Raw genomic sequence first — 115,343 nt, 5'->3', positions numbered from 1 at the left:
GGTAACCCGGTAAGCCGAAAGGACGAAATACTGAATTTAAAACCTAGAATATTATGATTAGTTTGAACATTGAAAAGACTTTAGGATTTATTTCCAAAGAGAATGTTTTCGCTTATGAGACACAGGTTAAGGCTGCTCAGGAAGCATTAGAGAATGGTACAGGTAAAGGTAATGACTTCTTAGGCTGGTTGCATCTTCCTTCTTCCATCACCAAGGAGCATCTGGACGACCTGAAAACTACCGCACAAGTTCTGCGTGACAATTGCGAAGTGATAGTCGTTGCCGGTATCGGCGGAAGTTATCTCGGTGCACGCGCCGTTATCGAGGCTTTATCAAACAGTTTCACTTGGTTGCAGGAGAAGAAAACAGCTCCTGTTATCCTATATGCAGGACACAATATAGGTGAAGATTATCTGTACGAACTCACAGAATTCCTGAAAGACAAGAAATTCGGTGTTATCAATATCTCCAAATCAGGAACTACTACTGAAACCGCTTTGGCTTTCCGCTTGCTAAAGAAGCAATGTGAGGATCAACGCGGCAAGGATATGGCAAAGAAAGTAATCGTTGCCATCACAGACGCCCAAAAGGGCGCTGCCCGCGTAACGGCTGACAATGAAGGTTATAAATCATTCATCATCCCCGACAATGTAGGCGGCCGTTTCTCTGTATTGACTCCGGTAGGTTTGTTGCCGATCGCAGTGGCAGGTTTCGACATCGAAAAACTGGTGGCCGGTGCAGTGACTATGGAAAAAGCTTGCGGCGCTGATGTTCCGTTTGCAGAAAATCCGGCTGCGATCTATGCTGCTACCCGTAACGAACTTTACAAGAGTGGTAAGAAGATTGAAATTCTTGTAAACTTCAATCCTAAATTGCACTATGTAAGTGAATGGTGGAAACAGCTTTATGGAGAATCGGAAGGTAAAGAAAACAAGGGTATCTTCCCTGCTGCCGTAGATTTCTCTACTGACTTGCACTCTATGGGACAATGGATTCAGGAAGGTGAACGTACTATCTATGAAACCGTTATCTCAGTAGAAAGCACCCGGCATAAATTGCAAGTGCCCAGTGATGAAGCCAACCTGGATGGTCTGAACTTCCTTGCCGGCAAGCGTGTGGATGAAGTAAACAAAATGGCCGAATTGGGAACACAGTTGGCTCATGTGGACGGTGGTGTACCCAACATGCGTATCGTTATCCCTGCACTAAACGAAGAAAGTATCGGCGGTTTGCTATATTTCTTTGAAAAAGCTTGCGGTATCAGCGGTTACATCCTGGGTGTCAACCCGTTCAACCAACCGGGTGTAGAGGCTTACAAGAAGAATATGTTTGCATTGCTGAACAAACCGGGATACGAAGAAGAATCCAAGGCTATTCAAGCAAGACTATAATACGTCCTTTCAAGGCGCGGATTACGCGAATTACATGGAAACCAGTGAAGTAATCACTTCTCTAAATCTGTGAAATCCGTGTTATCCGCGCTTTTTCTGTATTTTTGTAAGGTATAAAATAACAGGTATTTATGTTCGAGAAATCTATCGCCCGTTATCTGGAAAAGTACGGGTATTCCAATATCCAGTTAAAAGCAGTTCTTTTTGACATGGACGGCGTACTGTTCAACTCTATGCCTTATCATGCTGACGCATGGCACAAAGTGATGGAGCGCCATGGCCTGCACTTGAGCCGTGAAGAAGCTTATATGCACGAAGGACGAACCGGAGCCGCTACCATCAATATTGTCTATCAACGTCAGTATGGCAAAGACGCTACTCCCGAAATGATAGAAAGCATTTATGCTGAGAAAAGTGCCGAGTTCAACAAAAATCCCGATCCGGAACGTATGCCGGGTGCTTGGGAGGTATTACAAAAGGTAAAGGAGGCAGGTATCATTCCCGTTTTGGTAACCGGGTCGGGACAACATTCCTTGCTCGACCGCTTAGCCCATAATTTTCCCGGTATATTTGTACGTGAACGCATGGTGACCGCTTTCGACGTGAAATATGGCAAACCTCATCCGGAACCCTACCTGATGGGACTGGAGAAAGCCGGAGTAAAAGCCAATGAAGCCATCGTTGTAGAAAACGCTCCCATTGGGGTACAAGCCGGAACGGCAGCGGGTATATTTACTGTTGCAGTCAATACAGGACCAATGAACGGACAAGTGTTACTGGATGCCGGAGCCGACCTGCTTTTCCCATCTATGCAGGCATTTTGCGATAACTGGGAGGAACTGATAAAAGAAAAGAATGGTTTCAAGCTATGAAACGGATATCATCGTATTACCGGCATTGATTATATCTAAATCTTAATTAAACATAGGCATATTACTATGATTATACAAAGAAAGGGGAAAAGGGTATTTATGGCAGAAAACAAAAAGTCCTTATAAGATAACACTCATAAGGACTTCTTATTCGATTGTGACCCGGGTGGGACTCAAACCCACGACCTTCAGAACCGGAATCTGACGCTCTATTCACTAAGCTACCAGGCCTAAATGCGGGGACAAAAGTATAAAAAATCTCTGCATATTCCTAACGTTCTTTCGTTTTTTCTATTTACTTCCCGTTCCTATCCTCATTATTATTTTGCAAATACCCAGAGAGAATATTGATACATTTTGCTCTTTTTTTGATTAAAACCAAAGCAAGTATTAATATTATTCCTATCTTTGCCGAACAATTTAATAGAAGATATATATAATAAACCTATGAGCTATCTGATAAAACCCGAAGGATATAAACCTTTATTAGACTTAAAACAAACAGAATTAGGTATTAAACAGATAAAAGAGTTCTTCCAGTTGAACCTTTCTTCCGAACTTCGCCTGCGTCGTGTCACCGCACCCCTCTTTGTATTGAAGGGCATGGGTATCAACGACGATCTCAATGGAGTGGAACGTGCCGTTTCTTTTCCTATTAAAGATCTGGGCGACGCGCAGGCGGAAGTAGTACACTCTCTTGCCAAATGGAAACGTTTAACGCTTGCTGAATATCACATCGAACCGGGTTATGGAATTTATACGGATATGAATGCTATCCGTGCAGATGAAGAGCTGGGAAATCTACATTCTCTCTATGTAGATCAATGGGACTGGGAACGTGTTATCACTGTCGAAGACCGTAATGTGGAGTTCCTTAAAGAAATCGTTACGCGCATTTATGCCGCTATGGTACGTACAGAATATATGGTATATGAAATGTACCCACAAATCAAACCTTGCCTGCCTCCAAAGCTACACTTTATCCATGCAGAAGAGTTACGCCAACTCTATCCCGAATTAGAACCGAAATGTCGTGAGCATGCCATTTGCAAAAAATATGGCGCTGTTTTCATTATTGGTATCGGTTGTAAACTAAGTGACGGCAAGAAACATGATGGACGTGCTCCGGACTATGATGACTACACTACCCCCGGACTGAATGATTTGCCCGGACTGAACGGCGACTTATTATTATGGGATCATGTGTTACAACGTAGTATAGAGCTTTCTTCGATGGGTATCCGCGTAGACAAGGAAGCCTTGCAACGTCAGCTCAAACAGGAAGGAGAAGAGAAACGGCTGGAACTCTATTTCCACAGACGCCTGATGAGTGATACACTCCCACTCTCTATCGGTGGCGGTATCGGACAGTCTCGTCTCTGTATGTTCTATCTGCGCAAGGCGCACATCGGAGAAATACAGGCAAGCATATGGCCAGAAGATATGCGTAAAGAATGTAAGATGCATGATATACACTTGATTTAATCATTTCACCATAGAGTATACAGAGTTCCACAGAGTTTAAAAGAAAATAAGCAAAACTCTGTGGGACTCTTGTGTTCTATAGTAAGAAATTTGTATCTTAGCATCCGAAACTACTAACAACTACGATTATGAATGTTCAGATAGAAGAAAGCTGGAAAGTGCGTTTACAACCCGAGTTCGATAAAGATTATTTTCGTATGCTAACAGAGTTTGTACGTACCGAATATCAACATGGTCCTATATATCCTCCGGGAAAATTAATATTCAACGCTTTCAACTTATGTCCCTTCGATAAAGTAAAAGTTGTGATTATCGGTCAAGATCCTTATCATGGTCCCGGACAAGCGCATGGACTTTGTTTTTCAGTAAACGACGGTGTTCCTTTCCCTCCTTCTTTAGTCAACATCTTCAAAGAAATTAAAGAGGATATAGGTACAGATGCACCGGTTACCGGCAATCTGACTCGTTGGGCAGAACAAGGTGTATTACTACTTAATGCTACACTTACCGTACGTGCCCATCAGGCCGGTTCACATCAAAACCGTGGTTGGGAAACATTCACAGATGCCGCTATCCGCATACTGGCAGAACAAAAAGAGCATCTCGTCTTTATTCTTTGGGGGGCTTATGCACAACGCAAGGGAGCGTTTATCGACCGTAATAAGCATTTAGTGCTGACTTCTGCACATCCTTCTCCCCTTTCGGCCTATAATGGGTTCTTTGGGAACAAGCATTTCAGCAAAACAAATGAATACTTAAAGTCACACGGAGAAACGGAAATTATTTGGTAAGAACATCTCTCAGCATAAACCTCAACTTCCATCACCTAATACCACTGAATATTACTTTGTGTCTGACTTCTCTGCTCCCACTTCAAGTCTTGCAGAATGCTGGCATTAGCACGAATAGTAAAGTTGTAGTATTTCCACTGTCCGAAAGGAGAAAGACTGGCAGACATACTGAAACAATGTAAGTCACGAGTAATATTAAAAGAGGTTTGTACAATCTTCTTGGCCTCAAAATCATAACCGGAATTGAAACTGATGGCCCATTTATTGGAAATCTTAATATTACCGGAAGCACTCAGATTATGAGTATAACGATAAGGATAACGCATCGTTTTCCGATTGATAGGTTTTGAGGTATCTTCAGAAATATTGAAGTTATAATTCAAGTTCAAAGACCAAGGCATTTTGAATACTTGATATCCATCGGCATCCACAGCAGCTTTTTCCACCTTCTTCTTAGGTATGCCACTCTCAGTACTTTCTTCATCACCTTCTTCGGGATCCGAATTTTCATCACCTTTTTTGCCTGCGTCATCCTCTTTTACTCCATGTAACTTATCCATCCATTTTTTCCAGGTATCGTTGTTAAACGTATAACTGAAAGAAGAACCATATCCTTGGAAAATACCGAAACGCCCGTAAGACCACTCTGTACGATTGTTAGGTACTACATTACCATTCTTATCGAAAGCATAACCATACGTTTTAAATGAAGAACTCATACTGAAAGTATAACTTTTGGAAAGTTTCAAACGCAAATTCAGATTAAGGTCACTCCACGGACGCGTTGCTGCAGCCATGTTATAACTTATGCTTGCACCCAATTCATCAATCAAGCTGACTTTCTTGATAGAGTCATTCTTATCCTTATACTTCATTTCCAAGTTATTGGAAATACTGAAACTGATATTTCCCTGCTTTCCACGCCCCGGTACACCAAACATCTGCCCGGCATACGGTGAATAAGTCACAGTATCACGCCTCCCGTCGGCATACGTCTTGATATAAGAATCGTAGTAACCATAACGGGATGAACCAAAGTCCGGCGCTGCACTGATACTTATCGAGGGAGTAATGACATGGCGAATTTGTATTTCTTTCTTAGGAAGAAACAATGGTTTATACATACCATATATCTTGGTATTAATGCCCAAACTGGCATTATAATTATATACACGATGGAAACCGTAAATCGTATCAGTATTCACCTCTTGTCCACCGGTACCAGCTTCATTCGGTTCCCAGTCTTTCATAACTTTACGCGTATACCAACGTTCTGTATAGCTGACCGAGGGTGTGACATTGAAGTATTTGAACAAAGTAAAAGTAGCGCTAATAGGAATTTCATGCTTCATCCCATTTTCCCAGTCTTTTATCAAATTAGATTTGAACAACAGGTTATCTTTGGTTTTGATACTGTTTGAAAGACGCCCGCTGTATCGAACAGATATCTTCTCATACCATTTTTCATCTCCCACAGCCCGTTTCCTCTTAAACGGGAAAATAGTGCTCAATGTGATATTCAAGTCAGGCAATGTCATGTTTACAGAAGAATCTTTCATAGTCTGAGCTATATTGGTTGTTGCAGCAATAGTCAAATGCTGGTCAGGGAAAGTGCGAGAATAACTGATACTTGACGTCTTCGTATTCTGGGACATAGCATTCGAATTGTACATATTACCGATATTGGTACGCTCATAACTACTCGTCGCAAAGTTCACACTGGCAGAAAAAGTTGAGTTAGGACTTGCCTTAGGATCTTGACGATGAGACCATACAATTTTAAAATCCTTGGCAACCGAATAATCCGGCAAACCTTTATCTCCCGTCTTCGTCACCTGGTAGCTTGCCTGCAATAAACCAGAGTACTTATATCTTTTCACGTAGTTGGACTCCATATTCAATGCCCAAGAACCTTTGGTAAAAATATCCGCACGCAACTTCAAGTCCATCTTATCACTGATGGCAAAGTAATATCCACCATCTGTCAAACCAAAACCACGGCTGGAGTCATCCATATAAGTAGGCATCAGAAAGCCGGAGGAATAGCTACTTGAAAACGGGAAAAAGAAAAATGGTACCGCAAGTGGCAAAGGAACATCTTCCACCACCAGATAGGCAGGTCCCGTCACCACATTCTTTTTCGGACGTACTTTGGCATATGTCATCTGCATATAAAAATGAGGATGTTCGTGGTGATCACAGGTGGTATATCGGCCACTCTTCATGTAAAGCTCATCATTAGTACCTTTTTTGGCATTATTACCGGTAACATATCCTTCGCCTTGCTGGCTGACAACATTACTGATAATGCCTTTCTTACTCTTGAAATTATACCGGATAGTATTCGTTTCATAAGGAGTCTCTCCATCTTTAAAAACCGGAGTACCTTGGGCTACACCCAAAGAATCTTCTACACCATGAGCATACACCGTACTACTATCCATATTCATGGTAATGACATCAGCAGCCAATTCTATCTGCTGATAATTAACCTTACCCTGCCCGTATAAATGTGCATATCCACCTTGAGCAAAGACGATAGAATCATTGGCTTCGTATGTAACAGGAGCATCCAGTGGTTGTTTCTTCTTCTCGGGAACCGCTACAGAATCTACTTCCAAAGAATCTGTTTGTGAAATCCCATTTACCCTCGAACGAGCACGCATAGACTTCTTCCCCACTAAATCACTTCGTAAGGTATCAGCCTGCAGATTCTCCGGAGGTACAATTCCACCCCGGCGACGCTGGGAAACTGCCTCACCGGAAAGAAAGAGTAAGACGAATAGTAGTATGAATGATATGAATGTATTTGCTTTCAATGGCGTCATTAACTAATAGTTTACGCTTGAAGGGGCAAAAGTACGTATTTTATACGGTATAATCTCCCTTTTTAAAGAAATTTAGATTGCTACAAGAACTGTTCGCACCAATGGTCGAAACGTTGCAATCCTGCTTCACCATACCGTTCGAGACTCCTACGTGCCTTTTCTACACTCTTTTCATACTCCAGACGCGTTTTAGAATAGAATTTATCTGCAAAACAAATAACTTGTTCCTCCAAGCTTACCGGAAGCATATCACGGTGTGGCACAGGAAGTTCTTGTGCAAGGATTTCATCTAATGAAAGTCCAGCTCCTGTATGTCTTTCACAAACCAAAGCATGGCGAGGATAACCTTCAGAACGCACTAAATCGGCTCCCAAATAGCCATGACAGATATAAGGTTTATCACCGAAACAATAAATACCATCGGCATCCGTCAGGAAAATCCCTACGTCATGCAATATGGCCGCTTCGTACAGGAAATCCTTGTCTAACAACAATTCCGGATGCTGATCGGCAATCCACAGAGCTTTGTCTGCCACCGAACGGCTATGAGTCAGCAATATATGTTTCAGTTCATTCGCCTCCGGATAATATTTATCAATCAATTCTAGCGGGTTCATTTTATTTCTCACTGAATTTATAAATCAATATTTTATCACGTAAATCACAACTGCGATAAGGAGTAGTGTAAACCTCCTCCAGTCGATACTCATCTGAATATTTCTTCAAAAATTCCTCCTTAGTCCACTTAGAAAGCATTACATATCCTGTACCGGAAAGACCAGGAACGAAATCCCTCATCCGGTCGTTCAAATAGTAATTAGTACAATAAAAACGGATGAGTGGGGGAGTATACGAATACATAAATCCATCCTGTACATATGTATTTACTTGTTCGGCCAGACGTTTGTCCGACTTCGTAGCCAGCACCGTAGGCTGATAAACGCCATCTAAAGAAACAAACAGACACAAAATGCACCCGGCTATACTGTACAGTAAAGAACGTGTATCCGCCCGCTTTACCAACGCTATCAATGTGCAGATGCCCGCTATTGCCGGTAATGCCACAATCAACCATTTAGAAAAGGGTAAATCCACATTTTCCAATGCATGCATAAATCCAATGTTCTCGGCAGCATGTTTACCCGTACCCCAAACACTATCAGGAATTAGCCCGAAACGCACTATAATAAATGTTACCGTAAGTAACAAAGCCAATGAAGCAAAAATATAGGCAGAAATCTTAAAAACTTTTGCTTTGCGCTGTACCAATGCCAAAAAATATTCAGCAATCAGCATTGCCATAAACGGATAGATAGGCAACAGATATACGCTACGCTTACTCTTCGGAATACAATAAAAGATAAAAATGAACAAGATAACCACCCATGTAAACAAATGAAGAGGAGACTGGGAGCGAAATTTAGTCCAAGCTTTATTAAAACGTTCACTCCACGAAGAACCTTCCGGTAAAAAACGCATTTCTTTCCATTTCAAACCAAAAAGAGAAATCAACAAGACTAAAGTCCACGGTATCCACCCCCAAATGATAGTCACAAAATTATACCACAACGGATTTTCATGGGAAGCGTATGACATCTTACGGAAGAAGCGTCCAGTATTCTCTTCCATCATCAGATTTATGAATGACTCTCCACCCTGCTGATAGGCAGCCCAGAACCATATTCCCAACGGAACGAGTGAAAGTAATCCGATGCCCAACAAAGAGAAAAAGGTCTTACCGAACGAACGCCCACGCAACAATTGATAGATGCCGATACCCACACATGGAAAAATAGAACCGACCGGACCTTTTGTCAAAGTGGCACATGCCATTAGCAACACTGCCAACCAAGGTATCTCCTTAGAGCCTTTTTCATCCCAACGGAAAAGTAGACACAAAGCAATCACAATAAAGGAGACTTGTACCATATCAAGTCGACAAGCTACTGCAGCCCGATGCACTTCAAAGGAAGACAAAAGAAGAATAGAAGTCAAGAATGCCGTTTTTATATTCTTTCGCTTAGCTACAAAAGAAAAAAATACCAACTGCATAGCCAGAAAAGCCAGCGCCGACGGCATACGGGATGAGAATTCTGTCACTCCTCCCATGATGGAAGATACAACTGCAATCGCCCAGTAAAGAAAAGGAGGTTTATAAGCTATTTCGACCCCATAATTTACCGGAAGTATCCAGTTACCACTCTTCAACATCGTATAAGCTACTATCGCTTCACGCGGCTCTCCTTTAGAATAAAAAATGGTTTCTCCCAGAAAGGGAACTATTACAAGCACACTGAGCAGTGCTATGAACCAGAACGCCTTCTTTTTGTCTGACATACTTTTCTTTTTTTACGTTTTCAAGGAACAAAAGTACTAATTATTCTGCAACAATACCTAACTTTGTTGCCGTAATCATATTACAAAACTATTACAACTATAAATCAGAAGATGAAGCAACTGAAACAATTACCGGAGTTTATACGTTTCGCCTTAGTAGGGATTCTGGCAACAGCTTTGCATTACGGACTTTATTTCCTATTACAACGGATCATCAATGTCAACATTGCTTATACGCTCGGTTATGCATTCAGTTTCACCGTTAATTTCTATTTGACCGCCTACTTCACATTCTATAAAAAGCCTTCCTGGGGAAAATTACTCGGATTCGGTGGAGCACATCTGATAAATTACCTCCTACATATGGGATTATTGAACTTCTTTTTATGGATGGGGCTTTCCAAGCCATTCGCCCCTATCCCGGTATTCGCCATCGCCATTCCCGTCAACTTTTTACTGGTACGCTTTGTCTTCAAACAAAAGGCGTTATAATAACCCACTGCGTATACCGCTCCATCATCGTATCCTTACCTTCTTTATCTTTCATCGGTAATTCATGTTTTTCAAATAATAATGCCATATACTTCCGTAAAAGTAATATATTTGCGAAGTATTTAATCATACTCTTGTGTGAAATGAAGAAAGTAACCCTATTAATTCCGGTATACAATGAAGAAGCAATGCTACCTGCTCTCTACAAACGTTTGATAGAACTTATCAATCGGAACAATACGTACGAGTGGGAGATTTTATTCATTAATGACGGTAGCAGTGACGGAACTCTTGAAAGTATCCGCCAACTTCGACAGACTGATAAAAGGGTGAATTACGTAAACCTCTCACGTAACTTTGGTAAAGAAATTGCCATGTTGGCTGGTTTTGACTATACCACGGGAGATTGTTGTGTAGTGATGGACGCCGACTTGCAAGATCCTCCCGAACTCGTAGACCAAATGTTGACATATTGGGAAGAAGGATACGACGATATTTATGCCAAACGTCGTAATCGCGGAGAAGAAAGTTGGTTACGCCGGCGATTATCTTTAGCATTCTATAAAATATTGCAGAAGATGAGCCGTATAGATATACTACCCAATGTAGGAGATTTCCGCTTACTTGACCGTCGATGCGTATTGACACTTCGCCGTTTACGTGAACAAGAACGCTATACCAAAGGGTTGTTCTGTTGGATTGGTTACAAGAAGAAAAGTATAGAATTCGATCGTGGAGATCGCCTTGCCGGACATTCTTCGTGGAGCTTTTTTAAACTGCTGAACTTGGCAATTGAAGGTATCACTTCCTCCTCTACCGCTCCACTGCGTATCGCCACCATTTGTGGAGTATTATTCTCCATCTCCAGTTTTATCTATGCTATCTACTTTCTGATAAAAACGATTGTTTATGGTGACCAGGCAGCTGGTTTCCCTACTCTGATTGTAGTAATTCTCTTCTTAGGTGGCATTCAATTATTCTCCCTTGGAGTGATAGGCGAATACATCGGACGTATCTTTAAAGAAACGAAAAGAAGACCTACTTATATTGCCTCCGATTATAACGAAAAAAAATTGGGATATGATGAATAAAATACGTATACAACGTTATCACTCTCCCTGCGGAGATTTAATGCTTGGTTCTTTTGAAGATAAACTTTGTTTATGCGACTGGGCGACAGAAAAGCACAGAGATATAGTAGATATAAGATTGAGGAAAATGCTACAAACTGGTTATGAAGAAAGTTCATCGTCTGTCATTGAAGAAACCCGTAGACAATTGGACGAATATTTCGAAGGAAAACGAACCACGTTTAATCTCCCATTGCTTTTTGCTGGTACGGAATTTCAAAAAAATGTCTGGTATGAGTTGTTGAAAATACCATACGCCACCACCATATCATATAGCGAATTAGCAAAGCGTTTGAATATTCCTCGCGCTGTTCGTGCCGTTGCTAACGCCAATGGAGCAAATGGAATTTCTATTATTGTACCTTGCCACCGTGTCATTGGCAGCAATCATTCACTTACAGGTTATGCCGGTGGGCTCGACGCAAAAAAGAAGCTGTTAGAGTTGGAGTCTCCCATAAAGACGTTATTTTAATTTTATCATAGTTTATCTCCTTACATCACTATACATTTCACTTTTTCTCCTTTTCTTCCACAACTGATAACTATTGATGATGTTTTGCCACAATACATACGACCCAGGCCCTACGGAAGAAAGCGGATTGAGATAGGTATAGGCCATCCAGATGGCAAGTACCGTATTTTTCTGCCCCAACGCCTGCCCACCACTGATGCGTTCTTTGTAATGTCCGCCTATTTTTTTCCCTAAATAAAACTGAATACAACAAGCGACCAAGCCTGCCAAAGCAATCAGTACTTCTACAAAAACCGGAGCTTCGCTATTCATCAATGAACGTACCGTTTGCCCTGAAACAATGGCAAGTGCCACTCCCCACAAATAAAAAGCAGCATCATGAAAACCCAATAAGAAATGATGCACTTTAGGTAAAAACACACGTAAAAACCAGGCCAAGAAAAAAGGAAACAGTAAAAGTGGAAACACTTTGCTCAAAATTTTCAGAAATGCCACCCAAAAAGTGATTTCCGCATGCGGTTCTACCAAAGGAAACACTAATGGAACTGATATAGCCGCCAATAGATTGGATAACAATGTATATGTAGTGAGACTTGCTGCACTGCCACCTAACTTACCAGTGATAACGGCCGCCGCTGTAGCTGTTGGACAGATAAGACAAACCATCGCTCCCTCAAACACCTCCCGGTAGACTTCTTCCATCGGACAAAGTATCAATATACTTGCTACCACAAGACACGAAACAGATTGAAACAACAATAACCAACCATGCCACGACTTTGGCTTCAACTCATGCACTTCCACCTTGCAGAACGTAAGTAAGAGTTGGGCAAAAATCAAAGCCGGAGTCAAGATGGCAACCAAAACATTTACATAAGGCTTAACCGGTGCCAAAAAAGAAATTCTTGCAAAAAAGAAATATACCAAAGTGCCGGCCATCATTGCCAACGGCAATGTCCAGTTCTTCAAAAAACGAAGAATCATATTTATCTATTTTTAAATTAGCCGCAGCAAAGTTACTGATATTCTCAATAAATCAGATAAAGCCAAGACTAAATCTACCGAAAAGAACACAATGAGAACAAAACTTAAAGGCAAAGTATGAGTTTTCTATAAATTTCTACTACATTTGCAGCAATATTATTTATGAAACTATACAGACGATACATATTATATACAAGTATTTGCTTGGGGCTGCTCACTTCTTTTTTCTGTGCCGGCAGTGCCGAAGCAAAAAATTTTGTTGTCGTCATTGATGCGGGGCATGGGGGGCATGACCCTGGAGCCATTGGTAAAATCTCCAAAGAAAAAAATATCAATTTGAATGTTGCCTTGAAATTCGGTAAACTAATTCAGAAGAATTGCGGGGATGTGAAAGTAATCTATACCCGCACACGAGATGTATTCATCCCTTTGGATCGCCGCGCCGAAATAGCCAACAACGCAAAAGCAGATTTATTCATCTCTATTCACACAAATGCTTTGGCAAACAACCGAACTGCCAAAGGGGCATCTACCTGGACATTAGGTCTTGCCAAGTCTGACGCTAACCTTGAAGTGGCAAAACGTGAGAATTCCGTAATCCTTTACGAAAGTGACTACAAGATAAGATATGCAGGTTTCAATCCAAACTCTGCCGAGTCCTACATCATTTTCGAATTCATGCAGGATAAATATATGTCACAAAGTGTACATTTGGCATCACTCGTACAAAAGCAATTCCGACATAGTTGTAACCGCATAGACCGAGGTGTACATCAAGCAGGATTTTTGGTGTTAAAGGCCAGTGCCATGCCCAGTATATTGGTAGAATTGGGATTTATCTCAACCCCTGAAGAGGAACGCTATCTAAACAGTGAAACCGGTACGACAACTCTTGCCAACGGAATTTTTCGTGCTTTCCTCACCTACAAGCGAGAACAAGAAATACGGCTAAATGGAAGCAGTAAGACCATTCTACCGGAAGATATACCGGAAGCAATAGAGGAAACAGTAGCTTCCGCCGATACAAAAGTAAAAAATAAGGTTCCCCAATCAAAGGTAAACCCTGTATCGCCATCTCCTCAACAAGTAGAAAAAGCCGTTGTCAATCAAACAGAACGTACAGGTATCGTGTTTAAGATACAAATACTCACTTCCTCACGCCCTATAGCAAAAAACGATAAAAGACTGAAAGGACTGAAGAATGTGGATTATTATAAAGAAGGAGGACTATATAAATACACTTATGGTACATCGCCCGATTATAATAAAGTAGTGCGTACTAAACGTACCATTGCAGCTCAATTTAAGGATGCATTCATCATAGCCTTTAAAGATGGTCAGAAAACAAACGTCAATGCTGCCATCAACGAATTCAAAAAGAAAAAAAATAAATAATAAAGATACATCATGAAGTATATCACAAAAGAGGTCAGAATAGGAATTGCGGGTATAGCCGCCCTATGCATATTGGTATATGGTATCAATTACCTGAAAGGTATCAATATGTTCAAACCGTCCAGCTATTTCTACGTAAAGTTCCATAATGTCAATGGACTTACCAAATCTAGTCCGGTATTTGCAGATGGTTTTCGTGTAGGTATCGTACGCGATTTATATTATGACTATACCCAACCTGGTAAAGTAGTTGCCGAGATAGATGTTGATCCGGATTTACGTATTCCTAAAGGAAGTACGGCAGAGCTCATGGCTGAAATGCTCGGCGGTGTCAAGATGAATTTGCTCCTCGCCAACAATCCACGCGAGAAATATCAGATAGGAGATACCATTCCCGGAGTACTTAATAATGGAATGATGGAAAAAGTAGCTACTATGATGCCACAAATAGAAAAGATGCTACCCAAATTGGATTCTATATTAGGATCACTGAATGCAGTATTGTCCGATCCTGCTATCCCTGCAACACTTCACAATGTGCAAGATTTGACAGCAAGTATGACCGCTACCAGCCGTCAACTACAAACATTGATGGGCAAAGATATTCCGCAACTCACGGGAAAGCTCAATACTATCGGGGACAACTTTATACTCATTTCCAATAACTTAAAAGAGATTGATTATGCAGCCGCCATGCAGAAAGTAGACTCTACATTGGCTAATGTAAAAATGATTACAGATAAGTTAAACCAGAAGAATAATACAATTGGATTATTATTCAATGACCCCTCACTTTACAATAACCTAAATGCCACAACTGCAAATGCAGCAAGTCTATTGGAAGATTTGAAATCACATCCGAAACGATATGTCCATTTCTCTTTGTTTGGTAAAAAAGATAAGTAGTCAAATCCGATTATATAGATTTTGTCTAAATAACAAAGGAAATTTAAGTTTGGAAAGAAAAGTCCCTAACAAGTCTATATAGAGAATAAAAACAAGGCTTTCAGGGATGGCTGTTTATAAGAGAGGCACGAACTAATTTACCACCTACGTAGCTGATTTAAAAGGCATTACACAAATGCAATAGCCCCCTGTGAGGGGCTATTTTTATATCTACTTATAAGTCATTGAAAGTAAAGTAATTATTGCTTTTACTAATTACGCAAGAAAAAAGTAATTTGTTTTTTTCAAATAAGATTGCCAATTTTGCATGCGTAGAAGTTTTGCTTAATTAATAAATGTATTTATAGCCGTTATGAGTGAACAGGATCATGTCGGGTTGTGGAATCGGTGTCTCGAAATTATTAGAGACAATGTTCCAGAGCAGACATATAAAACTTGGTTTCTCCCCATTATTCCATTAAAATATGAGGACAAAACATTGGTTGTACAAGTGCCCAGCCAGTTTTTTTATGAATTTCTAGAGGACAAATTTGTCGACTTGTTGCGTAAGACACTTTACAAGGTAATCGGTGAGGGAACAAAGTTGATGTATAATGTAATGGTAGATAAAAGTTCGCGGAAAACCGTTGATCTGGAATCTACCCAGCGGACTATTATTCCACAAAAACAAGTATTGGATAAACAAATCCCTCAAATTCCTGTTCCGGATTTGGATCCACACTTGAACCCTGAATACAATTTTGAAACATTTATTGAAGGCTATAGCAATAAGTTATCTCGTAGTGTTGCAGAAGCAGTTGCACTCAATCCGGCAAAAACGATTTTTAATCCGCTATTCCTGTATGGCGCATCCGGTGTAGGTAAAACTCACCTTGCCAATGCTATTGGTACTAAAATCAAGGAATTATATCCCGATAAGCGGGTTTTATATGTATCTGCCCACCTGTTTCAGGTACAATATACAGATTCTGTACGTAACAACACGACTAATGACTTCATTAACTTCTACCAAACAATTGATGTTTTAATTATTGATGATATTCAAGAATTTGCAGGGGTCACCAAGACACAAAATACATTCTTCCATATCTTCAATCATTTACACCAGAACGGGAAACAACTCATCCTGACTTCTGACCGTGCTCCTGTTTTGTTGCAAGGTATGGAAGAACGACTGATTACCCGCTTTAAATGGGGAATGGTGGCAGAACTGGAAAAACCGACCGTAGAATTGCGTAAAAATATCCTCCGCAACAAGATACATCGTGATGGTTTACAGTTCCCTCCTGAAGTTATCGATTATATCGCAGAGAACGTGGGTAATAGTGTACGCGATCTGGAAGGTATCGTAATTTCCATTATGGCACACTCTACCATTTATAATAAAGAAATTGATCTGGAACTAGCACAACGTATCGTTCGTAAGGTAGTGAACTGTGAAAGTAAATCCGTGACAATTGACGATATCATCAATACGGTATGTAAGCATTTCGGGCTGGAAACGGCAGCCATACATACCAAATCCAGAAAGCGCGAGGTAGTACAAGCCCGGCAAATCGCCATGTTCCTCGCTAAAAATCATACGGATTTCTCCACAGCAAAAATCGGAACATTAATTGGAAATAAAGACCATGCCACCGTATTGCATGCCTGCAAAACAATAAAGGAACTGAAAGAAGTCGATAAATCTTTCCGTGCGGAGATTGACGAAATTCAGGCAACGCTGAAAAAACAGGGTTAAAACCCCTGCTTTTTCATCACCTGCCAAAGGTTTTCAGACATCGCCTCACTATCTTTCTTTGTATAGCGTACATCTGTAAACACTTGAGCTAAAGTCTCCTTATTATTTTCCGCTACAAACTGTTTATTCTCCGGCAATGATTCTTTGTATGCATAAAGACGATCAATATCCGCTGAAGTATAGTCATGATAAGTTTCTTCGTGTACAATAGCCTCCAATGGCAGACGATCTACTTGTGCGGGAATTTCCTCAGGCCAACCCACAGTCACCGTAGTAATCGGGAAAACCAACTCTGGTAGTTCCAAAGCTTCAATAATCATCTGAGGATTATAAGTGGTAGTACCTAAATAACAAATCCCCAGTCCCTTCTCTTCCGCTGCCACACAAAATGTCTGAGCTACCAGCAACGCATCCACCGAACCGGTTACAAACCACTCAAAATTATTATACCCCGGTTCTGCTTTTCTCTGCTCACACCATTTACTGAAACGGCGCAAATCAATACAAAAAGTTAAAACAACCGGAGCGGCCTGTACCATAGGCTGGTTAAAATGAGCCGGTGCCAACTTCGCCTTACGTTCTGAGTCACGAGTTACAATTACACTATAAACCTGCATGTTTCCGACCGTAGAAGCACGGAAAGAGGTTTCAAGCAAATCATTTAACAAATCAGCAGAAATATCTTTCTGTTGATATTTACGTATTGTCCTTCTTTGTTTTAAGCTTTCCATTCTTTCTTTTTTCTGCAAATATATAAAAAGAATCACAATATGCTATTTCGTATACCTATTTATATTCAGTGCGATTTCCTAAAAAGTTCAAGAAGTTACTGTTACAAATAAACCATTCATTTTCTTTTTGGAAAACTTTTCATCTATTCAAATATAATAAAATCCTATAAATCAAAAGAATAACAAACCAAAACAGAAAACTTTCATTCTATCAACAAAAAAATCTATTTTTATTTTGCTATAACAAAAAACATTCATAGATTTGCAAATACATCTGTTAACAATAAGTATGACTTCTACACTTTTACTTATTTTCAATTAAATCTAAGATTTACAGCATCGTGGAAAAGAAAAATTATTCTTATGACGAAGCCTACGAAGAATCTTTACGATACTTCCAAGGCGACGAGTTGGCTGCAAGGGTTTGGGTAAACAAATATGCAGTCAAAGATTCTTTCGGAAATATTTACGAAAAGTCTCCGGAAGATATGCATTGGAGAATAGCCAATGAAGTAGCCCGTATCGAGGCCAAATATCCTAACGCATTAAGTCCTGAAGAACTTTTCGGATTGTTCGACCACTTCAAATACATCGTCCCGCAAGGAAGCCCGATGACAGGAATTGGTAACAACTATCAAGTAGCTTCTCTTTCCAATTGCTTCGTGATTGGTGTAGACGGTGAAGCAGATTCCTACGGTGCAATCTTTAAAGTTGATGAAGAACAGGTTCAACTTATGAAACGTCGTGGAGGCGTCGGTCATGATTTATCACATATCCGCCCGAAAGGTTCTCCGGTAAAGAACTCCGCATTAACTTCAACCGGTCTGGTTCCATTTATGGAGCGTTATTCCAACTCAACACGTGAAGTAGCTCAAGACGGACGTCGTGGTGCACTAATGTTGAGCGTATCCATCAAGCATCCGGATTCGGAAGCATTCATCGATGCCAAGATGACAGAAGGAAAGGTTACCGGAGCTAATGTTTCAGTGAAATTGGACGATGCTTTTATGCAGGCAGCCATTGACGGCAAACCTTATACTCAGCAATATCCTATCGAATCAAGCAATCCTTCTTTCCAAAAAGAAATCAACGCCACCGATTTATGGAAGAAGATCGTACACAATGCGTGGAAATCCGCCGAACCGGGTGTACTTTTCTGGGATACTATCCTGAAAGAATCCGTGCCCGATTGCTATGCCGATTTGGGATACCGTACCGTATCTACCAACCCCTGTGGTGAAATCCCGTTGTGTCCCTACGACTCCTGCCGTCTGTTGGCTATCAATCTTTATTCGTATGTAGTCAATCCATTCAAACCGGACGCATATTTCGATTTTGAACTGTTCCAGAAGCATGTGACGTTAGCTCAACGTATCATGGATGATATCATTGATCTGGAACTGGAAAAGATCGAGCGTATTATGGCCAAGATCAATGCAGACCCGGAAAACGAAGACGTGAAACATACAGAAAGCGTTTTGTGGCAAAAGATATACAAGAAGAGCGGTCAAGGCCGTCGTACCGGTGTAGGTATCACTGCCGAAGGAGATATGCTTGCCGCATTAGGTTTACGTTATGGTACTGAAGAAGCAACCGAATTCTCAGAGAAAGTACACAAGACAGTAGCCCTGAATGCTTACCGTTCCTCCGTAGAAATGGCAAAAGAACGTGGAGCATTCGAAATATACGATTCCGAACGTGAAAAGAACAATCCCTTCATTAACCGCCTGCGTGAAGCCGATCCTCAACTGTACGAAGACATGAAGAAATACGGACGCCGTAATATTGCTTGTCTCACCATTGCACCCACAGGTACAACCAGCTTGATGACACAAACTACTTCCGGTATCGAACCTGTATTCCTGCCTGTGTACAAACGTCGCCGTAAAGTAAATCCGAATGATTCCAACGTACACATCGACTTTGTAGATGAAACAGGAGATGCGTTCGAAGAATACATCGTTTTCCATCCCAAGTTTGTTACCTGGATGGAAGCTCAAGGATACAACCCCGCCAAACGCTATACCCAAGAGGAAATAGACGAGTTGGTAGCAAAATCACCATATTATAAGGCAACCTCCAACGACGTGGACTGGCTGATGAAAGTAAAGATGCAAGGACGTATCCAGAAATGGGTAGACCACTCCATCAGTGTAACCATCAACCTGCCGAACGACGTGGACGAGGATTTAGTGAACCGTTTATATGTTGAAGCATGGAAGTCCGGTTGTAAAGGTTGTACGGTATACCGTGACGGTTCCCGTTCGGGTGTGCTCATCTCTACCAAGAGCGACAAGAAAGAAGGACTTCCTCCCTGCAAACCACCTACGGTTGTGGAAACCCGCCCGGCAGTGCTCGACGCAGATGTAGTCCGCTTCCAGAACAACAAAGAGAAATGGGTCGCATTCGTCGGTTTGTTGGATGGACATCCATACGAAATCTTCACCGGTCTTCAGGACGACGACGAAGGTATCATCCTGCCGAAGAACGTTTCATCAGGACATATCATCAAAAAAGTCGATGAAAGCGGCAATAAACGCTATGACTTCCAATTCGAGAACAAACGAGGATACAAGGTTACCATCGAAGGTCTTTCCGAGAAGTTCAACAAAGAATATTGGAACTATGCCAAACTAATTTCCGGTGTATTGCGTTACCGCATGCCTATTGAGCAGGTTATCAAGTTGGTAGGTTCTTTGCAGTTAGACAGTGAGAACATCAATACCTGGAAAAACGGTGTGGAACGCGCACTGAAAAAATATGTTCAGGACGGAACGGAAGCCAAAGGAAAGAAATGTCCGAATTGCGGCAACGAAACATTAGTTTATCAAGAAGGATGCCTCATCTGCAAAACGTGTGGAGCATCACGTTGCGGATAGGCTCAGGCCAAACACAAACGTTTGCATAGGAATTTAAATGACTTAGATAACGATAGCTGTATGATTATGAGGATAATTTTCTATACTTGCATAATCATTACAGCTATTGTCATTTCTAAATCTAATATATATGATACTATTATTTAATATCGAGTACCGAACCAATTGGGGAGAAGAAGTAAGAGTGTTAGGCTCAATCCCCGAACTTGGTAACGAGCAGCCCGAACAAGCCCTACCCTTACAAACGGTAGACGGCATCCATTGGACTGCAGAAGTGGACATCAAGATACCAGAAAACGGTATTGTCCAGTACAGTTATCACATTTATCGCGACGGCAAAACTTTAAGAACCGAATGGAACAGCCTTCCACGTACCCTCTATGTATCTGGGACATCAAAGAAACTCTATAAAATAGAAGATTGCTGGAAAAATCTACCGGAACAGCAATATTTCTATTCTTCTGCTTTCACAGAATCCCTATTGGCCCATCGAGAACGCAGCACTGCCCCCAAAGGTCATAAAAAGGGTTTACTGATAAAAGCATATGCGCCTTGCATCGACAGCGATCATTGCCTGGGCATTTGTGGTAATCAGCCTATTTTCGGGAACTGGGATGCAAATAAAGCCGTACTGATGAGCGATATCAACTTCCCCGAATGGCAGGTAGAAGTCGATGCCGGTAAAATCAATTTCCCGTTGGAATACAAATTTATCCTTTATAATAAGAAAGAACGTCGTGCCGTTGCTTGGGAAAACAATCCCAACCGCTACATGGCCGATCCGCAAATCGGCATTAACGAGACTCTCGCCATTGGCGACCGTTATGTATATTTCAACCTTCCAGCCTGGAAAGGTGCCGGCGTAGCTGTGCCGGTCTTTTCCCTTCGTTCAGATAAAAGCTTCGGCGTAGGCGACTTCGGTGATTTAAAACGGATGATAGACTGGGCCGTGAGTACCCGGCAGAAAGCCGTACAAATTCTGCCCATCAACGACACCACCATGACGCACACATGGGCAGATTCTTATCCTTACAACAGCATATCCATCTATGCATTCCATCCGATGTATACTGATTTGAAACAATTGGGTACACTAAAGGACAAAAAGATGATGGCCGAATTCAATAAACGGCAGAAAGAGCTGAATGCCTTGCCCACCGTAGACTACGAAGCTGTCAACAAAACAAAATGGGAATATTTCCATCTCATCTTCAAGCAAGAAGGAGAAAAAGTATTGGCATCCAAAGCCTTCCTCGACTTCTTCGCATCCAACAAAGAGTGGTTACAGCCATACGCGGTGTTCAGCTATCTGCGCGACGCCTACAAAACGCCGAACTTCCGCGAATGGCCTAAGTTCAACACCTATAATGTAAATGAGATTGAAAAGCTGTGTCAGCCCGATTCAGCCGATTATCCCCATATCGCCATTTACTATTACATCCAGTTCAACTTGCATTTGCAGTTGCTTGCCGCCACCGAACATGCACGCGCCAACGGTGTGGTATTAAAGGGAGACATCCCCATCGGTATCAGCCGCAACAGTGTAGAAGCCTGGGCAGAACCTTATTATTTCAACCTGAACGGACAGGCGGGTGCGCCACCCGATGACTTCTCCGTGAGCGGACAAAACTGGGGTTTCCCCACTTACAACTGGGACGTAATGGAAAAAGACGGTTATTCCTGGTGGATGAAGCGCTTCCGCAAGATGTCTGAATATTTCGATGCCTATCGTATCGATCATATCCTCGGTTTCTTCCGCATTTGGGAAATTCCGATGAATGCCGTACACGGACTTTTGGGACAATTCGTACCTGCCCTGCCCATGACTCGCGAAGAAATAGAAAGCTACGGGCTTTCATTCCGCGAAGAATTCCTGAAACCTTATATTCACGAATACTTCCTCGGACAGATATTCGGTCCTCACACCGACCACGTAAAACAGACTTTCATTGAGCCTACCGATACTTGGGAAATTTACCGCATGCGTCCTGAGTTTGACACTCAACGTAAAGTTGAAGCCTATTTTGCAGGAAAAACGGACGAAGACAGTATCTGGATCCGCGACGGACTGTATGCATTAATCAGCGATGTATTATTTGTTCCCGACCGGGAAGATCCTAATAAATATCACCCGCGTATCGGCGTACAGCACGATTATATTTACCGTGCACTGAACGATTGGGAAAAGGCGGCATTCAACCGTCTCTACGACCAATACTATTATCACCGTCACAATGAGTTTTGGCGGATACAAGCCATGAATAAGTTGCCGCAACTCACCCAATCTACCCGCATGTTGGTATGTGGTGAAGACTTGGGTATGATACCCGACTGTGTGGCATGGGTAATGAACGACCTTCGTATCCTTTCCCTCGAAATCCAACGTATGCCGAAAGATTCCGCACAGGAGTTCGGGCACCCGGATTGGTATCCGTACCGTTCTGTATGTACCATATCCACGCACGACATGTCTACCCTGCGCGGTTGGTGGGAAGAAGATTTCCAACAAACGCAACGATACTACAACAACATGCTGGGACATTATGGAGCTGCACCGGCAGTAGCAACACCCGAGCTTTGTGAAGAGGTAGTACGCAGTCACCTTTACAGTAACTCCATTCTCGCCATCCTCTCTCTGCAAGACTGGATGTCAATGGACGGTAAATGGCGTAATCCCCATGTACAGGAAGAGCGTATTAACGTGCCCGCCAATCCACGCCATTACTGGCGCTACCGCATGCATCTGACGCTGGAGCAGTTGATGAAAGCCGAAAGCCTGAATGAGAAAATCAAGGAACTGATTGCACAGACAGGAAGATAAACGATATAAGACTGAAAATAAACGTATGAAATTGGTGGAAACCTCAATATTTCCCACCAATTTCATACGTTTTCTATCTAAAAAAAGCGCAAGCCCTGCTCCTCTTCGATAAAGAGATTTCCCACATCAAGTAACTTGCTAACCCCCAAAAATATATCTGGGGAACACGAATTACACATATGCCCTTGGAAATAACAGAACAGATACAGGAAACATCCGTAAAACACTATTTTTCAACCAGATGCAAATAAATCATGACGCCACTTATTCTCCGAAAATAGATTTCATGGTCAATAAGAAATACAGTTTTGAGATTAGAGATAAAAACAAAACCTCACAGTAGTTGGCAGGAGTGGAAAACGGCTACTTGGTATTAGATAATATTGAAACCGGATTTAGGAATGAAATTCCACCTTGGTTATTTGGACTGACATATTAGTGCGCAAGATAACTTTCATAAAAAAAGTTTCCCCGCATTTCACAACGCAGGGAAAGCAAACAAACAAAAACCATGTGCTCCGGACATAACGGAACGCTTCCCTTATCCGGAAAGCACAGGCCACATTATCTCCCTCGTAAGAGGGGGATATTCTTAGGCTTCTTAGTTCGTTTTTACTACTTGATAGTTATACTTATACTCTCCAACGGTTTGGTCAATACTTTGGAATTCATAACCGCTTTCCAAAGGAGCAGACTGGTCACTAAAGTAACCGCCGGTAGTTTTCACCGTTCCGTTTCCACTCACTACATAAATATTTTTACCAGTCGGACTATAAAAGTAGCCGCCGGAAATCGAGGTGTTACCGTGTTCATTATACAAGGCGTAATACTGCCCTTCACAATAAATCGAGCCACCGGTAATATTTACCTGAGCGCCACCGACAGACTGTATCGCTTCAATCTTACCGCCATTTACAGTGAGCTTGGCACCGGAACCTGCCGCTATTAAAGCATATCCCGACTTAATGCCACCGCATTTCACGATGCCGTCATTAATCGTCATATCGGCACTGCCGGTATTCATCAATGTAAATCCGGGAGCATCGAAAGTTCCGGAGTTAATAGTACAGTTTCCCTGATTATAAATAGCCACCCCGTTAGCATCAGTAGCGCTTGTAGCAGTGAAATTACCGTTTTCAATAATCAATGTCGCTTTGGTTTCATTCATAAACAGATAATCGGTTGCCGTCATGGAGCCTTCACCTTTTATAGTAAGTTTATTCTTATTATAGATTTGTTGTTTTCCTACGGTAAGCACTGCACCCTTGTTCAGTGTCAGTGTAGTTTCTGTAGTTATGTCTATTTCTTGGCTCGAGTCACTATTCTTGGTGAGATCTACTTTGCGATAAATGATAACATCCCCTCCAGTTCTGAGCTGGTCTGCCACACGTTTCACTTCTATCCATCGGTCCATCACCTCGCCGTTGACCACCAACTTGACAGAGTAAGATTTACCCGTATTGTAGTCTCCTGCCCACCAACCTATATAGTCGTTTGTCCGGTCACAGGTCGGTATGCCACTAAGCTGCTTATCCACCTGATTATTCCGCAATGTGACGCTGTAACTATCATATATATCAGTATCTGAAACGTTTACCACATTACCGATAAATGCATGGCAATAAGCCTGCTCCATAATATGGATCCGATCAGGCTCTGTAGAGTTGTATACATCATTTATGACAATACCGCTTACGCTATTATTCTCAATAAGTACATTCCGGTTGGCAGACTGCAAATAACCGATGAAACCTCCCATCTGATAGGCCTCTTCTTTGCTATCAAGTTTACCGAGCGTAGCAGTCGATACGGAACATCCACGTATAGTCAAGTCTTTACTACTATAGTTTACAAAACCTACCAGCCCGCCAATCTTCTGTTCACTGGATACCGTAGCATTCTTTATATGGCAGTTTTCCACCAATCCGGCATCCATACGTCCTACCAGCACTCCACCACGTAAACACTTCACCGTTGCCCCATTAATAATGAGGTTCTTCACGGTACCGTTGAGCGTATAGAACAGACCTCCGTAATCTTTTTTCGTTGCCGTAACATTGTCGATATAAAGGTTGCTGATGGTATGATTACCGCCGTCAAACTCTTCAAAATTAGTTTCTCCGGCACTGATTGATTTGAGTTCCGCCTCTATCGGTACCCAAAGATTACTGTAGCTGCCATTGAGGTCTATATCGGCTGCCAGTACAATCTTTCGGCATTTCTTTTGGGTAACTAAGTTGCCTGCCGCTTTGAGTTGCGCAGCAGTAGAGACACTGTAAACAGCGACATAACCGCCTCCGGCTTCAAAAGTGATATTGTCGACTGTTCCATAGATTTCTACATTACCCTTCTTAACGGTCAAAGTACCCACTGTAACACCTTCACCCACAATCAACGTATTATCTGCTGTAGTGGCTTCAACGTTTGTGTAAGTTTCTCCGTTCAAGGTAACAGTAGATTGTTCAGCGTTAATAATTATCTTGCTGGCAGAAGGGGCTGTAATATTCAATGCTTTAGGAACATTGCTATTCCCACCTGTTTCTGATGAATAACTAATAGTAATATCCTGTTCAGTCGCAGGTAACGTAATGGATACCGCTACATCTTCCTGATCATATTTAGGCAATGAAATAGTTGCCGCCGCAGTCGGGGGTGTCGTAACAACCACGTTGGTATTGGTTTTCAAAGCTTCGGCAACCTCATCTACGGTCGCTACCTCTTTCACTGTCTCGTTCAAAGCAGGAGACGAGAATGCAGGAGTTACCGTTACTTTTAATTTACTTGCAGCCGTCAATAAATTACCTGTTACATTCGTTTGGTAGTTCCGTTGAACAGGAATATTATTCAAATCTTTGGTGGTAATTTGATTTCCGGCAGCATTGTTTACGGTAAGTGTCATATTTACCAAGTGCTGTGGAGCAGTCGCCTCAGGTGTAACCTGTGTAATCGGGATAATCGGTGCAAAAAGATAGTCTACGGTCAGATTACCGTTAGCATCTACCACATCAGCCGCATTTTCATAAGTTACTGCCGACGTTTCACCAAGCAAGTCACCCGTAGCGGCATTAAATCCGGTATAAAGGTTCTTGAATGACAACTTAGCCGTAGTCGGGATTAAATCGTCCCTCAACGCGTAATCCGCAGGAATCGAGCCCAAGTCTTCCGTCTTGATATTCAACTGCCCGAACGGACGAGTCAGTGTCACGCTTTCAGAGAAAGCATTAGTCACCAACTTCTCCAGATTGGCAAAGAAAGCATCACGGGTATCGTCCTTACTGCTTCCGTTATAGTCGCCTATCATGGATATATTACGGAGATCAGCAGTGGCGTAATGCAAATCAGTCTTGATAGCATCGCCTTCCGTAGACGCAACATGGTCTGCCCAAAATACGAACTTATAAGTCTGTGAGGTAACCAGACGGACATCAAATTGGGCAGTCAAGCCGCTTATAGCGCCTACCTCCCGACTGTAAAGTTCATCATTCAGATAGATTTCCATAATACAACGGTTCACCGTAGTTCCGTCACCCGTAGCACGGGTGACAACAGCACTGCCGTCATCCGGCAATTGCACACTGAAAGAGGCGGCCACTTCACCGTTTCTTCCACCATTCGCCAGCTCGTCACTCTGACAAGCCGTGAACGCCAGCAGGATAAAACCTGCTACCAATGAGAAATACTTCTTCATGTTAGTTTTGTTTGAAATGAGACATACATTTATTTTGTTTGAATAAGAAATCAAGGAATCACAACGTTAATCTCCCCGTCAAAACCGGGGTCGATACCGATGCCGGGAGCAAACTCACGGGTAAGGAACGCATCGCGCACCGTAGTTATCTTGTTCCGCTTAACGGGTACTTCCACCCCGGTGACACGGTTCACCTCCTGTCCCTCCTCGTTGTAAATAATCATCTCCAACGTGACGGCGGATTCTTCACCGTTCACCAGCACATAGTCGAATGCCAGACAGGCTTCATTATCGGAAACAGTTACAGGGGTAGACGTGAACTTTATGTCCGTAACCGCCAGATTTGGACGGTTGGAACTGACGTTGAAGCCCGCAGGGAAATAGCCGGTGTAGAGCACTTGCAACGTAAAATCTTCGATGGTTTCACTCCGTGAGTTTTTTGCCTGTTCCAGCTTATCCATGTACTTGATGACATCGGTAGTAATCAGTTCTATCTTCGCCAACGGACGTTCCAGTTGCATCTCTTCGCGATGTTCGGCTTCCAGCCGGCAATGATAAGGCGTAAGGTCGAGGCTCATTTGCCCGCAGAATACATCCTTATAGTCGGTTCCGCCGACATAATCGCCCTTCAACTTGATGGCGGAGAAATCGGAAGTGGTATAAAAACAGTCGTCCGTGTTACCCGCCGGTACAAAGTCACGCCAGACTACCACCCGGTAATTACGCGCATGGAGCTCACATTCCAGCGCCACTTCGCCTGCATTGCCTTCGGGATAAATAAGCCGGCGGCGGAATTGCAAACTTTGGTCGAACTTATCATCGGCATAAACTTCCACGGTGTAGCGTACTTCGTATCCGCGCGAATCCGCAGTACGGGTAGAGAAATCGGGAATATCAAACGGTGTCATGTCCGCACCGGGTAACAAGATGATTTTGGTATGTACGGTGGTTGGGTCTACTCCACCGTCTTCCGGCAGTTCGCGTACTCCGCATCCCCCCAACAGGATTATGGAGAGCAAGCCACAGATAGGAAGAAATAGTTTCTTCATCGCCGACCTCCTTTCCAATCAATACGGTAACCCACTGATATGCCCACATGGTCGATACCGAAAAAGTTCTCGTGGCGGGTATCGACATAGGCACCGTTGGGGATATTGAAGAAACGGTCATAATTGAGAGATGCATACCCCACTCCCAGCGAAAACTCCAGACACCAACGTTGTTTCTTGTCGAGTGGAAGACGATAGCCGGCAGCGAGTCCCACATTGAGCAAAGGTGCACCCGTATCACTATTCTGATAACGATATGTACTACTCTTGAGGGCATAGTTATAAGAAGCTACGCCGATGTGTACACCGGTAAAGAGCCCGTCCACTTGCCTGAACCAGTAACGCACTTCGGGCTGCACACAGAAAATACGGAACTTGCGGGCAGAAGTAAAATAATCGGCAGGAGAATAATAAAAAGGTAAAAGGACAGAGAACGCAGGCGATATATCATACTCCGCCGCTACATTTATAACCGCCATTCCCCACGCCACCGCATTCGTCTTCAGTAGCAGCGAATGGCTATTGCGTCCGATGCGCGAATCAGGACTAAATGTCCATTTAACATGGTGCAGAGTGTCTTCCCCATTCCCCCCTTTCGCACACACATCATTCGGAGTTACGAAAAGCGCACACAATAGAATCATCAACATTCTAACTTGCATATACGTCTTATAAACTTCCACCTGCGCAGGCAGACCGGAAGCATGCGTCCTCCAAACTCCGAAAAGGACCGGTTAAGAAACAGAAACGTGGAGCTGCGTGCTGTTTCTAAATGGAGGCCCTAGGAATAGCCTTTTAACGAAAACAGACAGCAGTCCCACGCTATAAACGTGAGAATCCACTGTGCTGTCCTTCGTTAAATAATGAAAATTTCCTAGGTTTCCATTTAGAGGACAAAGCACAACGCTTCTAACTATATTTTATTAAAAAAAAATCAAGTCCCAGTCGCCACCGAACTTTATGAATGGATGTATTCCAAACACCTCACAAAGTTATGAAAATATAATTAGAAAGAAAATTCTCACGCATTTTTTTACACAAGATGTAGAAATAGCGCCTTGAACTTTGTAGAACAAAGATTTTATCTATATGTTTGTACACATTACAGTTATCAAAATATAATGATTAGCTATATATTCTTAAATCAGATACATTTCTTCGCCCACCATGGCGTGGGCGAACAAGAAACTACGGTAGGCAATGAGTTCATTGTCGACCTACGGTTGAGAGTAAACATTGAATGTGCCATGCAGACTGATGACGTGGCAGATACCGTCAGCTATGCTGATGTATACGAGGCAATAAAAGCGGAAATGATAATTCCGTCCAAATTACTGGAGCATGTATGCGGACGCATTGTGTCCCGATTATTTCGGGAATTTCCGCAAATAGAAAACATAGAATTGAGGTTGTCTAAACGAAATCCGCCCATGGGAGCGGATATTGAAGCGGCAGGGGTAGAAATCAACGTGGAAAAAGCATAACAAGGACAGGCTGTGCCAATATAGTGGCATTAGAGAGACACTACATTGGCATTAATCTAAGGTAAGTTATTTCTTCCGCTTCCGTTTCTTGGCCGACTCAACCGCTTCTGCTACAACCTGTTTATTGGCAAAACGCTGAGTGTAGTTGGTATAATCAGGAATGGTACGCTCATAAGTGGGGTCTACGAACAGCGGACTTGAAATGATGTGGTCTGCCGTACTACGGTTGCAACAGAAAACAATGTTTTCTACACCGGCAAGGCGGGTCAGGGCTTTGACATCCGTATCATGAGGCTGCAAAGTCATCGGGTCGGTAAAGAAGAAAAGGTAATCTATCTCGCCGTCTACGATACGTGACCCCATCTGCTGGTCACCGCCCAACGGTCCGGATTTCAGTATGGTAAAGTCCCATTCCACATCGGGATGTTTCTCTTTCAAGGCTTCCAGAATGAGGGTTCCCGTAGTACCCGTACAATAGAATTTGTGTCCCATCAAGAGTTCCGAATTCCAAAGTACCCATTCTATAAGGTCTTTCTTCATGGCATCGTGAGCCACCAAACCAATCTTTCTAACTAACTTTTCCATAATTCACAGCTTTTAAGAGTAAACAATCCGGAAAGAATAACAGTTCTTATAATTGAGAAAAGAATTTCTTCCCATGTAAATAAAACTGCGCCAAGATACTGTTTTTTGTCCGTTCGGGAATAACAGACAGACAAGTTTTTTTGAGATTTTCCTCACGAGCCGCTGTAAACGAAGAACGGAGAGAGTGATAGGCATGCCGGGCACGAAATACAGCCAAGGCATTGGATATCTGCCCTTTCAAGACGAAACTGAGTGCGGCAACATAATCGAGTACAGCACGTACACGCATCACGGAAGCCAGTTCCGTTTGAGGCAGATTTTTATAAAGCATTACAAGGTTATTGCGGAAATTGAGGAACGTTTTCTGCGGATTTTCTTTTTTAAGGGTGGCACCACCTACATGGTACACCACGCTCTGTGGAATGCAGACCAATAAACGTCCTCGGGCACGAAGGCGCCAGCATAAATCAATCTCCTCCATGTGGGCAAAGAAGCGCCCATCCAGTCCTCCGACATCCCAATAGTCTTTCAACCGGATAAACAATGCCGCACCTGTAGCCCAAAACACCGGAATAACAGTATCATACTGTCCTTTATCCACCTCTACTTCACCCATAATCCGCCCACGGCAAAAGGGGTAGCCATAGCGGTCGATAAATCCTCCGGCGGCACCGGCATATTCAAGAAATTCCTTCCACCGCCAGCTGCGTATCTTGGGTTGGCAGGCGGCAACTTCGGGATGGACATCCATATAGGCCGCAAGAGGAGTAAGCCAATGTTCGGTTACTTCCACATCGGAATTCAGCAAAACCACGTATTCGGCAGACACTTGTTGCAAGGCAAGGTTATATCCGTCGGCAAATCCCCGGTTTTCTTCTAATATAATAAGATGTACGGTGGGGAACTCTTTGCGGAGCGTCTCAACAGATGTATCGGTAGAGCCGTTATCTGCCACGTATACCACTGCGCCATCCGTTTCAGAACAACGAATAACGGAAGGGAGAAACGAACGAAGCATTTCACAACCATTCCAGTTTAATATGACTACAGCTATCTTATCCATGCTGCATCACATCTTCACGTTTCAGTTTCCAGCGCTTATGCGACCAGAACCAATAAGGAGGGTCTCTGTGAATAGTTTGCTCCAGACGACGGGCAAAAAGTTCGGTAATCTCCCCGTCAGCAGTCTGTTTGGGAGTTTCGGTCAATAAATCGAAAGAAACCTCGCAATATCCCCTGCCCGTCTTGCACAATTCGGCATAAAACACGGGAAAGTTCATCATCTTGGCAATACGCTCGGCACCATCCATGAAAACGGTGTCCTGATTGAGGAAGATAGTCCAATGATGGGCTTCATTGGGGATGGGAGACTGGTCTGTTATCAACCCCAACGCCATTCGCTTATTTTCACGCCGCAACTTTATCACTTCACGAGCCGTAGAATGTTTCGGAATGTTATAACCGCCAAAACGAGAGCGGATCAGTTTGAACATTTCATCCATATACTTATTATGCAGGGGTTTGTATACTTGTCCGGCAATATCCTCCGGCTTCATGATGGCTCCCATTCCTATCAACCATTCAAAGTTGGCATAATGGGGAATCATCACTACAATGCCTCCATACCTGTCTATCATGGAAAGGTAGGCTTCCGTATTCTTGTAGTTCATCCTGCGGTGTAATTCATCGAAAGACATACGCAGCATTTTGACTTCCTCCAACATGTAGTCGCATATATAGTGGTAGAAGCGACGTTCTATATTAAGCAACTCAGCATCCGTTTTCTCAGGAAAAGAGTTCCTCAAGTTTGTACGTATCACCCGCTTGCGATAACGGATTATATATCGCATCAGGAAGTAAAATCCATCTGAAAGAGCATAAAGCATACGGAAAGGCAGTAGCGCCAAAAGCCACATACCTGCATAAGTCAGCCAATAGATTACTTTCGATTTCACTTTATCAATTACTAATTACCAGTTATAAATTATTCTATCACTCCTGAGAGGGCGGTACCGTCTTCATTAAAATCACCCAGACGTACGGATATTACCTGATTATCCAACGCATCATCATGGGGCACTTCCACCCGGATATAGTTCGAAGTGAAGCCATGCATCGGAGTTCCGGGCTTGGAACGTTCAAGCAAGACAGACATGGTCTGCCCGATGTGACGGGCATAGAAAGCATGCGTCTTCTCTTCCGATAATTGCAACAATCGCTGGCTGCGACGGTGCTTGTCTTCGGGAGAAACGACATGATCTATTTTCAGAGCTTGTGTACCGGGACGTTCGGAATAACTGAATACATGGAGTTGCGTCACATCCAGCCCCTTGATAAACTCGTAAGCCTGCTCAAAATATTCGTCCGTTTCACCGCGCGTGCCTACAATGACGTCCACGCCTATAAATGCATCGGGCATCACTTCCTTCACCTTCTTCACTTTCGACGCGAATAATTTCGTATCATATCGACGGCGCATCAGTTGTAGCACTTCGTCGCTGCCGGACTGCAACGGAATATGGAAGTGAGGCATAAAACGCCTGGAGCGGGCTACGTATTCTATAATCTCATCCGTCAGCAAATTCGGTTCGATGGAGGAGATGCGATAACGCTCGATACCTTCTACTTCGTCCAAAGCTTTCACCAAATCGAAAAAGGACTCTCCGGTCGTTTTCCCGAAATCACCGATATTGACACCGGTCAGCACGATCTCTTTTCCACCTTCCGCTGCAGCCTGGCGGGCTTGCTCTACCATAGAAGCAATGCTGCCGTTACGGCTTTGGCCACGGGCAAAGGGGATTGTACAATAAGAACAATAATAATCGCATCCGTCTTGCACCTTCAAGAAAAAACGGGTACGATCGCCGCGCGAACAGGAAGGAGCAAACGAACGGATATCTTTCAGAGCCGAAGTGTAGGCTTCCCCGTTTTCATGTTTCCGGAGATTACCGAGATATTGAAGCAGATCTTTTTTCTGCTCGGCACCAAGCACTACGTCCACTCCTTCTATCTTTGCTACCGTATCGGGCTTCAACTGGGCATAGCAGCCTGTCACCACCACGAAAGCATCCGGATGCTGCTTCACCAGCCGATGAATGGCTTGGCGGCACTTCTTATCCGCCACTTCCGTCACCGAACAGGTGTTCACCACACAAATATCAGCCTTTTCTCCCTTACGTGCTGTACGTACCCCGGCTTCCCGCAAAATCTTACCGATAGTAGAGGTTTCGGAAAAGTTCAATTTGCAACCCAACGTATAATAAACCGCTGTCTTATCTTGAAATATATTGGTATCTATCATGAGCATCTTCACATTTCAGGTGCAAATATATACATTATTAATCTATTTTTCCTACTTTTGCACACTCAACTAATATTTGTGCAATGATACAAGAGAACTTTATCAAACTATATGAGCATAGTTTCCGTGAGAATTGGGACCTTCCCTGCTACACTGATTATGGGGAAGATGAGAGTTATACCTACGGGCAAGTGGCACAGGAAATTGCCAAATTGCACTTGTTGTTCAAGCATTGCAGCCTTCGCCGGGGGGATAAGATTTCCATCATCGGCAAGAACAATGCCCGTTGGTGCATTGCTTATATGGCAACGATTACATACGGAGGTATCGTAGTTCCTATCCTGCAAGACTTTAACCCGAACGATGTTCATCACATCGTGAACCACTCCGAGTCGACTTTCCTCTTCACCAGCGACGCCATCTGGGAACATTTGGAAGAAGAACGGCTGACAGGACTGCGGGGAGTTTTCTCGCTGACCGATTTCCGCTGTTTATATCAGCGTGACGGTGAAACGATCCAGCGTTTCCTTAAGCATCTGGATAATGAAATGCAAGAAACTTACCCCAAAGGATTTCACCGGGAAGATGTTGTATATACCGACTTGTCGAATGACAAGATTATGTTGCTGAATTATACCTCCGGTACCACAGGTTTCAGTAAAGGCGTCATGCTTACAGGAAACAACCTCGCGGGTAACGTCACCTTCGGAATACGTACACACTTGCTGGAGAAAGGAGACAAAGTACTGTCATTCCTTCCGTTGGCTCATGCATACGGCTGCGCATTCGATTTCCTGACCGCAACTGCCGTAGGTACGCACGTCACTCTTTTAGGAAAAGTCCCTTCTCCCAAAATCTTGATGAAAGCTTTTGAGGAAGTAAAACCTAACCTGATTATTACTGTACCTCTTGTCATTGAAAAGATATACAAAAATGTTATTCAGCCTATCATTAATAAGAAACCTATGAAATGGGCACTCAGCATTCCGTTACTCGACGGACAGATTTACGGACAAATCCGCAAAAAACTGGTAGATGCTTTGGGTGGGCGTTTCAAGGAGGTAATCATTGGCGGTGCTGCCATGAACCCAGAAGTGGAAGAATTTTTTCATCGTATTAAGTTTCCTTTCACCATCGGCTACGGAATGACAGAATGTGCGCCACTCATCAGTTATGCACCGTGGAATGAGTTTGTACCGACTTCTTCAGGACGTGTGCTCGACATCATGGAAGCACGTATCTATAAAGAAAATCCGGAAGCTCTTCTCGGAGAAATCCAGGTACGTGGTGAAAACGTTATGGCCGGTTATTACAAAAACCCGGAAGCTACCAAAGAAGTGTTTACCGAAGATGGCTGGCTACGGACCGGTGACTTGGGTACATTGGATGAAAATAATAATCTGTTCATCCGTGGACGCAGTAAGACCATGATCCTCAGTTCAAGCGGTCAAAACATCTTCCCCGAAGAAATCGAAGCGCGCCTCAATAATATGCCTTTCATTCTGGAAAGTCTGGTGATTGAACGCAACAAAAGACTAGTCGCTCTGGTCTATGCTGATTACGAATCTCTGGATTCGCTGGGATTGAACCAGCCGGAAAATTTAAAAACCATTATGGACGAAAACCTGAAGAACCTGAATAATAGTGTTGCCGCTTACGAAAAAGTGAGCCAAATTCAACTCTACCCCACTGAATTTGAGAAAACACCTAAGAAAAGCATTAAAAGATACTTATATAATAGTATAGCAGAAGATTAATATGTTATTAAACATGCCAAATGCTATAGAAACAGCCTGAGCTCCAAAAAAAATATAAAAAAAGTTGGGGTTTAGAGAACAACGTATTTAAAAAGTACATACCTTTGCAACGTTTTAATAAAGCAATTGATTGTATTACGTTTTAAAAGTAAAGAAAATGAAAAAATTAGTTTTGATGGCAGTAGCTATCGTAGCAGTATCTTTCGCATCTTGTGGCAACAAAGCAGCTAACGCAGAACAAGCAGCTGCAGATTCTATCCGTATCGCTGATTCAATCGCAGCTGTAGAAGCAGCAGCAGCTGAAGCAGCAGCCGCAGCAGCAGCTGATACTGTAGCAGTAGATAGCGCAGCCGTTGTAGCTGAATAATTTCAGTACAACACTAGAGAGAATTGAAAGTCTGACGTGTATAAGCACGGACAGACTTTTTTTATGCTTTTTCTCCTCTTTTTCATTCCTCAATTGTTAAGTCTTGGTCTTATTTCACAAAAAAGAGTATTATATGTAGATAAATAGAGAAGTATAGTAGTAATACCAAATAAAAGTCGTTCCTTTGTATCAACAAAACAATAAGAGGTTTATTACGATCTGCTTTTCATTATGTTTCTACTCGATTAACCACATTGAGAATTTTCATTTCTGACTACGACTTCCTAAGATCCCCCTTTATTGAATTATTAATTTTTTATTTTTGTATTTTATGAATATGTACATTGGAAACCTTAGCTACAACGTTAGGGAATCAGATTTGAGACAAGTAATGGAAGAGTATGGAACAGTAGAATCAGTAAAACTGATTATGGACCGCAATACAAATAGATCAAAAGGTTTTGCCTTCGTAGACATGCCTGAAGCATCTGAAGCTCAACAAGCAATCAACAAATTGAACGGAGCAGAATATGTAGGTCGTCAAATGGTAGTGAAAGAAGCATTACCAAGAAGCTAAAAAGAACTCACTGACCGACAATAAGGTAAAGGACATATCCCAACGGATATGTCCTTTTTTTATTGATATCTCTACACATTTTTAACACCTTCTTCATGAGAGCTTCTAAAAAAAATCCCCCATACAAAAAAAGCCCGGTTCCATAAAACCGGGCTTTCTTATATATTATAAAGTTTTTTATGCTTCTTCAGCAACTACTTCAAAAGGAATTTCTACAGAAACCTCCTTGTGCAACTTAACAATAGCCTTATAGTTACCTACTTCTTTCACTGCGTCTTTAACAACAATAATCTTACGATCGATGTTATGACCCAATTTAGCCAACTCTTCAGCAATCTGGATATTACTTACAGAACCGAAAATAGTACCAGTGGAACTAACTTTAGTAGCAATCTTCAATGATACACCTCCCAGCTTGGCAGCCAGTTCTTCAGCATCTTTTCTAATTTTTTCCAGCTTGTGAGCGCGTTGTTTCAGCTCTTCAGCCAACATTTTCTTTGCAGCCGGTGAAGCGATGACAGCTTTACCAGTCGGGATGAGGTAGTTACGACCGTAACCAGACTTTACTGTTACAATGTCGTTCTTATAACCCAAGTTTACGATGTCTTCTTTCAATATAATTTCCATACTTTCCTCCTCCTATTATTTCATCATGTCAGTTACATAGGGCAACAATGCCAAGTGGCGTGCTCTCTTCACAGCTTGAGCCACACGACGCTGGAACTTCAAAGAAGTACCGGTGATACGACGCGGAAGGATTTTACCTTGCTCATTCAAGAATTTCTTCAAGAATTCAGGATCTTTATAGTCAATGTACTTAATACCACTTTTTTTGAAACGGCAGTATTTTTTCTTCTTAACATCTACTGAGGGCGGAGTTAAATATCTGATTTCTGATTGAACTTGTTGTGCCATGATTAATCCTCCTTTTTAGTTGATTTAACACTTCTTCTTTTTGCAGCATATTCTGCAGCGTATTTATCCTGCTTGAAAGTCAAGAAACGGATAACGCGCTCATCACGACGGAAGTTAACTTCCAACTTTTCAATGACAGTAGGATCTGCATTGAACTCAATCAGCTGATAGAAACCGGTCGACTTCTTCTGGATAGGATATGCCAGCTTCTTCAGTCCCCAGTTTTCTTCATTTACAATCTCAGCACCTTCAGCAGTAAGGATGCCTTTGAATTTCTCTACCGCTTCCTTCATCTGAACATCAGATAAAACGGGAGTTAAAATGAAAACGGTTTCGTATTGATTCATACTCGTTTAATTAAAAAATAAATTATTCGTTTAAAAAATGCGGTGCAAAGGTAGGGATTTTATTTTGAACTACAAACATTTAATGTTTTTTTATGTCCAGAGGTAGGATTTATCACAGAAGTAGCTTACCTTTGCAAAGTTGTTTAAACAATAATTTCATGATAGAGCAATTCAATTTTGATATTCGATTGATTTTTGCCATACTAAATGGTAAAGTATCCGCTGCAATTAACCGTAAGTTATCCCGTAACTTTCGGCAAAATGGTCTAGAAATCACACCAGAACAATGGACTGTCCTCATTTTCTTATGGGAAAAAGATGGAGTGACACAACAAGAGTTGTGTAATGCAACTTTCAAAGATAAGCCCAGCATGACTCGCCTTATTGACAATATGGAACGTCAGCATCTGGTCGTACGTATTTCTGACAAGAAAGATCGCCGTACCAATCTTATCCACCTCACCAAAGATGGAAAAGAATTGGAAGAACGTGCACGCGTCATTGCTAATCAAACTTTAAAAGAAGCTTTACACGATATCACCATCGAAGAACTCAGCGTGAGTCAGGAAGTATTGAGGAAGATATTTTTCAATACCAAAGACTAATATCCAGTGATAAACAATTAATGATAAATGATTAACAGTACAAGTAGTTTCCATGGTATAAATGAACTCCAATATACTATTTTTCACTCCTTATTCTTCATTCTTCATTAAAATATAGTTTTTTTGCAAAAATAATTTCGCTTGTTAAAGAATTATGCTTTTCTTTGTGACAAGAATACAAGAAAATAATAATCTAATTAAAATACACACACATGAAAGGCTTATTAAAAAATCTGGGATTGATATTGATCTTGGTAGGAGCTGTAATTTTGGTTGCATGTTCTTTCACAGGTAATGTTAACAACAATACCATCTTGGGCACTTCAGCTGTTTTGGTTGTTGTAGGATTGATTTCTTACATTGCCATCAACAAGAGAATTGCTGATTGATATCAAAAAGAAGAAAATAAAAAAGACGGTTGCATTGCAACCGTCTTTTTTATTTTAGTTCCTCACAGAAAACCTGCTTTATCAAGCCTCAGCTTCCGGAGTAATCAATTTATACCCTTTACCGTGAATGTTGATGATTTCGATAGAATCGTCTTCCTTCAGATGTTTACGTAATTTAGTGATATACACGTCCATACTACGGGCATTGAAATAGTTATCATCAATCCAGATTGTTTTCAGTGCAAAGTCACGTTGCAGAATTTCATTGGCATGTGCACAAAGCAAACCCAGCAATTCAGATTCTTTGGTAGTCAACTTTGTCTGCTTTTCGGAAGTAGACAATATCTGCTTCTGAGTATCAAACGTAAACTTACCAATCTTATAAATATTACTTTCTTTGTTCTTCTTGCCGCGAACACGTCTCAAAATAGCTTCAATTCTGAAAGTCAGTTCTTCCATACTGAACGGTTTGGTGATATAATCATCCGCACCGATTTTGAAACCTTCCAGAATATCTTCCTTCAAAGTTTTAGCAGTCAAGAAGATAATAGGAATTTCAGCGTTAGCTGCACGAACTTCCTGCGCCAACGTAAAACCATCCTTCTTAGGCATCATTACGTCAAACACGCACAAGTCGTATTTATTCTTCAGGAAAGCTTTGTAGCCGGCTTCTCCATCAGGGAACAACTCAGCAGCATAACCTTTTGCCTGTAAATATTCTCTTAAAAGCATGCCAAGATTTTCGTCATCTTCGCATAATAAAATACGCAGTTTCTCATCCATATCAATCAATTTTTTAATAAAGGTAATGCAATTATAAATTTAGTTCCCACATTCAGTTCGCTTTCCGCCCGGATGGTTCCCTTATGATCCTGAATAATCTTTCTCACATAAGCCAACCCAAGCCCGAAACCTTTAACATCGTGCAGATTACCTGTATGCACGCGGTAGAACTTATCAAATATTTTTTTCAAATTTTCTTTCTTAACACCTATACCGTTGTCTTGCACGGAAATCATCAACTTACCCGATTCATTCCAAGTCTTTACCATCAACTGCAAATCAACATCCGGCCTTTTATACTTCACCGCATTATCCATGAGATTGAAAATCACATTTGTAATGTGCATTTCGTCTGCAAAGATAATCGGGTCTGTCGCTTTCAAGTCCGACTCTATCTTTCCGTTATAACGCTCCACTTTCAGAGCAAACGTATTGATAACCCCGGTAATCAATTCATTGGCATCCAGCTCCTTCATCTTCAATGTAGCCTTCTGCCGGTCGAACATTGACATCTGAAGTACTTTTTCTACCTGAAACCTCAACCGCTTCGTTTCATCATTAATGACACCCGATATATGCTGGAACATTGCCGGCGACTTACCCACTGCCGGGTCTTTCAACATCTGCGCCGCTAACGAAATGGTTGATATCGGCGTCTTGAACTCATGCGTCATATTGTTGATGAAGTCATTTTTCATCTCCGTCAGTTTCTTCTGACGGAACACAATATAAATCGTGAAAATGAACGTTATCAACAGGACAAAGGTAAATATCATCGAAGGTATCATAAAACTGACCGAATCGAAGATATAGTCCCTTTTACCCGGGAAATGTATTTTGACGATACTCATGCGTGCCGGAGGGTCATTCAGGAATAGAGGTTGAGAATAAGAACTTTCGCTTCCTTCATCACTATAATCAGAACAGCGATACACTTCTCTTCCGTTCCGGTCTATCACCTTGAAATGATACTTCAAGTCAACACCGTTATCAATCAGTCCCGATCCAAGATACTGGTCAAGGTTTTTAAAATTAACCCGTTCCTCTATCGGTCTGTCACTGGCATTATAAACCATCTGCCACGCTACCTCATCCAATAAAGCCCGTTGATACAGATAGCGGTTTTTAATAGCATCTATCATCGAGCGTGAAGTCTGAGGTATAGTCTTTGTACCATGCTTACGTGAAATCATCGCCCGGGGCAATTCCGAAGGTTTATTGGTAAATGTCTTCAACTCGATAGCCGAATATAAAGAACCATCCGGTGAAGTTACCGTAAACCGCTGCGTCTGTATAGCTCCTTGTCCTTGCGAACTCTGTTCCCACGCCTTTTTCTCTGCCTCGGAGATATCTTCCCTTAACCAACGGTCAACCTCCGCAGACTCTACATCCTTTGAAGCAGCCATTAAGGCACGCTTCACGGCCTCATCAAACTGTTCGTTCCGCATCTTCACCATTTCCTCTATATAACTGACTTGCAAATACAACAGACTGAGGAAAGAAAGACCCATCACGACACCCAAAATCCATATTGTCGACTTTTTCATAGTCACAAAATTAACACTCCCTAATTAACACTCCTAACAAATTAACCTGATTTAACCGGCTATTCTCGTTAATTAACCGTAGGTGTTTTTTTAAGTTGCATTATGAACATTATAACAAAAAAAGACACCTTTGGTTTGCAAATTTAATAAAAAATTAAACATTAACATTCACATTTCCTGATATTCCTAATCAGTGTTAATAAAAAAAAGAAGCAAGCAGTCGGGTAGTTGTCTCTCAACTACTCAACCGCTGTGCTTCTTCCTAATAGTTATTAACAGAAAGACTTATTCTTCTGTCTGTTTAGCCTCAAATTCCTTAATCAGCTTGTCTTGTACGTCACTTGGCACAAGTTCATAGCTGGCAAACTTCATTATAAACGAAGCACGTCCACCGGTCAATGAACTCAAAGCGGTAGAGTAAGAAGACATTTCCTTCAAAGGTACTTTAGCAACCAGTTTTTCATAACCGGCCTCACTGCTCATACCCATAATCATGGCGCGGCGTCCCTGCAAATCACCCATCACGTCACCCATCTTATCAGAAGGTACAAATACCTCTACATCATAAATCGGTTCCAAAATCTTCGGTCCGGCATTCTTAAATGCTTCACTAAACGCATTACGCCCTGCCAACATGAAGGAAATTTCATTGGAATCTACCGGGTGCATCTTACCGTCGTATACGATAACACGTACATCACGCGCATACGAACCGGTCAACGGACCTTGCTCCATACGAGACATAATACCTTTCAAAATAGCCGGCATGAAGCGTGCGTCGATAGAACCACCTACGATACTATTGACAAATACCAACTTGCCACCCCACTCCAATGAAACTTCTTCGGTACCTTTCACGTTCATCTTAAATTCCTGACCGTTGAACTTATACGTTTCCGGCATCGGCATTCCTTCATAATACGGTTCTACAATCAAATGGACTTCACCGAACTGACCGGCACCACCCGATTGCTTTTTATGACGATAATCTGCACGTGCAGCCTTTGTAATGGTCTCACGATACGGTATTCTCGGTTCCTCAAACTTAATTTGTAGCTTTTCATTATTTTCCAAACGCCATTTCAACGTACGTAAATGAAACTCACCTTGACCGTGAACAATCGTTTGCCGCAACTCTTTGGACTGGTCGATAACCCAAGTCGGATCCTCTTCACGCATACGGTTCAAGATGGCCATCATCTTTTCCGTATCGGCTTCATTCACCGGTTTAATGGCACGTGAATATTTAGAATTCGGATATTTGATGAAGTTGAAACGGTTCTCAGTACCCTTTCCATTCAAGGTATTACCGGTATGTACATCTTTCAACTTCACGGTACAACCGATATCACCCGCCAACATTTCTTCTACCTTAATACGGTTGGCACCGGCACAAGCATAAATCTGGGCGATACGTTCTTTGGAACCACGGTCGGCATTCGTAAAGTCGTCACCTTCGTGCACCTTGCCGCTCATCACCTTGAAATACTGCACGTCACCAATATGCGGTTCTACAGCCGTTTTGAAAAAATACAGGGAAGTCGGGCCATTCGGATCCGGTTTCACCACTTCACCACGTGTATTATGTACAGGAGGCATTTCGTCTACAAACGGAACCACATTACCCAAGAATTCCATCAAACGGCGCACGCCCATGTCCTTACCTGCACAAACACAGAATACCGGAAACATACCACGGCTTGCCAACCCCTTACGGATACCCTCGCGCATTTCATCTTCAGTCAGAGAATCTTGTTCAAAGAATTTCTCCATCAAACCCTCATCATGTTCGGCGGCAGCTTCCACCAACGCCTTATGCATTTCGGTGGCTTTCTCCATTTCTTCAGCGGGAATATCTTCAATGGTGGGTGCACCGCCTTCGGGTCCCCACGAATATTTTTTCATCAGAAGTACATCAATCAGAGAATTGAAGTTCGGTCCGGTAGCCAACGGATATTGCACCGGCACCACCTTTGAACCATAGATAGACGTTAGTTGTTCCAACACCATATCATAGTCGCACTTCTCGTTGTCGAGCTGGTTCACCAGGAAAATAACCGGTTTACCCAACTTCTCTGTATAGCGGAAATGATTTTGAGTACCTACCTCCGGGCCATATTGCCCATTCAGCAATAGAATAGCCGTATCGGTTACGTTGAGCGCAGTCATTGCAGCTCCCACAAAGTCATCACTTCCCGGGCAGTCAATGATATTCAGCTTCTTACCGTTCCACTCCACATGATAAACGGTGGAAAACACAGAATAACCATATTCCTGCTCCACCGGAAAGTAATCGCTGACCGTGTTCTTGGCAGTAATCCTGCCGCGACGTTTTATAATACCACTCTCAAAGAGCAGCGCTTCCGTGAGAGTGGTTTTACCCGAGCCATCATTGCCAAGAAGGGCAATATTCTTAATTTCATTCGTCTGATATACTTTCATGATATATAAGATTTAAAGTGAATACTCAGCATGCTTCCGTATGCCATTATTTTTGTGAGCCGCAAATTAGAAATTAATCAAAAGAAAAGCAATTAATCAGCCGTGTTACTAAACAATGTTATTCAACACATCAATCAAAAGTAACGGACACTACACAAACAATCAACCAGTTTCCCTCTTTTCCCTATAAGGGAAACATGATAATCAAATGGGAGTTTAGGAGTGTCCCCCCCTAAACTCCCATTCATATATTACTTATATAATATAATAAGGTGTAAAAAAGAATGCCTCATTCAAACTACACTCGCAGCACACCGTCCTGATATCTGCCCTACCCAAATTGGCAAGACCCATTTCGGTAACAATTCCCATTTTAAGGAAATACAAAATTCATACAATTGTTTGTACTACTTGCAAATAGATATGACTTTCATTCAGTATATATACCCTTCAAATTGCCCGTTAATATAAAAATTGTTCAATGTATATAAGAAAAGTACTTTTTATAGTCAAGAAAATTTGTTTTTATAAATAATAAGTTATAATTTTAGATTGTGAATTTATATTCTTAACTTGCAAATATAAATTCTTAGGCTGAGAACTTATATTCGCAAGTTAAGAATAAAGATTTTCATTAATCAAACAGAAATTTAGAACAGTAAAGACAGAAGTTTGTCTTGTATAAGAAAAAAGTTTTGTCTTTATACAGAACATACACTATATTATATATGGCCGAATATGAAATGCAGGAGATGAACCTGCCAAACAAAGAAGGAAAACGCGTGCTTTATCCGCGCCTGGTTCAACGCGGACAGATTACAACGGAAGACATTGCAAAGAAAATAGCCCAGAAATCGACCTTCAGCAAGGGTGAAATACTGGGATTGCTGGGCGAGGTAGCTGATGAAATGGCATACCAGATGGGTGAAGGAAGATCAGTAAAACTGGAACAGATAGGAACCTTCGTTGCTTCTCTTTGCCTGCGTGACGGTAAAGAGCGGGAAACAGGCGAGGAAAAAGGAACCAGACGAAACGCACGGAGTATCGTCGTGGGAGACATCAAATTTCGCCCCGACAAAACTCTACTGGAAGAAACAAACCGGAATTGTGACCTGGAACGTTCGCAACATAAATTCCACCGTTCATCCCAACACTATACGCCCGGACAAAGGCTGGAGCGGGCTAAAAATTATTTGGCGAAACATCCGTATATGACGGTCGGCGACTACAGCGAAATTACCGGGCTGAGGAAGACTGCGGCTTCACTGGAACTGCGGCAATGGGCCGAATTACCGGACAGTGGTATCGGCAGATCCGGACGAGGTACACACAAAGTATATATCAGTAAGGAGGAATAAACAAAAAACCCGTTCCCTCTCTTCAAGGGAACGGGGAAGAAAAATGACACTTCCAGTTTATCAGAGTGGACTTTACTCTATCTCTATACTGTGCCGCACCGGTTTCAAGATAAATGTAAACTCATAATCTCCGTAAGGAAGTTGATATTCGGGGCGGGCAATACGTCCCCAACTATTCTCACAACCTAAACCGGCTTGTACTTTGTCTATGCAGAGATTTGTCAAATCGGCTTCTTCCACTTCGGGCGAATGACCTTGCTGCTTGCTCCAACCTTCGTCCAAAGACTCAATCGTATAGTGCAAAGCCGAAGCGGAGAAAGGAGCGGCGGCAATAATTTCGATACCATTACCGGCCCGGTTCAACATCTTCCACCAACGAATGTCAGTCTTTGTCCCGTTTTCTTGCGGACGGATATACGAATAGAACTGCTCGGATACACTCTGACGATAAATACCAAGATCAGTGCAATGGTTACGATCGATATAATTCTCTACCGGACCACGGCCATAGTACTCGATTGTCTCAAAGCTACGGGGCATCGGCATCTGCAAACCGAAACGGAACATATTGGATACCTTGGCATTCTTATCAGCCGTCAGCTTCTGGGTAACTTTGATGGCACCGACATTATTGACAATATAAGTCAAGTTCAGCTTGGCAGAAACTCCGGGCATTTCGTATGCCGCTTCTACGATGACTTGCTTGTTCTCGGTACGTTGATCGAATGAGACCAGTTTGATTTCGGGGTTCTTCCAGGCTACATACTTACGTTGCAGGTTGGCACCGAAATCATTATCGGTAGGAGCACGCCAGAAGTTGGGGGTCAAGGCAGAACCGTCTTTTATCATATCCAACCCGGCTACTTCGTATTTAGTCAGATAACCGCTATGCTTGTTGAACTCCACACGGAACACGTCACCGGAAACAATCAGATAGTTCGCGTCATTCTCTTGCACAACGGGCGCAATGACCTCGAGATTGCTCAGTTCGCAATTCGGCAAATCCATGGAAGGTGTCTTATAGGAGTTCAACGTCAACTGGTCTTTAGCTACAACATGACCGGCGGGAAGCAAACCTTCGCGGTTCTTCAGTTTATAGGAAACGTTGAGCAACCACTCGGTACATTGGCAGGTCTTGCCTAAGTCCAGTTTGAGCTTAACAGTTTGTTGAGGAGCCACATTCAAATTATCCACGCGACCGCTACGGACGGCCTTTCCACCTTTCAGCACTTCCCATTCCAGATAATAGGCAGAAAGGTCACGGAAAAAGTTCTCATTGAAAACGTTGATTTCTCCATTCCGGATATCAGCAGGAGTAGTCCAGATATTCTGATAGTAGTAGCCGACCTCATACATGTGCGGATTGGGTACACGGTCGGGACTGATAAGTCCGTTGTTACAGAAGTTAATATCACTGGCGTCAAAACGGTTGAAGTCGCCGCCATAGGCATAAATCATCTTGCCATTTTTACCGGTCCAGCGCACGGACTGGTCTACAAAGTCCCAAATAAATCCTCCCTGATATTTAGGATACTTGCGGATCAGGTCCCAATACTCTTTGAAACCACCTTGAGAGTTACCCATGGCATGGGCATATTCGCATTGTATCAGGGGCTTAGTCATGGAATCATCTTCACAATACTTCCGGCAAGCATCATAAGTATAGTACATCGGGCAAAAGATATCGGTCTTGCCATTCTTTCCAGCCCGTTCGTATTGCACCGCACGGCTCGGGTCTTCCGATTTCACCCAATCATAGGCAGCCTCAAAGTTAGAACCATATCCTGCTTCGTTACCTAATGACCAGAAGATGATACTGGGATGATTGAAACCACGTTGTACATTACGTTGGTTACGTTCCAGATGAGCTTTCCGATAATCCGCACGTTTGGCAAGGGTTTCTTCACCATAACCCATTCCGTGAGACTCGACATTTGCTTCGGCTACGACATAGATACCATAACGATCGCAGAGGTCATACCAGAGGTTATCATCGGGATAGTGGCAAGTGCGCACCGCGTTCAGATTGAATTGCTTCATAATCTGGATATCCTGAATCATACGTTCGGGAGAAACGACGTAACCACCGTCAGGATCCATCTCATGGCGATCGGCCCCCTTAAAGAGTACCGGTTGGCCGTTTACCAATATCTGAGAGTTCTTCAGTTCTATCTTGCGGAAACCTACCTTGACGGGAATTACTTCATTCCCCCCCTGCAATGTGGCACGTAAAGTATAGAGGTAAGGAGTCTCGGCTGTCCACTTTTGTGGATTTTCCACATTCATCAGGAGCGTACCGCTACCTTTGGCGATTTCAGTGGCTACTTGTTTACCGGTAGCATCCAATAATTCAAGCTTGACATTACCACTGCCTTTCAAATCCAACTTCACACTCAACGAGCCATTTTTATAGTCTGCATCCAAATCGGGAGTGACACGGATATCCTGAATACGTTTCTTATCACGGGCATACAGATAGCAGTCACGTCCTACCCCGCTATAGCGAAAGAAGTCCTGGTCCTCCAGATAAGTACCGTCACACCAACGGAATACCTGAAAAGCGACCAAATTCTTTTGCCCCGGCTTCAAGTAAGGAGTAAGGTCAAATTCAGCTTCCAGCTTACTGTCTTCACTATAACCTACGTACTTACCGTTTACCCACAGGTACATATTAGAGGTAACCGAACCGAAGTGTGCAATGATATCTTTACCTTTCCAGTTGGCCGGTACTGTGATTTCACGGCGATAGGAGCCGACATGATTGTTTACAACAGGTACCTGAGGCGGGTTATTTTTATATTGACTCCGCCAGGCATACCCCACATTCACATAGATAGGATCGCCGAAACCGTTCAGTTCCCAAACGCCGGGAACAGGAAAATCAGTCCAACCTTTATCGTTAAATCCAACTTTCCAGAAGTCGACGGGACGTGCATCGGCATCTTTCACCCAATTGAATTTCCAAGTTCCGTTCAAGGTCATGAAGTTGGACGATTGTTCTTTTACTCCTTTATCAGCAGCATCAGTAGATTCATAGGCAAAATAATTGGTATGCATCGGAGCACGGTTTACGGCATTGACTTCCGGATCAATCCATTCGCTGAAGGACTGGGCATTCACAGTCAGAGCCATTGCCGCAAACAGTCCGGTAATGAGATGTTTTTTCATGATATCTATAATATAAGTTTAAATTAGTCAAGGTGTACAATCATTACACCGCCCACAAAGATAGAAGGAATAAAAAAGACTAAGGTGAATTATAGTTCAAAAATGGGTGCACATCTGTTCACTACCTGCATATAAACTCGTTTTTATGTAAAATACGAGCAAAGACAAGCCAACATTCAACTCAAGGGAAAAAATAATTGTATATTTGCCCCCCAATCAATCTAAGCTTATGGCAGGTATCTATATCCATATCCCTTTCTGCAAAACACGTTGCATCTATTGTGATTTCTACTCCACTACCCGTAGCGACCTGAAAGAGCGCTATATCCGTGCTTTGTGCCGGGAGTTGAGAATACGCAAGGATTATCTGGAAGGAGCAACTATCGAAACCATTTACTTCGGGGGCGGTACACCTTCACAACTCGATGAAGAGGACTTCCGGCAGGTGTTTGCTACTATCGAAGAGGTTTACGGCATGGAACATTGCAAGGAAATTACTCTCGAGGCCAACCCGGATGACTTGACAGAAGAATATGTAACCCGGTTACACCGTCTCCCCTTCAACCGTATCAGTATGGGAATACAAACCTTCGATGATGTAACTTTGAAATTACTGAACCGCCGCCATAACGCCATGCAAGCCATTGAAGCCGTAGACCGTTGCCGCCGTGCCGGATTTGAAAATATCAGTATCGACCTCATCTACGGATTGCCGGGCGAAACGGATGAACGTTGGGAACGTGACTTGAAGCAAGCGGTCAGTCTCAATGTGGAGCATATTTCCGCCTATCATCTGACGTATGAGGAAGGGACACGTATCTATGAATTACTGCAAGCCCACCGTATCCGGGAAGTGGATGAAGAAAGCAGTGTACGCTTTTTTTCTGTCCTGATAGATACTCTTGACGCTGCCGGATATGAGCATTATGAGATATCCAACTTCTGCCGACCGGGCAAATATTCCCGTCATAACACTTCTTATTGGAAAGGTATTCCTTATCTGGGTTGCGGTCCGGCGGCACACTCATTCAACACTCATACCCGTGAGTGGAATGTGGCGTCTTTGGAAGAATATATGCAGGGTATAGAAACAGACCGGCGGAAGTTTGAAACGGAATACCAGGACAAGACGACTTGCTACAATGAGTGTATCATGACTTGCATCCGTACCCTATGGGGGATATCTTTGAAATATATAGAAATGGAGTTCGGCACAGAGATGTGGAAATACTGCATGGATATGGCAACTCCTTATCTGGAAAGCGGGAAACTGAAAATACAAGATAATCATCTTTGCCTGACGCGTGAAGGGATTTTTATTTCGGACGGTATTATAAGCGACCTGATGTTCATCGAAGAATAAGACTGTTTATAAAGAAACGAGATAATATAGCATGACATGACCGAACAAGAAGTCAGACGATACCTCCGTCAAATGAAGGATGAAGACTCGCAGCGAGCCTTCCGGGAGTTCTATGACCTGACATACGACCGGTTGTTCCGTATTGCTTTCTACTACGTGAAACATGAAGAATGGGCACAGGAGATTGTTCTGGATGTCTTTATACGACTTTGGGAACAGCGTAGCACGCTGACGGAAGTACGTAATATTGAAGATTATTGCTTTATCCTCGTAAAGAATGCATCCCTGAACTATCTGGAAAAGGAAACCCGGCATGCCACTGTATCCGCCGACCAATTGCCCGAACCTGCCGTACAGGCAGACTCACCGGAAGACACCCTTATCAGTGAAGAACTTTTCGCACGTTATGTCAAAGCCCTCGACCGATTGCCGGAACGTTGCAGGGAGGTATTTATCCGCATACGGGAGGAAAAACAAAGTTATGCTCAAGTTGCGGAAGAACTGAGTATCAGTACAAAAACGGTAGATGCACAACTGCAAAAAGCTATCACACGACTGAAGGAGATGCTGCTGAATGCGGAGTGATATAGATGAAAAAAAAATGCAATTTTGAGTAGGGAGTTTTTCCAAAGTGCCTGTCTTTACTTATGAAAAACAAAAAACCTATAAAATGAAGATAAGTAACAAGGACTTTGACAAGGTATTAAACAAGTTGGTTACCTCTACTCGCTCACCCCGTGGACATTTTTCGGCAGAAAGCAGCTGGAATTTATTGGAGACGAAAATACTTGCCCGCAAAAAGAGAAGAATATTCTGGTTGCGGATGACGAGTAGCGCAGCAGTAGTATTGCTGTGTCTGGCAAGTTGGGCAGCCTACCACGCCCTGAACCCTGAACCGGCAAAACCCGAACCGATAAAACAACAGGCCAGTCCGGCAAAACCCGAACATCGTAAAGGAATTATTTATTTTCAACAGCAACCTTTACAGGAAATTGTGCGTCAATTATCTGAAATCTTCCACAAAGAGATTATCATTAATGACGACGACCTATGTAACTATCGCATGACGGGTACTTTCGACACCGACGAAGAACTGACCGAAATCCTCGATTTACTGAAAGGAGCCGCAGGCAACTTTGACTATACAGAGACAAACAATACTATTATCATTACTAAACCTAACTAAACACAATGAATCAATCTTTTTTCTATTCATGCCACCACATCAGAGTCTTACTACTGATGTGCGTGGTTCTCTTAAACATCACATCCGTTCACGGACAAAATAAAGAAGTCCGTTTAAGCCTGAACATACGCAACGCGACTTTGGAAAGTCTGATAAAACAGCTGGAAAACGCCACAGGCTTCTCTTTTGTCTATGGAGAGGAAGTCAAACTATCCCACCGCATTAATATGAAGGTGGAAAAACAAACCATCAGCGAAATATTGCAATGTGCCTTTGAAAACGAACCTATCAAGTTTGAAATTTCCGGAAAGCATATCCTGCTCTATAAACGGCCTCTGCCGCAGAAACCCGTTAGCCGTAAGTTCACTATCAGCGGATACGTAACAGACGGGGCGTCTTCGGAGACGCTGATTGGTGCCAATATCCTTGAGAGTCGTCGTTCCACGGGAACTGCCACCAATCCTTTCGGTTTCTATACGCTTACTTTACCGGAGGGTGAAACTGAATTGACGTTTTCTTATCTGGGTTATGAAACTCGGAACAGCCGTTTTGAACTGAAAAAAGACACTTTACTCAACGTCAGCCTGAACAGTAATAACCAGCTGGCAGAAGTGGTGGTACTTTCAGACAAACAAGAAGTGGGTATCCAAAGCACTGCCATGGGAGCACACGAAATTCCGATGGCACAAGTCAAACACACACCCGCCATCTTGGGTGAAGCAGATCTGCTAAAGACAGTACAACTGATGCCCGGTGTACAGGCAGGCATGGAGGGATTTTCCGGATTGTATGTACGTGGCGGAGGATCTGACCAGAACCTTATATTACTGGATGGTATTCCGGTATACAATGCCGACCATTTCTTAGGAGTATTCTCTATCTTTACACCCGAAGCCGTGAAAAAAGTCACGCTATTCAAAAGTTCCTTTCCGGCACGGTACGGCGGACGACTTTCATCCATTGTGGATGTACGTACCAATGATGGAGATATGAACCGGTATCACGGTACATTGAGTATTGGTACACTGACTGATAAGTTACATTTTGAGGGGCCTATCATCAAAAACCGCACTTCTTTCAGTATTAGTGCACGCGCTACCCACACCGCTTTCTTGAATAACCTTATTAAGAATAAAGATGGTGACGATACCGAATTTTATAACTATTACTTTTATGACATCAATGCCAAAGTAAATCATAAGTTCAATGACCGAAGTCGTATATTCCTGAACTTCTACAAAGGCAAAGATCACTTTCATTTTAAATTCAAAGAGAATTACAGTTACAACACACAACAACCTGAATATTATTCTGGAAGTAGCTATAGTGACAAAAACCAATTGAACTGGGGCAATACTGTAGTATCCGGACGCTGGAACTATGTATTCAACAATAAACTTTTCAGTAATACATCTGTGGCCTATAACAGCTATCAAATGAACTTAAGAAGCGAGGCAGAAGAATGGCGTTTCCAAAACAGTCAAAATTACTATTCTTATCAATACGGAGCAGATTACCGTTCCGGTATCCGCGACTGGAGTTTTCGTATGGATTTTGACTATACCCCACTCCCACAGCATCATATTAAGTTTGGTGCCGAATATCTCTACCATACCTTTAGCCCCGAAACTACTACATCAAAAATCAGAGAAACCGGACAGAATAAAATAGAGCAAGATACAGTATATAGCAGCAATCCCAACAACAGACTTCGCGGGCACGAAGTTTCTTTCTATGCGGAAGATAACTTTGACATCGGCAGTAACCTCAGCCTGAATACCGGAATACGCTTGTCGTTGTTTCATACACAGGGCAAGAACTATTTATCAGCCCAACCGCGTTTTTCAGCCCGTTACCGTATGGGACAGGGATATTCCATCAAAGCCGCTTACTCGTGTATGGCACAATATGTACACCTGCTTTCGTCTACTCCTCTCTCTATGCCAACAGACTTATGGGTACCTATCACAAAAAATATCCGTCCCATGTACTCTAACCAATATTCCATCGGCGGATATTATGAAGGTATCCCCGGATGGGAATTTTCACTGGAGGGTTATTATAAACAGATGCGTAACGTACTGGAATATCAGGACGGTACTAGTTTTTTCGGAACTTCCACCCACTGGGAAGAAAAAGTAGAAGTGGGTAAAGGCCGTTCTTTCGGTTTGGAGTTCATGATTCAAAAGACGGCAGGTCGTACTACCGGATGGATGGCTTATACGCTTGCCAAAAGCGACCGCCAGTTTGAAAACGGTACGATCAACAATGGTAAACGTTTTCCTTATAAGTACGACCGCCGCCATAATATCAGCCTTTGCGTCAACCATAAATTCAGTAACCGCATAGACATAGGAGCCTCTTGGATATTTTATACAGGTGGAACGATCACCATACCCGAACGGGAAACAGTCATTATCAAACCGGACGGTAGTATGGAAGAAACTTCTTACATTTCTTCCCGAAACAACTATCGCCTGCCGGCAAGCCATCGACTGAATTTCGGAGTAAACTTCAACAAAAAAACAAAACACGGTATGCGAACGTGGAATATCAGCATTTACAATGTTTACAATGCTATGAATCCAAACCTGGTCTATACCAAACGCGACAATGGCAATTTCTATTATGGCAATAATAACAACGGAATGTTTATTACCGGTCAGGAAAATAAAAGAAAAACCGTCATAAAGAAAATGACGTTACTGCCTTGTATCCCGTCCTTTACCTATACTTACAGATTTTAAAAGATATAAAACATGAAAACAAGAATGATGAAACCCAGCCTACACCTTATTATATATATAACATTTCTTCTCCTATTATCCGCTTGTGAAAATGAAATTCCCTACGATACGGCACAGAAAGAGCCTCAACTGATTATGAATGCTTTAATAAATGCCGGACGAACGGATAATTTGGTCTATCTGCACCTGAGTGAAGGTACCGGCGTGGGACGCGTGAGTGAAGGTACTCTTTCTCTTTACGTAAACGGACAACTGAAAGAAACACCGGAAGCTTTATCACCGTCAGAATCAATCGGTGGACTGGAAAACAACTATCCTGAGGAAATGAAAGAACAAATACTCCAAAGTATTAAATTTAAAGTATTCCGCCTGACCACTATTTTACATCCCGGTGACAATGTTCGCCTGGAAAGTACTGCTGAAAATGGGAAGTATCATGTTTCAGCAGAAGTTACTGTACCTCAACCCGTAGATAAAATACAGGTAGACACTTGTCTTGCTTATGTCAAAGAATATAATGGCCTGAAACCTTATCGACAATTCAAAGTAACTTTAAAAGACCGTTCCAATGAAAAGAACTATTATCGGCTGAATATTGTAAATGACTTTAGTTTCCGATGTCAACCTATCAACGATACTTTCCCGGACGTTATCATCACCAAACAATATACGGATCTTATCAACCGGGATGATGTGATTTTAACCGACGGACATCCCACTAATAGCGATGATGAAAACAATGAGCTCTTTCCGAATATCAAAAACAAATACAATATTTTCACTGATAACCGTTTCAGTAATTCTAATGTTACACTAAAGGTCTATACCCAGCGTTATGAAAATATCCTTCCGGATGAAATCTTTAATCAAATATACCGTACAGGGAGTATTTCCATACAAATACTTAGTATTACCGAAGCCGAATATCGTTATCTGAAAGCTCTGAATTGTCTGAATTCCGATGATTATGATGATATATTAATGGAACCCATCAGTATCCCCTCCAATGTAAAAGGCGGATTAGGATTCGTGGGTATTTGCTCAGAGAGTACAACGACAATTCAGTTTCCGGAAACAGCAATATACCATCGCTACACAGAGTAATGCACCCCCTCATACTTCACATTTACTTTTTGACACACATACACTATATCATAATATCACTAAATAATACTTAACCCCAAGAACACTGATTTTTTATCACAAAACCAACTATAAAACGAACATTTTCACATCGTATAATTGACATACATCAAAAAATGAAGGTATCATATGCATTTTCTTCTTCATTCATTTTTATGCTATAAAACACATTTCTATATTTGCATAGGTAAAAAGAAAAAGCTAAGCGCTTAGAGCTGTTTTCAATAGGTATTAGTTTAGATTAGTTTTTAGGTATAACAATTAAAAAAGTAGGTATTATGAAAAGATTAGGATTAACATTAGTAGCAGCAGTCTGCCTGACTGTTACAACATTCGCAGCAGGAAATCAGCCTACAACTGCAAAATGGGAAGGTAACATCAACGTATCAAAGTTGAGTAAATATTTGAATTTGTCTGATGACCAACACAAAGAAGTGGCTAATATATGTGAATATTTCAGCGAACAGATGTCTCGTGCCACAAATTCAAAAAAAAATCAGGAGAAGTTGCTTCGCAACGCGATATATGGTAATTTGAAATTAATGAAAAAAACTTTGAATGAAAAGCAATATGCTGATTATGCTAAAGTTTTGAACATTACATTGCTGAATAAAGGTATCCGGGTGGAATAACATCCGCCACTGATAACGTGCAAATACGTTTAATTACAAAATAAAAGGCGTTGAACAATGAGTTCAACGCCTTTCCTTTATGTCAACACCGTAACCATACGATGTTAACTCCCTAACCAGTTATGCTTCTACTTTCACAAGCAAAAACGATCTTGCAATTTTTTCTTATATTTTTTAGAAACAATTAATTCCGTTACTTTATCGAAAGGAGGATACAGGACACAATTATTATCCTTAATAAGCATCAGATAATCAATATTAATAATGTAGGATTGATGTATCTGTACAAATCCGGATGAATACTGAACGATTTGTTCTGCCGTCATTCCCCGACGCAATGTCAACGGTGGCTGATTATTCAAAATCACTTCCCATTGTTTACGGTCGGAGCAATAACGAAAGAAACCAATCTCAGCCGGTCGAAGTGCACGCATATCGTTGGTCGGTGTAAATACGATAAAAGTCTGTCCGGCTTGAACCGATATTCCGGTAGATAAAGACTTTTTCTGTCCTGTCTCAACCTGTTTCACGAAACGTGCAAGAATTTCCCTTAAATCCAGTTCCTCAAAAGGCTTCAACAAATAATCGAATGCAGCTTCCCGAATAGCTTGAATCATATATTTATCATAAGCCGTATAAAATACAACCCGCATATTCCAAGCAATACTGTCGCGCATTTCCTGTAAGAGTTCCAATCCTGTCATATCAGGCATCTCCACATCCAGGAACAGCAAATCAGGTTGCACCTTAGTTATGAGTTTCTTCCCCTGCTTTCCGTTCCGTGCAGTTCCCGACACAGAAAAGCGGTTATCTTTTCTCAACTCGAAACTTAAATTCTCGAGAGATACCTCATCATCATCCACTATAGCAACCTTGTATTTATCCATATCACCCATTTTCCTTGGCGAATATAAAGATTATATCGCTTATATGCAAAGCTGGAAATGAGCATTTACGAACTATACCGTCTAAACCCAGGCTATTCTTCCGAAAAATAGAACTAAACAGCCTTTCTTAAATTTCATAATTATATTTATCAGGGAGTAAAAAAACAATCTCACAGCCGATTTCACCACCAGGCAAAGAAATATTGTGTATGGAAACATCAATTGACTCTTTATTTTTCATATTCAATATCTGAACAGTCTGCATAATCACTTTCATCCCCGTACCAGTTCCTCTATTTCGACTGCCGGGACGGTAGCCGCCACCATTATCTGTAACTTTGATACAGATACCATTTTCCCGACGATGAATGGAAATCCAAAGATTACGCTCTCCTTCCTTATCACGCAAAGCATGTTTCACTGCATTTTCTACCGGAATTTGTATCAACATGGAAGGAAGCAGGACTTGTTCAGAATGTACATCTTCCCCAATCTCTATTATCAAATGAAAATCAGCTCCTAAAGAACGACGTTCCAAGTCAATATACGTTTTCACAAAATCAAGTTCTTCTGCCAACGTAACACATAATTGTTCCGCCAGTTCCAGATTACGACGCATCAACTTCACCAAGGCCGCCAATTCTCGCTGTTCGTTTTCTTTCCGGCTTACTATTTCCTGATTGAGTACATTGAAGATGAAATGGGGAGACAACCGATTACGTATATTCTCCAAACGAAGCGAAGAAACAATACGGCGGTTTTTTGCAAGTATCAAAGCACGTTTCTTTCTGTTATACAGGTAAATGAAAACAGCAACCAACAGTGCAACAATGGCTACAGCAAGTATCACAAAACGAGTCTGTCTCAATACCAAGACTTCATTTTCCTTCTTTTGAAACAGGACTTTGTGTGCCATCAAAGTAGAATCCTGTTGATAACGTAAAGTCAGATCTGCCGTATGCATCCTTACACGCTCATTACGGATAGAATCATCAAGGCGATTATTCTCTTTCAGGTATTTATATGCTTGCTTATAATTGCCAGTCTCTTCAAAGAAGAGTTCTAAATTTTTATTCCGGATATGCAGCATATCCGGATCAACATCGGTTGGAATGCCACTCTTCATCAATAGTCTGCGAGCTTTAGAAAAGTCATGACGCTTCAACGCCAGTTCTATATTTTGTGTATCGATGTAATAAAGTGCAGTCGTCACTCCCAACTCTTTGAAAAAAGGTTCACATCTATCAAGATAAATAGCAGCAGAATCTGTTTCATCCAGTTTCAAGAAACAGTCACTTAAATTCAAGTAAGTCAAATTAAGCGCCCAAAGCATATCCGGATAATCTTCTACAAGATCCAGCACTTTCCTGAAATATTTTATGGCAGTGATATAGTCTCCTCTATAATAATAAGAATTTCCTCTATTGTTCAAATAAAAGTGTTTTTCGTCAGGTAACATATCATCATAACTTGCAGCAGCAAGATTATAATACCGATCGCACTGCTCATAATCGCGCAGTGTCATATAACCTTGCGCCAACCCGTAGTAAATAGGATATTTCTTTTCAGGAGGTAAATTCAGAGAGTCACACAACAGCAAAGCTTTCCGATACCAAAATGCTCCGACATCCAACTTACCCTGACGATTATTGGCATCGGCCAAGTTCATCAGAATATCCGGTATAAATCCCGTTTTCTTACCTTGTAATCGTAATTCATAAGCTTTCCGGAAACAGTTCTCAGCCGAATCCATATACCCTCTCCTACCATAAATATTCCCCTCCATATTAATATATTCCGATTGCAAATCGGCTAATTGAGGAGAGAAAGGCTGTGTCTTCACATAATCTTTCAATTGGCGTATCAGAATTTGTGCAGAATCAAGCTCAGAAGTAGCCAGGTAAGTTTTCAAGACTATAGCCAGATAATTATGGCGTACTAAAGTATCCCTCACTTCCTCCATCCGCTGAAATGCCTGAGTCCTCATCCATCGGGGAGCAGTGGCTATAGAATCAACATTCAAACGAAAAAAGGTCTCAAAAGCCTGCATTTCCGACACATTACCCCGTTTTGGGGAGAATGTACAAGCACTCCAAATAAAAAGGAATATACCTAAACTTACATAAAGCAGGGCAGCCTTCTTTCGATTCACACACATATTCTATAGAGCTTTCGTTACTTTATAGTAACCATTGTTGCCCCAAACCCATATTCCTGAAAAGATGCATCTTGTGTTCTACAGGTAGAATATTTACGCTTCAATTCATCTAAAAGAGCTTTGCGGAGTACACCATCCCCTTTACCATGTATAAAGACAAGACGTTGTTCACGCTTATTCTTATATTGCTTCATCACCTCACGAAATTTATCCAACTGATAATTCAGGATTTCACTGTTACTCATTCCGTGAGTATCATCGAGCAGCTCCCCGATATGCAAATCAATCTCAATGATTTCATTTTTACCTCCGCGCTTAATAATTGTCTGCGGTTTAGCCGGAACGTCTACCACTTTTTTCTGTATTAGGACATCTTGCAGTTCTTCGGCAGACACATAGACTTGTTTAACAGGAAGATCGTTCCTGACAATATCGTATATCAACGCCGGAGTTTCAAAGAAGTCCGAACTTTGGAAAGTATGCAATTTATAAAACTTCACGGTATCAATACGTATTTCTACGTTAATGGCAGGCTTCATGGCAAAGGAACGGTTATCCTTGAAAGCCACCAATTGTACGGCTACACGCTCACGATCATTCAATTCCGACTTCTCAAATTCTTCCAATAAAAGCTTAGTGTTCGGTTCTATCAGACCATAGGAACGGGCTGTCCACGATTTACCTTCAGCACCGAGATAGGTATAATACATATAGTAATTACTGTCATTTACAAGATAGGTTTCGAAAGGAGTGGTACTTACAGCCTTTATATCTTCGGGAACGAAAGCAAGAAAAACATTCAACACATCACCACCTTTCATTTCCGGTTGACGATACACAGAGATTTGAGGCTTCGGCAAACATTCGATCTGCGACTCTGAAGAATGAGATACCGATAACACAGCGGCTTTCTTGGCTGTTTCAGAAGCCTTCCGTGGCAATTGTTGTTCTTCTTTTTTCTTATTGGCAGCAGCCTTGGCGGCAGGAGTAGGAATATTATAGTCATCAGTTTCAATCACCACACATTCGTGTATAGGCATCGGAATATCGAAACCATCCTGATCTTCTACCAATACGATATTTTTCCCCTGAAATCCTGTTACCACACCTCCTCCTACTTCACTGAGGAAACGCACTTTATCTCCTATTTTCATCTTTTTATTCGCGATTTAATAATTTACTATTTTACTATTGAAAGTACTAAAGTCACAACTGCTGCACAAAGATACGGTAACTCAATAAAAAAAGATAGAAAAAGACGATAAATATCTGTACCTTTGCAGCCTGTAAAAAGAAATAAAGAAATGAAAGAAGATCCGAAACATATCCGAATCAGAGAATTCAACTATCCACTTCCGGATGAACGCATAGCCAAATTTCCCTTACCGGAGCGAGACCAATCAAAATTATTGTTATATCGGCATGGTGAAGTTTCAGAAGATAAATTCACTTCGCTACCTGAATATCTTCCATCCAACAGTTTGATGATATTTAATAACACAAAGGTTATCCAGGCACGTTTGCACTTCCGCAAAGAAACTGGCGCATTGATTGAGGTATTCTGCCTAGAACCGATACAGCCCAACGACTATGCCCTCAATTTCCAACAAACGGAACATGCCGCATGGCTCTGCATGATAGGTAATCTGAAGAAATGGAAAGAAGGTATCCTAAAACGGGAAATGATTGTAAAAGGAAAGTCGCTTACATTGATCGCTGAACGTGGAAAATGCCATGGAACCAGCCATTGGATAGATTTTCGTTGGGATAATCCTGGAGTTACCTTTGCAGATATTCTTGAAGTATTCGGAGAATTACCTATCCCCCCCTATCTGAATAGAGAAACGCAGGAAAGTGATAAAGAGACATACCAGACTGTTTATTCCAAAATAAAAGGTTCTGTAGCTGCTCCTACCGCCGGATTGCATTTTACTCCACGCGTACTGGATGCATTGCGTAATAAAGGAGTCGATTTGGAGGAACTAACTCTCCATGTAGGTGCAGGAACATTTAAGCCTGTCAAGAGTGAAGAAATAGAAGGACATGAAATGCATACGGAATATATTTCCGTTTCGCGTGCCACGCTAGAGAAATTGATTGCTCATGAGGGTAAAGCAATTGCAGTGGGAACTACTTCCGTTCGTACACTAGAAAGTCTTTATCATATCGGCATTTCTCTGCTAAAAAAGCCTGATGCTACAGAAAATGAACTACACGTAAAACAATGGCAACCCTATGAAATGACTCCCGAAGAAGATAAAACATCTGTTGTTGAAGCTTTACAAGCCATCGTAGATTATCTTGACCGTCATGGAATGGAAACTTTGCATACCAGTACCCAGATTATCATAGCTCCGGGATATGATTATAGAATAGTAAAAGCAATGATCACCAACTTCCATCAACCTCAAAGTACGTTATTACTACTTGTATCTGCTTTTGTGGAAGGTAACTGGAGAAAAATTTATGACTATGCACTCAGTCATGATTTTCGTTTTCTAAGTTATGGAGATTCTTCATTATTAATACCTTAACCTTATGAACTACGACAACAATCAAGAAATGTTCCCCCTTGTCGACGAACAAGGTAATATCATAGGTGCAGCAACTCGCGGTGAATGCCACAACGGTAGTAAACTGCTGCATCCAGTCATTCATCTTCACGTTTTCAATTCCAAAGGCGAACTTTATCTACAAAAGCGTCCACTTTGGAAAGAGATACAACCGGGAAAATGGGACACATCCGTGGGTGGACATATAGATCTCGGTGAGAGTGTGGAAATAGCGCTAAAACGGGAAGTACAGGAAGAATTAGGTATCACGGATTTCACTCCTGAAGCCATTACGAACTATGTTTTTGAGTCTGTCCGTGAAAAAGAACTTGTATTTGTACACAAGACTGTGTATGATGGTGAAATACATCCCAGTGATGAACTGGATGGCGGACGTTTCTGGAGTATTGAAGAAATTAAGAAAAATATCGGGAAAGGAGTATTTACCCCGAATTTCGAAGGAGAAATAGAACGAGTGAAACTATTCTAATCAATGTATCAACACGATTAGTTAATCTCAATGATAACTGAAAATAGTAATGGCGATAATCTTCCGATTATCGCCATTACTATTTTCAGTTATCATTGAGATCTTCTTATTTCGCCAAGTCTTCAATCACCTTCATAATCTGCTGACCGATTTCTTCGGCAGCTTCCGGTGTAGCGGCTTCGCTATAAACACGAATAATCGGCTCTGTATTACTCTTACGCAAATGAACCCATTTATCAGGGAAGTCAATCTTAACACCATCAATGTCATTGATTTCTTCCTTCTTATAGAGTTCCTTCACTTTAGCCAAAATGGCATCTACGTCAGTATCCGGAGTCAAATCCACACGGTTCTTTGCCATGAAATAAGACGGATAAGAAGCACGTAGTTCACTTACCTTCTTTCCTTCATGTGCCAAGTGGCTCAAGAACAAAGCAATACCAACCAAAGCGTCACGACCGTAATGACTGGCAGGATAGATAACACCACCATTCCCCTCACCACCGATAACAGCACCTACCTGTTTCATTTTAGTAGTTACATTTACTTCACCTACAGCAGAAGCCGAATATTCCTGACCGTACTTGCGGGTTACGTCACGCAAAGCACGTGTAGAACTCAAGTTAGAGACCGTATTACCCGGAGTGTGTTTCAGCACATAGTCGGCAACGGTTACCAATGTATATTCTTCACCATACATCTTACCGTCCTCACAAATCATAGCTAAACGGTCTACATCCGGATCGACCACGAAAGCGACATCCGCTTTTCCACCTTTCATCAGGTTCATAATGTCACCCAAGTTCTTTTCCAACGGTTCGGGATTGTGCTGGAAGTTACCGGTTGGTTCACAATATAGCTTTTCTACATACTGAACACCCAATTGTTCGAGCAACTGTGGGAGAATGATACCACCTACAGAATTTACACAGTCAATGGCAACACGGAAATTTGCCCTTTTGATGGCTTCTACATCTACCAAGTCAAGAGCTAATACACTGTCAATATGCTTTTGATTGTATGTCAAGTCCTTACGATAAGAGCCGAGTTTGTCGACTTCGGCATATTCAAATTCTTCAGCTTCAGCAATACGAAGTACTTCATTACCTTCTGCCGCATTCAGGAATTCACCCTTTTCGTTCAGAAGTTTCAAAGCATTCCATTGTTTCGGGTTGTGAGAAGCAGTCAGGATAATACCACCGCTGGCACCCTCCATCGTTACGGCCAATTCTGTAGTCGGAGTAGATGCCAGATCAATGTCTACCACATCCCATCCCATACCCATCAAGGTACCTACTACTACATTCTTCACCATTTCACCTGAGATACGCGCATCGCGACCTACTATAATTTTGTTATTTTTTACAGTGCATGTTTTACGGATAAGGGTAGCATACGCAGATGTAAACTTCACAATGTCGAGAGGATTTAATCCTTCGCCCGCACCACCGCCGATTGTTCCACGGATTCCAGAGATAGATTTGATTAGAGTCATAGGTTAATATTTTAAATTGTTTGGTTAGTTCCAGATTTGATATTTCTGAATATCATAATAATAAGGGTAAACATATTGTATAGCAGTCTGGTGTCCCATTTTTGACGGAACTATTAATCTGACATGTGCACCATTACGTACATAAGTTAATGGCACGAGCCAACCGGCAGGAACAGACGAACCATAATACGCAAGCATGTATCCTTGCAAGAAAAGTCCCGCTATAGAAGAAGTAGTCACAGTATATCTGAAAGCGTCCACCGTTTCTGTAGCATTCAGATTGGATAAAGTAGTATCTTTATCAAGAATACTATATTCCATAAAGCGCACTAATACTTCATCATTGCTCTTTACCGTATCATACTTGTTCACATAGTCATCAGTATCAGGATAACCCTTAGACACTATATTCATATACACACCGCTAACAAGTTGAACAAATTCATTTTCCTTGGTAGTAGAATCTTGCGCATAGAAATCAGATTGAGAAATAACTGTAAAATTATTTTTTCTGATAAAATCTTCGATGCCTTTTTTTTCATCTTCCAGCATCTCTGCATAGGTCTTTGTATCATCGCAGGCTTGAAAGCCAAAACTAAATGCCAATAAAGACAAAAGGAATAAAGTAAGTTTCTTCATTTCTGTTATTTAGTAATTTCGTACAAAAGTATTTGATTTTCTTGTAAGTTAAAAGCTACGGCTCGAAAGTTCGTATCTTTTAACCTTTACAACTAAACTTTTTTTATCCTTTCGCATTAAGCAATGGCTTAAACTTTTCTAATGCTTGTTCCAAAACTTTCTTCGCTTCTTCCATGGTTCCAAAAAATTCGCCACCGGACGCATTCAGGTGTCCACCACCATTAAAAAACTCTGCAGCCAACTTATTACAAGGGAACTTACCTACCGAACGCAAAGAAACCTTGATCATCGGCTTCTCTGTATCTTCACGCAGAAAACAAGAAAAAACAACATTTTTGATACTCAAAGGTATATTTACAAACCCCTCACTATCACCACGAATATAGTCGAACCGGCTTTGCTCTTTCTTCGTCAAAGATATCAATGCAGCACGATAATCCGGATATACCGTCATCTGTGACAACACATATCCCATCAATCGTAAACGGCTTTCTGAATAGGTATTGTAGACTTTTCGGTAAATTTCATCTTTATCTATCCCTTTGGAAAGCAGCTCACTGATTATAAAATAAATTTCACGATTATTGGAATTATAAGTAAAACCACCAGTATCGGTCATCATACCTGTGTAAATACATTCAGCTCCTTCTTTTGTGATATCGCTGAAATACCCCATCCTACATATCAAGCGGAATATAAGTTCGGATGTAGAAGATATCTCTGGATGGGAAATAATAATTCTACTGAAATCTTCTGGATTCAAATGATGGTCTACCAATATCTTTCTTGCCGGAGAAGCAAGCACGGCATCTGCCATAGCGTCGATACGATGAATTGCGTTGAAGTCGAGGCAACAAATAACATCGGCTTCCGCAATCAGTTTATCCGCAAATTCTTTATAATGATCGTAAAGAAGGATATCCTTACTACCGGGCATCCACTTCAGAAAATCAGGAAATGCATTGGGAACAATAATATTCACATCCTTATCCTGTGTATTCAGGAAATGCCATAATCCCAAAGAGGAACCTATCGCATCACCGTCGGGAGCGACATGTGACACAATGACTATTTTCTCTGCACGTTCCATCCATTTGGCAAAATGATCTATCTTTGATTGTTCTATTACTTTAGTTAACATATAATTGATTTACAATTTATTCCCTACGGTCATGACATATCTTTTATCTTTAACACATAGGTACGTTGATGATTTACGACTAAACGATTGGTATAACTCCGTTCATCCATAACAATTGAGCAGACAAAAGTACAAAAAGTTTATGATTTATAATAATATACGGATAGAACCTTTTTTTGAAAGAGAAAGATAGGAGATACCTAAACGAATGCAGTCGTTGATAATTTTTTCTTGATAAAAATCAGACAAAGAAGAATCAAGTACCACAGTTCCTATTGTAAACAAGGAAGTAAGTTCCTTAATATCACCTTTATATCCTTTCAAAACATAAAGATAATCAATAGATATCGGTACATCTGCCTGTTTATTATGCCAACGACCATCTGCTAATAAACAGATATGTTTACCACCATAAGAAACAATCTGATTATGAACAGAAATCTCAGCCGTAGAGAAATCTCCTGCCACCAACACAGGTTGTTTCAAACGTAAATGATTCCAATGAGGAGAAAGAGTGCGTTGCAAACGCGTAATATTCGGCAAACTATCTGTACATACTAACCAAGAATTAGCATTATCCGCCAAACAATGTATAACCGGACATCCGTGAACATTGTAAAATTCAAGGCTTCGCCGGGGAACGTATGACAGAAATGTAAAAGTATGATAGAAGCCCCCCAACATTATGACAAATAAAGCAATATACGTATTTTTGACCGTATGACGTGTAAGGGCACGATATCCCAGTATGAAACATAGATAGAAGAAAAATACTTCCCACACATCTATCCATATATTATCAATAGAAGCAAAAGGAAGCTGTTCTATCCTATGAAGCACCACATTCTGAATGTGTATTAACGTATCCAATGCCACTGCCACTCCTTGCTGTAAAAAAGGAAAAGGTATAAGAATCCAGAGAAGTAACGCAGTATACATAATAATCGTAACCATCGGAATTACCCATAAATTTGTCAACAAAAAATAAATAGAAAAACGAGAAAAATACAGCATAACTAAAGGAGCAGTACCTATCTGGGCAGTAATAGACACTGTCACCAGTCCCCATACTTTTCTCAGGAAGTAGTTCTTTATTGTGAATAAACCATACATTTTTGATTGAAAAAGTAAAATCGTCGCAACAGCCGCAAAAGAAAGTCGAAAACCAATATCAAACAGCCAAACCGGATTTACCAATAACATTAAAAATGCTGTTACAGCCAATGTATTCATCGTCAAAGGATTCTCCGTTTGTAGTTTAGAAATAACTAAAAGCGAACACATTATCACCGAACGAACCACAGAAGAAGACAAACCTGTAAAAAAAGCAAAACTCCATAAAAGAAGAATTATCACTAAAAGCATAACAGGCTTTAAATAATTCCACCTTTGCCACAATGGTGACAGTATAAAGAGAAACAATACATACAAAAATCCGACATGTAACCCTGAAAGAGCCAATACATGACTGGCACCAGTAACTGAATATGTCTCTACAATATCTTCACTCAGTTCATCTTTATCTCCTACCGTAAGTGCAGAAAGGATAGCTAACTCGTCCCCTTTCAACCCTAATTTCCGATAAAGAGCAATCACTCTCTTTCTGTAATCTAAAGCTATCTGTCTGAAAGAATGAGATTCATCATAACCTATTATTTTCCAATGTCCGGTAGCCACATAAGCAGTTCCACTAATTCCTTTACGAACCAGATAACGAGCATAATCAAATTCATCAGGATTTCCATTATTAACAGGAGGATTCAGACGGGTATATATCAGTAATTCATTCCCTCTACACAAAGCATAAGTAACAGAATCTTTCGGGAAATATAACAAGAAAACATTCTTTGCAGTCGCATGAAGAAATGTATCTTTTTGCACTTCCCCATTAAGGACACCACGAAATAAAATACTACTTTCTTTAATTTCCGGTTCTCCATCAAGAGTAACCCGATAAACAGAAGCTTCGTTTGAAAAGGTATATTCTGTTTTCTTCACTTGTTGACCAGCCAAAGTAGCTCCTAAACCAAACAGAAAAATAAAAACCGTTCCTCCGTACAGTCTATGGAATGAATAACGATAGGAAATGAACAAAATTCCCAGCAAGAACAATAAGCCTGACATCCATACACCAACAGAAAGTACATAAGGAAATGCTTCCCCATATACAATTCCACCAGCCAACGGCATCAAAAGTCGAAGGTAAGGATACCGTTGTAAACCGTTTATTGACAATAAAGTCTCTTAGACATTTTTCAAAGCACGGATAGCCTCTTCCGGATCACGGGCGGAGAATATCGCATTACCTGCTACCAGCGCATCAGCACCAGCTTCTACTAAGCAAGCTCCTGTTTCCAAATTAACACCTCCGTCTACTTCTATCAAAGCTTGCGAACCGGTTAGTGTTATCAATTCACGCAACTCACGTACCTTCTCAACGGTATGTTTTATGAATTTCTGACCACCAAAGCCAGGATTAACTCCCATCAGCAATACCATATACACATCATTAATAATATCTTTCAACATTGCCACAGGTGTAGCCGGATTTATCGTTACCGCCGGCTGCATTCCCGCTTCGCGTATCTGTTGTATCACCCGGTGCAGATGTGGACAAGCTTCATAGTGCACATTCATGATATGGGCGCCCAATGCTTTCACTTCCGGTATAAACTTTTCAGGTTGTACAATCATCAGATGTACATCCAAAGGCTTTTCCGAAAGCTTTGCTACATATTTCAATACAGGAAAACCGAAAGAGATATTCGGGACAAAAACACCATCCATAATATCGATGTGTACCCAATCAGCTTCACTGCTGTTAATCATTTCAATGTCATTTGCCAGATATGCAAAATTGGCAGAAAGGATAGAAGGTGATATAATAGTTTTCATAACAGTTATAATGTAAAGGTTATATGAAAGTATAACATATAAATATCCAGAAAAGATTTCATATGAGCAATGTTCATCGCAATTTATATTCTTCCGTCAGATGAAAGCCGCGCAACAGTTCATCCGTTTTCAACCGCTTTTTACCAGGAAGTTGAAGAGAATGAATTTCTATCATTCCGTCCATGGTAGCTACACGAATATAAGTCTTACCATCCGTCAAGAGTGTTCCGGGTTCCAATTGATGGGACTGAAAGATTTTTTCCGTTTCAAAAATTTTCAAGACCACTACTGCTCCGTCCGGCTGTACCAATTCAGTCCAAGCTGCAGGATATGGAGACAAGCCACGAATGAAATCATATATACGTTTAACAGATTGGTTCCAATCAATACGACAGGTATCTTTAAAAATTTTCGGTGCAAGGCGCAATTCACCTACCTGAACCATTTTTTCCTGCGGAATACTCTCAACCGTACCGGCAAGAATGGCATCCACGGTTTCCGTCACCAAACGTCCTCCCAACATCATCAACTTATCATGTACAATACCCACATTGTCCGTATCCCCAATAGGAACTCGCACTTGCTGGATAACCTCACCCGTATCAATTTCATGTTTTAAGAAGAAAGTAGTAATACCGGTTTCCTTATCGCCATTGATAACTGCCCAATTGATGGGAGCAGCCCCCCGATATTGCGGCAACAAAGAAGCGTGCAGGTTGAATGTGCCCAAACGAGGCATATTCCAAACAACCTCCGGTAACATACGAAAAGCAACTACAATTTGCAAATCAGCTTTCCACGCACGCAATTCCTCCACAAATGTCTCATCTTTTAACTTTTCCGGTTGAAGCAACGGCAGACGATGTTCGAGTGCATATTGTTTCACGGGAGAATATTGGATTTTATGTCCACGTCCCGCAGGTTTATCCGGCATTGTAATCACACCTACTACATTATATCCACCTTGTATCAGGCAACGAAGGGGTTCTACCGCAAAATCAGGAGTACCCATATATACTATTCGCAAATCTTCTTTTTTCATAACCATTTTCAATCTTCCGAAAAATGTACCAGCACCTGACGGTACGAATTAAATATCTTTGATTTAGAGACAAAGCCCAGATACTTTCCTTCACAATCTACCACAGGCAAATTCCACGCCTTGGTATCATCAAAAGTACGCATCACTTGCTCCATACTATCCGTATCAAATAAACGCGCAGGCGCCGAAGTCATCAGTTTGCCCACCGTAAAGCGATGATACAATTCTTGCCGGAACATAATATTACGTATATCATCCAGCAATACGATACCAATCAGCTTACCTATATTGTCTGTTACTGGGAATATATTACGATGTGATGCAGAAATCGCCTTTACCAATTCACTCAAATCCATTTCAGGATGTACTACGACAAAATCCTTTTCTACCACATTCTCTACTTTCATCAAAGTCAACACAGCTTTGTCCTTATGATGAGTCAACAGTTCTCCTTTCTTTGCCAAACGCATGGAATAAATACTATGTGGCTCAAACACGATGATAGTCAGATAAGCGCTGACGGAAACAATCATCAGCGGCAGGAACAAATCATATCCACCCGTCAACTCGGCTATGAGGAATACACCCGTCAGCGGAGCGTGCATCACGCCGCTCATCACTCCCGCCATGCCCATCAATGCAAAATTCTTCTCCGGCAAAAAAGGAGATATCTCAAACTCATTGCTGAAATGCGAGAATACAAATCCGGCGATACATCCCAGATACAGAGAAGGCGCAAAGATACCGCCGCAACCGCCACCACCATTTGTAGCGCTCGACGCGAATACTTTAAAAAGGATAATCAGCATCAGGTAAAGCAGCAACAACTGCCCGTTCCCATAGAAGAAGGAGTTGTTCATCACAGTATCCCACTGAGCATTGCTCGTACCGTTCAGCAACAATTCTATCGTATCGTAACCTTCACCGTAGAGTGGCGGAAAAAGGAAAATCAAGATACTCAGCATAGCGCCACCCACCAGCAACTTCTTGTAAGGCACTTTCAGCCTGCCGAATACTCCCTCAACCGAGTTCATTGCGCGCGTAAAATAGAGCGAAACCAGCCCGCAGAATATACCCAGCATAATAACATAAGGGATACGTTCCAATTCAAAAGCCTGGTCGAGGTGGAATTTAAACATCGCTTCCGTTCCCGTCATAATGTACGAAACGGTTGCCGCCGTTACCGCCGAAATCAACAGAGGCAATAAAGAAGACATAGTAAGGTCAATCATCAGCACTTCCAACGTAAACACCAGTCCCGCAATCGGTGCTTTGAAGATGCCCGCCACCGCACCGGCGGCGCCACAACCCACCAACAGCATCAGTGTGCGGTGTTCCATCTTGAACATGCTTCCCAAATTGGAACCGATAGCCGAACCCGTCAGCACAATCGGCGCTTCCGCTCCTACCGAACCACCAAAACCAATGGTGATGGAACTAGCTATGATAGACGACCAGGTATTATGCCTTTTAATGCGTCCCTGCCTGCGTGATATGGCATAAAGAATTTTTGTGACTCCATGACTGATATCGTCCTTCACCACATAACGTACAAACAGTCCCGCCAGAAAGATACCTACCACCGGATAAACCAAATACAAGTAATTTGCCTCTGTAGCATTAAAATTATCCGTCAGGAAATTCTGTATCCAATGTATCAGAACCTTCAAAATCAGTGCAGCCAACGCTGTAAAGATGCCAACCAAGAAGCTGAGGAGCAAAATAAACCTTTTTTCCTTCACATTCTTTTCGCGCCAGATGATGAAGCGCTGTAACCAACTAATTTTTTCTCCTGCCATTTTCTTTTTATTCTCGGATTATTTTAATGACACCACCTTTATCTAATTTAATAATACTGGACGGTTTCGGATGTCCCATTTCCTCCTGACGAACTCCTACAATATAATCTACCGCAGACTTTATGTCTTCACTTATCTCACTGAAATTAGCGGGTGAAGGTTGACCACTGATATTAGCCGAAGTAGACACTATCGCTTTACGGAACTGTTGACAAAGTCTTTTCGAGAATTCTTCATCCGTCACCCGAATACCTACACTGCCATCCTCAGCAACCAAATTAGAGGCCAGATGACGTGCTCCTGAATAAATTATAGTTAACGGCTTATCTGCCAGTTCAATCAAATCCCATGCTATTTCCGGTACATCCCGAACATAGAAATCGACCTTTACGGCAGAATCTACCAACACCAGCATCGCCTTGCTATCGGAACGTTGCTTTATCTCATACACACGCCGCACCGCATCTTCGTTGGTAGCGTCACAACCTATACCCCAGATGGTATCCGTAGGGTACAAAATTATTCCACCCTCATTCATCACTTGGCAGGCTTTTTTAATGTCTTCTATCATTTCTTGATGTATAAAAACAGTGATTAACACGCAAAATTAGTAATTTTGCACCGATAATAGAAAAGTTTAAGAGAAAACAATGGAAGAAATTCAATTTAACCACACCTTGCCTATACAACTACGCTTTAACGATGTTGATAAATTCGGGCATGTCAACAATACGGTCTATTTCTCTTTTTATGATTTAGGTAAAACAGAATATTTTGCTTCCGTATGTCCTCACGTCGATTGGCAAAAAGACGGGATTGTCGTTGTCCACATTGAGGCAGATTTTCTTGCACAGATTTATGGTTCAGACCACATCGCTGTACAAACTGCCGTCACAAAGATAGGAACCAAAAGTTTTCACCTTGCCCAGCGTGTTATCGATACAGAAACACGTGAAGTGAAATGTACCTGTACTTCTATTATGGTGACATACGACCTCAACAAGCATATATCCAAACCGCTAACGGAAGAATGGATTGAAGCTATCTGCAAGTACGAAGGAAAAGATTTGAGAAAAAAGAAATATTAAAAAATCTTGCAATATATTTGGTTACTTGTTTCTATACAAACAGATGATAGACACGCAAGTAAATCTAGATAATATAAATTTCACTATCATTATGTTTCTATCTATGCTGATTTGCGCCAGTATCTTCCAAACTTTCATCTATCTGGATAGTGCAGGCAGTATTATCGGGAAATCTGTCTTCATGATAGTTTCCTGCGCTTTGGCAATGGTTATAGGCGCTGTAGCAAGCGTTGTCATTATATGCCTTTAATACTTTATCTCATTTTGATGATTTTGGGTAAAGCAGCTTTCAGCAGTACGTCATCTTCCGGCAGTTCTTCCTCATCGAACGAAGAAACCGAACGAATAACGACTACTGATGAAAATGGTTTTGAACGCGAATTAAAAGACCAAGGATTTGGTAGCTATCGTGATGACCATGGACGACAATGGAAAGATAATTATGACGGTACTGTCAGTCGTGATGATTAATACACCAATAATAGCATTTGAATAGCAAGCACCTACTTGATACGATTTTGTTTGCGATACTCAACCGGCACACAACCTTTATATTGCTTGAATTGCCGTGCCAGATTTTTAGAATCAGGAAGCCCGACTTGCACGGCAATTTCGGCAATAGGAGCATCGCTTGCCAGTAGTAATTGCGAAAAGCGCTCCATACGGAGGTCAAAGACATATTGGTAAATAGATTTTCCCGTAGCTTCGCGGAAGCGCATTTCAAGCAAGCGGCGGGAAAGAGGAACTTGCTTCACCACATCCTCCACTCCGATTTTATTTGCCAAATTCTGATGAACGAACCGCAGCACAGTAAGAATAGACGGATTATCGGTCGCATAAATATCTGTGGAGAGGCGGTTTACGATAGTGACCGGATGGATGATTACATCTTCATAAGTTGTAGTACTGTCATGAATCAAGGCATCAATCAGCCGGGCAGCTTCATATCCACCTTTTTGTATATTCAGGCTGACACTGGACAAAGGCGGCTCTGAAAGGCTACAGACAATATCATCATTATCAACCCCTAATACGGCAATCTCCTCCGGAATATGAATGCCCAATATCCGGCAGACCTCCATGATACGATTGGCTTGCGTATCATCGCACGCCATTAAAGCAACCGGATGCGGAAGAGATTTTATCCAATTTGCCAAAGGCTCCGACTCGTAGTACCACAAATTTTCTAAAGGCTGTTTGCGATAATCGTAGAAATTACCGCCAAAACCTTTCTCAATAATTCGTTCACGGAAACCCGTGCAACGTTCTTCCGACCAAACCACATTCCGATAACCATAGAAAGCAAAATTACGGAAACCTTTTTGGAGGAAGAAATCAGCCGCCATACGTCCGGTCTGTTTGTATTCACTGGTAATATTAGGAATGGAAGTGAAACGCGATTTGAAGTCCTGCGCCAAAGCAACTATACCGTTTTGACGAAAAACCCACACATCGTCATCGTCATTGAACTGGGCAATGATAGCATCCGCCTCCCATTTTTTTGCCCACTTCAGTACGCTTTCCAGACCGTAAGTTTCTTTATAAGAAGGGGGCATCCGGCATACCACCCAAGGTTCGCGACCTTTGGAGTACTCCAGGATGCCCCTCAATAAGTTGTGAGCAAAAGCTTCCGTAAAATCAGTCAATAATATCAGCCTAACCATACGGAGTGCAAGGTAGGCACTTATTTCATCTTTTGCAAGCCAAGTTCCAGATTTTTCTCTGCTACATTCCAGCCGGAAACACTCAGAATGACAGGAGCAGAGACTCTTACAGACCGCGGAATGGAACATTTTACCGTTCTTGTTTCACCCGGAGCCAAAGAAAGATAATTATCTTCCCAAAATACCGGAGTAATCAATTCTCCCTGCGCATCCTTCAAAGAAAGACGGATAAAGAAGGCCACAGCAGCAGGAGCATTTTCCAATTTCACCTCTACCCACGTACTGTCACCCTTTTGCTTCAAAGCGGCATCCGCCTTGCATTCGGCTTGCGGCATCGAAGCTAACTTGGTAAAATCGGCAGGTTTCGTAATCGGAGACTGGTACCAGGTGGATTTGGCCCAATCGTACACATCATCGGTAGCGGAAAGGCAATAGAAGTTATCAGTCAGCAGCTTGCCCTGATTGTCCGTCAACTGTAACATAAGGAAAGCATTATCACCGGGAACAGGAACTTTGAATATCTCAACCGGCTCGTAAGGCAATACTTCCAAGTCTTTTTCTTCCTCTGCCAACAACTTACCGTTCAAATCATAAACAGCCATTTTCCCTTTCAGATGTTGAGGTTCCACACCTTCATTGACTGCAAAGACGGCTTTCTTGCCATAATCATACATCAACTGTTGCGTCCGGTTTGCTTTCTTCACGGAATAGTAGGCAGCAGTAGGCACCAGATAATGGTCGTACAGTTGCCAGTAGAAAGAAGGCCAGGCAGAATTAAGCATCCACTGCACGATACCCGTTGTACGGGGCACGTTAACACGGAAAGCTTCAAACATGGCACGTGTGCCCTCATAATTCAATAAATCGGCTTTACGAAGGTAATCGTTCAGGTCTTTGGCTTCGCCATAACGGGCGGTGATATTCTCCGTCAGCACATCCAGATTATTCATAGCGGTGGTAGATGCCGTACAATGATAATTCCATACATCATTCAGCGGCCAGAGTTTATCTTCGGGTATCATCTTGCGAATAGACTCGATAACAGGAAGTTGCGCGCCGATACCGGTTTCGGTATTAAAGCCGAAAGCACCGCCGGGAGCTTCTGAGGCATACCAATAATTAGGCGCTACATACTCATAAGGACCTGCCATCTTCGTACCGCTCGGACCGCTAATCTCACTCGTCATTTCTTTGGCGGCAGTGATATAAGGGCGGTCGTCTATCTCGTCAAGACATGCCTTGTAGCGTCTTTCAAGTTCGGGACGCGGCATTACGTCACTGCCCACAAACCAGGCGATGATACTGGGATGATTGCGCAACCACAATACCTGGTCGTTCAGTGAACGGGCTATCAGGTCCATGTCGTGCTCGGTCTTGATACCGCCGTATTCGTCGCAAGGCGAACCGAGGTAACTGTCCCATTCCCAATGACAGCTCCAGCCAACGAGTACCAACAGTCCGTAGCGGTCGCAAAGGTCATAAACATTCTGCGAAGTACCCCAGATATTCTCAAAACGGATGGAATTCAGGTTCATATCACAAACGTATTGCACTTGGGTTTCATTGCTTTCCGGAGTGTCGCGAAGAAAAATATCATCTGTCCATCCGGCACTCCGGACAAGAACTTTTTTACCATTCAAGAGGAAGCCGCGAGCATTCTCTTCCGTAAGATAATCTTTTATCTCGCGAACCCCGAAATCAACTGTCTCCCGATCTGAAACCTTGTTGTTTACCACAAACTGCAAATCCAATTTATACATTTCGGGATTTCCCATATTGTGACACCACCAAAGACGAGGTTTTTTCAGATATAAAACATCCGTTTGTTCCGATGTTACTTTTACAACGTACGTTTCATTAGCAGCCAATGACACTGGAATACAGAAAGTTTTTCCTTCTAATTCACCTTTCAGCTCACCACTAACTGCCTTGTCAGACTGATTTGTTAATTCAGTTTCCACTGTTAGCCAAGCCTCATCTAATGTTTCTGTATTCACTTTTGAATGTACTACAGAATGTTCCATAGCAACTTCATTACTGGTAACCAACCGTACTTCTCGGAAAATACCCATATTTTCATCCGCAGGACGTGGATTCCAATCTACAAAACCTATATTCGGTTCTCCAGGCCGGGCACGATACACTTCAATTGCCAAAACATTTTTTTTCTGAACATCATCGGTTACATCCAGTTTAAAACGGCGAAAAGGGCCATACAAAGAACCGCGATTTACTATCTGCCTGCCATTCAACCAAACATTTGCTGCATAACTAATTCCATCGAACATCAACGCAACATGTTGTCCTTCTTCAAGATGAGGAATTTCAAAATCTTTCCGATACCACCAAGTAGTATCAAAAAGAGATTTATCTATATTTTTATAATTTCCACCCTCCAAAACATCGGAATACACACCATTATCGGTCAACACTCCCATTACAGTAGAAGGTACTACTGCATCATACCAACCCTTTACCTCAGCTTCGGGCATAGAGAGTTGCTCTCCCAACAAAGTAGTTTTAGCAGAAGATTGTACTTTCCAATCATCAGAGAGTAACAGGTCATCCGCCAATAAACCTTGTTTTTGGCAAGATACCAGAGCCATTCCAATACAGCCACACAAAATCAACGATCTCATCAAGTTAGTTTTCATGGTTTCTATTTTTTATGTATTAATGTTTATATCATCGCGTTATTCACCAAAGCAGAAGCTCCCAACAATGCAACGTCTTTTATCTGCGAAACAATAATCTTTATCCGTTTCACCGTTTCCATATATGGAAACGTAGATATCGTTTTCCACATAGAAGTTTCATAAAAAGTAAAAGCCGACGCTATACTTCCTCCTATGATAATGGCTTCAGGATCGTAAGTAAACAATATAGCCTTCATCAATTCTCCCAAATGAGAACCAAACTCTTTCCATATCTCCAACGCATGTACATCACCAGCCGTAGCCTTCGCAGCCACTTCCTTTCCGGTAGTATTATAATAGCGTACAAAAAAAGCACTACTACAATAATGTTCAAAGTCATGGATTAAATAAGGTAATGAGCCTATTTCTCCGGCTCCCGTATTTTGTCCTCCGTACAGTTTGTCATTAATGATGATACCTGTACCTACTCCTGTTCCGAGAGTTACACCTACCACATTATGATAGGGCTGTCCCTCGCCAAATTGTTTCACTCCTAAAGAAAAACAGTTAGAATCATTATTGATGTATACTGGTATCGAAAAGCGTTTTTCAAGTAAACCTTTTAAAGGTACTTCCTTCCACGAAGGAATATTCATCACGTTATACACAATACCTTCTTTAACATCTACCACCGAAGGTACCCCCACACCAATTCCCTTTACTTCGGGACACATCATACGATCAACCAAACTTTCCAGACAAAGCAGTACGTCTTGTTCAATAGCCTGGGAGGGACATGGAACTATTTCTTTCTTGATGATAACCCCATCTTTTACCAAACCGGCCCTTATATTAGTTCCACCTAAATCAATGCCTATCTCCATTTTCTTAATTAATTTCAGAAGAAGTCCAGTAGAAGAATATCAAGGGGGATTTCTTCCACTTACACTTGCTTCCTTATTGCATTAAAGTTAATAATTATTATGGAGACAAAAATAAGTGTTCATTTACTTTTTCCATGCTCTTTTCGCGCAATATAATCTTCATTTTACGCAAAGCTAAGAACTATGAAAATCAAACACGAGAAGAATCAAAAAGGCATAAATAAGATTCTTTATTAAATTTCCGGGAAAAATGCCACATGACATTTATAAACTCATCCGGCAGTCTTTTTATAACCTCCTGTTTTATCCCTATAAGAATATTCTTATAGTAGGCTTCTGATATTCCACCAGTAATGGCTCCCATTGTATCCGCATCCCCTCCCAAAGATATTGCCAAACGAATGGCATCCTCGAAATCCGTACTTTCCAAGAATGCAATTATAGCTTCCTTGGCAACTTGAATCCATACGATAAGTTGGACGTATTTCATCACATGTCTTACTAAAGTTATAGCCAAAGGTCGTTTAATATATTCATTATTTTCGAAGTCATTGATTGTTAGATACAAATACATGGTTCACTTTGCAAAGTTGCTAAAAAGAAATATGAAAGCCAAAAGTAAGTTTCAGGAAATCAATGTAAACTGCAAATGATTATCCATACTATGATTTCCGTCAAAGGTAAAACCCTCCCACGAAAAAGCTTTCAGGTCTTCGGGACGCTCTATCCGATTCTTAATAATATAACGTAGCATTTCACCACGGCACATTTTAGTATATACAACAATCGTTTTTAATTTACCACCTTTCCATATCTGGAACTCAGGTGTAATGACACGTACTTCCGACTCTACATGCTTCCAATCGAACAAGCCTTTCATCTCGCTACTTGCCAAATTGATGAGTATACCACCTTGTTTTTTGATGGTTGTAATAAAAAGGTCTGTCAATAACAGTTTCCAATAATCAAACATGGAGTCACCACCTTTCTCCGACAAACGCACATCCCCTTCAAGACGATAAGGTTTAATGCCATCCAGAGGACAAAGTAATCCGTACAGAAAAGAGGTAATACGAAGATGTTCCTGAGCATATAGGAAATCATCTACTGTAAAATCTTCCAGCATAATGTGTTTATATACAATCCCCGTGTAGGCACAGATAGCAGGCATAGGGCGATTAGTTTCAGAACAGAAATCATGAAACCGAAACCAATTCTCAGTAGCAATCTTGGTATTCACCCGCAATAGTTTTTCCAGCTCTCCAACCGAATATTGTGACATTTCCAATACATTACTCACAGCCTCCGTTTCAAAGAATGGAACAGTAACTTTGGGCACGGTTAAGGTGTAACGTGATGCCATCGTCTTAGCACAAGAGATAAAAGTCAACATAATTAGTCCTCGCTTTAATAACTTCAAAAGTTGCCTACTTATTTAGACAATACAAAAATAAGATGATTTTATTATAGAATATACGACGTTATGAATATTTTCTATAGAATTCACCTCCGTTTCAAGAGTTTTTCATACCTTTACAGCTTGTTGGAGAAAAGTACGCATTAAGATAGCAGAAAGCTCCCCTTCTCCAACGTTCTGAGATAGAAAAAAGAAAAATAATATATAAAATGACTCACAAATGGAATTATCTACCCATTACATCCGAACAAGCAGAAGCTAGCCAACAACTAGCCCAAGAATTGGGGATTAGCCCGATACTTAGTAGACTGCTGATAGAGCGGGGAATAACAACAGCAGCAGCTGTCAAGAAGTTCTTCCGCCCGCAATTGCCGGATTTATACGACCCATTCCTAATGAAGGACATGGACGTAGCTGTAGAACGCCTGAACAAGGCGATGGGAAAGAAAGAGCGCATTCTGATTTATGGAGATTATGACGTAGATGGTACCACAGCCGTAGCACTAGTCTACAAGTTTATTCAACAGTTCTATTCGAACATAGATTATTACATTCCCGATCGCTACAACGAAGGGTACGGAGTTTCTGTTAAAGGTGTAGATTATGCTTCTGAAACAGGTGTAGGATTGATTATTGTATTGGATTGTGGTATCAAAGCCATAGATGAGATTACATATGCAAAAGAAAAAGGTATAGATTTCATCATCTGTGACCATCATGTACCCGATGAAGTACTGCCGCCTGCCGTAGCCATCCTGAATGCTAAACGCGAGGATAATACTTATCCCTACGAACATCTTTCAGGTTGTGGTGTCGGTTTCAAATTCATGCAGGCATTTGCCATCAGCAATGGTATTGAGTTTCATCATTTAATTCCGCTGTTAGACCTTTGTGCTGTCAGTATTGCTTCGGATATTGTACCTATCATGGGAGAAAACCGTATCTTGGCTTATCATGGTTTGAAACAACTGAACAGTAACCCCAGTGTAGGTCTGAAAGCCATCATCGACGTTTGCGGATTGGCTGAAAAGGATATTACCGTCAGTGATATCGTATTCAAAATAGGTCCGCGTATCAATGCTTCCGGACGTATACAGAATGGGAAAGAAGCTGTAGACCTGCTGACTGAGAAAGATTTTTCCCTTGCTTTGGAAAAGGCCAGCCAAATAAACCAATACAATGAAACCCGTAAAGACCTTGACAAAACCATGACTGAAGAAGCTAATCGGATTGTAGAGGAATTAGATGGACTAGCAGACCGTCGTTCCATTGTTCTGTATAACGAAGACTGGCATAAAGGTGTCATTGGTATCGTCGCTTCCCGTCTGACAGAGGTATATTATCGCCCTGCCGTTGTATTGACGCGGACGGATAATATGGCGACGGGGTCTGCCCGTTCGGTTTCTGGTTTCGATGTATACAAAGCTATCGAATATTGCCGTGATCTTCTGGAAAACTTCGGAGGACATACCTATGCAGCAGGTCTTTCCATGAAAGTGGAGAATGTAACCGCTTTTACCGAGCGCTTTGAAGAATTCGTCTCACAACATATCCTACCCGAACAAACCAGTGCAGTTATTGATATTAATGCCGAAATCGACTTTAGAGATATCACTCCTAAGTTCTGTAACGACTTGAAGAAATTTAATCCGTTCGGTCCCGACAATACGAAGCCGGTATTTTGTACGCATAACGTATATGATTACGGTACAAGTAAGGTTGTGGGACGCGATCAGGAGCATATTAAACTAGAACTTGTAGACAACAAATCGAACAATGTTATGAACGGTATCGCCTTTGGACAAAGTTCGCATGTACGTTTCATCAAAACGAAACGTTCATTCGACATCTGTTATACAATTGAAGAAAATACTCATAAGCGAGGCGAAGTACAGTTACAAATCGAGGACATAAAGCCAAACTAAAAAGGTAGTAGGAGTGATAAAGTGATAGGATGATATTACTTTATCAGCCTATCATTTTATCACTCTACCCCTATCACTTCATATTATGTATCAGGAGATATTAAAGCAATATTGGGGTTATAATACCTTCCGCGGCATTCAGGAAGACATCATAAATAGTATTGGTGAGGGTAAAGACACTTTAGGGCTGATGCCTACAGGAGGTGGGAAGTCTATTACATTCCAAGTTCCTGCACTTGACAAGAAAGGGTTGTGTCTTGTCATCACCCCTCTGATTGCACTAATGAAAGATCAGGTGCAGAACCTAAAAAAACGGGGCATCAAGGCGCTTGCCATCTATTCGGGCATGAGCCGCCAAGAAATTATCGTTACCCTTGAAAACTGTATTTTCGGCAATTACAAATTCCTTTACATCTCTCCTGAACGGCTGGATACCGAAATCTTTCGCACCAAATTGCAGAAGATGAATATCAATATGATTACAGTGGACGAAAGTCATTGTATCTCACAGTGGGGATACGACTTCCGTCCCGCTTACCTGAAAATAGCCGAAATTCGTGAACTTTTGCCAAATGTACCCATACTTGCGCTAACTGCTACCGCAACACCAGAAGTGGTTAAAGATATCCAAACACGTCTCAATTTCCGAGAGGAGAATGTATTCCGTATGAGTTTTGAGCGGCAAAACCTTGCCTATATCGTACGCAACACGGAAAACAAGACTGGAGAATTATTACATATCCTACACAAAATACCCGGTAGTGCTATTGTATATGTACGTAACCGCCGCCGTACCAAGGAAATCACCGAATTACTGAACAACGAGAGTATCACCGCCGACTTTTATCATGCCGGTCTGGATGATACAACGAAAGACATCCGACAACATCGGTGGCAATCGGGCGAAAGTCGTGTCATGGTAGCCACTAATGCCTTTGGTATGGGAATAGACAAACCGGATGTACGTATCGTCATCCACATGGATTTACCGGATTCCATAGAGGCATACTTCCAGGAAGCGGGGCGCGCAGGACGTGACGGACAAAAAGCTTACGCCGTGGTACTTTTTACTAAATCGGATAAAACGACCCTACACAAACGAATTCCCGATACCTTCCCTGAAAAAGAATACATCAGAGAAGTATACGAACATCTACAATATTATTATCAGATGGCGATGGGTGATGGACAGGGGTGTATACGCGAATTCAACATCGAGGATTTCTGCCGGAAATTCAAATATTTCCCTGTACCAGTGGATAGTGCACTGAAAATACTAACCCAGGCTGGTTATCTGGAATATACCGACGAGCAAGATAATGCCTCACGGCTCCTTTTCACCATCCGTAGGGAAGAACTTTACAAACTACGGGAACTGGGTGACGACATGGATATGCTTATCCAAACCATACTACGTTCTTATACAGGTGTGTTTACCGATTATACTTTTATCAATGAAGATTCGATTGCCGTGCGTACGGGACTTACCCGCCGCCAAATATACGAACAGTTGATACGCCTTGCCAAGTTACACATCGTCAGTTACATTCCACATAAAAAGACACCTTATATAATATATACACGCGAACGAGTGGAAACAAAATATATTAATATTCCGCCCTCCGTATATGAAAAACGTAAAGAACGCTACGAAATGCGTATCGGAGCTATGTTAGACTATGTGACCAATGATACCGTATGTCGCAGCCGCATGCTATTACGCTACTTTGGCGAGAAAAATGAACATCAATGTGGACTGTGCGATACTTGTATTAAACTCCGTAACAAGAAAAAAAGTATTTCAGACAAACTTTCTGAGAAAGAAATTTCCAAAAGTATCTACCTGATACTGAGTGAACAACCCATGACGCCTGCTACCCTTTTAGAAAATTTACTAATAGATAAGGAACTTTTGACTAAAACAATTCATCAACTACTGAATGAAGGAAAAATTATTGCAGTCAATGGAATGCTGCAAATCAAAAAATAATTCATTACTTTTGTTGCTGAAATATGAAGTTACTTTTTTTTCACTTTTTAATCTTTAATTCTTAAATAACGAAATATGGGATTTTTTAAATCTTTTTTCTCCAGTAAACCAATTACTCCGGAAGAGGAAAAACAGAAAAACATTCAGAAGCACTTTGAAATATTCAAATACGATGGTATGCGTGCACAACGCATGGGACGTACGGATTATGCGATCCAATGCTTTACGGAAGCACTTGCTTTGCAGGAAGATTTTGAAACGATGGGTTACCTGGCACAAGTTTATATACAAACTGGTGCACTCGACGAGGCACACAAACTACTGGAGCGTATGACCGAAATAGAACCGGAACATACCTCAACTTTTCTAACCCTTGCCAATGTTTACTATATGCAAGAAGACTATCCGGCAATGGCCGAAACAGCTAAAAAAGCTATTGCCATTGAAGAAGGTAATGCCATGGCACACTATCTGCTGGGAAAAGCAGATAATGGTCAAAATGACGATATCATGTGTATCGCCCATCTGACAAAAGCCATTGTGCTGAAAGATGACTTCATCGAAGCCCGCTTGTTACGCGCAGAAGCTTTGATAAAAATGCATCAATACAAAGAAGCTATGGAAGATATTGAAGCCATCCTAGCTCAGGATGCTGATGACGAAAGTGCCTTGTTACTTCGCGGAAAAATAAAAGAGGCTATCGGTACAGAAAAAGATGCCGAAACTGATTACCGATATGTAACTGAACTGAATCCTTTCAACGAACAGGCTTTCCTCTATTTAGGACAACTCTACATTGTACAAAAGAAACTAAATGAAGCCATCGAACTGTTCGATGAAGCCATTGAACTAAATCCTAACTTCGCTCAAGCTTATCATGAACGTGGACGTGCCAAACTACTGAACGGTGACAAAGACGGTTCCGTTGAAGATATGAAAAAAGGATTGGAACTAAATCCCAAAGAAATACAGGAATTTAACGGACAATACGGTAATCAACCGAGTGAAAATACAACAAATATACTTGGCTTATAATCAACATATAATCTGTTATCATGAAACGTTATCTACTATTATTCGTCCTCTTACTGGTATTTGCAGCAGGTAAAGCACAACAGAAAAAAATAAATATTCTTTCTTATAATGTGCACAATTGCATCGGAATGGATAATAAACGCGACTATCAGCGTATTGCTGATGTTATTCTCAAAGTATCTCCCGATGTAGTAGCACTTCTGGAATTAGATAGTGTAACCCAGCGAAACAACAGAGTATTTGCACTGGAAAAACTCAAAGAATATACTAAGATGCACGGTATTTATGCGTCTGCTATTCCTTTTCAAGGTGGAAGTTACGGTATCGGTATCCTTTCCAAAGAAGTTCCTTTAAATCATAAAGTTATTCCTATGCCCGGACGTGAAGAAGAACGTACCATGATTGTTGCCGAATTTAAAGATTATATATTCTGCGCCACTCATCAATCGTTAACACCAGAAGATCAACTGATCTCTATTCCGATCATTCTAAAAGTACTGGAAGACATCAGTAAGCCTGTTTTTCTTGCAGGTGACATGAATTCATTGCCTACAGACAAGCCTCAACAAGAGTTAGGTAAACACTTTATTACTCTGAATGATATCAATATTCAGACATATCCGGCTAATTTACCCGATTCAACCCTTGATTACATTTATCTTGACCGCAAAAACGAGAACCGTTTTAAAGTAATCAAACGAAAAGTTATCAATGAGCCCGTAGCATCTGATCATCGTCCTGTACAGATTATTGTGGCACCCTATTGATTGCAAAAAGGAAGTTTGAGACTGTGAAAACAATATTTGATACAAAACTAACAATATTCTTGAGGTAAAAGGCATAATTTTGAGTATTCAAAATTAAATGATTTGCCATGACACATACACTTTTATCTGAATTAATAGCTACCTCTGTATTAACAATTCCTCAAATTTTATTTTCCGCGAACACCGGACAAAACCATCATACCCCCCAAGATAAACCAAATGTACTTTTTTTGTTCGTAGATGACATGACCTACGACGGATTGGATATTCTCGGTAACGATGAAATTATCTCTCCCAATCTGGACAAGTTGATATCAAATGGAGTCCGTTTCTCCAATGCATATATAATGGGTGGATGGAATGGTGCTATCAGTATTGCCAGCCGTTCACAGTTAATAACCGGCCGTTACATTTGGAACACCTATAAGGCCGAAAGTAAGAAATATGAAACGGAATTTGCCAATGGGGAAATGTGGCCTCAAGTCATGAAACAAGCAGGTTATAAAACTTTTCAAACTGGAAAATGGCACATGAAATTCATTACTGCGCATCAGTTGTTTGATAAGAGTGTAAAAGTACGAGGGGGAATGCCTAAAGATACGAAAGATGCCTACAATCGTCCGACAAACAAAGAAGATAACGCCTGGCTTCCCTGGGACAAATCAAAAGGTGGATATTGGAGTGAAGGAAAGCATTGGAGTGAAATATTGGCCGATGAAACAATAGCATATATGAATGAAAATAAAAACTCCAAAGAACCTTTATTCATGTTTTGCGCTTTTAATGCTCCGCATGATCCTCGGCAAGCTCCCAAAGAATATGTAAATATGTATGACGTGGACAAAGTTTCTGTCCCGCAAAATTTTCTGCCAGAACATCCTTTCGGAGAAGCGATGAAATCCGGAAGAACCTTACGAGATGAACGTCTTGCTCCGTTTCCCCGTACCCATTACTCCGTACAAAAACATCGTCAGGAATATTATGCATTGATTACACACATGGACGCTCAGGTAGGAAGAATTTTAGAGGCTCTGAAAAAGAACGGCATGGACAAAAATACTCTGATTGTTTTTGCAGCAGATAACGGTTTGTCCGTGGGACATCATGGCTTAATTGGGAAACAAAGTATGTATGATCACAGCGTAAAAGTACCTTTAGCGTTTTGCGGTTTGGGATTGCCTAAAGGAGAGGTACGCAATCAGTTAGTCTATCTGCAAGACCTCGTACCTACCGTTTATGATTTGGTAGGCATCCCAAAGCCTGATCATCTGGATTTTATTTCTCAGGTCAGTGTATTAAAAAACACTAAAGCTTCTTCTCAGCGTAAAGCCGTTTATTCTGCCTATTTGCAAAAAGCTCAACGTATGGTGACAGACGGACATTATAAACTATTCTTTATTCCGGCAGCCAAAAAGGTTTATCTCTTTGATTTGGAGAAAGATCCGCAAGAAACACAAGACCTTTTTGGTTTACCTCAATACAAAAAGATAGTTAAAAAGTTATGTGCCGAATATCTAAAATTATCGGAAGAGAGCGGAGATACATTTAATATAGCAGCCACATACCCTGAATTATTCCTATAACGTAATAAAATACTTATTTATCTGTTACACAAACCTTCTTCACGGAAACACAAAACTATTATTTACAATGAAAAAGTCATCTTATTTCAGTTTACTGTCTATTCCTATGTGTATAGGGCAGTATTTACAGGCACAAACTACTGGACAAATAAAAGTTACTCTCCAGCAAAGGCCTAATATTGTCTTTATTCTTGCAGACGATATGGGTTATGGGGATGTTTCCGCCTTCAATGAGAATTCCCATATCCAGACAAACAACATTGACCAAATGGCAGCCAATGGGGTAATCTTTACCGATGCACACTCTTGTTCTTCAGTCAGTACTCCTACCCGCTATGGTATCATAACAGGACGTTATAACTGGCGTTCCAAACTAAAAAGCGGTGTATTGTACGGTTACTCCCGTCCCATTATCCCTACCACACGTAGTACCATTGCAACAATGCTGAAATCCAACGGATATACCACTGCATGCATAGGTAAATGGCATCTGGGTTGGAACTGGGGAACAAAAGCCGGACATGAAAAACCGGATGCAGATGCGCTGGCAGATGAGGATGTAGATTATACAAAACCTATCAGCAACGGACCTGTCGATTTGGGATTTGATTATTTCTATGGTTTTTGTGGTTCACTGGATATGGCGCCATACGTTTACGTTGAAAACAACCAACCTACCGCCACCCAGATAGGTACAGTTCCCGCAGGAAAGAAACCCGGTTTCTGGCGGGGCGGAGCAATCGGTAATGATTTCACACACCAGGATTGCTTACCAAATCTCACCAACAGAGCCATAAAATACATTGACGAACATGCATACGGTAAACAGCCTTTCTTTCTCTACTTACCACTCCCTGCACCCCATACTCCTATCCTTCCTGATAAAAAATTCAAAGGGAAAACCGGACTGGGAGATTATGGCGATTTTGTATTGATGGTGGATGATGTAGTCGGACAGGTTCGCGAGGCACTTCGCCGTAATGGTATCGATTCGAATACTTTGTTAGTTTTTACTACAGATAACGGTTGTTCTCCAGCCGGAGGTATTCCTGAGATGGCCGCCAAAGGCCATCATGCCAACTACATCTGGCGAGGTATGAAAGCTGATCTTTTCGATGGTGGGCATCGCGTTCCTACTATCGTAGAGTGGAATAATGTGGCAAGTAAAGGAAAATGTACTCAAACCATATGTTTGAATGACTTTTACGCCACTTTTGCCGCCTTGAACGGATACAAGCTGAAAGATAACGAAGCAGAAGACAGTTACAATATCCTTCCACTCATTCAAAATCCCTGTTACCCTCAAATAATTCGTGAAGCCACCGTACATCATTCCATCCGTGGACAATTTGCCATCCGTAAGGGCGATTGGAAATTATTATGCTCTCCCAGTTCCGGCGGGTGGAGTTTTCCCAAACCGGGAGTTGACAAAGACGTAATAGCCAACCTTCCCCCTATACAACTCTTCAATATGAAAGACGATCCGATCGAAAGCAAGAACGTATATCGTGAATATCCCGAAATCGTAAAAGAGCTGAAACAATTGCTACAGAAATATATTCGGGAAGGAAGAAGTACTCCAGGAAGCAATCAAACAAACGATGCCGTAAATAAGTGGGAACAAATAAAAGGCATCATGCAAGACGATTAAACTATTGCCATAAATTCAGTTTTAAAAATGTATTCATAAAAAAAGTTCATTTTTTATTTGCATATAAAAGAAAAGTATTACTTTTGTCGCGTAATTTAAAAACAAAAGAATAATAAGAATGAAATCATTTACTTATGCATATTACTTCTTTTTTTACTTTTACTTTAGCCAGAAAGTAGAGCGGGAGTTTGTATGTATCAAGTGACAGTGATGCTTAAGAACAGAATAGAGAACTAAGTAATATATAAAGTCCCGCTCCATTGTATGGAAGCGGGATTTTTTTTATAGCATAAACAAAGAAAACAAATAGTGAAAGGATGAAAAAAGTAGCCATTCAAGGAATATTAGGTTCGTATCACGACATCGCCGCACACAAGTACTTCGAAGGAGAAGAAATAGAATTAATCTGTTGTGCTAATTTTGAAGATGTATTTACCACTGTCAAAAAGGACAGTCAGACCATTGGTATGCTGGCGATAGAAAATACGATCGCAGGTAGTTTGCTACACAACAATGAGCTGCTACGCCAAAGCGGCACACAGATTGTAGGTGAATATAAATTACGCATTTCACATAGTTTCGTTTGCTTGCCCGAAGAAGACTGGGACGACATCACAGAAGTAAACTCCCATCCCATAGCCTTAATGCAGTGCCGCGAGTTTCTGGGACAACATCCACGTATCAAAGTGGTTGAAGGAGAAGACACAGCCCTCAGTGCCGAGATTATCAAGAAAGAGAACTTGAAAGGACATGCCGCTATCTGTTCCAAAGTTGCTGCCGAACGTTATGGAATGAAAGTGCTGCAAGAAGGTATTGAAACCAATAAACATAATTTCACCCGTTTTCTAGTGGTAGCGGATCCTTGGCAAGTGGACGAACTGAATCGTCACCGCACTAAGGATGTCAACAAGGCTAGTATAGTATTCACTCTGCCACATACAGAAGGTAGTTTGTCGCAAGTATTGTCCATCCTGTCATTCTATCGTATTAACCTGACGAAGATACAATCACTACCCATCATTGGACGAGAATGGGAATATCAGTTTTATGTAGATATAGTTTTCGACAATGTACTAAGATATAAACAATCTATTGCGGCTATCACTCCGCTCACCAAAGAACTTAAAATATTAGGAGAATACGAAGATGGAAAATCAAATATCTAAAATAAAACCTGCCGACCGACTGGTAAACGTAAGTGAATACTATTTTTCAAAGAAACTGAAAGAAGTTGCGCAGATGAATGCCGAAGGAAAGGATATTATCAGCCTGGGTATCGGTAGTCCCGATATGCCTCCTTCTGAAAAAACCATAGAAACACTATGCAAAGAAGCCCGAAATCCCGATGGTCATGGTTACATGCCTTATATAGGTATCCCAGAACTGCGTCGCAGCTTTGCCAGATGGTACAAGAAGTGGTATGATGTAGACCTGAACCCCAACACAGAAATCCAGCCACTTATCGGTTCCAAGGAAGGTATCCTGCATGTCACACTGGCCTTTGTCAATCCGGGAGAGCAAGTATTAGTTCCCAATCCCGGTTATCCAACCTACACTTCCCTCAGTAAGATACTCGGTGCAGAAGTGGTGAACTATAATCTAAAAGAGGAAAACGGCTGGATACCCGACTTTGAAGAACTGGAAAAGATGGATATGAGTCGTGTGAAACTGATGTGGACCAACTATCCTAATATGCCGACAGGAGCAAATGCCACACCGGAGCTTTATGAAAAACTGGTAGACTTTGCCCACCGCAAAAACATCGTCATCGTCAATGATAATCCGTACAGTTTTATCCTGAACGAACATCCCATCAGTATCCTCAATGTACCGGGAGCTAAAGACTGTTGCATCGAATTCAATTCCATGAGTAAAAGTCACAATATGCCAGGATGGCGTATCGGCATGCTTGCCTCGAACGCAGATTTCGTACAATGGATATTAAAAGTGAAAAGTAATATCGACAGCGGAATGTTCCGTGCCATGCAACTGGCTGCCGCTATTGCCCTCGAAGCCGGACAAGATTGGTACGATGACAATAATAAGAACTATCGTAACCGTCGTCGGCTTGCCGGAAAGATTATGCACGAACTGGGATGTACATACGATGAAAATCAAGTCGGCATGTTCCTTTGGGGAAAAATACCCGATAGTTGTGAAGACGTAGAAGAACTCACCGAAAAGGTTTTACATGAAGCGCGTGTGTTCATTACTCCGGGATTTATCTTCGGAAGTAACGGAAAACGGTTTATCCGTATTTCACTTTGCTGTAAGGACCACAAACTAACAGAAGCATTGAAACGTATTAAAGAGATGAGGTAATATTTTTATAAAAGTTTTTCTAGGAAACAGAAATTATTTTACTGAAATATTACCGAAAAGTTACTAAAAGCCAGAGAAAAATTTAGTACAAAATTCAGCAAGACTAGTAAATCCTAAAACCGGCTTCAGAAGAGTATTTCGGAGAGTATTAAGAAGGATAAGAAGTATATATACAATAATAGACAAATTAAACAAAGATAAAGAATATGGAACTCGAATTAGAATCAATTTTATTACCGGGCATTGAGGACAAGCGTCCTATGGTTATTGCAGGTCCGTGTAGTGCAGAGACAGAAGAACAAGTTATGAGTACAGCTAAACAGCTGTCTGAGAAAGGTATGAAAATATTTCGTGCAGGTATTTGGAAACCACGTACCAAACCAGGTGGCTTCGAAGGTATTGGCGTAGAAGGACTTGCCTGGTTGAAAGAAGTAAAGAAAGAAACTGGCATGTATGTTTCTACGGAAGTAGCTACCGCAAAACACGTGTATGAGTGCCTGAAAGCCGGAATAGATATTCTATGGGTAGGTGCCCGTACCACTGCTAATCCTTTTGCCGTACAGGAAATAGCTGATGCATTGAAAGGAGTAGATATCCCAGTTTTGGTAAAGAACCCAGTAAATCCTGACCTTGAATTGTGGATCGGTGCCTTGGAACGTATCAATAATGCCGGTCTGAAACGTCTTGGCGCTATACACCGTGGTTTCAGTAGCTACGACAAGAAGCTATACCGTAACTTGCCACAATGGCATATTCCTATCGAACTACGTCGTCGAATTCCGAACCTTCCTATTATCTGTGATCCGAGCCACATCGGTGGAAAACGTGAATTAGTCGCCCCACTTTGCCAGCAGGCAATGGATTTGGGCTTCAACGGTTTAATCATCGAAAGTCACTGTAATCCAGATTGTGCATGGAGTGATGCGGCACAACAAGTGACACCGGATGTACTGGATTACATTCTTAACCTACTCGTTATCCGTAAGGAGACGCAGAGTACTGAAAACCTCAGTGAATTACGTAAGCAGATTGATGAATGCGATAACAATCTCATCCAGGAATTGGCAAAACGTATGCGAATTGCCCGTGAAATCGGCACTTACAAGAAAGAGCATGACATGACTATCCTGCAAACAGGACGTTACAATGAAATTCTCGAAAAACGCGGTTCACAAGGTTCACTCTGTGGTATGGATGCGGAATTTATCAAAAAAGTATTTGAAGCTATACACGAAGAAAGCGTGAGGCAACAAATGGAAATAATCAATAAGTGATAAGGTGATAAAATGATAGAGTGATATTACTCTATCACATTACCATACAATCACACTATCACTTCATAAAATCAAATATATGCGAATATTAATACTTGGAGCCGGAAAAATGGGCTCTTTCTTTACAGACATTCTGAGTTTTCAACACGAAACGGCTGTGTTTGACGTAAACCCGCATCAGTTACGATTTGTTTATAACACTTACCGCCTCACTACTTTGGATGAAATCAAAGAGTTCGAACCGGAACTAGTTATCAATGCCGTGACGGTAAAGTATACGCTGGATGCATTTCGCCAAGTCCTGCCTGTATTACCTAAAGATTGTATCATCAGCGATATCGCTTCGGTGAAGACAGGGCTGAAGAGTTTCTACGAAAAAAGCGGCTTCCGTTATGTGTCAACACACCCTATGTTCGGACCAACCTTTGCCAGTCTCAGCAATCTGAATACAGAAAATGCCATTATCATCAGTGAAGGCGATCATTTGGGTAAGATCTTTTTCAAAGATCTTTACCAAACGATGAAACTCAATATTTTTGAATACACCTTTGATGAACATGACGAAACTGTAGCCTATTCTCTGTCCATTCCTTTTGTTTCTACCTTCGTTTTCGCGGCAGTGATGAAACATCAGGAAGCACCAGGTACCACCTTCAAAAAACACATGGCAATTGCCAAAGGATTACTTAGTGAAGATGATTACCTGCTTCAAGAGATATTATTCAATCCACGTACACCCTCACAAGTAGCAAATATACGTACCGAGTTAAAGAACCTTCTTGAAATTATTGAAAACAAAGATGCGGAAGGAATGAAAAAGTATCTGACGAAAATCAGAGAAAAGATTAAATGATAATTTAATGAAGAATTAAATTCCCATTTATCGTAACCCTTTTTTGCACGACCTAATTTTATCTATAACTTTGTACGCAGATTATGATAGACCAACCAACCATAGACCGAATAATTGATGCAGCACAAATAGTGGATGTAGTATCAGATTTTGTTACTCTGCGGAAACGCGGAGTAAATTATGTTGGTTTATGTCCTTTTCATGACGATAAAACACCGTCATTCTATGTATCTCCCGCCAAAGGACTTTGTAAATGCTTTGCTTGTGGAAAGGGGGGAAATGCTGTACATTTCATCATGGAACATGAACAGATGTCCTACCCTGAAGCTTTAAAATACCTCGCCAAGAAATATGGTATCGAAATCAAAGAAAGAGAACTTTCCAATGAAGAAAAACTGGTACAGAGCGAAAGAGAAAGTTTGTTCATAGTCAACAATTTTGCCAGAGATTATTTCCAGAATATCTTGCGTAATCATGTGGATGGTCGCAGTATTGGTATGGCCTATTTCCGTAGCCGTGGTTTCCGGGATGATATTATCGAGAAATTTCAGTTGGGATATTGTACCGAAAGCCATGATGCCATGGCACAGGAGGCTTTAAAGAAAGGATATAAAAAAGAATTTCTCATCAAGACCGGACTTTGTTACGAAACGGACGACCATCGCCTGCGAGACCGCTTTTGGGGACGTGTCATTTTTCCAGTACATACATTGTCAGGTAAGGTAGTAGCTTTTGGCGGTCGTGTTCTTGTCAGTGCCACCAAGGGTGTAAAGGTGAAATATGTCAATTCGCCCGAGTCGGAAATCTATCATAAAAGCAATGAACTATACGGTATCTATTTTGCTAAACAAGCCATTGTAAAACAAGACCGCTGTTTCCTGGTGGAAGGCTATACAGACGTTATCTCCATGCACCAATCCGGCATAGAGAATGTGGTAGCTTCTTCGGGAACAGCACTGACACCGGGACAAATCCGACTAATTCATCGTTTCACCAACAATATGACTGTACTATACGACGGTGACGCCGCTGGTATCAAAGCGTCTATCCGTGGTATTGATATGTTGTTGGAGGAAGGGATGAATATTAAAGTCTGCCTTCTACCTGACGGAGACGACCCAGACTCTTTTGCACGTAAACATAACGCAACGGAGTTTCAAAATTTTATTCAGGAACATGAAACGGATTTTATCCGCTTCAAAACTAACTTGTTACTGGAAGATGCAGGTAAAGATCCAATTAAGCGTGCCGAATTAATCAGCAATCTGGTACAGAGTATTTCAGTTATTCCAGAAGCTATTGTACGTGATGTATACATCAAGGAATGCGCCCAATTACTACATGTTGAAGACAGACTTCTTGTTTCGGAAGTAGCCAAACGCCGCGAGACGCAGGCAGAAAGGCGTGCAGAACAGGCAGAACGGGAACGTAGGTCGACCAATACCACAAGACCTAATACAAAAACGATACAAATGCCAGACGCTGATGGTAATGTTCCACCTGTTACCACCGACAACACTCAGTTACCTCCTGGGGATTTAACCAGATATGAAGATGGTTCTTCTCTCCCACCGGAAGACGTATACGTTTCCTTTATCCCACAAGAGGGTAAGGAAGGACAGGAATTTTATAAATATGAACGACTGATACTCCAAATGATTGTACGTTACGGGGAAAAAATAATGTGCAATGTAACCAATGAAAAAGGACAAGAAATACCCGTCAGTGTGATAGAATATGTCATTAATGATTTAAAGGAAGACGATTTGGCCTTTCACAATCCGTTGCACAGACAAATATTGACAGAAGCCGCTTCACACATACATGACGAAGGTTTTACTGCTGAACGGTACTTTCTGGCACATCCGGATAACTCTATCAGTAAACTGAGCGTGGAACTTATCAGTAACCGTTATCAACTCAGTAAGTATCATTCCAAGAGCCAGAAAGTTGTAACTGATGAAGAACGTTTGTATGAGTTAGTTCCGATATTGATGATTAACTTTAAGTACGCCATTGTCAGTGAGGAATTGAGACACATGATGTTTGCCCTACAAGACCCATCCATTGCCAATGACGAAGAAAAATGCAATGATATCATGAAACGTTACAGTGAAATGCGGGAAGTACAAAGTATCATGGCAAAGCGTTTGGGAGACCGTGTAGTACTGCCCTAAACCGATATTTAGACATTACTAATATTGTTTTATACAAAAGTATCATTGTCTTGTATTTTAATTAGGAAGAAAAACACAAAATAAAAGGATACGATGCATATTCCACACTAATTTTGTTATCAGATAAATGTGACAAGATAAACTTTAGTTTATAACCTATGGAATACATCAGAAAAAAACTATTTATAGTAATCCTCATCATTGGTGGATTTCACTTGCAAGCACAAAGTTACTATAATTTTGAAAACGATGATGATTTACAAAACTGGAACATCAATAAAGGTACTCTATCCATAACTTCAGTCAAACAGAAACTCGGCAAGAAGTCATTGCACATAAAAGGACAACCGGGTACAATAATTACTATCGAACAGGCACGAGGACTCCCAAAAGCTAGCCGAAGTAATCAAGGTGGTATTACAACCTGGATATACAATGACAATCCTATCAAACAATATCTCATATTCAGTTTCACAGACCAAGAAGGAAAGGAAATATGCCGTCTGCCCTTCTCACTTCATTTCAAAGGCTGGAGATGTTTGTGGGCACAATTCACAGAGGATATGGATAAAGAAAAAGGAGAGATTATTTCAAAAGTCAACATACTGTTCCCAGAAGATAAACAAATCGGAAACATTTACTTGGATTATTTGGAATTCACGCCAAAAGTGCCTTGGCAGAAAATGTCAGACGCACAATACTGTGTGAACCGTACCGATTTCAGCCTGATACCGGATTTTCTAAATTATAGAAATACTTCTCCATACGTACCCACAACTATTAAAGCTAACAAAGAAGATATTGCTACCATCGAACAGCGACTGACCGATTGGTATTTGGGAAGTTCCGAAACACTTCAACATCCGTGGATAGAAAACCGACGGCTGAAAGAACAAGAATTTATAAAAACAGGTGTAACAGCCGGAAAAGAGATATGTATCGCTTATGACACACAACAAACACCTATCGGTAAACCGCTGTATCCGATGGCTTTTCCTACTTATATAGACAAAGAAGATATAACAAAATTCAGAGATATCAACGAGAAAATCCTGCTCCCATTGGCTTTAGACTACAAAATAAATGGTGATACAAAAAGCTTAAAGAAAGCACTTTATATTTACGATTATTTCTACGACCAAGGATGGGCAGATGGTAGTGGCTTGGGAACTCTCTGCTTCGAGAAACTTAGAAGTTCCGGCTATTTCCATTCCTTTTACTTACTGAAAGATAAATTAAATAAGAAGCAATTGGAACGGGAATTAAACACTTTACAGTGGTTCACCCTTTTCGGTATCTGTTATCAGGAACCGGAACACACGGGAGAAGTTGCTGACAACTTACGTGCATTGGCTCTACCTAAGCTAATTTACGCTTTATCATTGACCGATTCTAAAAAAAGAGAAATAGCTATGACCGCTTTTCGCAATTACATGAATAACGCCTTGAGTATAGCTCCCGGATTTTTTGGAACCATCAAAGCGGATTTTTCCGGCTATCATCATCGTGGTCCGTATTTCAGCGCCTACTATCCGCATGCACTCTATGCAGGGGCATTAGTGACATATCTATTGCATGATACCCCATATGCACTCTCTGAAAAGACAATGAACAATCTAAAGCAGGCTTTACTAGCCTTCCGTTTTTTCTGCGCAAACTTAGACTGTCCAGCAGGAACAGTAGGACGTTTTCCGAATAACCAACAAATCCTTGAAACCCTTCTGCCAGCTTTCGCATACGTTGCTCTATCTTATCCTACTCCCGACCGGAACTTAATAGCCGCATTTAAGAAAATAACAGAAGATGCCACCAACAAACAAGCTATCGACACTTATATCAATACCGTTAATTCTAATCTGACTTATACAAGCAGTATCGGAGAAGCAGAGCTTATGGCCAAACTTTCCACAATGAATATCGCTTCAGAAGAAACTCCTACAGGAGCCTTATTTATGCCTTATTCCGGCTTAATGGTGATTAAAAATTCTGATTTTCATTTCAATATGAAAGGTTTCAGCAAATATGTATGGGATTTTGAATCTTCAAGCTCGGAAAATTTAAAAGGGCGATATCTCTCCTACGGACAAATTGAATATTTCGACTTTAAGAACGGGCACCGTTCATTCAATCCCCGAGAAAAAGCTTTCAACTGGAACCATATTCCGGGAACAACCGTCAAGGTACTCCCCGATTCCCTCTTGACGGATAAAGGAGGTGCAAGTAGTGGACACCGAAACTTTTCGGACGAAACATTCCTGGCAGGCATAAAAGGAGGTCGGAATAATGCTTTATTCTCTTTCCGTATGCACGATATCACTTATGATAAATCTCTACGAGCAAATAAATCGGTTTTTGTATTCGATGATGTATTATTATGTCTCGGTTCGGATATCGCTTGCAATGACCTTAATCATCCGGTAGCCACCACTTTGTTCCAAGCAATCATGCCTGTTCGGAAGTTCAAGAAACAAGAGAAAATACTGAATGACTCAACCTTACTGTATGCTGTACAAAAAGGGAATATAAAGATTATGCAGAACACTCCGTTTACGACCGCTTATCTGGATCATTCCACAAATCCTGTATCCGACAGCTACTTGTACTATATTCTGCCATTGAAAGAGAAAAGACGGGCGCAAGAACTTCTTTCTGAGAGAAGCCCCATCCGCATCATTAAACAGAATAATGATGCACACATTGTCATACATCAGGAAAAAAGAACAATTTTTGCAGCTTTGTTCAATCCTCAAGAAACGTACGAAAATCTCTTGGTGAAACAGGTCAATATCCCACTAGCCTATATTCTTGAAGAGAACACAGAAAAGAACCTGACTCTATCTATCTGCGAACCTGATATGCGTAGAACTTCTCACGAGCACATGGGACTACTGACCGAAAAAGATGTGATAGAGCAAGAAAAACCTTTCAATACGACTCTTATACTGAAGGGTGTTTATACGGCTTACTGCCCCGGAAAAAATGTAGTGGTGTTACCTGATACTAAAAACAATGAAACCCAAATAACCATTTCAACCGTTCGCGGTGAGAATTATGACATCCAATTACAAAAGAAATAAAAGTGTAAACAATCACTCATACTTATTAAAAACAATACGCAACATGAAAAAAAGCATTCTGTTTATGACGAGTTTTATCTTCATACTTTCCTTTGCCATCCAGGCACAGGAAAAGAATGAAGTGATATGGGAGAAAATAGATGATGTCACCATCCCTGTTCCTCCAAAGGTACACCCTAGATTGTATCTACTCTCATCCGACCTGCCGGAGTTAAGACAGAGGATGAACAATTCGCAAATAAAGAAAACCCTGGAAACCATGAAAAAACTGGGGAAAGACCGTACACCCGAAGAAGAAGCCAAGGCTCCGGCAAAAGATGGCTTCCGCTATTATGCAGAAATGCGTGGAGTAACGACACGTGTACAATTACAGGCCCTCGACTATCTAGTATATGGTGATAAGAAACAGGCTCGAAAAGCCATTACTGCAATGCTGGATACTTTACAGAATACCAACTATGGCAAGAAAGGAGATTTGTCCCGAGCTAGTGGTTCTATGTTGATGTGTGGTGCTATGGTATATGACTGGTGTTACGACCAAATGAAAGAAAAAGAAAAGAAAGACTATATAAAATCATTCATACGTATAGCCAAAACCATGGAATGTGGCTATCCTCCACACAACAATGAACCGATTGCAGGTCATTCCTCTGAATGGATGATTATGCGTGACATGCTTTCTGCCGGGATTGCCATCTATGACGAATATCCTGATATGTACAACTATGTCATCAAGATGTTCTATAAAGATTATATTCCTGTACGCAATTATGTTTATTCAGGACATAATTATCATCAAGGAACAAGTTATGCAAACGTACGTTTCAGTAATGACCTTATAGCTCAATGGATATTGTCACGCATGGGAGTAGATAAGGTGTTCAATCCCGCACAACAATTTGTATTATACGACTTCTTGTATAGAAGACGTCCAGACGGACAAGTGATGCCTGCAGGTGATACCAACCCAAACCGAAGATACAGTCCTTCGTATGGACTGCCCGCTATGCTTGCCTACAGTTTCTATAAAGATGGTTATCTGGCTTACGAATACGAGCGCAAGCCCAAAGTAGACAATCATTGCCTTATTTTTGACATCCTTTGGAGAGACCTCACCGTAGAGTCTAAATCACCTGAAGACCTACCATTGACACGTTATTCCGGCACTCCTTTCGGATGGATGATAGCCCGTACAGGATGGGGAACAAACAGTGTAATAGCAGAAATGAAAATCAACGAGCATTTCGTGGGTAATCACCAACATCTGGATGGGGGAACTTTCCAGTTATACTATAAAGGGCCTTTGGCCATTGATGCCGGTGCTTATCAGGGAAGTTCGGGAGGATATAACAGTCCGCACAACAAGAATTTCTTTAAACGTACCATTGCACACAACTCGTTGTTAGTCTACAATCCTGATGAAAAGTTTGCCTGCTGGAACTACGGTGGAGCAGACAAGACGGAATTCGCGACCAATGATGGTGGCCAACGTATGCCGGGCGACCGATGGGAAACTTGTCGTTCATTCAAAGATTTGTTAAGTAAAGATTATACCACAGGACAAGTATTAGCACACGGAATGGGTAAGAACACTCAAGCTCCGGACTATTCTTATCTGAAAGGCGACATCACACAGGCATATACAAACAAAGTCAAAGAAGCGAAACGTTCTTTCGTTTTCCTAAACCTTAAATCGTCCCAAGTACCTGCTGCCCTCATTGTATTTGACAAAGTAGTATCTTCCAATCCCAAATTCAAAAAATTCTGGTTGTTACATAGTATTGAAGAACCAAACATCGAAGGTAATCGTTTCATCGTGAAACGTACCAAGAATGGTGATACTGGTATGTTACAAAATCAGGTATTACTACCCGAAGCGAACAATACACATATTGAAAAGGTAGGCGGACCAGGAAAAGAATTCTGGGTATTCGGTACCAATTACCCCAATGATGCGCAACCCGGGCGACCCGACGATGCCAACGAACGTGGTGCATGGCGCATAGAAGTATCACCTGTTATACCTGCTACAGAAAACTACTTCTTGAACGTAATGCAAGTAGCTGACAACAACTGCCAGCAAATGAACGAAGTGAAACGAATTGATGCGAAACGTATTATAGGTGTACAAATTGCCAACCGTGTAGTTACCTTTAGTAAAAATGGCGAACCTGTTTCCGGAAAATTCGATATAACTATAAATGGCAATCAAACCATGCAGTTTGTTCTTACTGACCTCGTTTCGGGAACCTGGCAAATAAAAAAAGACGGAAAAGTATATATATCTGCTATGGAAGTTCGTTCAGACGACGGTATCCTCAACTTTGAAGGTACAGCAGGGCATTATGAGTTTCTCAGATAATCATTATATCCGTTTATGTTATTGATATAATAAAAGTAATACTTTCAAAAAGAAGTGAACTCCGAAAGTTTAATAAAACATTTTTGGGGTTCACTTCTTTTTGAAACATTCTCTGAGAAGTCAGAAAACAGTCTTATATACCAAACTTATTCTTTATAAAACTTGTTATTAATGAAAAACAAGTTTGTATGAAACAAAAATTATTCATTGTATTATCGATAGCTGTTCTATTTGTTTATTCTTCTCAGGTAAATGCCTGTACAGGAATTACTTTGAAAAGTAAAGACGGTTCTACCATCGTAGCACGTACCATAGAATGGGGAGGAAGTAACTTGAACAGTCAATATGTCATTGTCCCACGTGGATATAGTGAACAATCTTATGTTCCTAACGGAACAGATGGTATGTTTTTCACTGCTCGATACGGATATGCCGGACTGGCGGTTGAACAAAAAGAATTCGTTGCAGAAGGATTGAATGAAGTGGGGCTTTCAGCTGGTTTATTCTATTTTCCAGACTATGGCAAATACGAAAATTATGATGTGACTTTAAAAGATAAAAGTATAGCAGATCTACAATTGGTAGCATGGATATTGGGACTATGCAAAACAGTAGAGGAAGTAAAAGAAGCTGTATTAAAAGTACATATAGTCCATATCGATCCACGGGCTTCAACCGTACATTGGAGATTTACAGATACCTCCGGAAAACAACTTGTACTTGAAATTATTGATGGAAAACCTCATTTTTATGAAAACATATTAGGAGTACTTACCAATTCACCAGGGTTCGAATGGCAGATTACAAATCTAAACAACTACGTTAATCTCTATCCTGGGACAGCACCTGTACAACAACTGGATAATATCAAATTATCTTCATTCGGTGCAGGAAGTGGATTTTTAGGCATTCCTGGTGACGTGACTCCTCCTTCACGTTTTGTACGTGCTGCTTTTTATCAATCTACCGCTCCGCAACAAGAGACATCCCAAGAAACCGTATTTCAATGTTTCCAGATATTGAACAACTTTGATATTCCAATTGGTATAGAATTTACCTCCGGAAAAATCCCTGTAAACATACCAAGTGCCACGCAGTGGACTTCGGCCACAGATATGAAAAATCAAATCATATACTACCGTACGATGTATAATAACTTGATCAGAAGTATTGACTTGCGTACAATTGATTTTTCAAGAATCAGTTATCAAGCCGCACCACTGGACAAAACAAAGAAACAAAACATAGAAATAATAAAAGTAAAGTAAAATCCAGGTATATCCTTAATTCCACCATAATTACGAATTATGCCTTATCAGGTTCATAAACTCCTCACGTGTCTTTGCCTGATTAAATGCTCCAGTAAAATCAGATGTTGTGGTAATAGAATTTTGTTTTTCAACACCACGCATCTGCATACACATATGTTTAGCCTCTACAACAACCATTACGCCCAAGGGATTTAGAGTTTCCTGAATACATTCTTTTATCTGTAGCGTCATACGTTCCTGTACCTGCAGACGATGAGAAAAGATATCCACTACACGAGCAATTTTACTTAAACCGGTAATATAACCATTAGGAATATAGGCGACATGAGCTTTTCCATAAAACGGAAGCATGTGGTGTTCGCAAAGTGAGAAGAAATCAATGTCTTTCACTATGACCATCTGGCTATATTCTTCCTGGAACTTAGCAGAGCGAAGTACCTCATGTGGATCCATAGTATATCCTCTGGTCAGTGACAACATGGCTTTTGCTACCCGTTCCGGCGTTTTCAATAATCCCTCGCGCCCGGGATTTTCACCTAATAAAGCAAGAATACGATGATAATGTTCTTTTAATTCATCCAATGAAGGAGATATAATTTCTTCTTTTCCTAACATGAGGGAGGTTGATTACTTATTACAAATTAGACTTTGAATATTAAAGCGGAATATTAATTTGGTCTTTCACTATAGATACTTCTTTGAAAACGCCAGTTGCACGCAATTGACGCATCATAGCATCAGCTTCTTCTATACTGCGAAAATCACCTGCACGACACAGCCAACGAGGTGGAGCAAAAGATGTATAGACCGTCAGATCAGGAAAGTATTCCTTAATACGGGTAGCAACAGAATAGGCTTCATTTTTAGCTTGACGTGTATTATTACCGGCATATACTTGCACACGATAACCCGAACTCTTAATCACTTTACGATCCTCAGAACCGCCGGGAATATACTCTGAACCAATCAATGCCTCAATACGGGCATCTTGATGAATAGTCACTTTACCTTGTCCCGATACATTACGCTCCAGACTTTTCACAATGTTATTCTGTGCAACAGAAAAACTTGCAAAAACAAAGCAGGCAATTAAAAATAAACCAAGCTTCTTCATAAATTGATAATTGATAGTGGATAATCGAATTTAAAAATGAATAGAGCGATAATTGACAACTGATTACTCAATTATCAATTATCAACTCCTCATTATCCATTAATTAATTGAATGCATCAATGATACCCTTGAAATCAGCAACTTTCAAAGCAGCACCACCAATCAAGCCACCGTCAACATCCGGATTAGCAAACAGTTCTTTTGCATTGGAAGCCTTACAACTACCACCATAAAGGATAGAACAATTTTCAGCAACTTCTTTTCCATACTTTTCAGCAACAAGTGAACGAATGAACGCATGAATTTCTTGCGCCTGAGCAGCTGAAGCAGTTTTACCTGTACCAATAGCCCAAACAGGTTCGTAAGCCAAAATGATCTTAGAGAAATCTTCTACAGACAGAGAGAATACAGATGCCAACTGAGCAGCAACGACTTCGTTTTGCTTGTTAGCCTCACGTTCTTCCAAAACCTCACCGATACAGAAGATCGGAGTCAAACCATTAGCCAAAGCCAATTTAACTTTCTCTGCCAAGATTTCTACTGTCTCGTGATAATAAGCACGGCGTTCCGAGTGACCGAGAATTACATACTTAGCACCTGTAGAAGCAACCATCGCGGCAGAAACTTCACCCGTATAAGCTCCAACCTCCTTGTCTGCACAGTTTTCTGCACCTACACCAATCTTAGCTGCATCTACTAACGGAGTTACAGATGCCAGGTGGATAAACGGAGTACAGATGATAACATCACAGTTCGGTTTTTCATTCGCCAATGTTTCATTTAGTTCTTTTGCAAGAGCAATACCCTCCTGGAGGGTTTTGTTCATTTTCCAGTTTCCTGCAACAATGTTCTTTCTCATTTTGTTTTTTATTTATTAAAAGGGTTAATATTACTTTATCACCTTATCACTTTTTATATTTCTTTTCCATTCACGGCGTTTTATTACCAGTATATCCACACAGATAACCATCGTTAAAGGAACAATAAACCACAACAATACATATCCGATGGTATGCCAATCATTTTCCAGTTTCTGTTGTCCTAATTCTATCTTATCAAGGCTATCAGTCAATACATACTCATCAGGCAAACGGGTATCACTCCATTTATTTAATATGACACCATCTTTTATCAATAATAATCCAGGGTTGGAACGGATAATTGTTTTTAACGTAATATCATCCATTTGGCAGAAAGGATATTCAGCACCGGTCTTCTCACGCCAAGAATCAATTTCATCTTCAGGTGAAGATGTCAAAGCATAAAAACCATATCCATGCTCTACACTATAATCATAGATTTCATTAATAAGATCGATATTACTGTCATCCGCTTCTTCAATACGATGGGCAACCAACAAGAAAGTGTATCCTTTATCCAGCAACACACTATCCGTTATATCTTCTCCCGTTTCCAGACTCATCATGGAAAAATCGTGGATAGGCGGTTCATAACCTTTCTCTTTCAAGATAGTACGCGTTTCTACAAAAGTCCATGTACTGTCCGGATAGTTTTCCAATGTAAACTTCTGCTTCTTCCCCTCTTTCTCCAAGATAAAATAACTTTCAAAAACACTAGGCTTAGCCCCTTTTGGTATCTCCATGGATGATTGAATATCAGTTCCTATCTTATAGGGACGAAAATCCAATATCGGCAAATATTGCAAACAATAAAAAGAGAGTGTAAAGACAAAAAGAAAAGTATACATAGAAACCATCCACTCCATCTTCATTGTTATAAAACGAACAATTTGTTCTCGTCCTCTGAAAATAGATATGGCAGCAATCAACAATATAATATTTTTGCCGAAAGTCTGCCAATTTGTCAATACCCAAACATCACCAAAACATCCACAATCGGATACTGGATTTGCTAACGCCAAATATAGCGTCAATGGAGTCATTACACACATCAAGAGAAGAGCCAGAGTAGAAGCTATCTTTCTGCGTATACCAAAGAACAAAAAAATACCGACACAAAATTCTATCGCCGATAGAATGATAGCAATAAGTAACGGCAAATATTTCGGAAACCAAGAAATAACACCAAAAGCCGTCAGATAGTCTTGTATCTTATAAAAAGAACCTAACGGGTCAACTGCTTTCACAAATCCGGAGAAAATAAACAACACTCCCAAGATAAAGCGGCATATATTCACCCAGACCTTCCAAATAATATGTTTCTTATCAGTCTCCAAACTCAATCTTTATCAAACCGAATACGGAATAATTAATCATATCCATGTAGTTGGCATCTACACCTTCTGAGACTAAAGTCTGTCCCGACAAACTTTCAATCTGCTTTGTACGATAGATTTTCATCAATATCAGATCTGTATAAGAGCTGACACGCATACTACGCCAAGCCTCATCATAATCATGATTTTTTGCAAGCATCAAGTCCAAAGAGGTCTTGGCATATTTGTCATATAATAACTTGGCTTCTTCATTTGTAATATCAGCAGATTCAGCATAACCAAGTTCTAATTGTATCAAACCAATAATCCCATAATTAACAATAGCAATGAACTCCGAACGAATACCTTCGTCCACCAACGTCACACCCTTGGTTTCAATACTTCTGATTCGGTTGGCTTTAATGAATATCTGATCGGTTACGGATGCCGGGCGAAGAATGCGCCATGCAGGACCGTAATCATGAAGTTTCTTAGAGAACAAGTCACGACATACAGCGATGACATGTTCAAATTGTTGCTTGGTATCTTTCATATCCTTACAAATAGACTGCAAAGGTATGAATAATTAAAGAAAAAAGAAAAGGGGGCACTCTAAATTATATTAAAGTCCCCCTACTTATAGAGATTGTTTACGTTTTAAGAAATCTGTTTTATGAACAACGCAATACTTGTCCCGGACGCAAAATTGTTTTACGCGTTATACGGTTCAATTTGCAAAGTTTGTCAATACTTGTTCCCTGACGGATAGCAATACGCCCCAAAGTATCACCTTTCTTTACCTTGTAGAACAACCCTTCACCCGAAGCCATGCTACGCGCCGTACTAGAACTACCTTTGGTTTTATGGAAAGTATAACTATCGGCAACTATATCTTGCTTTTCAAAATCGAACATTAATGCAGGATTGATAGGAATTCCCAGAAAACGGGTTTCAAAGTGAAGATGCGAACCGGTAGAACGTCCGGTATTACCTCCTAATGCTATCGGTTCCCCGGCCTTAACCAACTGATTGATTTCAACCAATTGCTTCGACAAGTGACCATAAACAGTTTCCAATCCATTATCATGGCGAATAACAACATATTTACCGTATCCACGACGACCTTGATTTTTAACGATACGAACCTTACCGTCAAAAGCCGCACGAATTGTATCTCCGACATAAACCTTTACATCCAGACCATAGTGCGCTCTTCTTCTGCGAGGACGATAGCCGAATACATCAGTAATACGATTATGTTCAGTGGGCATGTGGAAACCGGTCAAATCAAACGTATAACTTTCGGGGACAATAGCATTACCGTAAGCCTGTACAAGTTCGTTGTTCCAGCTCGGATACAAATCCAATCCCGGATACAAAGACTGCTCTACACGTATCTGTTTCTGTAAAGCCAATGAGTCTACACTTTTAAGTTTTCTGTCGATGGGAGCTTGACGGGCAATCAAGTCTTGCGAGAAAGAGTTCAAGCTGACCATTGCCATTGTTGCTAATAAAACTGTTTTAATCCAATTAAAATTCATCTGTTTCGCCATTCATTTTGATATCCGCATCGAGATATCCAAATTTATTTTTCAAAAATTCTCCCAAAGGTAACATTTCTCTCCCAAAAACAGTGTCTATCATTAACGATTTTTTAACGAGCAAGTAAAGAATTAGAGCACAAATATTACCTTAATCCCTTATAAATAGGGAGAATGCACACTAATATGTTTTACAACATAAAATGTAAATAAAGCGTATGTTTAACCGTTTTTTAGCTGATAGCCGCCCAATTAACGTTTGTTTTTCGCAATGCTTTCAACTGTCGCCACAAGATTTCATTTTCCGGGAGCGTTCCATTAGGATCCTCATCGACAACTGCCTGCGCTATGCCGCGAACATATTGTAATAATTGTCCGTCACGAGCAATATCGGCTATCTTCAAATCAAACGCAATACCACTCTGCTGTGTTCCTTCCAAATCACCTGGACCACGTAATTTCAAATCAGCCTCGGCTATTTCGAAACCATCATTGGTACGCACCATTATTTCCAAACGTTTTCGGGTATCTTCCGCCAGCTTATACCCTGTCACCAAAATACAATAAGACTGCTCCGCACCACGTCCTACCCGGCCACGAAGCTGATGGAGCTGAGATAGGCCGAAACGCTCCGCATTCTCTATAATCATCACCGAGGCATTGGGAACATTTACTCCTACTTCGATGACCGTAGTTGCCACCATAATCTGTGCTTCTCCTGAAACAAACAATTGCATTTGGGCATCTTTCTCAGCAGGTTTCATCTTTCCATGAACCTTGCAAACCTTACAATCCGGAAATTCTTCACAAATATGCAGATAGCCTTCTTCCAAATTTTTCAAGTCAATCTTCTCACTTTCCTTTATCAACGGATAAACAATATAAACCTGTCTGCCCTCCGCTATTTGTTTGCGCACAGAGTTATACAGACTCTCCCGCCGATTATCAAACTGATGTATCGTAGCAATCGGTTTTCTGCCCGGCGGCAATTCATCAATGACTGATACATCCAAATCGCCGTACAGCGTCATAGCCAATGTCCGAGGAATGGGAGTAGCCGTCATTACCAATACATGAGGCGGTTGCACATTCTTAGTCCACAGGCGAGCACGTTGAGCCACACCAAAACGGTGCTGTTCATCAATCACCACTAAACCCAATGAAGCAAAATTTACGGTATCTTCTATTACGGCATGTGTACCTATCAGAATTCGAACGTCTCCAGTCAACAATCCGGAAAGAATCGCCTCCCTATGTTTTCCTTTAATAGAACCAGTCAACAACTCTACTCGAATATCCATTCCATAAAGTAGTTCGCGAATGGTTTCGTAATGTTGATTCGCCAATATCTCAGTAGGAGCCATCATACATGCCTGATATCCGTTATCAAGAGCAATCAGCATACTCATCAATGCAACTAATGTTTTTCCACTACCTACGTCTCCCTGCAACAAACGGTTCATCTGTTTACCCGACCCCAAATCCCAACGTATTTCTTTCAAAACACGTTTTTGGGCACTAGTCAGCTCAAAAGGAAGATTGCAAGAATAAAATGTATTGAAAACCTCTCCCACTTTTTCAAAGATAAAACCACTATATTTTCGTTGCCGGTCTTTAGCATAACGGAGAATATTCAATTGAACATAAAAAAGTTCTTCAAACTTCAATCTATATTGCGCTTTACGCAACATATCAGGATTAGTAGGAAAATGAATATTTATCAGAGCATCTGTGAGTGAAATTAAATGATGTTCTGTCAGAATAGCAGGAGAAAGGGTTTCAGGCAACGGTTCTTGCAACTGCTGCACAATATTCTTCATCATCTTCTCAATCGCATGGGAATTGAGAGAACTCCGTTTCATTTTCTCCGTTGTATTATAATAAGGTTGCAACCCCATAGACGACAGTTTCAGTTCCGAAGCGGGATCAATATCAGGATGCGCAATATTAATTCTCCCGTTAAAGACAGAAGGCTTGCCAAATACTATATACTCCTGATGTACCTTATATTTTCCTATCAGATATTTTATTCCCTGAAACCATATCAAGTCTACCACTCCAGTTCCATCCGAGAAATGGGCAATCAAACGCCGCTGGCGTCCTTCGCCTGCCGTTTCAAAACCTAGAATTTCCCCTTTCAGTTGTATATAGGGCATTGTACCGTCAATCTCCAGAATATAATAAATACGGCTGCGGTCTACATATTTATAAGGAAAATAATACAATAAATCATGGAAAGAACAGATATTCAATTCCTTATTGAGTACCGAAGCACGCTGCGGTCCGACACCCGACAAATATTTTATGTCACGCGTAGCTAAATCAAACATGAATCCAAGAGAGCAGCAGCTATTTTTAAATCGAAAGGAGTGGTTATTTTAATATTCTCACGATTACCGGCAGTCAGGAAAACAGGAACTCCCAAAGCTTCCACGACCGAGGCATCATCCGTGAAGCGAGGAGAATAGGGTTGTTCGTATGCACGCTTCAACAGCTCTGCATCAAAAACCTGGGGTGTCTGCACTAATTTATACTCATCACGACTGACGGTTCGACTTTTATCGGCATCCAGATGACGTACAGTTTCTACTATATCTGTCACAGGAATCACCGCTTGCTTTTCTATTGCCAATGCATAACAACGGGTAATCACCTCCCGGGCAACGAACGGTCGTACCCCATCATGCACACCAACCAAACCGGGTGTCTTTACCAGTTTCAACCCGCTTTTTACCGAATGGAAGCGTGTCCTCCCCCCATCTGCAATGCTATGGGGCAATAAAAAATGATGCTTCCGGCACAATTCAGACCAATACGCCTGCTGACTGCACGGAAGCACCAGTATAATTTGTATCTCCGGATTACAGGTATAAAAAGCTTCTATCGTACGCATTAATACAGGTTTTCCTCCTATCGGGAGGAACTGTTTGGGGAGCTCTCCTCCCATGCGCAAACCTTTTCCACCGGCAACTATCAGAGCATACTCCATTTTATACACACATTGCTTCTTTCAACTCCTGCACTTTTTCTTTACCTTGCAACAACTCCACCACGGCTAGAGCAAATTCCATAGCAGCCCCCGGCCCTTTACCGGTAATGATATTACCATCTCTTTCCACAAGTGCTCCGGTACATTCCGCACCTTCCAGATATTGTTCAAATCCCGGATAACAAGTTGCCTTCTTACCCTTCAACAATCCCAACTTGCCAAGTACCATGGGGGCGGCACAAATCGCAGCAATCGGTTTCTTTTCTTCGGCAAAACGCAAAACAAGTCTACGCAGTTCATCACATTTTTCTAAAGTAGCAGCCCCCGGCATACCACCCGGAAGCAATACCAGCTCCGCATCAAAGAAATCGCAATTCACCACGTTCCTATCACAAAGCACCGGTACATCATGAGCTCCTGTCACTATTTCATCAGGGGTTACTGTCACCATTTCCACATTCAAGCCTGCACGTCTCATGACATCAACAGAAGTGAAAGCTTCAATTTCCTCAAATCCATCTGCAAAAAATACATAGACTGTACCCATAATTATTCCTCCTCTTATTTTAAATTAAAATAATATGTTATCGTTCCCGTCTGATTGTTCAAACCACTCACTACATTAAAACGCGCTTTTTTTGCAGCATCTTCCGCAGCTTTCCTCAAAGCGGGATTTACGGTATTGGTTTGCCGGTTTATACTTGTTGCAATTACCTGTCCCGCAGGATTTACGGTGATAGTAACCACAACCCTGCCTTCATCCTGCACATTATACACCGGTCGTGGTAAACCGCCTTCACCTATAGAACGTCCACCCAGATTAAATGTTCCATAACCTCCGACTCCTGAAGTAGAACCACTATCTGAGTTACCTGTAGGGCTACCCTGTATACCGGTTCCTTCCGTATTACCTTTACTACCCATCTGCGCACCTTTTCCAAAAGCGCCTGCAACACGTTTACGGGTAGCCTCTTCAGCCGCTTTCCGTTCTTGTTCGGCCTTTTCTTCGGCAAGTCTCCGAGTCTCCTTGGCTTCCTCAGCAGCCGTTTTTTCTGGTTTCTTCACCTCTTTTTTCTTCTCCTCAGCTTTCGGTTTTATGGCAACGGTTTCTTCATCTTCCTGCGTAATCATATTTTGTTCCATCGTCTCCTGCACCTCAGGGGCAACTTCTTCAGGCATCACATCAACTTTTACTAAAGAAGGGTCAGCACTGCCCAACGCATCAGGCACCTCTCCCAACATCACAGGAACGCCACCCTCTTCAGATTGTTCGGGCAACGTAAATCCAACCAAAATCAAAAGGGCAATAAAAGCGACATGCACCAATAGCGCACCCACCATTCCTATATATTTTCCTTTCTTCTTCTGATCCATTATTTTCCCTCCGGCGGACGGGTAGCCAACACCATTTTGAAATGATTTTCATTGGCTATATTCAATACTTTAACGATTTCTCTATAAGGCACCGCCTCATCAGCATACAGCGCCACATACATTTCCGGTTCTTTCTCCGCACACGACTGCAAGAAAGGAGTCAATTCATCCAGCGTCAACGACTGTTCCTTGTCATTACCGAATGCAGCATAGAAATTCAGATCTTTATCAATAATAACTCTAGTCAGCGGCTTGGCAGAGGTTTGCTGTTTACCCTGCGGAAGCAATACCTTTATAGCATTGGGTGATACAACCGTAGACGTAATCATAAAGAAAATCAATAGCAGGAAAATAACATCCGTCATGGATGCCATACTGAAATTAGGCGATATTTTAGCTCTCCGTTTTAACATGGTTCGTTCAATAAATCCATGAATACCATTGTCTTAGCTTCCATTTTATTCACTACGCCATCCACCAAAGTTACCAAGTAATTGTAGGCAAACATAGCGATGATCCCCACTATCAAACCACCTACCGTAGTAATCATGGCTTCATAAATACCACCGGAAAGCAAAGTGATATCAATATTATTACCGGCATTCGCCATTTCGTAGAAAGCGCGCACCATACCCGTCACAGTTCCGAGAAATCCAATCATCGGAGCACCTCCCGAAATGGTAGCCATAATCGTCAGCCCCTTCTCCAGTTTTGCCACCTCAATGTTACCTACATTTTCAATGGCAGCCTGCACATCATTTACCGGACGCCCCAAACGACTGATACCTTTTTCAATCATACGGGCCGAAGGTGTATTAACACTACGGCAATAAGCAATAGCCGCCTTTATTTCTCCACCCAAGATATAATCCTTAATTTTATCCATAAACATCGGATCTTCCTTACCTGCCTTACGAATTACATAATTTCGTTCAAACAGGATGTAGAAACAGACAACGGACAACAGCCCGAGAACAATCATAATCCATCCACCTTTAATGGCCATACTCCACAAATTCATTTCGTCGGGAGTCCCAACAGGAGTAAGCACCGGATTGCCACCGGCAATCGAATCGGTCAAAGCCGAAGCCGCTTGAAACAATAACACCATATTCATCATCAGCGAAGACAATTTTTATATTCTTGAATAGTACGTTCCAATCCCAAATACAGAGCATCACTGATCAACGCATGACCGATAGAAACTTCATCCAACCATGGAATGTTCTGATAGAAATAGTTCAAATTTACCAAACTCAGGTCATGACCTGCATTCAAACCCAAGCCTAAACTACGGGCAACCTTCGCAGCTTCCACAAAAGGAGCTACCGCAGCTTCTTTGCCTTGGAGGTAAGCAGTAGCGTATGGTTCGGTATAGAGTTCCACACGATCGGCACCAGCCTTCGCGGCATACTCTATCATTTCCGCATCGGTTGATACGAAAACAGAAGTACGGATACCCGCATTATTAAATTCATCCAGAACCTCTGCCAAGAAACTTTGATTGGTTTTTGTATCCCATCCGGCATTTGAAGTCAATTGTGCAGGAGTATCCGGAACCAACGTAACTTGATGCGGTTTTACTTTCAGAACCAAGTCGATAAATTCCGGTGCGGGATACCCCTCTATGTTAAACTCCGTACGTAGCAACGGACGCAAATCATAAACATCGCTTTTACGAATGTGCCGTTCATCAGGGCGCGGATGTACCGTTATACCATCAGCACCAAAACTTTCACAATCCAACGCTACCTTAACCACATTCGGGACATCGCCCCCACGTGCATTCCTCAACGTTGCTACCTTATTAATATTTACACTTAATCTAGTCATAATTCGGTCTATAGTTTGGGGCAAAAGTACAAATAATAGCGATATGTTGGCAGCATTCTGAGAAAAAAATAGCATCTTTGCGCATCACAATAACAGAATTCACTATGAAATTTGCCATATTTGGAAATACTTATCAAGCCAAAAAATCATCCCATGCCGAAAACTTGTTCCGCTTGTTGGAACAACACAAGGCACAGCTCTGCGTGTGCCGTGAATTCTATCAATTCCTGACTTCGGATTTACACCTCAACATTCCCCCTGCCGAATTGTTTGATGGTGATGACTTCTGTGCCGACATGGTTATCAGTATAGGCGGAGACGGTACTTTTTTGAAAGCAGCCAGTCGTGTAGGTAAGAAAAACATTCCCATTCTCGGTATCAATACAGGTCGTCTGGGGTTTCTGGCTGATATCTCTCCCGAAGAAATGGAAGAGACTTTTGACGAAATTTATAACAACCACTATAAGGTAGAAGAACGCAGCGTGCTGCAACTGAAATGCGATGATGAAAACCTGATGAAGTCGCCATACGCACTCAATGAAATTGCCGTTTTGAAACGTGACAGTTCATCCATGATTAGTATCCATACCGCCATCAACGGCGCACATCTCACAACCTACCAGGCCGACGGTCTGGTAATTGCCACTCCTACTGGTTCCACCGCTTATTCGCTTAGCGTAGGCGGTCCTGTTATTGTACCACACAGTAAGACCATTGCCATCACTCCCGTTGCGCCTCATAGTCTGAATGTGCGTCCCATCGTCATCTGTGATGATTGGGAAATCACTCTTGACGTGGAGAGCCGCAGCCATAACTTCCTGGTAGCCATCGACGGTCGTAGTGAAACATGTAAGGAAACCACCCGTCTGAATATTTCACGGGCAGATTACAGTATAAAGGTTATTAAACGTTTCAACCATATATTCTTCGATACGCTTCGTAATAAAATGATGTGGGGTGCAGATGTGAGATAACCCCAGCCCGGACTATCGCTCCAAGATTCGTTAACCTTTAAATACTACTTTATGAAAAAGAACTTCTTCACTGGAAATCTCCGAAGTATACTCTACTTTTGGAGTTTGACACTTGCGCTGAATATTTTTGCATAAGACAATTTGTCTGCATTATTACCTTACCCCAACCACATCGAACAACGGGAAGGCACTTTCTCCATATCGGCAAACGAACAGATTGTTATCAATTCCGACGAACTGATATTTGCAGCCAACGAATTGCAATATATCTGCAACCAATGGTTCAGTATCGAACTACCAACCGGGGAGAGCGGAAAAATCAGGCTGATACTCAATGAATAATTTGACGGGAAAGAACACTTTGCCGATAAAGTGGCACAACCGTGCCAATAAGGTGGCACAACTTTGCCACAACATTGGCACGGTTGTGCCACCTTATTGGCAACACTTAATTCTATAACAACAATGGGGCTGTCCTTTATCGGACAGCCCCATAAACAGTTTTTCAGTCATCTATATATACGGATCACCTGAAAATCCCTTTTATTTTTTCTTCGGCAACTGTTGCAGTAAACAATCTACCGCTGTTTTCAGTTGGGTATCATTTCCCGTTATGGCATCTTCTGGTGTATTATATACCAGTATATCAGGTTGCAAAGTGTGATTTTCCAGATAATTTCCTTGCATATCCATACAACCTACTTGAGGAATACCGAATACGATGCTAGAGTCAATCTGGCGCTCCCACCAAACGGCAGTCATGGTTCCAGCAACAGGAGTACCTACCAACTTGCCGATTTCCAATGCCTTGTACACAAAAGGAGTGCCGTGTGCATTACTATAATTATCTTCACAAACCAGCATACAGGAAGGTTTTAACCATTTATTGAACGGATCACTGCCGATATACTGCCCGCGCGGTACAAAACGCTGATACTCTTTTCCGCTAAGTAAAGTAACGACATCGTCATGGAGCCATCCGCCACCATTATGACGTACGTCTACCACAACCGCTTCTTTATTGCGGTAACGTCCCAAAAGTTCGGAATAGATTTTCCTGAAGCTCGGACTGTCCATACCTTTGATATGAACATAACCGACGCGTCCACCGGAAAGTTCTTCCACCTTCTTACGGCAAGTTTCTACCCAACGTTTATAAAGGAGTTCATTCTGTGCACCATAGGAAATAGGTTTGATAGTTTCTTCAAAGCGTTTCTTTGTATCGGGATTATAAACAGAAAGAATGACTTTACGATTGACCTTTCCTTCCAATAACGGGAAATAATCAGCACCTGCTTTTATAGCAACACCATCTATTTTCTCAATGATACAACCTGGAACAACATCTGTTTTTTTCCTCGTCAAAGGACTTTGGGCTATAATCTCTTTAATTTTCAATCCCTCACCGCTATAAGCGTCATCATAGAATACTCCCAAAGCGGCTGTGGGCAATGCGTCTCCCCAAGCGGAATAGCGTGCCCCCGTATGGGAAGCGTTCAGCTCACCCAACATTTCACTCAACATCTCAGCAAAGTCATAGTTATTATTGATATATGGCAAAAAACGCTTATAGCTTTCTTTAAATCCGTTCCAATCGGTACCATGCAGGCTTTCCACATAGAACTTGTCATCCACCTGCCGCCATACATGATCAAAAATATACTCACGTTCATCATACGGACGATACTCAAAGAATGCCTCAAATCCTATCTGGGTAGTTTTTCCACCACCGATTTCTATTTTTTTCATTCCCCCACCACTGCAAAGATAGATGTTTTTTCCTTCTTTGTCAGGCTGTAAGGCGCCACCGCCTACACCCTTCAGGAATATACTCGTAGTATTTTCTTTCAAGTCATGTTTCCAAAGGTCAAAACCTCCTTCGAAAGCAGCCAGATAGTAAAGGGCGTCACCTTTTGGAGTAAGCAGGGCATCACCCATATGTGAAGAATTGACAGTGAGACGTACTATACGGTCAAAACGGTTCTCCAAATCGAGTTTCAACGGTTCTGCTTTCTTGTCCTTTTCGGTATCATCTTTTTTTCCGGACTCTTGTTTATCTCCTTTTTTCTTGGTTTCCTTTTTGTCTTTTTTATCCTTTTCTTCCTTCTTAACTTTCTCGGCTTCTTCCAACAATGCCAAATCTTCCTTATTCATAAGGAAACGGTCGTAGGCATCAGCATCGAAGAACATGATGTAAGTATCGAACTCCGCTCCCCAACTACCATGGCTACGGTATCCGGCACGGTCACTTCTCCATATCATGGCCTTTCCACCCAATACCCACTTGGCACGACCGTCGGTATATCCGCTCTCGGTGAGGTTTACCATTTCGCCTTTTCCATCGGCATGCAGAAGAACGACATCCTTATTGTTCCATCCCCCAACACCGATGAAGTCCGCAAGAATCCATTTGCCGTCCGGACTCCATTGATACCATTGGTCACCGTCAGAATAGGAATACTGATATTTGGCATCCATCACGGTACGCACCGCTTTACTCTTCAGATTAATAATACGGATAGCGGTACGGTTTTCCAAAAAAGCGACTTCCTTTCCATCCGGACTATATTGTGGTTGGAAAGAAGTCAGTTTTGAATTAGTCAATCTTTCTTCCTTCAAATCCGTGGCATATGCAAAAAGTTTCTCCTCTTTACGCACAATGGTAGAGGTATAGAGTTGCCAAAGCCCGTTTCGTTCAGAAGCATAAACCAGAGAACGACCATCGGGAGCAAAGTCGATATCCCGTTCTTGGCAAGGAGTATTTGTAATCTGCTTAGTAGTTTTATAATCTACAGAAGTTACATAGACATCACCACGCAAAATGAAAGCAACTTCTTTTCCACCTGGAGAAACCGCCATTTCCGTAGCTCCATAATTTCTAATCTGGCGGATAAGATCTTTATCGGTTTTATCGGAAACAATATTCACATTCACTTTCTGCGGTTTTCTACCAACTGTCATCGTATAGATTTCTCCATCATAACCATAGCAAAGCCTACCGTCGTTTGCCATACTGAGGAAACGAACCGGTTGCTTGGTGTGATAAGTGACTTGTATAGCTGACGAAGTACCGGAAACACGTTGATAAACATTGAACGTTCCGTTCTCTTCACTCAAATAATAAAATGACTTGCCGTCGGCAGCCCATACGGGCTCGCGGTCTTCGCCCTCAAAAGTGGTTTGCCGCTGATAGAGCGGCTTCTTACCCGGAGTGTACATCCATACGTCACGCGCAATAGGTGATTTTTGGTGTTTACGCCAATAATCTTCATAACCTTTTTTATCCTGATAGAGTATCACACCATCTTTGTTGACAGAAATGTGCTCCATCGGTATGGACGAAAACAGGACAGGACGCCCTCCTTTCGTCGAGACCTGATATATTTGTTTGAACTGTCCGTTGGAAGGGAAAGTAATGCTCTCGGCAGCAGGCATGATGTCTGCAGAAAACAAAACGTGACCGGTATCGCTGAAAGCAACAGGTGTTTCACTTCCGGAATGGGTCGTCAACCGACAGGGTTCTCCCCCGTCCTTGGAAACAAGAAAAACATCCAGACTTCCCATACGATCGGATGCAAAA

The 115,343-nt window shown here is 41.5% G+C and carries 94 protein-coding genes, 1 tRNA gene and 3 pseudogenes (2 of these 98 running past the window's edge); 48 read left to right on the top strand and 50 right to left on the bottom strand.

The annotated features are described in order from the left end of the window. The 3 genes from C1A09_RS10605 to C1A09_RS10595 all read left to right on the top strand — a co-directional run. Positions 1-5, top strand: the final stretch of a protein-coding gene (locus tag C1A09_RS10605; RefSeq protein WP_101543870.1) for an NAD(P)H-dependent glycerol-3-phosphate dehydrogenase. The gene continues 991 nt to the left of window position 1, outside the view; 5 of the gene's 996 nt are visible here — the last part of the coding sequence; its start codon lies beyond the left edge, outside the window; its stop codon occupies positions 3-5. Positions 6-53: 48 nt separating this feature from the next. Then, positions 54-1,391 carry a glucose-6-phosphate isomerase gene (locus C1A09_RS10600; protein WP_101543868.1) on the top strand — a complete coding sequence of 446 codons (1,338 nt, stop codon included), beginning with the start codon at positions 54-56 and terminating at the stop codon, positions 1,389-1,391. Between the two features lie 131 nt (positions 1,392-1,522). Further along, positions 1,523-2,263: an inorganic diphosphatase gene (locus tag C1A09_RS10595; protein ID WP_101543865.1), complete on the top strand. Its 741-nt coding sequence runs from the start codon at positions 1,523-1,525 to the stop codon at positions 2,261-2,263. 158 nt (positions 2,264-2,421) lie between these two features. On the opposite strand, the gene C1A09_RS10590 is transcribed toward C1A09_RS10595, so the two are convergent. Further along, positions 2,422-2,494: transfer RNA gene (locus C1A09_RS10590), tRNA-Arg, on the bottom strand. Between the two features lie 216 nt (positions 2,495-2,710). On the opposite strand from C1A09_RS10590, the gene asnA reads away from it, so the two are divergent. Continuing rightward, a complete protein-coding gene (gene asnA / locus C1A09_RS10585) occupies positions 2,711-3,748 on the top strand; it encodes an aspartate--ammonia ligase (protein WP_101543863.1) in 1,038 nt (345 codons plus the stop codon). 128 nt (positions 3,749-3,876) lie between these two features. Continuing rightward, the gene (ung, locus tag C1A09_RS10580; RefSeq protein WP_101543861.1) at positions 3,877-4,539 is read left to right on the top strand and encodes a uracil-DNA glycosylase; all 663 of its coding nucleotides are present in this window, start codon (positions 3,877-3,879) and stop codon (positions 4,537-4,539) included. 35 nt (positions 4,540-4,574) lie between these two features. Here the strand turns inward: ung and C1A09_RS10575 are convergent, their stop codons facing one another. From C1A09_RS10575 to C1A09_RS10565, 3 genes are all read right to left on the bottom strand, one after another. Further along, positions 4,575-7,367, bottom strand: a complete 2,793-nt coding sequence (locus C1A09_RS10575) for a putative LPS assembly protein LptD (RefSeq protein WP_101543858.1) — start codon at positions 7,365-7,367, stop codon at positions 4,575-4,577. Positions 7,368-7,447: 80 nt separating this feature from the next. Next, positions 7,448-7,984: an HD domain-containing protein gene (locus C1A09_RS10570; RefSeq protein ID WP_101543855.1), complete on the bottom strand. Its 537-nt coding sequence runs from the start codon at positions 7,982-7,984 to the stop codon at positions 7,448-7,450. 1 nt (position 7,985) lies between these two features. Continuing rightward, entirely contained in the window at positions 7,986-9,704 is a 1,719-nt protein-coding gene (locus tag C1A09_RS10565; protein WP_101543853.1) for an ArnT family glycosyltransferase, read from the bottom strand. Positions 9,705-9,815: 111 nt separating this feature from the next. Between C1A09_RS10565 and C1A09_RS10560 the strand changes: the two genes are divergently transcribed. From C1A09_RS10560 to C1A09_RS10550, 3 genes are all read left to right on the top strand, one after another. Beyond that, on the top strand, positions 9,816-10,196 hold the full coding sequence (locus C1A09_RS10560) for a GtrA family protein (protein ID WP_101543850.1): 381 nt from the start codon (positions 9,816-9,818) through the stop codon (positions 10,194-10,196). Positions 10,197-10,339: 143 nt separating this feature from the next. Continuing rightward, positions 10,340-11,287, top strand: coding sequence for a glycosyltransferase family 2 protein (locus tag C1A09_RS10555; RefSeq protein ID WP_101543847.1), 948 nt, complete (start codon positions 10,340-10,342; stop codon positions 11,285-11,287). Continuing rightward, complete coding sequence (locus tag C1A09_RS10550; protein WP_101543845.1) at positions 11,277-11,798, top strand: methylated-DNA--[protein]-cysteine S-methyltransferase; 522 nt, start codon at positions 11,277-11,279, stop codon at positions 11,796-11,798. Before C1A09_RS10555 ends, C1A09_RS10550 begins: the two co-directional genes overlap by 11 nt. A gap of 12 nt (positions 11,799-11,810) precedes the next feature. On the opposite strand, the gene C1A09_RS10545 is transcribed toward C1A09_RS10550, so the two are convergent. Then, entirely contained in the window at positions 11,811-12,782 is a 972-nt protein-coding gene (locus C1A09_RS10545) for a transporter (protein ID WP_101543842.1), read from the bottom strand. A 162-nt stretch (positions 12,783-12,944) separates the two neighbouring features. Here C1A09_RS10545 and C1A09_RS10540 point away from each other — a divergent pair, with 162 nt between their 5' ends. From C1A09_RS10540 to dnaA, 3 genes are all read left to right on the top strand, one after another. Then, positions 12,945-14,177: an N-acetylmuramoyl-L-alanine amidase family protein gene (locus C1A09_RS10540; protein WP_101543839.1), complete on the top strand. Its 1,233-nt coding sequence runs from the start codon at positions 12,945-12,947 to the stop codon at positions 14,175-14,177. A 12-nt stretch (positions 14,178-14,189) separates the two neighbouring features. After that, positions 14,190-15,083, top strand: a complete 894-nt coding sequence (locus C1A09_RS10535) for an MlaD family protein (RefSeq protein WP_101543836.1) — start codon at positions 14,190-14,192, stop codon at positions 15,081-15,083. 352 nt (positions 15,084-15,435) lie between these two features. Beyond that, complete coding sequence (dnaA, locus tag C1A09_RS10530) at positions 15,436-16,824, top strand: chromosomal replication initiator protein DnaA (RefSeq protein ID WP_101543833.1); 1,389 nt, start codon at positions 15,436-15,438, stop codon at positions 16,822-16,824. Here dnaA and C1A09_RS10525 read toward each other — a convergent pair. Beyond that, positions 16,821-17,555 (bottom strand): NADPH-dependent oxidoreductase, encoded by a 735-nt coding sequence (locus C1A09_RS10525; protein ID WP_101543831.1) that lies wholly within the window; start codon positions 17,553-17,555, stop codon positions 16,821-16,823. The two genes, dnaA and C1A09_RS10525, sit on opposite strands and share 4 nt — an antisense overlap. Positions 17,556-17,896: 341 nt before the next feature. On the opposite strand from C1A09_RS10525, the gene C1A09_RS10520 reads away from it, so the two are divergent. Both C1A09_RS10520 and C1A09_RS10515 read left to right on the top strand, forming a co-directional pair. Beyond that, positions 17,897-20,434 (top strand): adenosylcobalamin-dependent ribonucleoside-diphosphate reductase, encoded by a 2,538-nt coding sequence (locus C1A09_RS10520; protein ID WP_101543829.1) that lies wholly within the window; start codon positions 17,897-17,899, stop codon positions 20,432-20,434. 130 nt (positions 20,435-20,564) lie between these two features. Beyond that, positions 20,565-23,255 (top strand): 4-alpha-glucanotransferase, encoded by a 2,691-nt coding sequence (locus C1A09_RS10515; protein ID WP_101543827.1) that lies wholly within the window; start codon positions 20,565-20,567, stop codon positions 23,253-23,255. Between the two features lie 601 nt (positions 23,256-23,856). Here C1A09_RS10515 and C1A09_RS16545 read toward each other — a convergent pair. From C1A09_RS16545 to C1A09_RS10500, 3 genes are read right to left on the bottom strand one after another with little or no spacing between them, the layout of a single operon-like run. Continuing rightward, entirely contained in the window at positions 23,857-26,943 is a 3,087-nt protein-coding gene (locus tag C1A09_RS16545; RefSeq protein ID WP_245875009.1) for a DUF6562 domain-containing protein, read from the bottom strand. A 50-nt stretch (positions 26,944-26,993) separates the two neighbouring features. Next, positions 26,994-27,992, bottom strand: a complete 999-nt coding sequence (locus tag C1A09_RS10505) for a DUF6562 domain-containing protein (RefSeq protein WP_101543824.1) — start codon at positions 27,990-27,992, stop codon at positions 26,994-26,996. Then, the gene (locus C1A09_RS10500; protein ID WP_245875007.1) at positions 27,989-28,642 is read right to left on the bottom strand and encodes a DUF3575 domain-containing protein; all 654 of its coding nucleotides are present in this window, start codon (positions 28,640-28,642) and stop codon (positions 27,989-27,991) included. Before C1A09_RS10500 ends, C1A09_RS10505 begins: the two co-directional genes overlap by 4 nt. 471 nt (positions 28,643-29,113) lie before the next feature. On the opposite strand from C1A09_RS10500, the gene folB reads away from it, so the two are divergent. Then, complete coding sequence (folB, locus tag C1A09_RS10495) at positions 29,114-29,476, top strand: dihydroneopterin aldolase (protein WP_101543820.1); 363 nt, start codon at positions 29,114-29,116, stop codon at positions 29,474-29,476. 66 nt (positions 29,477-29,542) lie between these two features. Here the strand turns inward: folB and C1A09_RS10490 are convergent, their stop codons facing one another. The 4 genes from C1A09_RS10490 to mtaB are packed head-to-tail and all read right to left on the bottom strand — an operon-like array spanning position 29,543 to position 33,362. Continuing rightward, the gene (locus C1A09_RS10490) at positions 29,543-30,061 is read right to left on the bottom strand and encodes a methylglyoxal synthase (protein ID WP_101543818.1); all 519 of its coding nucleotides are present in this window, start codon (positions 30,059-30,061) and stop codon (positions 29,543-29,545) included. Positions 30,062-30,107: 46 nt separating this feature from the next. Next, positions 30,108-31,124, bottom strand: a complete 1,017-nt coding sequence (locus C1A09_RS10485) for a glycosyltransferase family 2 protein (RefSeq protein WP_101543816.1) — start codon at positions 31,122-31,124, stop codon at positions 30,108-30,110. Beyond that, the gene (locus tag C1A09_RS10480; RefSeq protein WP_101543814.1) at positions 31,117-32,016 is read right to left on the bottom strand and encodes a lysophospholipid acyltransferase family protein; all 900 of its coding nucleotides are present in this window, start codon (positions 32,014-32,016) and stop codon (positions 31,117-31,119) included. Before C1A09_RS10480 ends, C1A09_RS10485 begins: the two co-directional genes overlap by 8 nt. A gap of 29 nt (positions 32,017-32,045) precedes the next feature. Next, positions 32,046-33,362, bottom strand: coding sequence for a tRNA (N(6)-L-threonylcarbamoyladenosine(37)-C(2))-methylthiotransferase MtaB (gene mtaB, locus C1A09_RS10475; protein WP_101544227.1), 1,317 nt, complete (start codon positions 33,360-33,362; stop codon positions 32,046-32,048). Between the two features lie 83 nt (positions 33,363-33,445). On the opposite strand from mtaB, the gene C1A09_RS10470 reads away from it, so the two are divergent. The 3 genes from C1A09_RS10470 to rbp all read left to right on the top strand — a co-directional run bounded on the left by C1A09_RS10470 (position 33,446) and on the right by rbp (position 36,063). Continuing rightward, positions 33,446-35,119, top strand: coding sequence for a long-chain fatty acid--CoA ligase (locus C1A09_RS10470; protein ID WP_101543812.1), 1,674 nt, complete (start codon positions 33,446-33,448; stop codon positions 35,117-35,119). Positions 35,120-35,276: 157 nt separating this feature from the next. After that, positions 35,277-35,486, top strand: coding sequence for a hypothetical protein (locus tag C1A09_RS10460; RefSeq protein WP_101543809.1), 210 nt, complete (start codon positions 35,277-35,279; stop codon positions 35,484-35,486). 331 nt (positions 35,487-35,817) lie between these two features. Continuing rightward, complete coding sequence (gene rbp, locus C1A09_RS10455; protein ID WP_101543806.1) at positions 35,818-36,063, top strand: RNA-binding regulator; 246 nt, start codon at positions 35,818-35,820, stop codon at positions 36,061-36,063. A gap of 177 nt (positions 36,064-36,240) precedes the next feature. On the opposite strand, the gene rplI is transcribed toward rbp, so the two are convergent. Genes rplI through rpsF form a run of 3 tightly spaced genes read right to left on the bottom strand, consistent with a single transcriptional unit; the run spans position 36,241 to position 37,325 of the window. Then, positions 36,241-36,690: a 50S ribosomal protein L9 gene (gene rplI, locus C1A09_RS10450; RefSeq protein WP_101543803.1), complete on the bottom strand. Its 450-nt coding sequence runs from the start codon at positions 36,688-36,690 to the stop codon at positions 36,241-36,243. 15 nt (positions 36,691-36,705) lie between these two features. Continuing rightward, entirely contained in the window at positions 36,706-36,978 is a 273-nt protein-coding gene (gene rpsR, locus C1A09_RS10445) for a 30S ribosomal protein S18 (protein WP_004288442.1), read from the bottom strand. Between the two features lie 2 nt (positions 36,979-36,980). Further along, positions 36,981-37,325: a 30S ribosomal protein S6 gene (gene rpsF / locus C1A09_RS10440; RefSeq protein ID WP_101543800.1), complete on the bottom strand. Its 345-nt coding sequence runs from the start codon at positions 37,323-37,325 to the stop codon at positions 36,981-36,983. A gap of 158 nt (positions 37,326-37,483) precedes the next feature. Between rpsF and C1A09_RS10435 the strand changes: the two genes are divergently transcribed. Together C1A09_RS10435 and C1A09_RS16345 are read left to right on the top strand one after the other, a co-directional pair. Beyond that, positions 37,484-37,930, top strand: coding sequence for a MarR family winged helix-turn-helix transcriptional regulator (locus C1A09_RS10435; protein ID WP_101543797.1), 447 nt, complete (start codon positions 37,484-37,486; stop codon positions 37,928-37,930). Positions 37,931-38,142: 212 nt separating this feature from the next. Continuing rightward, on the top strand, positions 38,143-38,319 hold the full coding sequence (locus C1A09_RS16345; protein ID WP_180949210.1) for a hypothetical protein: 177 nt from the start codon (positions 38,143-38,145) through the stop codon (positions 38,317-38,319). A gap of 81 nt (positions 38,320-38,400) precedes the next feature. Here the strand turns inward: C1A09_RS16345 and rprY are convergent, their stop codons facing one another. The 3 genes from rprY to fusA2 form a co-directional block, all read right to left on the bottom strand. Further along, entirely contained in the window at positions 38,401-39,102 is a 702-nt protein-coding gene (rprY, locus tag C1A09_RS10430) for a response regulator transcription factor RprY (protein WP_101544225.1), read from the bottom strand. 5 nt (positions 39,103-39,107) lie between these two features. Next, a complete protein-coding gene (locus C1A09_RS10425) occupies positions 39,108-40,649 on the bottom strand; it encodes a sensor histidine kinase (protein ID WP_101543795.1) in 1,542 nt (513 codons plus the stop codon). Between the two features lie 285 nt (positions 40,650-40,934). Next, positions 40,935-43,091, bottom strand: a complete 2,157-nt coding sequence (gene fusA2 / locus C1A09_RS10420) for an elongation factor G2 (protein ID WP_101543793.1) — start codon at positions 43,089-43,091, stop codon at positions 40,935-40,937. Between the two features lie 728 nt (positions 43,092-43,819). On the opposite strand from fusA2, the gene C1A09_RS10415 reads away from it, so the two are divergent. Beyond that, entirely contained in the window at positions 43,820-44,449 is a 630-nt protein-coding gene (locus C1A09_RS10415; protein ID WP_101543791.1) for an HU family DNA-binding protein, read from the top strand. 72 nt (positions 44,450-44,521) lie between these two features. On the opposite strand, the gene C1A09_RS10410 is transcribed toward C1A09_RS10415, so the two are convergent. Next, positions 44,522-47,617 (bottom strand): glycoside hydrolase family 2 TIM barrel-domain containing protein, encoded by a 3,096-nt coding sequence (locus tag C1A09_RS10410; RefSeq protein ID WP_101543788.1) that lies wholly within the window; start codon positions 47,615-47,617, stop codon positions 44,522-44,524. Between the two features lie 229 nt (positions 47,618-47,846). On the opposite strand from C1A09_RS10410, the gene hemW reads away from it, so the two are divergent. The 6 genes from hemW (at position 47,847) to C1A09_RS10380 (ending at position 54,688) form a co-directional block, all read left to right on the top strand. Then, entirely contained in the window at positions 47,847-48,980 is a 1,134-nt protein-coding gene (gene hemW / locus C1A09_RS10405; protein WP_101543786.1) for a radical SAM family heme chaperone HemW, read from the top strand. Positions 48,981-49,016: 36 nt separating this feature from the next. Further along, positions 49,017-49,565, top strand: coding sequence for an RNA polymerase sigma-70 factor (locus C1A09_RS10400; protein ID WP_101543782.1), 549 nt, complete (start codon positions 49,017-49,019; stop codon positions 49,563-49,565). 85 nt (positions 49,566-49,650) lie between these two features. Next, the gene (locus tag C1A09_RS10395; RefSeq protein WP_101543779.1) at positions 49,651-50,166 is read left to right on the top strand and encodes a DUF4974 domain-containing protein; all 516 of its coding nucleotides are present in this window, start codon (positions 49,651-49,653) and stop codon (positions 50,164-50,166) included. A gap of 56 nt (positions 50,167-50,222) precedes the next feature. Beyond that, positions 50,223-52,913, top strand: coding sequence for a TonB-dependent receptor domain-containing protein (locus C1A09_RS10390; RefSeq protein WP_101543776.1), 2,691 nt, complete (start codon positions 50,223-50,225; stop codon positions 52,911-52,913). A 12-nt stretch (positions 52,914-52,925) separates the two neighbouring features. After that, the gene (locus C1A09_RS10385) at positions 52,926-54,017 is read left to right on the top strand and encodes a DUF4249 domain-containing protein (protein WP_101543773.1); all 1,092 of its coding nucleotides are present in this window, start codon (positions 52,926-52,928) and stop codon (positions 54,015-54,017) included. A gap of 317 nt (positions 54,018-54,334) precedes the next feature. Then, positions 54,335-54,688, top strand: a complete 354-nt coding sequence (locus C1A09_RS10380) for a hypothetical protein (RefSeq protein WP_101543771.1) — start codon at positions 54,335-54,337, stop codon at positions 54,686-54,688. A gap of 134 nt (positions 54,689-54,822) precedes the next feature. Here C1A09_RS10380 and C1A09_RS10375 read toward each other — a convergent pair whose 3' ends face one another. The 3 genes from C1A09_RS10375 to C1A09_RS10365 form a co-directional block, all read right to left on the bottom strand. Beyond that, complete coding sequence (locus tag C1A09_RS10375) at positions 54,823-55,575, bottom strand: LytR/AlgR family response regulator transcription factor (RefSeq protein WP_101544223.1); 753 nt, start codon at positions 55,573-55,575, stop codon at positions 54,823-54,825. 127 nt (positions 55,576-55,702) lie between these two features. Next, positions 55,703-57,625 carry a tetratricopeptide repeat-containing sensor histidine kinase gene (locus tag C1A09_RS10370; protein WP_370738738.1) on the bottom strand — a complete coding sequence of 641 codons (1,923 nt, stop codon included), beginning with the start codon at positions 57,623-57,625 and terminating at the stop codon, positions 55,703-55,705. 125 nt (positions 57,626-57,750) lie between these two features. Beyond that, complete coding sequence (locus tag C1A09_RS10365; protein WP_101543765.1) at positions 57,751-58,887, bottom strand: DUF2027 domain-containing protein; 1,137 nt, start codon at positions 58,885-58,887, stop codon at positions 57,751-57,753. 150 nt (positions 58,888-59,037) lie between these two features. Here C1A09_RS10365 and C1A09_RS10360 point away from each other — a divergent pair, with 150 nt between their 5' ends. Continuing rightward, complete coding sequence (locus C1A09_RS10360) at positions 59,038-60,267, top strand: S-adenosylmethionine:tRNA ribosyltransferase-isomerase (RefSeq protein WP_101543762.1); 1,230 nt, start codon at positions 59,038-59,040, stop codon at positions 60,265-60,267. A gap of 4 nt (positions 60,268-60,271) precedes the next feature. Next, complete coding sequence (locus tag C1A09_RS10355; protein ID WP_101543758.1) at positions 60,272-60,775, top strand: NUDIX hydrolase; 504 nt, start codon at positions 60,272-60,274, stop codon at positions 60,773-60,775. A 106-nt stretch (positions 60,776-60,881) separates the two neighbouring features. Here C1A09_RS10355 and glmM read toward each other — a convergent pair whose 3' ends face one another. From glmM to C1A09_RS10315, 8 genes are all read right to left on the bottom strand, one after another. After that, a complete protein-coding gene (gene glmM, locus C1A09_RS10350) occupies positions 60,882-62,270 on the bottom strand; it encodes a phosphoglucosamine mutase (protein ID WP_101543756.1) in 1,389 nt (462 codons plus the stop codon). Positions 62,271-62,294: 24 nt separating this feature from the next. After that, the gene (gene bamK, locus C1A09_RS10345; protein ID WP_101543753.1) at positions 62,295-62,909 is read right to left on the bottom strand and encodes a BamK family beta-barrel-assembly machinery protein; all 615 of its coding nucleotides are present in this window, start codon (positions 62,907-62,909) and stop codon (positions 62,295-62,297) included. Positions 62,910-63,012: 103 nt separating this feature from the next. After that, positions 63,013-64,050 (bottom strand): DHH family phosphoesterase, encoded by a 1,038-nt coding sequence (locus C1A09_RS10340; RefSeq protein WP_101543751.1) that lies wholly within the window; start codon positions 64,048-64,050, stop codon positions 63,013-63,015. A gap of 147 nt (positions 64,051-64,197) precedes the next feature. Further along, positions 64,198-66,240: a ComEC/Rec2 family competence protein gene (locus C1A09_RS10335; RefSeq protein ID WP_101543748.1), complete on the bottom strand. Its 2,043-nt coding sequence runs from the start codon at positions 66,238-66,240 to the stop codon at positions 64,198-64,200. Positions 66,241-66,294: 54 nt separating this feature from the next. Beyond that, on the bottom strand, positions 66,295-66,945 hold the full coding sequence (gene rpe, locus C1A09_RS10330) for a ribulose-phosphate 3-epimerase (RefSeq protein WP_101543746.1): 651 nt from the start codon (positions 66,943-66,945) through the stop codon (positions 66,295-66,297). 73 nt (positions 66,946-67,018) lie between these two features. After that, entirely contained in the window at positions 67,019-67,993 is a 975-nt protein-coding gene (fmt, locus tag C1A09_RS10325; protein ID WP_180949209.1) for a methionyl-tRNA formyltransferase, read from the bottom strand. A gap of 2 nt (positions 67,994-67,995) precedes the next feature. Further along, a complete protein-coding gene (locus C1A09_RS10320; RefSeq protein WP_101543743.1) occupies positions 67,996-69,786 on the bottom strand; it encodes a chloride channel protein in 1,791 nt (596 codons plus the stop codon). Positions 69,787-69,793: 7 nt separating this feature from the next. Then, on the bottom strand, positions 69,794-70,357 hold the full coding sequence (locus tag C1A09_RS10315) for an L-threonylcarbamoyladenylate synthase (protein ID WP_101543740.1): 564 nt from the start codon (positions 70,355-70,357) through the stop codon (positions 69,794-69,796). 79 nt (positions 70,358-70,436) lie between these two features. Here C1A09_RS10315 and C1A09_RS10310 point away from each other — a divergent pair, with 79 nt between their 5' ends. Genes C1A09_RS10310 through C1A09_RS10300 form a run of 3 tightly spaced genes read left to right on the top strand, consistent with a single transcriptional unit; the run spans position 70,437 to position 71,345 of the window. After that, on the top strand, positions 70,437-70,874 hold the full coding sequence (locus tag C1A09_RS10310; protein WP_101543737.1) for an acyl-CoA thioesterase: 438 nt from the start codon (positions 70,437-70,439) through the stop codon (positions 70,872-70,874). Positions 70,875-70,917: 43 nt separating this feature from the next. Further along, positions 70,918-71,124 (top strand): hypothetical protein, encoded by a 207-nt coding sequence (locus tag C1A09_RS10305; RefSeq protein ID WP_101543735.1) that lies wholly within the window; start codon positions 70,918-70,920, stop codon positions 71,122-71,124. After that, a complete protein-coding gene (locus tag C1A09_RS10300; RefSeq protein ID WP_101543733.1) occupies positions 71,115-71,345 on the top strand; it encodes a hypothetical protein in 231 nt (76 codons plus the stop codon). The genes C1A09_RS10305 and C1A09_RS10300 overlap by 10 nt, the downstream gene beginning before the upstream one ends. Before the next feature lie 32 nt (positions 71,346-71,377). Here C1A09_RS10300 and C1A09_RS10295 read toward each other — a convergent pair whose 3' ends face one another. From C1A09_RS10295 to C1A09_RS10275, 5 genes and pseudogenes are all read right to left on the bottom strand, one after another. Further along, complete coding sequence (locus tag C1A09_RS10295) at positions 71,378-72,538, bottom strand: AraC family transcriptional regulator (RefSeq protein ID WP_101543731.1); 1,161 nt, start codon at positions 72,536-72,538, stop codon at positions 71,378-71,380. Positions 72,539-72,558: 20 nt separating this feature from the next. Beyond that, the gene (locus C1A09_RS10290; protein ID WP_101543729.1) at positions 72,559-75,192 is read right to left on the bottom strand and encodes a glycoside hydrolase family 2 protein; all 2,634 of its coding nucleotides are present in this window, start codon (positions 75,190-75,192) and stop codon (positions 72,559-72,561) included. A gap of 26 nt (positions 75,193-75,218) precedes the next feature. Continuing rightward, positions 75,219-76,058 carry an ROK family protein gene (locus C1A09_RS10285; RefSeq protein ID WP_101543726.1) on the bottom strand — a complete coding sequence of 280 codons (840 nt, stop codon included), beginning with the start codon at positions 76,056-76,058 and terminating at the stop codon, positions 75,219-75,221. Between the two features lie 190 nt (positions 76,059-76,248). Next, positions 76,249-76,579 (bottom strand): annotated as a pseudogene (locus tag C1A09_RS10280) (ADP-ribosylglycohydrolase family protein); the annotation flags it as partial. 104 nt (positions 76,580-76,683) lie between these two features. Next, on the bottom strand, positions 76,684-77,451 hold the full coding sequence (locus C1A09_RS10275) for a YaaA family protein (protein ID WP_101543724.1): 768 nt from the start codon (positions 77,449-77,451) through the stop codon (positions 76,684-76,686). A gap of 233 nt (positions 77,452-77,684) precedes the next feature. On the opposite strand from C1A09_RS10275, the gene recJ reads away from it, so the two are divergent. The 15 genes and pseudogenes from recJ (at position 77,685) to C1A09_RS10205 (ending at position 99,759) form a co-directional block, all read left to right on the top strand. After that, positions 77,685-79,400: a single-stranded-DNA-specific exonuclease RecJ gene (gene recJ / locus C1A09_RS10270; RefSeq protein WP_101543722.1), complete on the top strand. Its 1,716-nt coding sequence runs from the start codon at positions 77,685-77,687 to the stop codon at positions 79,398-79,400. An 85-nt stretch (positions 79,401-79,485) separates the two neighbouring features. Continuing rightward, positions 79,486-81,390, top strand: coding sequence for a RecQ family ATP-dependent DNA helicase (locus C1A09_RS10265; protein WP_101543720.1), 1,905 nt, complete (start codon positions 79,486-79,488; stop codon positions 81,388-81,390). Positions 81,391-81,465: 75 nt separating this feature from the next. Beyond that, positions 81,466-82,425 (top strand): tetratricopeptide repeat protein, encoded by a 960-nt coding sequence (locus C1A09_RS10260; RefSeq protein WP_101543718.1) that lies wholly within the window; start codon positions 81,466-81,468, stop codon positions 82,423-82,425. A gap of 20 nt (positions 82,426-82,445) precedes the next feature. Beyond that, complete coding sequence (locus tag C1A09_RS10255) at positions 82,446-83,192, top strand: endonuclease/exonuclease/phosphatase family protein (RefSeq protein ID WP_101543715.1); 747 nt, start codon at positions 82,446-82,448, stop codon at positions 83,190-83,192. Positions 83,193-83,299: 107 nt separating this feature from the next. Beyond that, positions 83,300-84,775 (top strand): sulfatase family protein, encoded by a 1,476-nt coding sequence (locus C1A09_RS10250; protein WP_101543712.1) that lies wholly within the window; start codon positions 83,300-83,302, stop codon positions 84,773-84,775. Between the two features lie 67 nt (positions 84,776-84,842). Further along, entirely contained in the window at positions 84,843-86,426 is a 1,584-nt protein-coding gene (locus C1A09_RS10245; protein ID WP_101543710.1) for a sulfatase family protein, read from the top strand. A gap of 317 nt (positions 86,427-86,743) precedes the next feature. Then, entirely contained in the window at positions 86,744-87,592 is an 849-nt protein-coding gene (locus C1A09_RS10240) for a prephenate dehydratase (protein ID WP_101543707.1), read from the top strand. Next, positions 87,573-88,748 carry a pyridoxal phosphate-dependent aminotransferase gene (locus C1A09_RS10235; protein ID WP_101543704.1) on the top strand — a complete coding sequence of 392 codons (1,176 nt, stop codon included), beginning with the start codon at positions 87,573-87,575 and terminating at the stop codon, positions 88,746-88,748. Before C1A09_RS10240 ends, C1A09_RS10235 begins: the two co-directional genes overlap by 20 nt. Before the next feature lie 206 nt (positions 88,749-88,954). Next, a complete protein-coding gene (locus C1A09_RS10230) occupies positions 88,955-90,022 on the top strand; it encodes a bifunctional 3-deoxy-7-phosphoheptulonate synthase/chorismate mutase type II (protein WP_101543702.1) in 1,068 nt (355 codons plus the stop codon). A 79-nt stretch (positions 90,023-90,101) separates the two neighbouring features. Continuing rightward, positions 90,102-90,875 (top strand): prephenate dehydrogenase, encoded by a 774-nt coding sequence (locus C1A09_RS10225; protein ID WP_101543700.1) that lies wholly within the window; start codon positions 90,102-90,104, stop codon positions 90,873-90,875. 83 nt (positions 90,876-90,958) lie between these two features. Beyond that, positions 90,959-92,315: pseudogene (dnaG, locus tag C1A09_RS16750) on the top strand (DNA primase); the annotation flags it as partial. Positions 92,316-92,443: 128 nt separating this feature from the next. Beyond that, a pseudogene (locus C1A09_RS16745) lies at positions 92,444-93,052 on the top strand (DNA primase); the annotation flags it as partial. A gap of 158 nt (positions 93,053-93,210) precedes the next feature. Then, positions 93,211-96,129, top strand: a complete 2,919-nt coding sequence (locus C1A09_RS10215; protein ID WP_101543695.1) for a chondroitinase family polysaccharide lyase — start codon at positions 93,211-93,213, stop codon at positions 96,127-96,129. A gap of 43 nt (positions 96,130-96,172) precedes the next feature. Further along, positions 96,173-98,491, top strand: a complete 2,319-nt coding sequence (gene hepB / locus C1A09_RS10210) for a heparin/heparin-sulfate lyase HepB (protein ID WP_101544218.1) — start codon at positions 96,173-96,175, stop codon at positions 98,489-98,491. Positions 98,492-98,679: 188 nt separating this feature from the next. After that, positions 98,680-99,759 (top strand): linear amide C-N hydrolase, encoded by a 1,080-nt coding sequence (locus C1A09_RS10205; protein WP_101543693.1) that lies wholly within the window; start codon positions 98,680-98,682, stop codon positions 99,757-99,759. A 30-nt stretch (positions 99,760-99,789) separates the two neighbouring features. Here the strand turns inward: C1A09_RS10205 and folE are convergent, their stop codons facing one another. The 13 genes from folE to C1A09_RS10140 form a co-directional block, all read right to left on the bottom strand. Continuing rightward, a complete protein-coding gene (gene folE, locus C1A09_RS10200) occupies positions 99,790-100,377 on the bottom strand; it encodes a GTP cyclohydrolase I FolE (protein WP_101543691.1) in 588 nt (195 codons plus the stop codon). 40 nt (positions 100,378-100,417) lie between these two features. Further along, positions 100,418-100,876, bottom strand: a complete 459-nt coding sequence (locus tag C1A09_RS10195; RefSeq protein WP_101543688.1) for an SPOR domain-containing protein — start codon at positions 100,874-100,876, stop codon at positions 100,418-100,420. A gap of 103 nt (positions 100,877-100,979) precedes the next feature. Further along, on the bottom strand, positions 100,980-101,735 hold the full coding sequence (gene tpiA, locus C1A09_RS10190; protein WP_101543685.1) for a triose-phosphate isomerase: 756 nt from the start codon (positions 101,733-101,735) through the stop codon (positions 100,980-100,982). 30 nt (positions 101,736-101,765) lie between these two features. Then, positions 101,766-103,073 (bottom strand): BT_3928 family protein, encoded by a 1,308-nt coding sequence (locus C1A09_RS10185; RefSeq protein WP_101544216.1) that lies wholly within the window; start codon positions 103,071-103,073, stop codon positions 101,766-101,768. After that, on the bottom strand, positions 103,063-103,605 hold the full coding sequence (locus C1A09_RS10180; RefSeq protein ID WP_101543683.1) for a DUF1599 domain-containing protein: 543 nt from the start codon (positions 103,603-103,605) through the stop codon (positions 103,063-103,065). Before C1A09_RS10180 ends, C1A09_RS10185 begins: the two co-directional genes overlap by 11 nt. A 118-nt stretch (positions 103,606-103,723) precedes the next feature. Further along, complete coding sequence (locus C1A09_RS10175) at positions 103,724-104,593, bottom strand: M23 family metallopeptidase (RefSeq protein ID WP_101544214.1); 870 nt, start codon at positions 104,591-104,593, stop codon at positions 103,724-103,726. A gap of 233 nt (positions 104,594-104,826) precedes the next feature. Then, positions 104,827-106,923 (bottom strand): ATP-dependent DNA helicase RecG, encoded by a 2,097-nt coding sequence (gene recG / locus C1A09_RS10170; protein WP_101543681.1) that lies wholly within the window; start codon positions 106,921-106,923, stop codon positions 104,827-104,829. Beyond that, positions 106,911-107,582, bottom strand: coding sequence for a 2-C-methyl-D-erythritol 4-phosphate cytidylyltransferase (locus C1A09_RS10165; protein ID WP_101543679.1), 672 nt, complete (start codon positions 107,580-107,582; stop codon positions 106,911-106,913). Before C1A09_RS10165 ends, recG begins: the two co-directional genes overlap by 13 nt. Before the next feature lies 1 nt (position 107,583). Next, positions 107,584-108,129 carry a DJ-1 family glyoxalase III gene (locus tag C1A09_RS10160; protein ID WP_101543677.1) on the bottom strand — a complete coding sequence of 182 codons (546 nt, stop codon included), beginning with the start codon at positions 108,127-108,129 and terminating at the stop codon, positions 107,584-107,586. 14 nt (positions 108,130-108,143) lie between these two features. Beyond that, the gene (locus C1A09_RS10155; RefSeq protein WP_101543674.1) at positions 108,144-108,956 is read right to left on the bottom strand and encodes a cell envelope integrity TolA family protein; all 813 of its coding nucleotides are present in this window, start codon (positions 108,954-108,956) and stop codon (positions 108,144-108,146) included. Continuing rightward, complete coding sequence (locus tag C1A09_RS10150; RefSeq protein ID WP_101543672.1) at positions 108,956-109,369, bottom strand: ExbD/TolR family protein; 414 nt, start codon at positions 109,367-109,369, stop codon at positions 108,956-108,958. Before C1A09_RS10150 ends, C1A09_RS10155 begins: the two co-directional genes overlap by 1 nt. Then, positions 109,363-110,076, bottom strand: coding sequence for a MotA/TolQ/ExbB proton channel family protein (locus C1A09_RS10145; protein WP_101543670.1), 714 nt, complete (start codon positions 110,074-110,076; stop codon positions 109,363-109,365). Before C1A09_RS10145 ends, C1A09_RS10150 begins: the two co-directional genes overlap by 7 nt. Then, the gene (locus tag C1A09_RS10140; protein ID WP_101543667.1) at positions 110,076-110,789 is read right to left on the bottom strand and encodes a pyridoxine 5'-phosphate synthase; all 714 of its coding nucleotides are present in this window, start codon (positions 110,787-110,789) and stop codon (positions 110,076-110,078) included. The genes C1A09_RS10145 and C1A09_RS10140 overlap by 1 nt, the downstream gene beginning before the upstream one ends. A gap of 104 nt (positions 110,790-110,893) precedes the next feature. Between C1A09_RS10140 and C1A09_RS10135 the strand changes: the two genes are divergently transcribed. Together C1A09_RS10135 and C1A09_RS10130 are read left to right on the top strand one after the other, a co-directional pair. Further along, positions 110,894-111,763 (top strand): NAD kinase, encoded by an 870-nt coding sequence (locus C1A09_RS10135; protein ID WP_101543664.1) that lies wholly within the window; start codon positions 110,894-110,896, stop codon positions 111,761-111,763. Positions 111,764-111,904: 141 nt separating this feature from the next. After that, a complete protein-coding gene (locus tag C1A09_RS10130; RefSeq protein WP_101543662.1) occupies positions 111,905-112,105 on the top strand; it encodes a beta-N-acetylhexosaminidase family protein in 201 nt (66 codons plus the stop codon). Between the two features lie 201 nt (positions 112,106-112,306). On the opposite strand, the gene C1A09_RS10125 is transcribed toward C1A09_RS10130, so the two are convergent. After that, a protein-coding gene (locus C1A09_RS10125; protein ID WP_101543658.1) for a S41 family peptidase crosses the window boundary here: on the bottom strand, positions 112,307-115,343 show its 3' portion. The gene runs 236 nt beyond the window's last position; only the last 3,037 of its 3,273 coding nucleotides appear in the window; its start codon lies beyond the right edge, outside the window; the stop codon is at positions 112,307-112,309.

Origin of the sequence: Bacteroides cutis, assembly GCF_900241005.1 — a bacterium.
GTDB classification, from domain to species: domain Bacteria; phylum Bacteroidota; class Bacteroidia; order Bacteroidales; family Bacteroidaceae; genus Bacteroides; species Bacteroides cutis.
The sequence above is the reverse complement of the archived record's forward strand: the minus strand, read 5'-3'. Positions and strand labels throughout refer to the sequence as shown.

What these genes read in the sequence shown, in the direction of transcription:
- C1A09_RS10140 (WP_101543667.1), bottom strand. Translation starts at nt 110,789, where the DNA reads ATGACTAGATTAAGTGTAAATATTAATAAGGTAGCAACGTTGAGGAAT.
- C1A09_RS10245 (WP_101543710.1), top strand. Translation starts at nt 84,843, where the DNA reads ATGAAAAAGTCATCTTATTTCAGTTTACTGTCTATTCCTATGTGTATA.
- C1A09_RS10490 (WP_101543818.1), bottom strand. Translation starts at nt 30,061, where the DNA reads ATGGAAAAGTTAGTTAGAAAGATTGGTTTGGTGGCTCACGATGCCATG.
- glmM (WP_101543756.1), bottom strand. Translation starts at nt 62,270, where the DNA reads ATGACTCTAATCAAATCTATCTCTGGAATCCGTGGAACAATCGGCGGT.
- C1A09_RS10560 (WP_101543850.1), top strand. Translation starts at nt 9,816, where the DNA reads ATGAAGCAACTGAAACAATTACCGGAGTTTATACGTTTCGCCTTAGTA.
- C1A09_RS10565 (WP_101543853.1), bottom strand. Translation starts at nt 9,704, where the DNA reads ATGTCAGACAAAAAGAAGGCGTTCTGGTTCATAGCACTGCTCAGTGTG.
- C1A09_RS10545 (WP_101543842.1), bottom strand. Translation starts at nt 12,782, where the DNA reads ATGATTCTTCGTTTTTTGAAGAACTGGACATTGCCGTTGGCAATGATG.
- C1A09_RS10365 (WP_101543765.1), bottom strand. Translation starts at nt 58,887, where the DNA reads ATGAAAATAGGAGATAAAGTGCGTTTCCTCAGTGAAGTAGGAGGAGGT.
- C1A09_RS10570 (WP_101543855.1), bottom strand. Translation starts at nt 7,984, where the DNA reads ATGAACCCGCTAGAATTGATTGATAAATATTATCCGGAGGCGAATGAA.
- C1A09_RS10400 (WP_101543782.1), top strand. Translation starts at nt 49,017, where the DNA reads ATGACCGAACAAGAAGTCAGACGATACCTCCGTCAAATGAAGGATGAA.
- C1A09_RS10260 (WP_101543718.1), top strand. Translation starts at nt 81,466, where the DNA reads ATGGGATTTTTTAAATCTTTTTTCTCCAGTAAACCAATTACTCCGGAA.
- C1A09_RS10375 (WP_101544223.1), bottom strand. Translation starts at nt 55,575, where the DNA reads ATGGATAAATACAAGGTTGCTATAGTGGATGATGATGAGGTATCTCTC.
- dnaA (WP_101543833.1), top strand. Translation starts at nt 15,436, where the DNA reads ATGAGTGAACAGGATCATGTCGGGTTGTGGAATCGGTGTCTCGAAATT.
- C1A09_RS10315 (WP_101543740.1), bottom strand. Translation starts at nt 70,357, where the DNA reads ATGATAGAAGACATTAAAAAAGCCTGCCAAGTGATGAATGAGGGTGGA.
- bamK (WP_101543753.1), bottom strand. Translation starts at nt 62,909, where the DNA reads ATGAAGAAACTTACTTTATTCCTTTTGTCTTTATTGGCATTTAGTTTT.
- C1A09_RS10285 (WP_101543726.1), bottom strand. Translation starts at nt 76,058, where the DNA reads ATGGAGATAGGCATTGATTTAGGTGGAACTAATATAAGGGCCGGTTTG.
- C1A09_RS10575 (WP_101543858.1), bottom strand. Translation starts at nt 7,367, where the DNA reads ATGACGCCATTGAAAGCAAATACATTCATATCATTCATACTACTATTC.
- C1A09_RS10305 (WP_101543735.1), top strand. Translation starts at nt 70,918, where the DNA reads ATGATAGACACGCAAGTAAATCTAGATAATATAAATTTCACTATCATT.
- tpiA (WP_101543685.1), bottom strand. Translation starts at nt 101,735, where the DNA reads ATGAGAAAGAACATTGTTGCAGGAAACTGGAAAATGAACAAAACCCTC.
- C1A09_RS10255 (WP_101543715.1), top strand. Translation starts at nt 82,446, where the DNA reads ATGAAACGTTATCTACTATTATTCGTCCTCTTACTGGTATTTGCAGCA.
- C1A09_RS10485 (WP_101543816.1), bottom strand. Translation starts at nt 31,124, where the DNA reads ATGGATAAGATAGCTGTAGTCATATTAAACTGGAATGGTTGTGAAATG.
- fmt (WP_180949209.1), bottom strand. Translation starts at nt 67,993, where the DNA reads ATGGTTATGAAAAAAGAAGATTTGCGAATAGTATATATGGGTACTCCT.
- C1A09_RS10275 (WP_101543724.1), bottom strand. Translation starts at nt 77,451, where the DNA reads ATGTTGACTTTTATCTCTTGTGCTAAGACGATGGCATCACGTTACACC.
- recG (WP_101543681.1), bottom strand. Translation starts at nt 106,923, where the DNA reads ATGTTTGATTTAGCTACGCGTGACATAAAATATTTGTCGGGTGTCGGA.
- C1A09_RS10380 (WP_101543771.1), top strand. Translation starts at nt 54,335, where the DNA reads ATGAAAAGATTAGGATTAACATTAGTAGCAGCAGTCTGCCTGACTGTT.
- C1A09_RS10310 (WP_101543737.1), top strand. Translation starts at nt 70,437, where the DNA reads ATGGAAGAAATTCAATTTAACCACACCTTGCCTATACAACTACGCTTT.
- C1A09_RS10290 (WP_101543729.1), bottom strand. Translation starts at nt 75,192, where the DNA reads ATGAAAACTAACTTGATGAGATCGTTGATTTTGTGTGGCTGTATTGGA.
- C1A09_RS10195 (WP_101543688.1), bottom strand. Translation starts at nt 100,876, where the DNA reads ATGAAGAAGCTTGGTTTATTTTTAATTGCCTGCTTTGTTTTTGCAAGT.
- C1A09_RS10600 (WP_101543868.1), top strand. Translation starts at nt 54, where the DNA reads ATGATTAGTTTGAACATTGAAAAGACTTTAGGATTTATTTCCAAAGAG.
- C1A09_RS10470 (WP_101543812.1), top strand. Translation starts at nt 33,446, where the DNA reads ATGATACAAGAGAACTTTATCAAACTATATGAGCATAGTTTCCGTGAG.
- C1A09_RS10240 (WP_101543707.1), top strand. Translation starts at nt 86,744, where the DNA reads ATGAAAAAAGTAGCCATTCAAGGAATATTAGGTTCGTATCACGACATC.
- C1A09_RS10265 (WP_101543720.1), top strand. Translation starts at nt 79,486, where the DNA reads ATGTATCAGGAGATATTAAAGCAATATTGGGGTTATAATACCTTCCGC.
- C1A09_RS10320 (WP_101543743.1), bottom strand. Translation starts at nt 69,786, where the DNA reads ATGGCAGGAGAAAAAATTAGTTGGTTACAGCGCTTCATCATCTGGCGC.
- recJ (WP_101543722.1), top strand. Translation starts at nt 77,685, where the DNA reads ATGACTCACAAATGGAATTATCTACCCATTACATCCGAACAAGCAGAA.
- C1A09_RS10595 (WP_101543865.1), top strand. Translation starts at nt 1,523, where the DNA reads ATGTTCGAGAAATCTATCGCCCGTTATCTGGAAAAGTACGGGTATTCC.
- C1A09_RS10500 (WP_245875007.1), bottom strand. Translation starts at nt 28,642, where the DNA reads ATGTTGATGATTCTATTGTGTGCGCTTTTCGTAACTCCGAATGATGTG.
- C1A09_RS10135 (WP_101543664.1), top strand. Translation starts at nt 110,894, where the DNA reads ATGAAATTTGCCATATTTGGAAATACTTATCAAGCCAAAAAATCATCC.
- rpsR (WP_004288442.1), bottom strand. Translation starts at nt 36,978, where the DNA reads ATGGCACAACAAGTTCAATCAGAAATCAGATATTTAACTCCGCCCTCA.
- C1A09_RS10150 (WP_101543672.1), bottom strand. Translation starts at nt 109,369, where the DNA reads ATGTTAAAACGGAGAGCTAAAATATCGCCTAATTTCAGTATGGCATCC.
- C1A09_RS10225 (WP_101543700.1), top strand. Translation starts at nt 90,102, where the DNA reads ATGCGAATATTAATACTTGGAGCCGGAAAAATGGGCTCTTTCTTTACA.
- C1A09_RS10390 (WP_101543776.1), top strand. Translation starts at nt 50,223, where the DNA reads ATGTGCGTGGTTCTCTTAAACATCACATCCGTTCACGGACAAAATAAA.
- C1A09_RS10295 (WP_101543731.1), bottom strand. Translation starts at nt 72,538, where the DNA reads ATGGTTAGGCTGATATTATTGACTGATTTTACGGAAGCTTTTGCTCAC.
- C1A09_RS16345 (WP_180949210.1), top strand. Translation starts at nt 38,143, where the DNA reads ATGAAAGGCTTATTAAAAAATCTGGGATTGATATTGATCTTGGTAGGA.
- C1A09_RS10555 (WP_101543847.1), top strand. Translation starts at nt 10,340, where the DNA reads ATGAAGAAAGTAACCCTATTAATTCCGGTATACAATGAAGAAGCAATG.
- C1A09_RS10525 (WP_101543831.1), bottom strand. Translation starts at nt 17,555, where the DNA reads ATGGAAAGCTTAAAACAAAGAAGGACAATACGTAAATATCAACAGAAA.
- C1A09_RS10370 (WP_370738738.1), bottom strand. Translation starts at nt 57,625, where the DNA reads ATGCAGGCTTTTGAGACCTTTTTTCGTTTGAATGTTGATTCTATAGCC.
- C1A09_RS10355 (WP_101543758.1), top strand. Translation starts at nt 60,272, where the DNA reads ATGAACTACGACAACAATCAAGAAATGTTCCCCCTTGTCGACGAACAA.
- rpe (WP_101543746.1), bottom strand. Translation starts at nt 66,945, where the DNA reads ATGAAAACTATTATATCACCTTCTATCCTTTCTGCCAATTTTGCATAT.
- C1A09_RS10155 (WP_101543674.1), bottom strand. Translation starts at nt 108,956, where the DNA reads ATGGATCAGAAGAAGAAAGGAAAATATATAGGAATGGTGGGTGCGCTA.
- C1A09_RS10160 (WP_101543677.1), bottom strand. Translation starts at nt 108,129, where the DNA reads ATGGGTACAGTCTATGTATTTTTTGCAGATGGATTTGAGGAAATTGAA.
- C1A09_RS10410 (WP_101543788.1), bottom strand. Translation starts at nt 47,617, where the DNA reads ATGAAAAAACATCTCATTACCGGACTGTTTGCGGCAATGGCTCTGACT.
- C1A09_RS10175 (WP_101544214.1), bottom strand. Translation starts at nt 104,593, where the DNA reads ATGAATTTTAATTGGATTAAAACAGTTTTATTAGCAACAATGGCAATG.
- C1A09_RS10180 (WP_101543683.1), bottom strand. Translation starts at nt 103,605, where the DNA reads ATGAAAGATACCAAGCAACAATTTGAACATGTCATCGCTGTATGTCGT.
- C1A09_RS10145 (WP_101543670.1), bottom strand. Translation starts at nt 110,076, where the DNA reads ATGATGAATATGGTGTTATTGTTTCAAGCGGCTTCGGCTTTGACCGAT.
- C1A09_RS10540 (WP_101543839.1), top strand. Translation starts at nt 12,945, where the DNA reads ATGAAACTATACAGACGATACATATTATATACAAGTATTTGCTTGGGG.
- C1A09_RS16545 (WP_245875009.1), bottom strand. Translation starts at nt 26,943, where the DNA reads ATGAAGAAGTATTTCTCATTGGTAGCAGGTTTTATCCTGCTGGCGTTC.
- C1A09_RS10205 (WP_101543693.1), top strand. Translation starts at nt 98,680, where the DNA reads ATGAAACAAAAATTATTCATTGTATTATCGATAGCTGTTCTATTTGTT.
- C1A09_RS10340 (WP_101543751.1), bottom strand. Translation starts at nt 64,050, where the DNA reads ATGTTAACTAAAGTAATAGAACAATCAAAGATAGATCATTTTGCCAAA.
- C1A09_RS10300 (WP_101543733.1), top strand. Translation starts at nt 71,115, where the DNA reads ATGCCTTTAATACTTTATCTCATTTTGATGATTTTGGGTAAAGCAGCT.
- C1A09_RS10425 (WP_101543795.1), bottom strand. Translation starts at nt 40,649, where the DNA reads ATGAAAAAGTCGACAATATGGATTTTGGGTGTCGTGATGGGTCTTTCT.
- rbp (WP_101543806.1), top strand. Translation starts at nt 35,818, where the DNA reads ATGAATATGTACATTGGAAACCTTAGCTACAACGTTAGGGAATCAGAT.
- C1A09_RS10415 (WP_101543791.1), top strand. Translation starts at nt 43,820, where the DNA reads ATGGCCGAATATGAAATGCAGGAGATGAACCTGCCAAACAAAGAAGGA.
- hemW (WP_101543786.1), top strand. Translation starts at nt 47,847, where the DNA reads ATGGCAGGTATCTATATCCATATCCCTTTCTGCAAAACACGTTGCATC.
- C1A09_RS10535 (WP_101543836.1), top strand. Translation starts at nt 14,190, where the DNA reads ATGAAGTATATCACAAAAGAGGTCAGAATAGGAATTGCGGGTATAGCC.
- C1A09_RS10385 (WP_101543773.1), top strand. Translation starts at nt 52,926, where the DNA reads ATGAAAACAAGAATGATGAAACCCAGCCTACACCTTATTATATATATA.
- C1A09_RS10505 (WP_101543824.1), bottom strand. Translation starts at nt 27,992, where the DNA reads ATGAAGAAACTATTTCTTCCTATCTGTGGCTTGCTCTCCATAATCCTG.
- rprY (WP_101544225.1), bottom strand. Translation starts at nt 39,102, where the DNA reads ATGGATGAGAAACTGCGTATTTTATTATGCGAAGATGACGAAAATCTT.
- folE (WP_101543691.1), bottom strand. Translation starts at nt 100,377, where the DNA reads ATGTTAGGAAAAGAAGAAATTATATCTCCTTCATTGGATGAATTAAAA.
- C1A09_RS10360 (WP_101543762.1), top strand. Translation starts at nt 59,038, where the DNA reads ATGAAAGAAGATCCGAAACATATCCGAATCAGAGAATTCAACTATCCA.
- C1A09_RS10165 (WP_101543679.1), bottom strand. Translation starts at nt 107,582, where the DNA reads ATGGAGTATGCTCTGATAGTTGCCGGTGGAAAAGGTTTGCGCATGGGA.
- C1A09_RS10460 (WP_101543809.1), top strand. Translation starts at nt 35,277, where the DNA reads ATGAAAAAATTAGTTTTGATGGCAGTAGCTATCGTAGCAGTATCTTTC.
- C1A09_RS10250 (WP_101543712.1), top strand. Translation starts at nt 83,300, where the DNA reads ATGACACATACACTTTTATCTGAATTAATAGCTACCTCTGTATTAACA.
- rpsF (WP_101543800.1), bottom strand. Translation starts at nt 37,325, where the DNA reads ATGAATCAATACGAAACCGTTTTCATTTTAACTCCCGTTTTATCTGAT.
- C1A09_RS10230 (WP_101543702.1), top strand. Translation starts at nt 88,955, where the DNA reads ATGGAACTCGAATTAGAATCAATTTTATTACCGGGCATTGAGGACAAG.
- C1A09_RS10335 (WP_101543748.1), bottom strand. Translation starts at nt 66,240, where the DNA reads ATGCCGTTGGCTGGTGGAATTGTATATGGGGAAGCATTTCCTTATGTA.
- C1A09_RS10235 (WP_101543704.1), top strand. Translation starts at nt 87,573, where the DNA reads ATGGAAAATCAAATATCTAAAATAAAACCTGCCGACCGACTGGTAAAC.
- hepB (WP_101544218.1), top strand. Translation starts at nt 96,173, where the DNA reads ATGAAAAAAAGCATTCTGTTTATGACGAGTTTTATCTTCATACTTTCC.
- mtaB (WP_101544227.1), bottom strand. Translation starts at nt 33,362, where the DNA reads ATGATAGATACCAATATATTTCAAGATAAGACAGCGGTTTATTATACG.
- C1A09_RS10550 (WP_101543845.1), top strand. Translation starts at nt 11,277, where the DNA reads ATGATGAATAAAATACGTATACAACGTTATCACTCTCCCTGCGGAGAT.
- C1A09_RS10515 (WP_101543827.1), top strand. Translation starts at nt 20,565, where the DNA reads ATGATACTATTATTTAATATCGAGTACCGAACCAATTGGGGAGAAGAA.
- folB (WP_101543820.1), top strand. Translation starts at nt 29,114, where the DNA reads ATGATTAGCTATATATTCTTAAATCAGATACATTTCTTCGCCCACCAT.
- asnA (WP_101543863.1), top strand. Translation starts at nt 2,711, where the DNA reads ATGAGCTATCTGATAAAACCCGAAGGATATAAACCTTTATTAGACTTA.
- C1A09_RS10435 (WP_101543797.1), top strand. Translation starts at nt 37,484, where the DNA reads ATGATAGAGCAATTCAATTTTGATATTCGATTGATTTTTGCCATACTA.
- rplI (WP_101543803.1), bottom strand. Translation starts at nt 36,690, where the DNA reads ATGGAAATTATATTGAAAGAAGACATCGTAAACTTGGGTTATAAGAAC.
- ung (WP_101543861.1), top strand. Translation starts at nt 3,877, where the DNA reads ATGAATGTTCAGATAGAAGAAAGCTGGAAAGTGCGTTTACAACCCGAG.
- C1A09_RS10395 (WP_101543779.1), top strand. Translation starts at nt 49,651, where the DNA reads ATGAAGATAAGTAACAAGGACTTTGACAAGGTATTAAACAAGTTGGTT.
- fusA2 (WP_101543793.1), bottom strand. Translation starts at nt 43,091, where the DNA reads ATGAAAGTATATCAGACGAATGAAATTAAGAATATTGCCCTTCTTGGC.
- C1A09_RS10215 (WP_101543695.1), top strand. Translation starts at nt 93,211, where the DNA reads ATGGAATACATCAGAAAAAAACTATTTATAGTAATCCTCATCATTGGT.